General features: G+C 66.6%; 105 protein-coding genes and 2 pseudogenes (1 of these 107 only partly in view). 61 read left to right on the top strand and 46 right to left on the bottom strand.

The window, feature by feature from the left end:
• Positions 1 to 164, top strand: partial view of a phospho-N-acetylmuramoyl-pentapeptide-transferase gene (gene mraY, locus KBZ33_RS02040; RefSeq protein WP_254950041.1) — the end only. It extends 913 nt beyond the left edge of the window; only the last 164 of its 1,077 coding nucleotides appear in the window; the start codon falls outside the window, past its left edge; its stop codon occupies positions 162 to 164.
• A 62-nt stretch (positions 165 to 226) separates the two neighbouring features.
• Positions 227 to 475: a hypothetical protein gene (locus KBZ33_RS02035; protein WP_254950043.1), complete on the top strand. Its 249-nt coding sequence runs from the start codon at positions 227 to 229 to the stop codon at positions 473 to 475.
• Positions 476 to 509: 34 nt separating this feature from the next.
• Here KBZ33_RS02035 and KBZ33_RS02030 read toward each other — a convergent pair whose 3' ends face one another.
• Entirely contained in the window at positions 510 to 701 is a 192-nt protein-coding gene (locus KBZ33_RS02030; protein WP_254950045.1) for a 5'-phosphoribosylglycinamide transformylase, read from the bottom strand.
• A 61-nt stretch (positions 702 to 762) separates the two neighbouring features.
• On the opposite strand from KBZ33_RS02030, the gene purT reads away from it, so the two are divergent.
• Together purT and KBZ33_RS02020 are read left to right on the top strand one after the other, a co-directional pair.
• On the top strand, positions 763 to 2,001 hold the full coding sequence (gene purT / locus KBZ33_RS02025) for a formate-dependent phosphoribosylglycinamide formyltransferase (RefSeq protein WP_254950046.1): 1,239 nt from the start codon (positions 763 to 765) through the stop codon (positions 1,999 to 2,001).
• Between the two features lie 102 nt (positions 2,002 to 2,103).
• Positions 2,104 to 3,033 (top strand): LCP family protein, encoded by a 930-nt coding sequence (locus KBZ33_RS02020; RefSeq protein WP_254950048.1) that lies wholly within the window; start codon positions 2,104 to 2,106, stop codon positions 3,031 to 3,033.
• Positions 3,034 to 3,037: 4 nt separating this feature from the next.
• Here the strand turns inward: KBZ33_RS02020 and KBZ33_RS02015 are convergent, their stop codons facing one another.
• Genes KBZ33_RS02015 through KBZ33_RS02000 form a run of 4 tightly spaced genes read right to left on the bottom strand, consistent with a single transcriptional unit; the run spans position 3,038 to position 8,156 of the window.
• Positions 3,038 to 3,529: a TerB family tellurite resistance protein gene (locus tag KBZ33_RS02015; protein ID WP_254950050.1), complete on the bottom strand. Its 492-nt coding sequence runs from the start codon at positions 3,527 to 3,529 to the stop codon at positions 3,038 to 3,040.
• Between the two features lie 3 nt (positions 3,530 to 3,532).
• Positions 3,533 to 6,523: an excinuclease ABC subunit UvrA gene (gene uvrA / locus KBZ33_RS02010; RefSeq protein WP_254950052.1), complete on the bottom strand. Its 2,991-nt coding sequence runs from the start codon at positions 6,521 to 6,523 to the stop codon at positions 3,533 to 3,535.
• Positions 6,524 to 6,574: 51 nt separating this feature from the next.
• Positions 6,575 to 7,510, bottom strand: coding sequence for an oxidoreductase (locus tag KBZ33_RS02005; protein ID WP_254950054.1), 936 nt, complete (start codon positions 7,508 to 7,510; stop codon positions 6,575 to 6,577).
• A 58-nt stretch (positions 7,511 to 7,568) separates the two neighbouring features.
• Positions 7,569 to 8,156, bottom strand: coding sequence for a DUF4334 domain-containing protein (locus tag KBZ33_RS02000; RefSeq protein WP_255011469.1), 588 nt, complete (start codon positions 8,154 to 8,156; stop codon positions 7,569 to 7,571).
• 79 nt (positions 8,157 to 8,235) lie between these two features.
• On the opposite strand from KBZ33_RS02000, the gene KBZ33_RS01995 reads away from it, so the two are divergent.
• Complete coding sequence (locus KBZ33_RS01995; RefSeq protein ID WP_254950058.1) at positions 8,236 to 9,633, top strand: glutamate decarboxylase; 1,398 nt, start codon at positions 8,236 to 8,238, stop codon at positions 9,631 to 9,633.
• On the opposite strand, the gene KBZ33_RS01990 is transcribed toward KBZ33_RS01995, so the two are convergent.
• On the bottom strand, positions 9,599 to 11,593 hold the full coding sequence (locus tag KBZ33_RS01990) for an amylo-alpha-1,6-glucosidase (RefSeq protein ID WP_254950060.1): 1,995 nt from the start codon (positions 11,591 to 11,593) through the stop codon (positions 9,599 to 9,601). The genes KBZ33_RS01995 and KBZ33_RS01990 overlap by 35 nt on opposite strands.
• 293 nt (positions 11,594 to 11,886) lie before the next feature.
• Between KBZ33_RS01990 and KBZ33_RS01985 the strand changes: the two genes are divergently transcribed.
• The gene (locus tag KBZ33_RS01985) at positions 11,887 to 13,485 is read left to right on the top strand and encodes a B12-binding domain-containing radical SAM protein (RefSeq protein ID WP_254950062.1); all 1,599 of its coding nucleotides are present in this window, start codon (positions 11,887 to 11,889) and stop codon (positions 13,483 to 13,485) included.
• A gap of 47 nt (positions 13,486 to 13,532) precedes the next feature.
• Here KBZ33_RS01985 and recN read toward each other — a convergent pair whose 3' ends face one another.
• Positions 13,533 to 15,251 (bottom strand): DNA repair protein RecN, encoded by a 1,719-nt coding sequence (gene recN / locus KBZ33_RS01980; RefSeq protein WP_254950222.1) that lies wholly within the window; start codon positions 15,249 to 15,251, stop codon positions 13,533 to 13,535.
• A 104-nt stretch (positions 15,252 to 15,355) separates the two neighbouring features.
• Between recN and KBZ33_RS01975 the strand changes: the two genes are divergently transcribed.
• The 3 genes from KBZ33_RS01975 to thrC all read left to right on the top strand — a co-directional run bounded on the left by KBZ33_RS01975 (position 15,356) and on the right by thrC (position 19,103).
• Positions 15,356 to 17,296: an AarF/ABC1/UbiB kinase family protein gene (locus KBZ33_RS01975; protein ID WP_254950063.1), complete on the top strand. Its 1,941-nt coding sequence runs from the start codon at positions 15,356 to 15,358 to the stop codon at positions 17,294 to 17,296.
• Between the two features lie 36 nt (positions 17,297 to 17,332).
• Complete coding sequence (locus KBZ33_RS01970; protein ID WP_254950065.1) at positions 17,333 to 17,950, top strand: alpha/beta hydrolase; 618 nt, start codon at positions 17,333 to 17,335, stop codon at positions 17,948 to 17,950.
• Positions 17,951 to 18,044: 94 nt separating this feature from the next.
• Positions 18,045 to 19,103, top strand: coding sequence for a threonine synthase (gene thrC / locus KBZ33_RS01965; protein WP_254950224.1), 1,059 nt, complete (start codon positions 18,045 to 18,047; stop codon positions 19,101 to 19,103).
• A gap of 178 nt (positions 19,104 to 19,281) precedes the next feature.
• On the opposite strand, the pseudogene KBZ33_RS01960 reads toward thrC, so the two are convergent.
• Positions 19,282 to 20,498: pseudogene (locus KBZ33_RS01960) on the bottom strand (IS5 family transposase).
• A 402-nt stretch (positions 20,499 to 20,900) separates the two neighbouring features.
• On the opposite strand from KBZ33_RS01960, the gene dnaN reads away from it, so the two are divergent.
• The 5 genes from dnaN to KBZ33_RS01935 are packed head-to-tail and all read left to right on the top strand — an operon-like array spanning position 20,901 to position 27,985.
• Complete coding sequence (gene dnaN, locus KBZ33_RS01955) at positions 20,901 to 22,073, top strand: DNA polymerase III subunit beta (RefSeq protein ID WP_254950067.1); 1,173 nt, start codon at positions 20,901 to 20,903, stop codon at positions 22,071 to 22,073.
• Between the two features lie 4 nt (positions 22,074 to 22,077).
• A complete protein-coding gene (locus KBZ33_RS01950) occupies positions 22,078 to 22,938 on the top strand; it encodes an RNA methyltransferase (protein ID WP_254950068.1) in 861 nt (286 codons plus the stop codon).
• A gap of 58 nt (positions 22,939 to 22,996) precedes the next feature.
• Positions 22,997 to 25,357 (top strand): phosphoribosylformylglycinamidine synthase subunit PurL, encoded by a 2,361-nt coding sequence (gene purL / locus KBZ33_RS01945; protein WP_396107811.1) that lies wholly within the window; start codon positions 22,997 to 22,999, stop codon positions 25,355 to 25,357.
• An 8-nt stretch (positions 25,358 to 25,365) separates the two neighbouring features.
• A complete protein-coding gene (gene purF, locus KBZ33_RS01940; RefSeq protein WP_254950072.1) occupies positions 25,366 to 26,862 on the top strand; it encodes an amidophosphoribosyltransferase in 1,497 nt (498 codons plus the stop codon).
• A 16-nt stretch (positions 26,863 to 26,878) separates the two neighbouring features.
• A complete protein-coding gene (locus tag KBZ33_RS01935; RefSeq protein WP_254950073.1) occupies positions 26,879 to 27,985 on the top strand; it encodes a glycosyltransferase family 4 protein in 1,107 nt (368 codons plus the stop codon).
• On the opposite strand, the gene KBZ33_RS01930 is transcribed toward KBZ33_RS01935, so the two are convergent.
• The 4 genes from KBZ33_RS01930 to KBZ33_RS01915 all read right to left on the bottom strand — a co-directional run bounded on the left by KBZ33_RS01930 (position 27,918) and on the right by KBZ33_RS01915 (position 30,313).
• Positions 27,918 to 28,682 (bottom strand): phytochelatin synthase family protein, encoded by a 765-nt coding sequence (locus KBZ33_RS01930; protein WP_254950075.1) that lies wholly within the window; start codon positions 28,680 to 28,682, stop codon positions 27,918 to 27,920. The genes KBZ33_RS01935 and KBZ33_RS01930 overlap by 68 nt on opposite strands.
• An 89-nt stretch (positions 28,683 to 28,771) precedes the next feature.
• Positions 28,772 to 29,677, bottom strand: coding sequence for a GNAT family N-acetyltransferase (locus KBZ33_RS01925; RefSeq protein ID WP_254950076.1), 906 nt, complete (start codon positions 29,675 to 29,677; stop codon positions 28,772 to 28,774).
• Positions 29,674 to 30,075: a type II toxin-antitoxin system VapC family toxin gene (locus tag KBZ33_RS01920; RefSeq protein ID WP_254950077.1), complete on the bottom strand. Its 402-nt coding sequence runs from the start codon at positions 30,073 to 30,075 to the stop codon at positions 29,674 to 29,676. The genes KBZ33_RS01925 and KBZ33_RS01920 overlap by 4 nt, the downstream gene beginning before the upstream one ends.
• Positions 30,059 to 30,313 carry a type II toxin-antitoxin system Phd/YefM family antitoxin gene (locus KBZ33_RS01915; RefSeq protein WP_255011458.1) on the bottom strand — a complete coding sequence of 85 codons (255 nt, stop codon included), beginning with the start codon at positions 30,311 to 30,313 and terminating at the stop codon, positions 30,059 to 30,061. The genes KBZ33_RS01920 and KBZ33_RS01915 overlap by 17 nt, the downstream gene beginning before the upstream one ends.
• Positions 30,314 to 31,167: 854 nt before the next feature.
• On the opposite strand from KBZ33_RS01915, the gene KBZ33_RS01910 reads away from it, so the two are divergent.
• The 3 genes from KBZ33_RS01910 (at position 31,168) to KBZ33_RS01900 (ending at position 32,983) form a co-directional block, all read left to right on the top strand.
• Positions 31,168 to 31,392, top strand: a complete 225-nt coding sequence (locus KBZ33_RS01910; RefSeq protein WP_254950080.1) for a hypothetical protein — start codon at positions 31,168 to 31,170, stop codon at positions 31,390 to 31,392.
• A 228-nt stretch (positions 31,393 to 31,620) separates the two neighbouring features.
• Entirely contained in the window at positions 31,621 to 32,214 is a 594-nt protein-coding gene (locus KBZ33_RS01905) for an AAA family ATPase (protein ID WP_254950082.1), read from the top strand.
• Between the two features lie 280 nt (positions 32,215 to 32,494).
• Positions 32,495 to 32,983 (top strand): GNAT family N-acetyltransferase, encoded by a 489-nt coding sequence (locus KBZ33_RS01900; RefSeq protein ID WP_254950084.1) that lies wholly within the window; start codon positions 32,495 to 32,497, stop codon positions 32,981 to 32,983.
• 130 nt (positions 32,984 to 33,113) lie between these two features.
• Here the strand turns inward: KBZ33_RS01900 and KBZ33_RS01895 are convergent, their stop codons facing one another.
• The 3 genes from KBZ33_RS01895 to queG form a co-directional block, all read right to left on the bottom strand.
• Entirely contained in the window at positions 33,114 to 35,582 is a 2,469-nt protein-coding gene (locus KBZ33_RS01895) for a DNA topoisomerase (ATP-hydrolyzing) subunit A (protein WP_254950086.1), read from the bottom strand.
• A gap of 62 nt (positions 35,583 to 35,644) precedes the next feature.
• Complete coding sequence (locus KBZ33_RS01890) at positions 35,645 to 36,550, bottom strand: tetratricopeptide repeat protein (protein WP_254950088.1); 906 nt, start codon at positions 36,548 to 36,550, stop codon at positions 35,645 to 35,647.
• A gap of 24 nt (positions 36,551 to 36,574) precedes the next feature.
• Positions 36,575 to 37,546: a tRNA epoxyqueuosine(34) reductase QueG gene (gene queG / locus KBZ33_RS01885; protein WP_254950090.1), complete on the bottom strand. Its 972-nt coding sequence runs from the start codon at positions 37,544 to 37,546 to the stop codon at positions 36,575 to 36,577.
• Between the two features lie 39 nt (positions 37,547 to 37,585).
• Between queG and KBZ33_RS01880 the strand changes: the two genes are divergently transcribed.
• The 7 genes from KBZ33_RS01880 to KBZ33_RS01850 all read left to right on the top strand — a co-directional run bounded on the left by KBZ33_RS01880 (position 37,586) and on the right by KBZ33_RS01850 (position 44,763).
• Positions 37,586 to 38,236, top strand: a complete 651-nt coding sequence (locus KBZ33_RS01880; RefSeq protein ID WP_254950092.1) for an HpsJ family protein — start codon at positions 37,586 to 37,588, stop codon at positions 38,234 to 38,236.
• Positions 38,237 to 38,290: 54 nt separating this feature from the next.
• Complete coding sequence (locus tag KBZ33_RS01875) at positions 38,291 to 39,022, top strand: DUF502 domain-containing protein (RefSeq protein ID WP_254950094.1); 732 nt, start codon at positions 38,291 to 38,293, stop codon at positions 39,020 to 39,022.
• Entirely contained in the window at positions 39,022 to 39,648 is a 627-nt protein-coding gene (nusB, locus tag KBZ33_RS01870; protein WP_254950095.1) for a transcription antitermination factor NusB, read from the top strand. Before KBZ33_RS01875 ends, nusB begins: the two co-directional genes overlap by 1 nt.
• 11 nt (positions 39,649 to 39,659) lie before the next feature.
• Positions 39,660 to 41,189 carry a signal recognition particle-docking protein FtsY gene (ftsY, locus tag KBZ33_RS01865; protein ID WP_254950097.1) on the top strand — a complete coding sequence of 510 codons (1,530 nt, stop codon included), beginning with the start codon at positions 39,660 to 39,662 and terminating at the stop codon, positions 41,187 to 41,189.
• A gap of 21 nt (positions 41,190 to 41,210) precedes the next feature.
• Positions 41,211 to 42,692 (top strand): PP2C family protein-serine/threonine phosphatase, encoded by a 1,482-nt coding sequence (locus KBZ33_RS01860; RefSeq protein WP_396107762.1) that lies wholly within the window; start codon positions 41,211 to 41,213, stop codon positions 42,690 to 42,692.
• Positions 42,682 to 44,082 carry an argininosuccinate lyase gene (argH, locus tag KBZ33_RS01855; protein WP_254950100.1) on the top strand — a complete coding sequence of 467 codons (1,401 nt, stop codon included), beginning with the start codon at positions 42,682 to 42,684 and terminating at the stop codon, positions 44,080 to 44,082. Before KBZ33_RS01860 ends, argH begins: the two co-directional genes overlap by 11 nt.
• A 132-nt stretch (positions 44,083 to 44,214) precedes the next feature.
• Complete coding sequence (locus KBZ33_RS01850) at positions 44,215 to 44,763, top strand: RNA-binding protein (RefSeq protein WP_254950103.1); 549 nt, start codon at positions 44,215 to 44,217, stop codon at positions 44,761 to 44,763.
• Between the two features lie 28 nt (positions 44,764 to 44,791).
• Here the strand turns inward: KBZ33_RS01850 and dusA are convergent, their stop codons facing one another.
• The gene (dusA, locus tag KBZ33_RS01845; protein ID WP_254950105.1) at positions 44,792 to 45,781 is read right to left on the bottom strand and encodes a tRNA dihydrouridine(20/20a) synthase DusA; all 990 of its coding nucleotides are present in this window, start codon (positions 45,779 to 45,781) and stop codon (positions 44,792 to 44,794) included.
• Between the two features lie 39 nt (positions 45,782 to 45,820).
• Here dusA and KBZ33_RS01840 point away from each other — a divergent pair, with 39 nt between their 5' ends.
• Entirely contained in the window at positions 45,821 to 47,107 is a 1,287-nt protein-coding gene (locus KBZ33_RS01840) for an NAD(P)/FAD-dependent oxidoreductase (RefSeq protein WP_254950107.1), read from the top strand.
• Here KBZ33_RS01840 and KBZ33_RS01835 read toward each other — a convergent pair.
• From KBZ33_RS01835 to KBZ33_RS01825, 3 genes are read right to left on the bottom strand one after another with little or no spacing between them, the layout of a single operon-like run.
• Positions 47,089 to 48,339, bottom strand: coding sequence for a type II secretion system F family protein (locus KBZ33_RS01835; protein WP_254950109.1), 1,251 nt, complete (start codon positions 48,337 to 48,339; stop codon positions 47,089 to 47,091). The two genes, KBZ33_RS01840 and KBZ33_RS01835, sit on opposite strands and share 19 nt — an antisense overlap.
• 56 nt (positions 48,340 to 48,395) lie before the next feature.
• Positions 48,396 to 49,475 carry a type IV pilus twitching motility protein PilT gene (locus KBZ33_RS01830; RefSeq protein WP_254950111.1) on the bottom strand — a complete coding sequence of 360 codons (1,080 nt, stop codon included), beginning with the start codon at positions 49,473 to 49,475 and terminating at the stop codon, positions 48,396 to 48,398.
• 4 nt (positions 49,476 to 49,479) lie between these two features.
• Complete coding sequence (locus KBZ33_RS01825) at positions 49,480 to 51,060, bottom strand: GspE/PulE family protein (protein ID WP_396107758.1); 1,581 nt, start codon at positions 51,058 to 51,060, stop codon at positions 49,480 to 49,482.
• Between KBZ33_RS01825 and grpE the strand changes: the two genes are divergently transcribed.
• Genes grpE through rsgA form a run of 4 tightly spaced genes read left to right on the top strand, consistent with a single transcriptional unit; the run spans position 51,047 to position 54,195 of the window.
• A complete protein-coding gene (grpE, locus tag KBZ33_RS01820) occupies positions 51,047 to 51,766 on the top strand; it encodes a nucleotide exchange factor GrpE (RefSeq protein WP_254950115.1) in 720 nt (239 codons plus the stop codon). The two genes, KBZ33_RS01825 and grpE, sit on opposite strands and share 14 nt — an antisense overlap.
• Positions 51,766 to 52,890 (top strand): molecular chaperone DnaJ, encoded by a 1,125-nt coding sequence (dnaJ, locus tag KBZ33_RS01815; protein WP_254950117.1) that lies wholly within the window; start codon positions 51,766 to 51,768, stop codon positions 52,888 to 52,890. The genes grpE and dnaJ overlap by 1 nt, the downstream gene beginning before the upstream one ends.
• Positions 52,887 to 53,132: a sulfurtransferase TusA family protein gene (locus KBZ33_RS01810; protein ID WP_254950119.1), complete on the top strand. Its 246-nt coding sequence runs from the start codon at positions 52,887 to 52,889 to the stop codon at positions 53,130 to 53,132. Before dnaJ ends, KBZ33_RS01810 begins: the two co-directional genes overlap by 4 nt.
• Positions 53,122 to 54,195, top strand: a complete 1,074-nt coding sequence (rsgA, locus tag KBZ33_RS01805) for a ribosome small subunit-dependent GTPase A (RefSeq protein ID WP_254950121.1) — start codon at positions 53,122 to 53,124, stop codon at positions 54,193 to 54,195. The genes KBZ33_RS01810 and rsgA overlap by 11 nt, the downstream gene beginning before the upstream one ends.
• Here rsgA and KBZ33_RS01800 read toward each other — a convergent pair.
• Genes KBZ33_RS01800 through murC form a run of 3 tightly spaced genes read right to left on the bottom strand, consistent with a single transcriptional unit; the run spans position 54,170 to position 56,897 of the window.
• A complete protein-coding gene (locus KBZ33_RS01800; protein ID WP_254950123.1) occupies positions 54,170 to 54,511 on the bottom strand; it encodes a YbaB/EbfC family nucleoid-associated protein in 342 nt (113 codons plus the stop codon). The genes rsgA and KBZ33_RS01800 overlap by 26 nt on opposite strands.
• A 27-nt stretch (positions 54,512 to 54,538) precedes the next feature.
• A complete protein-coding gene (gene murB / locus KBZ33_RS01795) occupies positions 54,539 to 55,432 on the bottom strand; it encodes a UDP-N-acetylmuramate dehydrogenase (protein ID WP_254950125.1) in 894 nt (297 codons plus the stop codon).
• A 4-nt stretch (positions 55,433 to 55,436) separates the two neighbouring features.
• Entirely contained in the window at positions 55,437 to 56,897 is a 1,461-nt protein-coding gene (gene murC / locus KBZ33_RS01790; protein WP_254950226.1) for a UDP-N-acetylmuramate--L-alanine ligase, read from the bottom strand.
• Between the two features lie 180 nt (positions 56,898 to 57,077).
• On the opposite strand from murC, the gene KBZ33_RS01785 reads away from it, so the two are divergent.
• The gene (locus tag KBZ33_RS01785; protein ID WP_254950126.1) at positions 57,078 to 58,100 is read left to right on the top strand and encodes a type I glyceraldehyde-3-phosphate dehydrogenase; all 1,023 of its coding nucleotides are present in this window, start codon (positions 57,078 to 57,080) and stop codon (positions 58,098 to 58,100) included.
• 15 nt (positions 58,101 to 58,115) lie between these two features.
• On the opposite strand, the gene thiL is transcribed toward KBZ33_RS01785, so the two are convergent.
• Positions 58,116 to 59,138 carry a thiamine-phosphate kinase gene (gene thiL / locus KBZ33_RS01780; protein ID WP_254950128.1) on the bottom strand — a complete coding sequence of 341 codons (1,023 nt, stop codon included), beginning with the start codon at positions 59,136 to 59,138 and terminating at the stop codon, positions 58,116 to 58,118.
• On the bottom strand, positions 59,131 to 60,222 hold the full coding sequence (locus KBZ33_RS01775) for a peptidylprolyl isomerase (protein WP_254950130.1): 1,092 nt from the start codon (positions 60,220 to 60,222) through the stop codon (positions 59,131 to 59,133). The genes thiL and KBZ33_RS01775 overlap by 8 nt, the downstream gene beginning before the upstream one ends.
• 111 nt (positions 60,223 to 60,333) lie before the next feature.
• Between KBZ33_RS01775 and efp the strand changes: the two genes are divergently transcribed.
• Together efp and accB are read left to right on the top strand one after the other, a co-directional pair.
• Positions 60,334 to 60,894, top strand: coding sequence for an elongation factor P (gene efp, locus KBZ33_RS01770; protein WP_254950132.1), 561 nt, complete (start codon positions 60,334 to 60,336; stop codon positions 60,892 to 60,894).
• Between the two features lie 5 nt (positions 60,895 to 60,899).
• Positions 60,900 to 61,394: an acetyl-CoA carboxylase biotin carboxyl carrier protein gene (gene accB / locus KBZ33_RS01765; RefSeq protein ID WP_254950134.1), complete on the top strand. Its 495-nt coding sequence runs from the start codon at positions 60,900 to 60,902 to the stop codon at positions 61,392 to 61,394.
• Here the strand turns inward: accB and pdxA are convergent.
• Complete coding sequence (gene pdxA, locus KBZ33_RS01760) at positions 61,391 to 62,386, bottom strand: 4-hydroxythreonine-4-phosphate dehydrogenase PdxA (RefSeq protein WP_254950136.1); 996 nt, start codon at positions 62,384 to 62,386, stop codon at positions 61,391 to 61,393. The genes accB and pdxA overlap by 4 nt on opposite strands.
• 27 nt (positions 62,387 to 62,413) lie before the next feature.
• Here pdxA and KBZ33_RS01755 point away from each other — a divergent pair, with 27 nt between their 5' ends.
• Positions 62,414 to 62,596, top strand: a complete 183-nt coding sequence (locus KBZ33_RS01755) for a hypothetical protein (protein WP_254950137.1) — start codon at positions 62,414 to 62,416, stop codon at positions 62,594 to 62,596.
• On the opposite strand, the gene KBZ33_RS01750 is transcribed toward KBZ33_RS01755, so the two are convergent.
• The gene (locus KBZ33_RS01750; RefSeq protein WP_254950139.1) at positions 62,554 to 63,489 is read right to left on the bottom strand and encodes an NAD-dependent epimerase/dehydratase family protein; all 936 of its coding nucleotides are present in this window, start codon (positions 63,487 to 63,489) and stop codon (positions 62,554 to 62,556) included. The genes KBZ33_RS01755 and KBZ33_RS01750 overlap by 43 nt on opposite strands.
• Before the next feature lie 34 nt (positions 63,490 to 63,523).
• Here KBZ33_RS01750 and KBZ33_RS01745 point away from each other — a divergent pair, with 34 nt between their 5' ends.
• Positions 63,524 to 63,751, top strand: a complete 228-nt coding sequence (locus KBZ33_RS01745) for a serine protease inhibitor (RefSeq protein WP_255011456.1) — start codon at positions 63,524 to 63,526, stop codon at positions 63,749 to 63,751.
• On the opposite strand, the gene KBZ33_RS01740 is transcribed toward KBZ33_RS01745, so the two are convergent.
• Positions 63,697 to 64,134, bottom strand: coding sequence for an HNH endonuclease (locus tag KBZ33_RS01740; RefSeq protein ID WP_254950143.1), 438 nt, complete (start codon positions 64,132 to 64,134; stop codon positions 63,697 to 63,699). The genes KBZ33_RS01745 and KBZ33_RS01740 overlap by 55 nt on opposite strands.
• 96 nt (positions 64,135 to 64,230) lie before the next feature.
• On the opposite strand from KBZ33_RS01740, the gene KBZ33_RS01735 reads away from it, so the two are divergent.
• Positions 64,231 to 65,817 (top strand): DEAD/DEAH box helicase, encoded by a 1,587-nt coding sequence (locus tag KBZ33_RS01735; RefSeq protein WP_254950228.1) that lies wholly within the window; start codon positions 64,231 to 64,233, stop codon positions 65,815 to 65,817.
• A gap of 15 nt (positions 65,818 to 65,832) precedes the next feature.
• Here the strand turns inward: KBZ33_RS01735 and KBZ33_RS01730 are convergent, their stop codons facing one another.
• The 3 genes from KBZ33_RS01730 to KBZ33_RS01720 form a co-directional block, all read right to left on the bottom strand.
• Positions 65,833 to 66,255 (bottom strand): hypothetical protein, encoded by a 423-nt coding sequence (locus KBZ33_RS01730; RefSeq protein ID WP_254950145.1) that lies wholly within the window; start codon positions 66,253 to 66,255, stop codon positions 65,833 to 65,835.
• On the bottom strand, positions 66,239 to 66,691 hold the full coding sequence (locus KBZ33_RS01725) for a DUF6554 family protein (RefSeq protein WP_254950147.1): 453 nt from the start codon (positions 66,689 to 66,691) through the stop codon (positions 66,239 to 66,241). Before KBZ33_RS01725 ends, KBZ33_RS01730 begins: the two co-directional genes overlap by 17 nt.
• 63 nt (positions 66,692 to 66,754) lie before the next feature.
• Positions 66,755 to 67,276 (bottom strand): AbrB family transcriptional regulator, encoded by a 522-nt coding sequence (locus tag KBZ33_RS01720; RefSeq protein ID WP_254950149.1) that lies wholly within the window; start codon positions 67,274 to 67,276, stop codon positions 66,755 to 66,757.
• A 111-nt stretch (positions 67,277 to 67,387) separates the two neighbouring features.
• Here KBZ33_RS01720 and KBZ33_RS01715 point away from each other — a divergent pair, with 111 nt between their 5' ends.
• From KBZ33_RS01715 to KBZ33_RS01695, 5 genes are all read left to right on the top strand, one after another.
• Positions 67,388 to 67,684, top strand: coding sequence for a hypothetical protein (locus tag KBZ33_RS01715; protein ID WP_254950150.1), 297 nt, complete (start codon positions 67,388 to 67,390; stop codon positions 67,682 to 67,684).
• 49 nt (positions 67,685 to 67,733) lie between these two features.
• Positions 67,734 to 67,985, top strand: coding sequence for a hypothetical protein (locus KBZ33_RS01710; RefSeq protein ID WP_254950151.1), 252 nt, complete (start codon positions 67,734 to 67,736; stop codon positions 67,983 to 67,985).
• Positions 67,986 to 68,218: 233 nt separating this feature from the next.
• Positions 68,219 to 68,413: a hypothetical protein gene (locus tag KBZ33_RS01705; RefSeq protein WP_315859116.1), complete on the top strand. Its 195-nt coding sequence runs from the start codon at positions 68,219 to 68,221 to the stop codon at positions 68,411 to 68,413.
• A gap of 459 nt (positions 68,414 to 68,872) precedes the next feature.
• A complete protein-coding gene (locus KBZ33_RS01700) occupies positions 68,873 to 69,169 on the top strand; it encodes an AbrB/MazE/SpoVT family DNA-binding domain-containing protein (RefSeq protein WP_254950152.1) in 297 nt (98 codons plus the stop codon).
• Positions 69,156 to 69,653, top strand: coding sequence for a type II toxin-antitoxin system VapC family toxin (locus KBZ33_RS01695; RefSeq protein WP_255011453.1), 498 nt, complete (start codon positions 69,156 to 69,158; stop codon positions 69,651 to 69,653). The genes KBZ33_RS01700 and KBZ33_RS01695 overlap by 14 nt, the downstream gene beginning before the upstream one ends.
• Here the strand turns inward: KBZ33_RS01695 and KBZ33_RS01690 are convergent.
• The 3 genes and pseudogenes from KBZ33_RS01690 to KBZ33_RS21770 form a co-directional block, all read right to left on the bottom strand.
• On the bottom strand, positions 69,614 to 71,980 hold the full coding sequence (locus KBZ33_RS01690) for a TOTE conflict system archaeo-eukaryotic primase domain-containing protein (protein WP_254950155.1): 2,367 nt from the start codon (positions 71,978 to 71,980) through the stop codon (positions 69,614 to 69,616). The genes KBZ33_RS01695 and KBZ33_RS01690 overlap by 40 nt on opposite strands.
• A 12-nt stretch (positions 71,981 to 71,992) precedes the next feature.
• Positions 71,993 to 72,274, bottom strand: a complete 282-nt coding sequence (locus tag KBZ33_RS01685; RefSeq protein ID WP_254950156.1) for a type II toxin-antitoxin system RelE/ParE family toxin — start codon at positions 72,272 to 72,274, stop codon at positions 71,993 to 71,995.
• Positions 72,267 to 72,518 (bottom strand): annotated as a pseudogene (locus KBZ33_RS21770) (type II toxin-antitoxin system Phd/YefM family antitoxin); the annotation flags it as partial. The pseudogene KBZ33_RS21770 and the gene KBZ33_RS01685, both read right to left, overlap by 8 nt.
• Before the next feature lie 1,182 nt (positions 72,519 to 73,700).
• On the opposite strand from KBZ33_RS21770, the gene KBZ33_RS01680 reads away from it, so the two are divergent.
• The 4 genes from KBZ33_RS01680 to KBZ33_RS01665 all read left to right on the top strand — a co-directional run bounded on the left by KBZ33_RS01680 (position 73,701) and on the right by KBZ33_RS01665 (position 77,613).
• Positions 73,701 to 74,198: a DUF2493 domain-containing protein gene (locus tag KBZ33_RS01680; RefSeq protein ID WP_254950158.1), complete on the top strand. Its 498-nt coding sequence runs from the start codon at positions 73,701 to 73,703 to the stop codon at positions 74,196 to 74,198.
• 68 nt (positions 74,199 to 74,266) lie between these two features.
• Entirely contained in the window at positions 74,267 to 74,890 is a 624-nt protein-coding gene (locus KBZ33_RS01675; RefSeq protein ID WP_254950160.1) for a siphovirus Gp157 family protein, read from the top strand.
• Positions 74,891 to 74,973: 83 nt separating this feature from the next.
• The gene (locus KBZ33_RS01670) at positions 74,974 to 75,966 is read left to right on the top strand and encodes an RAD52 family DNA repair protein (RefSeq protein ID WP_254950162.1); all 993 of its coding nucleotides are present in this window, start codon (positions 74,974 to 74,976) and stop codon (positions 75,964 to 75,966) included.
• Between the two features lie 1,434 nt (positions 75,967 to 77,400).
• Positions 77,401 to 77,613: a hypothetical protein gene (locus tag KBZ33_RS01665; protein ID WP_254950164.1), complete on the top strand. Its 213-nt coding sequence runs from the start codon at positions 77,401 to 77,403 to the stop codon at positions 77,611 to 77,613.
• Positions 77,614 to 77,684: 71 nt separating this feature from the next.
• Here the strand turns inward: KBZ33_RS01665 and KBZ33_RS01660 are convergent, their stop codons facing one another.
• Entirely contained in the window at positions 77,685 to 78,662 is a 978-nt protein-coding gene (locus KBZ33_RS01660) for a hypothetical protein (RefSeq protein WP_254950166.1), read from the bottom strand.
• Positions 78,659 to 78,916, bottom strand: coding sequence for a hypothetical protein (locus KBZ33_RS01655; RefSeq protein WP_254950168.1), 258 nt, complete (start codon positions 78,914 to 78,916; stop codon positions 78,659 to 78,661). The genes KBZ33_RS01660 and KBZ33_RS01655 overlap by 4 nt, the downstream gene beginning before the upstream one ends.
• Before the next feature lie 73 nt (positions 78,917 to 78,989).
• Between KBZ33_RS01655 and KBZ33_RS01650 the strand changes: the two genes are divergently transcribed.
• The 14 genes from KBZ33_RS01650 to KBZ33_RS01585 all read left to right on the top strand — a co-directional run bounded on the left by KBZ33_RS01650 (position 78,990) and on the right by KBZ33_RS01585 (position 100,727).
• Positions 78,990 to 79,367 carry a hypothetical protein gene (locus KBZ33_RS01650; protein WP_254950170.1) on the top strand — a complete coding sequence of 126 codons (378 nt, stop codon included), beginning with the start codon at positions 78,990 to 78,992 and terminating at the stop codon, positions 79,365 to 79,367.
• A 91-nt stretch (positions 79,368 to 79,458) separates the two neighbouring features.
• Positions 79,459 to 80,196: a hypothetical protein gene (locus tag KBZ33_RS01645; RefSeq protein ID WP_255011451.1), complete on the top strand. Its 738-nt coding sequence runs from the start codon at positions 79,459 to 79,461 to the stop codon at positions 80,194 to 80,196.
• Positions 80,196 to 81,308 (top strand): tetratricopeptide repeat protein, encoded by a 1,113-nt coding sequence (locus KBZ33_RS01640; RefSeq protein ID WP_254950174.1) that lies wholly within the window; start codon positions 80,196 to 80,198, stop codon positions 81,306 to 81,308. Before KBZ33_RS01645 ends, KBZ33_RS01640 begins: the two co-directional genes overlap by 1 nt.
• Positions 81,305 to 82,363, top strand: coding sequence for a restriction endonuclease (locus KBZ33_RS01635; protein WP_254950176.1), 1,059 nt, complete (start codon positions 81,305 to 81,307; stop codon positions 82,361 to 82,363). The genes KBZ33_RS01640 and KBZ33_RS01635 overlap by 4 nt, the downstream gene beginning before the upstream one ends.
• 131 nt (positions 82,364 to 82,494) lie before the next feature.
• Complete coding sequence (locus KBZ33_RS01630; RefSeq protein WP_254950178.1) at positions 82,495 to 82,755, top strand: methylation-associated defense system helix-turn-helix domain-containing protein MAD1; 261 nt, start codon at positions 82,495 to 82,497, stop codon at positions 82,753 to 82,755.
• The gene (locus tag KBZ33_RS01625; RefSeq protein ID WP_254950180.1) at positions 82,748 to 84,820 is read left to right on the top strand and encodes a methylation-associated defense system DNA methyltransferase MAD2; all 2,073 of its coding nucleotides are present in this window, start codon (positions 82,748 to 82,750) and stop codon (positions 84,818 to 84,820) included. Before KBZ33_RS01630 ends, KBZ33_RS01625 begins: the two co-directional genes overlap by 8 nt.
• Positions 84,821 to 85,233: 413 nt before the next feature.
• Positions 85,234 to 86,214 (top strand): restriction endonuclease subunit S, encoded by a 981-nt coding sequence (locus tag KBZ33_RS01620; RefSeq protein ID WP_254950182.1) that lies wholly within the window; start codon positions 85,234 to 85,236, stop codon positions 86,212 to 86,214.
• A complete protein-coding gene (locus KBZ33_RS01615; RefSeq protein ID WP_254950184.1) occupies positions 86,214 to 90,350 on the top strand; it encodes a methylation-associated defense system protein kinase MAD6 in 4,137 nt (1,378 codons plus the stop codon). Before KBZ33_RS01620 ends, KBZ33_RS01615 begins: the two co-directional genes overlap by 1 nt.
• Positions 90,347 to 92,032 carry a methylation-associated defense system protein MAD7 gene (locus KBZ33_RS01610; protein WP_254950186.1) on the top strand — a complete coding sequence of 562 codons (1,686 nt, stop codon included), beginning with the start codon at positions 90,347 to 90,349 and terminating at the stop codon, positions 92,030 to 92,032. The genes KBZ33_RS01615 and KBZ33_RS01610 overlap by 4 nt, the downstream gene beginning before the upstream one ends.
• 107 nt (positions 92,033 to 92,139) lie before the next feature.
• The gene (locus KBZ33_RS01605) at positions 92,140 to 97,683 is read left to right on the top strand and encodes a methylation-associated defense system ATP-binding protein MAD8 (RefSeq protein WP_255011447.1); all 5,544 of its coding nucleotides are present in this window, start codon (positions 92,140 to 92,142) and stop codon (positions 97,681 to 97,683) included.
• A 258-nt stretch (positions 97,684 to 97,941) separates the two neighbouring features.
• Positions 97,942 to 98,628, top strand: a complete 687-nt coding sequence (locus KBZ33_RS01600) for a sigma-70 family RNA polymerase sigma factor (protein WP_254950190.1) — start codon at positions 97,942 to 97,944, stop codon at positions 98,626 to 98,628.
• Between the two features lie 89 nt (positions 98,629 to 98,717).
• Positions 98,718 to 99,080 carry a hypothetical protein gene (locus KBZ33_RS01595; protein WP_254950191.1) on the top strand — a complete coding sequence of 121 codons (363 nt, stop codon included), beginning with the start codon at positions 98,718 to 98,720 and terminating at the stop codon, positions 99,078 to 99,080.
• Entirely contained in the window at positions 99,064 to 99,435 is a 372-nt protein-coding gene (locus tag KBZ33_RS01590; RefSeq protein WP_254950192.1) for a hypothetical protein, read from the top strand. Before KBZ33_RS01595 ends, KBZ33_RS01590 begins: the two co-directional genes overlap by 17 nt.
• The gene (locus KBZ33_RS01585) at positions 99,432 to 100,727 is read left to right on the top strand and encodes a glycoside hydrolase family protein (RefSeq protein ID WP_254950194.1); all 1,296 of its coding nucleotides are present in this window, start codon (positions 99,432 to 99,434) and stop codon (positions 100,725 to 100,727) included. Before KBZ33_RS01590 ends, KBZ33_RS01585 begins: the two co-directional genes overlap by 4 nt.
• A 159-nt stretch (positions 100,728 to 100,886) precedes the next feature.
• On the opposite strand, the gene KBZ33_RS01580 is transcribed toward KBZ33_RS01585, so the two are convergent.
• Positions 100,887 to 101,642 carry a hypothetical protein gene (locus KBZ33_RS01580; protein ID WP_255011444.1) on the bottom strand — a complete coding sequence of 252 codons (756 nt, stop codon included), beginning with the start codon at positions 101,640 to 101,642 and terminating at the stop codon, positions 100,887 to 100,889.
• Between the two features lie 208 nt (positions 101,643 to 101,850).
• Here KBZ33_RS01580 and KBZ33_RS01575 point away from each other — a divergent pair, with 208 nt between their 5' ends.
• The 3 genes from KBZ33_RS01575 (at position 101,851) to KBZ33_RS01565 (ending at position 103,622) form a co-directional block, all read left to right on the top strand.
• Positions 101,851 to 102,663 (top strand): hypothetical protein, encoded by an 813-nt coding sequence (locus KBZ33_RS01575; RefSeq protein ID WP_255011442.1) that lies wholly within the window; start codon positions 101,851 to 101,853, stop codon positions 102,661 to 102,663.
• A 127-nt stretch (positions 102,664 to 102,790) separates the two neighbouring features.
• Positions 102,791 to 103,114 (top strand): hypothetical protein, encoded by a 324-nt coding sequence (locus KBZ33_RS01570; protein ID WP_254950199.1) that lies wholly within the window; start codon positions 102,791 to 102,793, stop codon positions 103,112 to 103,114.
• Positions 103,115 to 103,439: 325 nt separating this feature from the next.
• The gene (locus tag KBZ33_RS01565; RefSeq protein ID WP_254950200.1) at positions 103,440 to 103,622 is read left to right on the top strand and encodes a hypothetical protein; all 183 of its coding nucleotides are present in this window, start codon (positions 103,440 to 103,442) and stop codon (positions 103,620 to 103,622) included.
• Between the two features lie 38 nt (positions 103,623 to 103,660).
• Here the strand turns inward: KBZ33_RS01565 and KBZ33_RS01560 are convergent, their stop codons facing one another.
• The 10 genes from KBZ33_RS01560 to KBZ33_RS01515 form a co-directional block, all read right to left on the bottom strand.
• Positions 103,661 to 104,893 carry a hypothetical protein gene (locus KBZ33_RS01560; RefSeq protein ID WP_254950202.1) on the bottom strand — a complete coding sequence of 411 codons (1,233 nt, stop codon included), beginning with the start codon at positions 104,891 to 104,893 and terminating at the stop codon, positions 103,661 to 103,663.
• Positions 104,890 to 105,792, bottom strand: coding sequence for a hypothetical protein (locus KBZ33_RS01555; RefSeq protein WP_254950203.1), 903 nt, complete (start codon positions 105,790 to 105,792; stop codon positions 104,890 to 104,892). Before KBZ33_RS01555 ends, KBZ33_RS01560 begins: the two co-directional genes overlap by 4 nt.
• A gap of 15 nt (positions 105,793 to 105,807) precedes the next feature.
• On the bottom strand, positions 105,808 to 106,227 hold the full coding sequence (locus KBZ33_RS01550; protein WP_254950204.1) for a hypothetical protein: 420 nt from the start codon (positions 106,225 to 106,227) through the stop codon (positions 105,808 to 105,810).
• A 21-nt stretch (positions 106,228 to 106,248) separates the two neighbouring features.
• Positions 106,249 to 107,493 carry a collagen-like protein gene (locus KBZ33_RS01545; protein WP_254950206.1) on the bottom strand — a complete coding sequence of 415 codons (1,245 nt, stop codon included), beginning with the start codon at positions 107,491 to 107,493 and terminating at the stop codon, positions 106,249 to 106,251.
• A 54-nt stretch (positions 107,494 to 107,547) separates the two neighbouring features.
• Entirely contained in the window at positions 107,548 to 108,990 is a 1,443-nt protein-coding gene (locus tag KBZ33_RS01540; protein ID WP_254950207.1) for a YbaY family lipoprotein, read from the bottom strand.
• 84 nt (positions 108,991 to 109,074) lie between these two features.
• Positions 109,075 to 109,461 carry a hypothetical protein gene (locus tag KBZ33_RS01535; RefSeq protein ID WP_254950209.1) on the bottom strand — a complete coding sequence of 129 codons (387 nt, stop codon included), beginning with the start codon at positions 109,459 to 109,461 and terminating at the stop codon, positions 109,075 to 109,077.
• Between the two features lie 101 nt (positions 109,462 to 109,562).
• A complete protein-coding gene (locus tag KBZ33_RS01530; protein ID WP_254950210.1) occupies positions 109,563 to 110,261 on the bottom strand; it encodes a hypothetical protein in 699 nt (232 codons plus the stop codon).
• A gap of 5 nt (positions 110,262 to 110,266) precedes the next feature.
• Positions 110,267 to 111,043 (bottom strand): hypothetical protein, encoded by a 777-nt coding sequence (locus tag KBZ33_RS01525; protein WP_254950212.1) that lies wholly within the window; start codon positions 111,041 to 111,043, stop codon positions 110,267 to 110,269.
• A gap of 13 nt (positions 111,044 to 111,056) precedes the next feature.
• Entirely contained in the window at positions 111,057 to 111,500 is a 444-nt protein-coding gene (locus tag KBZ33_RS01520; RefSeq protein WP_254950214.1) for a hypothetical protein, read from the bottom strand.
• Positions 111,501 to 111,553: 53 nt separating this feature from the next.
• Positions 111,554 to 112,005: hypothetical protein (locus KBZ33_RS01515; protein WP_254950216.1), on the bottom strand; the 452-nt coding region annotated here is incomplete at its 5' end.

Raw genomic sequence — 112,005 nt, 5'->3', positions numbered from 1 at the left:
TCAAGGCCACCAAGGGCGCCGACGGCCAGGGGCGGCGGCTGTTCCGCATGGCGCCGCTGCACCACCATTTCGAGCTGGGGGGACTGCCGGAACAGAGCGTGGTGCTCGGCCTTTGGGGCGTCAGCCTGATACTGGTGTTGGTGGGATTGGTGCTGCTGCCCTGAGCAGCCTCCCCTGTCGTCGCTCGCGGCGACCCCCCGCCGACCGATCCGTCGCACCCCGGGCCATGGCGTTTTTCACCTGGAAGGAAACGGGCCTCACCGCCGACTGCGCCAGCCTGGAGGCCATGGCGGCACGGTTTGAGGAGGCCGCAGCTCTGATGCGCCGCATGGCCGGCGAGGGCTTCAAGGTGGAACGCCACCCGGAGGGGCAGCGCATCACCCACCCCGATCCCGCCGTGTTCGGGGCCTACGGGTTTGTGAGTGAGGAATCAGCCGAGAGCCAGCTCACCCTGCTGGATGAGCCCAAACATTGATCACCGCCCCCCTGCGGGACGGCGGCAGGGCCGCTCAGCGACGGACGTAGCCCACCAGCCACACCACCACGAAGGCCAGGGACGAGACGCCCAGGTAGATCAGCGTCCATTTCTGGAAACCGGCCACATCCCAGCCGAAGGGCAGCAGCCCGTTGGCTGCATCGCCGACGGTGCTGAAGGCTAGGGGGCCCACGCCAGGAAGAGGGGGGAGGAGAGCCACGGGCATCGCGGCACGTTAGGGGAAAGGGCGCGCGCCGCGTCAGGATCGCCCGATCTGCTTCCCTGCCATGGCACCAGGCCCTTCCCCTTTCCCGCGAACGGTGATGCTGCTGGGCAGCGGCGAACTCGGCAAGGAGGTGGCCATCGCCGCCCAGCGGCTGGGTTGCCGGGTGATCGCCGTCGACCGTTATGCCGAGGCCCCGGCGATGGCGGTGGCGCAGGTGAGCGAGGTGGTGGCCATGGCCGACCCCGAGGCCCTCAAGGCGGTGGTGCGGCGCCATCGCCCCGACGTGGTGATCCCGGAGATCGAGGCCCTGGCGGTGGATGCCCTGGCGGAGCTGGAGGCGGAGGGCCTCACCGTGATTCCCACCGCCCGGGCCACGGCGGTGACCATGAACCGCGACCGCATCCGCGACCTGGCCGCCCAGGGTCTGGGGCTGCGCACCGCCCGCTTCGCCTATGCCGAGAGCGCCGCCGAACTGGCGGCGGCGGCGTCCCCCCTGGGCTGGCCCGTGGTGGTGAAGCCGGTGATGAGCTCCTCCGGCAAGGGGCAGAGCGTGGTGCACGGCCCCGACGACATCGAAGCCGCCTGGGACGGGGCCTTGGCCGGCGCCCGGGGGACCGGCGCCCGGGTGATTGTGGAGGAGTTCCTGCGTTTCAGCCTGGAGATCACCCTGCTGACGGTGCGCCAGTGGCAGGGGCCCACCCTGTTCTGCCCGCCGATCGGCCACATCCAGGAGCGGGGCGACTACCAGTGCAGCTGGCAGCCCGCCCGGCTGGGGGAGGAGCAGCTGGCGGCGGCCCAGGCGATGGCGAAGGCCGTCACCGACGACCTGGGCGGCGCCGGCCTGTTCGGGGTGGAGTTCTTCCTCTGCGGTGAACCCGGTGCCGAGGAGGTGGTGTTCTCCGAGCTCTCGCCCCGGCCCCACGACACCGGCCTGGTGACGCTGGTGGGCCAGAACCTGAGCGAGTTCGAGCTGCACCTGCGGGCGGTGCTGGGACTGCCGATCCCGGAGATCCGCAGCCTCGGAGCGGCGGCCTCCCGGGTGATCCTGGCCGGACCGGACGCCCCCGGCGGGGCCGGCACACCCAGCTATCTGGGGCTGGAGCAGGCCCTGGCGGTGCCGGACACCCAGGTGCTGATCTTCGGCAAACCCGACGTCCGGCCCTGGCGGCGCCTGGGGGTGGCCCTGGCCCGCGGCGACGACGAGGCGGACGCCCGCCGGCGTGCCGATGGGGCCGCCGCGCTCGTGCAGGTGCAGACCAGCCGACAAACCGTCGCCACCACTGGTTTTTGGGGGCTTTGAGCCCTATGGTGCGCCCCTGCGGATAGCACAATGACTCAGGCCCATTCAGCGTCGGGGCTCTCTCGCTCCCGGAAGACCCGGCAGAAGAGGGAAGTCGGGGCCGTGGCGCTCCCTGAGAAGACCAGCTCCAGGAACGATCCGAAGCAGCGGCCCCCGGCGCCGCACCGGTCCAGGCGCCGCCCCCTGGTCACCTTCGGGTTGGGTATCGCCGTCGGTGCCCTGCTGGCCGGCCCCCTGCCGGCGCGCATTGCCCCATTCCTGGCCGGCCTGATTCCGGCACCCCGCGGCATCGGGGCGGTGCTGAATCCGCTCTCCGTCGAAAACCGCCGCATTCTCGTGCTCGGTCGCGACTCGGTGGGGGAGAACACCGATGTGATGTTCACCGTGCGGCTCGACGGCGACATCACCCACATCACCCAGGTGCCCCGGGACACCTTCATCGAGTCCCCCCAGCTGGGGGTGGTGAAGGCCAATTCCCTGTTCGCCCTCGGCGGCATCCAGACCACGAAGGACGAAGTGGGCAGCCTGCTGTCGGCTCCCATCGACCGCTACCTGAAGGTGAACCTGGACGCGGTCAACAAGCTGGCCGAAGCCCTCGGTGGCGTCGAGGTGGATGTGCCCAAGCGGATGTACTACGTCGACAACGCCCAGGGGCTCTACATCGACCTCTACCCCGGCAAGCAACTGCTCAAGGGCAGCGAGCTGGAGGGGTTCCTGCGTTTCCGCAACGACGAACAGGGAGATCTGGGCCGGATGGAGCGCCAGCGGCTGGTGATGGCCCAGGTATTCCGCAAGCTGGCCGAGCCGGCCACGATCGCCAGGCTGCCGGCCCTGCTGGAGATCGCCGGCAACGACATGGTCACCGACCTCTCGCCGATCGAGTTGACCCAGCTGATGTCCGCCCTCGGCAAGACCAAGCTCAGCACCCAGCGGGTGCCAGGCCGGCTCTACTGGCACCACGACCTCAGCTACTGGATGCCTGACAGCAACCAGGCCTACCCGAGCGGCAGCGGCGACGAACCACTCCCCTGAGGGTTCAGGCGGGGCCCCGGCCGTCGTCGGGGCTGCGCCAGCCGGCGGTGAGTTCGGCCAGCAGCTGGGCCAGCCCCTCCTTCTTCGGCAGGTCGGCTTCGGCGGCCCACTCGATCTCCTGGATCTTGCCGTCCCCAAGAGCGAGCAGCTCCACCAGATGGCGGTAGGCCACCCGTTCCTGGGCGTTGATGCTGGGCTCGGCCGGTGAGCGCCGCCCCACCCGCACCATCATGTAGCTGAGCTTCAGGGCCAGCTGGCGGGCGTCGCTGCCGCTGAGCTGGGCCACCAGACCATCCAGACCCGCCACGGGTAGGCGCTCGGCCAGAAAGGCCTCCAGCTCCGCTTCGCCAAGGCCACTGAAACTGTCGCCGTGCAGATGGCGGGCCACCAGCTCGGCGAGCAGCTCCCGCTCGGCGGGGGAGCATTCGCCGTCGGCCCAGGCGACGGTGCAGACGATGCGCAGCAGGGCCGCCTGGGAGGGGGTGAGTTCAGCCATGGGTCAGGCCGCGAGGGGAATGGGGGGATGCTGCTCCAGCACGTGCCGCAGGTAGCGGCCGGTGTGGCTGGCGGCATTGTCGGCCACGGACTCCGGGGTGCCGATGGCGACGATGTGGCCGCCCTTGTCACCGCCCTCCGGCCCCAGGTCGATCAGCCAGTCGGCGCAGCGGATCACATCGAGGTTGTGCTCGATCACCAGGATCGAGTTGCCCTTGTCCACCAGTCGCTGCATCACGTCCATCAGCTTGTGGACGTCATAGAAGCTGAGGCCCGTGGTGGGCTCATCGATCAGGTAGAGGGTCTTGCCGGTGGCGCGGCGGGAGAGCTCGGTGGCCAGCTTCACCCGCTGGGCCTCACCGCCGGAGAGGGTGGGCGCGGGCTGGCCCAGCTTGATGTAGCCCAGCCCCACGTCCACCAGGGTGCTGAGGCGTTCGCCGGCCTGGGGGATGGCGGCGAACACCTCGGCGGCCTGCTCCACGGTCATCTCGAGCACATCGGCGATGGTGTGGCCCCGGAAGGTGACCTGCAGGGTTTCGCGGTTGTAGCGGGCCCCTTTGCAGACGTCGCACTGGACATAGACATCGGGGAGGAAGTTCATCTCGATCACGTTCACCCCCTGACCGCTGCAGGACTCGCAGCGTCCCCCCTTGACGTTGAAACTGAACTGGCCCACCTGGTAGCCGCGGGCCTTGGCCTCCACCGTGGCGGCGAACACCTGACGGATCGGATCGAAGGCGCCGGTATACGTGGCGGGGTTGGAGCGGGGGGTGCGGCCGATCGGCGACTGGTCGATGACGATCACCTTGTCGATCGCCTTGATGCCCCGCAGCTCCTCGAGCCCGGTGGGAAAGGGCACCTTCAGGCCGAGGCGGTTCTCGAGGGCCGGGTGCAGCAGCTCGTTCACCAGGGTGCTCTTGCCGCTGCCGCTCACCCCGGTGACGCACACCAGCCGGCCGAGGGGGATCTCGACGTCGATGCCCTGGAGGTTGTTGCGGGTGCAGTTGGACAGGGTGAGCCGGCGGCTGCCAGCATCGCGGCGCTCGGCGGGGGTGGGGATGGAACGTCGACCGCTCAGGTAGGCCCCGGTGAGGGAGTCCTCGGCATTGAGGAGATCGTCGAGGGAACCCTCGGCCACAATGTGGCCGCCATGGACGCCGGCACCGGGGCCGATATCCACCAGGTAGTCGGCGGCGCGGATCGTGTCCTCGTCGTGCTCCACCACGATCAGGGTGTTGCCCAGGTCCCGCAGCTTGGTGAGGGTGGCGAGCAGGCGATCGTTGTCGCGCTGGTGCAGCCCGATGCTGGGTTCGTCGAGCACGTAGAGCACGCCGGTGAGGCCGGCGCCGATCTGCGTGGCCAGGCGGATCCGCTGGGCCTCCCCGCCGGAGAGGGTCATGGCGGGCCGATCCAGGCTCAGGTAATCGAGGCCCACATCGAGCAGGAACCGCAGGCGCATCCGGATCTCCCGCAGCACCAGATCGCCGATCTGGATCTGGCGGCTGCTGAGCAGGGGCTCGGCCCCTTCACTGGCCCCCACGCCCATCAGGGCCTCGATGCGCTCCAGGGTGACGGCCACGCTCACCGAGGTGAGCTCGTGGATGGCATAGGGCCCCACCCGCACCGCCAGGGCTTCGGGCCGCAGCCGCAGACCGTGGCAGCTTTCGCAGGGCACCAGCTCCAGGTACTTCTCCAGCTTCTGGCGCACCGATTCGCCACTGGCGTCGCGCAGCTGGCGCTCCAGGATCGGCAGGATCCCCTCGAAGGGCCGCACATAGCCCTCGCTCTTGCGGTAGCGGCTGTCGGCCTTGATGGCGATCGGCTCCTCGCTGCCCTGCAGCAGCACCTGGCGCTGCTCCTCGGTGAGCAGGTTCCAGGGGGTTTTGAGCTCGAAGCCGAAGGCCTCGCCGACGCTGAACAGCAGCGAGAAGTAGTAGCTGTTCTCCTTGTCGCTCCAGGGGGCGATGGCGGCATACACCGGCAGGGAGGGGTCGGGCACCACGCGCTCCACCGTGAACCTGCGCAGATGGCCGAGGCCGTGACAGTCGGGGCAGGCGCCGTAGGGGCTGTTGAAGGAGAACAGGCGGGGGGACAGCTCCTCCATCACGGCGCCGTGCACGGGGCAGGCGAAGTTCTCGGAATAGAGCCGCTCGCGCTCGACGCCCTCGGGCAGGGGCTCGTTGGCCTTGGGCACCACCTCCACCAGGGCCAGGCCCTCGCCGCGCTTCAGGGCGGTGCGCAGGGAGTCGGTGAGGCGTTCGTTGATGCCCTCGCGGGCCACCAGTCGGTCGACCACCACCTCGATGTGGTGGGCATGGTTCTTGTCGAGCTCGATGTTGTCGGCCAGCTCGCGCACCTCGCCGTTGATCCGCACCCGGGCGAAACCCTCGGCCACCAGGCCCGCCAGCAGCTTCACGTGGGTGCCCTTCTTACCCCGCACCACGGGGGCGAGCAGCTGGTAGCGGGTGCCTTCGGGCAGGGTGAGGATCTGGTCCACCATCTCGTCGATGGACTGGGGCCGGATCGAGCGGCTGCACTGGGGGCAATGGGGTTCGCCGGCGCGGCCGTAGAGCAGGCGCAGGTAGTCCTGGATCTCCGTGACCGTGCCGACCGTCGAACGGGGGTTATGGCTGGTGGATTTCTGGTCAATCGAGATGGCCGGCGACAGCCCCTCGATGGCGTCGACGTCGGGCTTGTCGACCTGGCCAAGGAACTGGCGGGCGTAGGCGGAGAGACTCTCCACGTAGCGCCGCTGGCCCTCGGCGAAGATCGTGTCGAAGGCGAGGGAGCTCTTGCCGCTGCCGCTCACCCCGGTGAACACGATCATGCGGTTGCGCGGGATGGTGAGATCCACATTGCGCAGGTTGTGCTGGCGGGCCCCCCGGACCCGGATCACGTCCTCAAGGCTGCCACCATTCAAGGTGCGCAGGGCCTTTTCCACAACGGGTGTGCCTGCCTCGGCCTTGCTGGTGGTTCCGGCGCGGGCGCGGGGCATAAAGGGTGGTCGGCAGCCGATGAGTCTACGGGGGTCGACCCTGGGACAGGCTCAGGCCAGGGCGGGCAGCGGCGCGGCTTCGGTGCAGAGGTCCTGGCTGACATCCCAGAGGCGCCCGCACTGGTCGGCGTCGAGGGCGGCCGGGGCGATGCGCACCTCGGTGGGCCAGCCCCGCAGGCCGCCCCACTGGTCGGGGCCGTAGTGGCCACCGGGCTTGGCCTCTGGAGCGGTGGCGGCGAACAGCTGGGGCAGGGCCCCCATGGCGGCGCTCTGGAACAGGGGATCCATCAGCCGGTAGGCCAGGGGCTCGAAGCGGGAGCCGGTGGCGGCGATGGAGGTGGGCTGGAGGTTGGTACGGGCGAAACCGGGATGGGCGGCCAGGGACAGCACGGGGCTGCCCTGATCGGCGAGGCGCCGCTGCAGCTCCAGGGCGAACATCACATTGGCCAGCTTGCTCTGGCCGTAGGCGCCCCAGCGGTCGTAGCGGTGCTCACCCTGGAGGTCGTCGAAGGCGATGCGACCGAAGTACTGGGCCCCTGAGGTGACGGTGACCACCCGGGCACCGGGCCGGTCACGCAGCAGGGGCAGCAGGGCAAGGGTGAGGGCGAAGTGGCCGAGGTGGTTGGTACCGAACTGCAGCTCGAAGCCCTGGCGGGTGAGGCGGCGGGGCGGCGCCATCACGCCGGCGTTGTTGATCAGCAGATCGAGGCGCCCATAGCGCTCAGAGACGGTCGCAGCGACGGCGCTCACGCTGGCCAGGTCGGCCAGGTCGAGGTGCAGCACGTCGAGGGCGCCGGTGCAGGACGCAGCGGTGAGCAACTCCTCGCGGGCCTGCTCCGCCTTCGCCAGCGAGCGGCAGGCGAGCAGAACGGTGGCGCCCTTGGCGGCCAGGGCCCGGGCCGTTTCCAGGCCGAGTCCGCTGTTGGCACCGGTGACCAGGGCGATCCGCCCGGACTGGTCAGGGATGTCGACGGCTGTCCAGCGCATGGTGATCAAGCGAAGAGCAAAGCGTTGCGGGGAGAGCCATCACGCGACGAAGGCCCCTTCAGGAAATCGTAACGGAATGTGACGGATCCGGACCTTCGCGGCGCAACAGGAAAAAGAACGGTGTCTCCATGCCTTTGAAGTCCATGACGCCCAGCACGGTGTCGTCGTCGAGCTTGCGGAAGACGTCGTTGATGGGGAGGTGGTCGTAAAGCATGGTCGCGCTCACCACGCCGCGGTACCTGGTCATCCGCAGCCGGGCGCTGGAGCGGGCGGTGCTGAACAGGGGCATCAACAGCTGGAACAGGCGGCCGGCCAACGCCGATTTCGGGACGGGGAAGCGGTCGCTCAGACGCAGCCCTGGCCCCATCGCCTTCGGCTCGAGGCAGGCCAGGCCGCCGCCGAGGGTCGTGAACACCAGGGGGTACACCGCCTCGGCGCTGTCGAAGCGCTTGCCATGCCAGTGGAAGGCTTCCAAGGCGCCGTCGAGGGGGTGGCCGGTGGGGACGCTCTCCCCCTTCCAAGCGCCTAGCAAGAAAGGGATTTCCACGGGAGCAAGCCCGTCGAAGCGGGCGAAGGCCTCAGCCGTGGTGGCGATGGGGGTGGGGGAACCCACGGCGGGCTCGCGCGTCAGGAGTCCATTGTCCATCGCTGCCGCGTGGGCCGGAGTGGATTCCTCCCAGGTCGGCGCCTAGCCTGAACAATCCAGGTGCGCTCCGTTGCAATCGATGACCATCCACGAAAAGGCAGCGTCCAGATACTCCCTGGAGGACGACATCTACTCGTCATCCGATCTCTCGGTCACCCTGCCCAAAACCCATTTCCCCCCGAAGGAACACAACCCCCGCGCCGTGTTCGCCGCGATTCGCGACGAGCTGATGCTGGATGGCAATTCCCGTCAGAACCTGGCCACCTTCTGCCAGACCTGGGTGGAGGACGAAGTGCACGCCCTGATGGATCTGTGCATCGACAAGAACATCGAGGACAAGGACGAGTATCCCCAGACCGCGGAGATCGAAGCCCGCTGCGCCCGCATGGTGGCCGACCTCTGGCACGCCCCCTCGATCAACGGCGCCATCGGCTGCTCCACCACCGGCTCCAGCGAGGCGGCCATGCTTGGGGGACTGGCGATGAAGCGCCGCTGGGAGGCGCAGCGCCAACGGCAGGGGAAGCCCATCGACCGGCCCAACCTGGTGACCGGTCCGGTACAGATCTGCTGGCACAAGTTCTGCCGCTACTGGGACATTGAGCACCGCGAAATCCCGATGCAGCCCGATCAGCTGATCCTGTCCCCCGAAGCGGCCCTTCCGTACTGCGACGAGAACACCATCGGCGTGGTGCCCACCCTGGGGGTCACCTTCACCGGCCAGTACGAACCGGTGCAGGCGCTGGCGGCCGCCCTCGATGGCCTGGAGGCCCGCACCGGCCTCGACATCTCCATCCACGTGGACGCCGCCAGCGGCGGATTCCTGGCTCCCTTCTGCGCCCCTGATCTGGTGTGGGATTTCCGCCTGCCGCGGGTGCGCTCCATCAATGCCTCCGGTCACAAATTCGGCCTGGCACCCCTGGGGGTGGGCTGGGTGCTGTGGCGCCAGACCACCGATCTGCCCGAGGAGATGGTGTTCTGGGTGAATTATCTCGGCGGCAACATGCGCGATCTCACCCTCAATTTCTCGCGGCCGGGGGGCCAGGTGGTCTGCCAGTACTACAACTTTCTGCGCCTGGGTCGGGAGGGCTACCGCAAGGTGCATGCCGCCTGCTACGCCACGGCCCAGTACCTGGCTGTGGAGATCGGCAAGCTGGGGCCGTTCGAGATCATTTACGGCGCTGATGATCAATCGGGCATCCCCGCCATCTGCTGGAAGATCCGGGAGGGAAGCGACGTCAACTTCAACCTCTACGCCCTCGCCGACCGCCTGCGGGTGCGCGGCTGGCAGGTGCCGGCCTACAGCCTGCCGACCCACTGCGAGGGGATCACTGTGCAGCGGATCCTGGTGCGCCACGGCGTCAGCCGGGATCTGGCCGATCTGCTGCTGGAGAACATCCGCCAGTCGCTCGACTTCTTCGCCAGCCACCCCGATCACGGCGCGCTCAGCAGCGCCGAGGTCTCGGGATTCCACCACTGATCGCCGTCCAGGCCGCCAGCACCTGGGCCACCGACCAGGCCTGGGCGATGCAGCCCCGCGGTGCATGGGGGACGTCGCCATCGAAGATCTCGCTGAGGCTGCCCAGCCCCGCTTCGTTCAGGTGATCGGCCATGGGCTCCAGGTACGAGAGCGCCAGGGCCGCATCGCCGTGCACAGCGAAATGGGCCCGGGCGAAGGGCCCCAGCCACCAGGCCCACACCGTGCCCTGGTGGTAGGCCCCATCCCGGCGCTGGGCGTCGCCTCCGTAGTGGCCCCGGTAGTCGGGATCAGCGGGATCCAACGTGCGCAGCCCATGGCGCGTCAGCAGCCGCCGGCCGCAGAGCGCCAGCACGCTGGCGGCCTGGGCTGGACTGAGTAGCGGCTCCGGCAACGCGAGGGCCAGCAGCTGGTTGGGCCGCAGCCGCTCATCAGGGCTTCCGGAGGGTCCGTCGATGACATCGAAACAACAGCCCAGCCGCGGGTTCCAGAAGCGCTGAAAGCCCGCCGAGGCCCGATCCGCCAGGGCCTGCCAACGGCCGGGATCGGCCCCCGTGAGCCGGGAAAAGCTCGCCATCGAACGCAGGGCGTTCACCCACAGAGCATTGACCTCCACCGCCTTGCCGTGACGGGGGGTGATGGCCCGGTCGCGGGGCTTGGCATCCATCCAGGTGAGCTGGGTTTCCCCCTCACCGGCGCTCAGCAGCCCATCGGCCGGATCCATGCGGATTCCGAACCAGGTGCCGGCCTCATGGTGGTCAAGGATCGTCTCCAGCTGGGGAAAGAGCTCCCGCACCAGGGTGTCGCTGCCGCTGGCCTCCCGGTGCTCCGCCAGGGCCTGGAAAAACCACAGCGTGGCGTCCACCGTGTTGTAGGCGCGTCGGTCCAGGGGCTGGTCGGCCCGGTCGGGAAAGCTGTTGGGGATCAGCCCGTGGCTGATGTGGGCCGCGTAGGTGCGCAGGATCCGCTCGGCCCAGCCGCAGCGGCCCGTCACCAGGGTGAGGCCCGCCAGGCTGATCAGCGTGTCGCGGCCCCAGTCGTTGAACCAGGGATAACCGGCGATCAGCGAGGCCCCCAGCCGCTCGCCCGCACGGCCGTCCATCGACCTCTCCACGACGAAGGCATCGGCGGCCAGCACCAGCTGGCGGATCCAGGCCGGTGCCGACGGCGCCAGGACGGGCTGGGCGACCTGCCAGGAGCGCAGCAGCCCATCCTCGTGGTCGTGGCGCTGCGCCAGGGCCTGTTCACCAGCGAGGGGCGGCGCTTCCGTGGTGCTGGCCACGACGGTGACGCACGCGTGTTGATCGCTGAGGGTGACGGTGAGCGTGGCCGCCCGCAGCTGCTCGGCCGTGCTCGCCAGCGCCCGTTCGGCCTCCGCCGCCAGGGGCACTTCCTCCTCCCAGAGCGGTGGGTCCTCCAGGCACCAGTCGCCCCGGTCGCTGACCAGCACGAACGGCGCCGCCCCCAGCGGGCGCACCGCCACGCCCCTTGGCAAGGGCGCCAGGGCCAACGCGGGACGCTCACCGCCATGGTGCGAGCGGTGCTGCACAAAGGCCGTCAGGCGAAGTTCGAGCGGGCCGCCGCGCACCAGCCGGTAGCTCGCAAAGGTGGTATTGGCTCCCTGGGCCATCCAGACCCGCTTCTCCAGCAGGGTCTCACCCCAGGCGAAGCGCCAGCGGGGCACGCTGCCCTCAAGGGCAAAGGACACGATCTGCAGGGGGCCGCAGGCCCCCGGATCCCCATCCACCGACTCCTGCAGCTGGCTCACCAGCAGGCTGCGCTCCACCGGCGGCGAGAGGGCCGCGATCAGCAGGCCGTGGTAGCTGCGGCTCGGCGCCCCCGACACCGTGCCCATGGCGTATCCGCCCAGGCCGTTGGTGACCAGCCACTCCCGCCCACCGGCCAGGCATGGATCGCCGCAGATCTCGCTGCCGAAACGCACCACGGCCGGCGGCGGCGACATGGGCGTTGAGGTTGGTACCACCAATCTCCTGGAAACCGATGGCGCTTACAAACGCCTTGAAGGTTGAGCATAGTCCTGAAGTTCTTCAACTTGGAATGCTTGGTTGGCTGCAAAGCACTCCTCAATCGATGACAACGGAGAACGTGGCCTCCAATAGGTCCCATCCGTTTCTCCTGGCCCAGGCTTGATGACCCGTACGTCGACTGAAATATGAAAGCACGCGATCTGTGCTAGAATAGATTTTATCTGGTTCGATTCTGCTGATACTCAGCGCCAGCCGTGGATACCCCCGTTTGAACGTTCTACTTGTCTACCCCGAGTTCCCGAAAACATTTTGGAGCTACGAGAAAATTCTTGAGTTGGTGAACCGAAAGGTTCTGCTACCGCCACTCGGCCTGATCACCGTTGCCGCCATTCTGCCCCAGGGCTGGAACTTCAAGCTGGCGGACGTCAACATCAGGCCGGTCTCGGAGCAGGAATGGCAGTGGGCTGATCTCGTAATCATGTCGGCAATGATCGTCCAGAAAGACGACATCATTCGCCAGATCAACCTGGCCAGGCACCATGGCAAGCCGGTGGCTGTCGGGGGACCCTACCCAAGCTCCACACCCGAAGAACTCCTGGCCGCTGGCGCCGATTACCTGATCCTCGATGAGGGGGAGATCACCCTGCCCCTGTTCGTCGAGGCCTGGAATCGGGGCGACAAAGGCGGCCGCTTCAGCTCCGATGGCGTGAAACCAGACGTGACCTCCACCCCCATCCCCCGGTACGACCTGCTCGAGCTCAGTGCCTATGACTCGATGAGTGTGCAGTTCTCGCGCGGCTGTCCCTTCCAGTGCGAATTCTGCGACATCATCGTGCTCTACGGACGCAAACCCCGCACCAAGACGCCGGAACAACTCGTCAGCGAACTCAACCGCCTTTACGCCATCGGCTGGCGCGGTGGCGTGTTCATGGTGGATGACAACTTCATCGGCAACAAGCGCAACGTCAAGATGATGCTCACGGCCCTTGAGCAATGGCAGAGGGACCGTGGGTATCCGTTCCGCTTCGATACGGAAGCCTCCCTTGATCTGGCTGATGATCAAGAGCTCATTGATCAGATGCTGGCCTGCAACTTTGCCGCCGTCTTCATGGGCATCGAAACCCCGGACACGGACAGTCTGGCGGCCACGATGAAATTCCAGAACACGCGATCACCCCTGCTCGAATCGGTCGACAAGGTGACCCGATCCGGGCTGCGGGTGATCGCAGGATTCATCATCGGCTTCGATGGCGAAAAGGAGGGCGCCGGCCAGCGGATCGTCGCCTTCTCCGAGGCCGCTGGGATTCCCACAACCACCTTCGCCATGCTGCAGGCACTGCCCCATACGGCCCTATGGCACAGGCTGGAGAAGGAAGGACGACTGATTGACAAAGTCGGCAACATCAACCAGACCACCCTGATGAACTTCGTGCCGACCCGGCCGGTGGAAGGCATTGCCCAGGAGTATGTGGAAGCGTTCTGCCAGCTTTACGAACCTCATGCGTATCTCGATCGGGTGCATCGCTACTTCCTGAAACTCGGCCCACCCAGGGTGAGAAGCGCCTTCAAGCTTCCCGAGCTGGCAGTGCTCCGGGCGCTACTGATCGTCTGCTGGCGCCAGGGCATCAAACGCTCCACCCGATGGGCCTTCTGGCACCACCTGTTCCACATTCTCCGGGCCAACCCCAAGGTGGCGGAGCAATACCTCGCTGTCTGCGCCCACAACGAGCATTTCATGGAGTACCGAGACATCGTGCGGCTGCAGATCGAAACGCAATTGGCCGCCTATAGCCGTGAACAGGAGCTGGCTCGCCTGGCGCTGATCGATCGGCCGCGGATCGAGATCGCCACTGGCACATCGCCGTAAGGATCTGAACGGTCGGATGTCCTGTCGGTGGCACAAGGGTGGGCGGCTTAAGCCGCCCGGTTGACCTTGTCGGGAACGCTCGTGCCGTCAAGGCCCAGCAGGCTGGCGGCGTAGCTGTTGGCCTCGCCGAAATCGCCACCGGCCAGTTCCGCCAGCTCCGCCTGGCGCTCGTGAGTGTCCCGCAGGTGGGACACCAGCGTGTGGGTGAGACCCGCCTCGACGCTTTTGCTCACCCGGAAGTGGTGCTGGGCCGCGGCGGCCACCAGGGGTTGGTGGGTGATGCAGAACACCTGGCGCTGCTCCGCCAGCCGCCGCAGCAGTTGGGCCATGGCACCGCTGACGCGGCCGCTCACGCCCGCATCGATCTCATCGAAGAGCAGCGTGACATGGGGGTCGGCCGCCGCCAGGCAGGTTTTGAGGGCCAGCAGGAAACGACTCATCTCGCCACCCGAGGCCACCTCCGCCAGGGGCGCCGGCGGCTGGCCCAGGTTGGCGGAAAACAGGAACTGCACCGCATCGGCCCCCTCCTCGCTGGGCTCGGCGGCGCTGAGGGCGACGGCAAAGCGCACGTTGGCCAGCCCCATGGGCCGCAGGGCCTCCATCAGCTGGTGCTCGAGGCCGCGGGCGGCGGCGGTACGGGCACGGGTGAGGGCGGCATTGGCCCGATCGCGCCCCTGGCGGGCGACGGCTTCGGCGGCCTGCAGGCCCGCCAGGGCGGCCTCGACATCCGCCTGGGCCAGCTGCTCCCGCAGGCTGTCGCGCCGGGCGATCAGTTCGGGCAGGGTCTGGCCATGGCGGCGCTCCAGGACCTTGAGCTGGGCCATCCGCTCCTGCAGCAGAGCCAGGCTGTCCGGCTCGCTCTCCAGCAGGGAGCCGTAGCGATCCAGATCCCTGGCCAGGTCCTGCAGACCGGCCAGGGCGTCGGCGCAGGCCCCATGCAGGGCCCCCACGCCGGCGTCGAGGGCGGCCATGGTCTGCAGCTCCTGGTCGCAGGCCGCCAGGTGATCCAGCACCGACGGGGCCGCCTCGGCCCCTTCCACCAGCCGGCCCATCAACGTCATCACGCCGTCCTGCAGCCGCACCGCATGGGCCAGCCGGTCCTGCTCACCCTGAAGACGCTGACGCTCGGCGGGATCCTCCAGCGCCGCGGCCTCCAGCTCCGCCAGCAGTTCCTCCTGGCGGTCCCGCTCCAGGGCGAAGCGCTCCCGGTCGGCACGGGCGCGGGCCAGGGCGTCCGCCTCCCCCTTCCACGTCAGCCAGGCGCCGCGGCTGGCCTCGAGGGCCGCGGCCACGCCATCACCGGCGAAGCGATCCAGCCAGCGGCGCTGCTGACCGGGGCGACCCAGCTGCTGGGTCTGGCCCTGGACGGTGAGATCGAGCAGCAGGGGTCGAAGTTCCAGCACCTGGCTGCGGCCCACCACCAACCCGTTGAGCCGGTGGCGGCTGGTGAGCCGGCCCTCCTGGAGCCGCCAGTCGCGGCTGAGCAGCAGCTCGCCGTCCTCGGCCTCCAGCTCCTGGCGCTCCAGCCAGTCCTGCACCGGAGGAGACAGGCTGAAGCAGGCCTCGATGCGGCCCCGCTCAGCGCCGCGCCGCAGCAGACGGGCCCCCTGGCTGCCCTGGGCACCGCCGAGCAGGGCATCGAGGGCATCGAGCAGGATCGACTTGCCGGCGCCGGTCTCGCCGGTGAGCACGGTGAACCCGGCCGAAAAGACCAGCTCCAGCCGCTCGATCAGGGCGATATTCTCGAGGCGCAGACCCGTGAGCACCCAGGCCTCCGGCAAGCGATCGGTACGTGGCCCGACCGTAGCGGCTGTGACTTTCGTTTAGAAGGGGGTTTCGCCTGCCGGCGCCGCGGCGGTGCATCCCCGCCATGGTTTCCTCCCCCCCTGCCCCCGCCGCGACCCCCGAGCGCCTGACCGCCGAGGTCGAGATGGGTGACTTCCTGGAGGCGGCAGGCCTGCTCAGCTACGACCCGGCCGCCATCACCCGCATCTACGCCGGCCACCCGATGCGTCTGGTGCGCCGGGTCTGGCAGACGCTCGTGCCGATCGGCCTCTATCTGCTGGGGGTGGGCGTCGACAAGGTCACCGGCCAGCTGGCCAACCCCGGCCGGGCCCGGCGGCGGGCCCGGGAGTGCGCCGAACTGCTGGTCGCCCTCGGCCCCGCCTTCATCAAGGCCGGTCAGGCCCTCTCGACCCGGCCCGATATCATTCCGCCGGTGCTGCTGGAGGAGCTGGCCCAGCTGCAGGACCAGTTGCCGGGCTTCGACAGTTCCCTGGCCATGGCCTGCATCGAGGAGGACCTGCAGGCCCCGGTGGAGTCGATCTTCGCGTCACTGGAGAAGGAACCGATTTCCGCCGCCTCCCTCGGCCAGGTGCACCGGGGCGTGCTGCTGACCGGCGAGCGGGTGGCGGTGAAGGTGCAGCGGCCCGGCCTGCGGGAGCAGATCACCCTCGACCTCTACATCGTCCGCAACATCGCCTCCTGGCTGAACCGCAATGTGGGGCTGATCAAGAGCGATCTGGTGGGGCTGATCGATGAACTCGGCAAGCGGGTGTTCGAGGAGATGGACTACATCAACGAAGCCTCCAACGCCGAAACCTTCGCCCGTCTGCACAGCCACAATCCCCGCATCGCCGTCCCCGCGATCTACCGCCAGGCCACCAGCCGCCGGGTGCTGACCATGGAGTGGATCGACGGCGTCAAGCTCACCAACCTTGAGGCGGTGCGCGCCCTCGGTGTCGACCCCGACCACATGGTGGAGGTGGGGGTGAACTGCAGCCTGCAGCAGTTGCTGGAGCATGGTTTCTTCCACGCCGATCCCCATCCTGGCAACCTGCTGGCCCTTGCCGACGGCCGCCTCGCCTACCTGGATTTCGGCATGATGAGCGAGGTGTCACGGGAGGCGCGCACCGGCCTGATCCAGGCCGTGGTGCACCTGGTGAACCGCAACTTCGGCGCCCTCTCGAAAGACTTTGTGCAGCTCGGCTTCCTGGGCGAGGCGGTGGATCTCGAACCGATCGTGCCGGCCTTCGAAACCGTGTTCGGCCAGGCCCTGGAGATGGGCGTGAGCCGCATGGATTTCAAGGCGGTCACCGATGACCTCTCCGGGGTGATGTACCGCTTCCCCTTCCAGGTCCCCCCCTATTACGCCCTGATCATCCGCTCCTTGGTGACCCTCGAAGGCATTGCCCTGAGTGTGGACCCTGACTTCAAGATCCTCGGCGCCGCCTACCCCTACTTCGCCCGCCGACTGATGGAGGATCCCGATCCCGAGCTGCGCCGCAGCCTGCGGGAGATGCTCTACGACGGCGATGAATTCCGCTGGCAGCGGCTCGAAAGCCTGGTGGCCAGTGCCTCGCTCCAGGAGCAGCTGGATCTGGAAGGTCTGCTCGATCAGGTGCTCGATTTCCTCTTCTCCCCCACCGGCGGCCTGCTGCGCCAGCAACTCGTCGATGCGGTGGTGCAACAGATGGATTCCCTGGCCTGGAACACCACCCTGCGCCTGGGCCGGCGGCTGCCGAGCCGCTTCCTGCCGCCGGGGCTGCGGGCCCTGCCCCCCGCCCCGGCCACGACGCCGCTGTTGGACCTCGAACCGATCCAGGAGTTGCTGGCGATCCTGCGCGACCTGCCCGGCTTCGAGCCGTCCCTGCTGCTGAAGCGCCTGCCTCGGGTGCTGGGGGAGCCGGATCTGCGCCGCATGGGTCTGCAGGTGGCCAAGGGTCTGGCGGAACGGGGCGTGGTGCACCTGCTGCGGGATGTGCTGGTGACCCCGGCGGTGCGCCAGGCCGCCGGGGTCACCGGCGCCTGAGATCCGTAGAGTCAGCGCAATACAAGGGAGACATGTGTGAACAAGCGGCGAAGGCTCGTGGCCGCTGTCCTGGGTCTGGGGCTGTGCTGGTCGACGCCGGCGGCGTTCGCAGCCCAGAACCTGGTGTTCACCAGCGGTGCCTTCCGCCGCTCGATCCCGGTCGCGGATCTGGAGCATCTGGCCACCACCGGCGAGGCTCGGGGCCTGCTGGGCGACGTGCTGCGCCTGGGCCGTCAGAACCCCGCGGACGTCAGCAAGCTGCTGAATGAATCGGTGCGGCTGCCGATCGTGCTGATGAGCCGCCTGCTCAACACCCGCATCGGCGAGGCGATCCTGGCCCGCCTGGCGCGGATCCTGTTCCCCCTGAGGGCCCCAGCAGCCGGTGTGCCCGCCCTGCGCGCCGCCATGGTGCTGGGCACCTACGAGGGCAAGGGGTCGCTGTCGGCCATCACCTTCCTGCGGGCCTACCCGACCCAGGAGCTGGAGGTGAGCATTCCAGCCCTGATGGCTGTGATCTCCAAGGCCTCCTCGATCAGCGAACTGGTGCGCTTCTTCTCGGAATCCCCCCTCGACGGTCTGCGGGGCAACGAGCCCCAGCCGGCCCCCACGGCGCCGGCCCCCCTGGCACCCGCCCCGGCCACACCCGCCCCCTGACGCCCCAGACCGGAGCCTTACATTGACATCAGCTTCGCCGCTGTCCCCTGTGCCCCTGCTACGAGCCCTGCGACGCCTGGGCCGGCAGCCCACCATGCAGGACTGGCCAGGGCTGATCGAGGCCTACCGCTCCTGGCTGCCCGTCAGTGACGCCACGCCGGTGGTGACCCTGCGGGAGGGGGCCACTCCCTTGATTCCTGCGCCGGTGATCGCCGAACGGGTGGGACGGGGCGTGAAGGTGTTCCTCAAGTACGACGGCCTCAACCCCACCGGTTCCTTCAAGGACCGGGGCATGACGATGGCCATCAGCAAAGCCAAGGAGGCGGGCTCGGAGGCGGTGATCTGCGCCAGCACCGGCAACACCTCGGCGGCGGCGGCGGCCTATGCCAGCCGGGGCGGCATGCGGGCCTTCGTGTTGATTCCGGATGGCTACGTGGCCCAGGGGAAGCTGGCCCAGGCCCTGCTCTACGGCGCCGAAGTGCTGGCGGTGCAGGGCAATTTCGACCGGGCCCTGGCGATCGTGCGGGATGTGGCCGACCGCTACCCGGTGACCCTGGTGAACTCGCTCAACCCCTACCGCCTGCAGGGGCAGAAGACGGCCGCCTTTGAGGTGGTCGACGCCCTGGGCGAGGCCCCCGACTGGCTGTGCATCCCGGTGGGCAACGCCGGCAACATCAGCGCCTACTGGATGGGCTTCAAGGAGTACCGCCAGGCGGGCCACAGCACGGTCCTGCCGCGGATGATGGGCTTCCAGGCCGCCGGTTCAGCACCGATGGTGCTGGGGCACACGGTGGAGCAGCCGGACACCATCGCCACGGCGATTCGGATCGGCAATCCAGTGAACAGGGACAACGCCCTCAAGGTACAGAAGGAGAGCAACGGCGATTTCATGGCCGTCACCGACGCTGAGATCATCGACGCCTACAAGCTGCTGGGCCAGGGGGAAGGCATCTTCTGCGAACCGGCCAGCGCCGCCTCGGTGGCGGGTCTGCTGAAGCGACGGGAGGAGGTGCCCTCCGGCGCCACGGTGGTGTGCGTGCTCACGGGCAATGGCCTCAAGGACCCGACGACGGCGATCGAGAACAACGACGCCACCTTCCACACGGGCATCGCCCCCGAAACCGAGACCGTGGCCAAGGTGATGGGTTTCTGAGCAGCCGCCTTTAGGAGTCTGCGGAAAAACCGCTTCAGAACCGCGCTTTCCCCTCACGGAGCTGTGATCGGGCTGGATTTGTTGTGTCAGCGGTTCAGACAGCGCGATTCCGACGGTTTTGTGCTGTTTTGGCTCTCCTGCGAGTGCCGTTTGGCCACACCTCTGGGCAACCCGCTGTTCATGCCGCCGCCATCGCCGGTTTGTGCAGGTTGGCCAGGCGGATCAGGTTGTAGGCGATCACGTGCAGCCCAAACACTGCCCTCACCTTTTCGGTGCCGCGCAGCTTGAACTGGCGCAGACCGCCCGACTGTTTGATCCAGCCAAACACCTTCTCGATGCCGCGGCGGGCGTTGATCGATTGGGCGTAGCCCTCGTGCCGCGTGGTGCGCCCATCGATGGCCGAACCTCCAGAGCGGGCCGTGTTCTGCGCCACCTGCGGCGTGACACCGATGCGACGCATCTCAGCGACAAAGCCCCTGGTGTCGTAGTTCTTGTCGGCACCGATGGTCTTCTGGTGGGCACCGGGACGATCCGCCGCCATCGCCTGGGCGGCATCCCGCTCTCCAGTACCCACCGCTTGCGTCACCTTGCAATCGACGATCAGGGCATGGCGGTTGTCCATGAGCCCATGGCCGTCGCACCGCAAGGTGCGCTTGCTGCGCCGGTAGCTGGGGAGTGCCGGATGGGCATTGGATTTCCGGCACAGCAGCGCGTCCGGATCGACAGTGGAGCGATGGGTCTTGTTGCTGAGCTTGACACCGCGGGAATCGCCTTTGGCCCGTTTCTTGCCTTCCTTGGGAGCCCCAAAACTCTCGCCAGGCCCAGCCGGTGGCGGCGGTGGATCGTCCTGGCCGTCAATCCGCCCCAGCGACGCGTGAGAAGCCCAGGCCTGGAGCAGCGTGCCGTCCACCGAGAAGTGCTCATTGCTGAGCAGGGGCTTGACCTCCGGAGCGCCCATCAGCTTCTCCAGGAAATGCCCCATCACCTGCTGGTTCAAAAGCCGGTCTCTGTTCTTGGTGTAGACGAAGTCGGCCGGAGGCCATAGGTGGTGGGATGCCAGATCGGATCGTCGGGGCTCAGGCCCGCAAACCAGCGGAACAGCAGGTTGTTGTGGAGCTGCTCCAGCAGCAACCTCTCGGAGCGAATCCCGTAGAACGCCTGCAGCAACGAGGCCAGCAGCAGTTACTCAGGCGGAACTGAGGGCCGGCCTTCTGCGGCGTAGAGCTCACAGAAGGTGGGATTGAGTCGATCGAGGACCTGATCCGCCGGTTTCCGGACCCGCCGCAGCGGATGGCTGGCCGGAATCCGCTCCTCAATCGACACGTAGGAGAACAGGGAGCCGCTGCGCTCCCGGTGACCTCGCCTCTCAGATGGGCAGTTGGCCCATTTTCGCAGAGATGGCCGGGTTTTCAGCGGACCCTTAGGCGTCTGCCGGTGGTTCAACCGTCTGGGGAAATCCTGGGAGTTTCCACCTGTCCCGACGGGAGAGGCAGGGGAGGGTATCCCCCCCTAGGTGGCCGGCGAATTCCACAGGCCCGGGATTCGGGGGAAAACCGCTCAAAACGGCTCACTTGTTCGACCCATTCCCCAGTCATCGTCCCGACAAAAGCCAGTGATGTCAAGGAAAGACGGCCTGTTTACCCGTTTTCCCCCGCCTCTACGGCGACGGGCTGTTTTTGCTTTTTTCAATCCTTGATTAATCGTCTGAGCAGTCGGGAGACCACCCGTTGCGCTTTGCCGCGCCCTGTGAAACCGTGGGGCCTCTAGAACGCCGTTCTGCCGTCGTCGGCACCCGCCATGAAGCTGGTCTGCTCCCAGGCTGAACTCAACGCCAGCCTGCAGCTGGTCAGCCGGGCCGTGGCGACGCGGCCCACCCATCCGGTTCTGGCCAACGTGCTGCTCACCGCCGATGCGGGCACAGGCCGCCTCAGCCTCACCGGCTTCGACCTCAGCCTCGGCATCCAGACGAGCCTTCCCGCCGCCGTCGAGACCAGCGGCGCCATCACCCTGCCGGCGAAGATGTTCGGCGAGATCGTGGCCCGGCTCTCCACCGACAGCCCCATCAGCCTCAGCTGCCCGGAAGGCGAGGAGCAGCTGGAGCTCACCAACCTCTCGGGCAGCTACCGGATGCGGGGCATGCCCGCCGACGACTACCCCGACCTGCCCCTGGCCCAGAGCGGCACCCCGATCCGCTTCCATGCCGAGGCTCTTGTGAAGGGCCTGCGGGCCACCCTGTTCGCCAGCAGCCCCGATGAGAACAAGCAGTTGCTGACCGGCGTGCACCTGCGCCTGGATGGGGAAGGCCTGGAATGCGCCGCCACCGATGGCCACCGCCTGGCTGTGCAACGCCTCTCCCATGCGGTCGAAGCTGCCGCCAGTCCCAATCCGGAGGCCGCCGACGCTGAGGGGGCCGATTTTGCTGTCACGGTGCCGGCCCGGTCGCTGCGGGAGCTGGAGCGGATCCTGTCCGGCCGCAGCTCCCAGGAGCCCCTCAGCCTGTTCTGCGAACGGGGCCAGGTGGTGGTGCTCTCCGCCGATCAGGTGCTCACCAGCCGCAGCCTCGATGGCACCTACCCCAACTACCGCCAGCTGATTCCCCCGTCGTTTCAGCGCCGCCTGGTGCTCGACCGTCGCGCCTTCATCGCCGCCCTGGAGCGGGTGGCCGTTCTGGCCGACCAGCACAACAACGTGGTCAAGATCAGCGCCGACCCCGCCGCCGGCACGGCCACGATCAGGGCCGACGCCCAGGACGTGGGCAGCGGCTCCGAATCGCTGGCGGCCACGATCGAGGGAGAGGCGATCGAGATCGCCTTCAACGTCCGCTACCTGCTCGATGGCCTCAAGGCCATGGCCTCCGACCAGGTGGTGCTGCAGTGCAATGCCGCCACCACCCCGGCCGTGCTGGCGCCGGTGGGGGCCGACGAGGCCTTCACCTATCTGGTGATGCCGGTCCAGATCCGCACCAGCTGAGCGCGTGAGTCTTCCCGAGCAGCTGCTGCTGAGCGATCTGCTGCGTCGGCAGGTGCGTTGTGATCAGGGCCTTGAGCGCGGCGCGGGGGTGCTGGCCTGGATGCATCCACCGGTGCATCGGCTGCTGGGCTGGGCCAGCCGGCCCTCGGCCTTCGCCCAGAAGCGGCTGGTCTGGCGGCTCGACCAGCTGCGGGGGCTGGGGGAGCAGGAGGTGTTCGTGAAGGGGGAGCCGGCGGAAACGGATGCAGCCACCCTCGAACGGCTGCCGACCCTGATGGATGCCGCCCTCACCGGCGCTGATGACGTGCCCCTGGGGCTGGTGGCCGATGCTGCCGTGGAGCTGCGCAGCGGTCGCATCCTGCACTATCTGGTGTCACGCAGCGATCCGCGCTTGCCTGGCTCCAGTCGCTGGCGCCTGAGCCCCGACCGGATCGTCGACCAGCAGCCAGGCCGTGTGTTCACCGCCCTGCGGGGGCTGGATGATCTGCCGGTGGCCCGGGCCAGCGTGCGCCAGAAGCTGCTGCGCCGTTCCCAGCGCTGGAAGGAACAGGTCCAGCAGGTGGGCGGCCGCGTCGAGGAGCGGCTGGAGGGCTGGCTGGAGGAGCCCCCCTGGCCGGAGGCCTTGCGCGAGGAGATCCCCTGGCCCGAGCGGGACCCCCGCGATCGCTATCCGAACGATCCCTATCCGGACGAGCGCTACACCAGCGACCGCGACGAGTCCGACCCGCTCGAGGACTGGCCCGAGGAGGAGCAACCTGAAGAGCCACCGGAACCGACCCGGCAACCGCCACTGGAGGAGCCGGCGCCCCGCCGCGATCGCTACCGGGGCCGGGAGCCCCGTGAAGCCGACGACCCCTGGATCTGATACTGGAGGGCCGTTGCCGCGCCCTCCGGTGGTTCCTACCTCGACTCCGTCCTTCTCGGTGCCCGAGGCCCTGCGCAAGGAGGGCCTGAGCCAGGGCGATTACGACGAGATCGTGCGTCGCCTCGGCCGGCCCCCCAACCGGGCCGAGCTGGGCATGTTCGGGGTGATGTGGTCGGAGCACTGCTGCTACCGCAACTCCCGCCCCCTGCTGGGCCAGTTCCCCACCACGGGCCCCCGCATCCTGGTGGGGCCGGGCGAGAATGCCGGGGTGGTGGACCTGGGTGAGGGGCAGCGGCTGGCCTTCAAGATCGAGAGCCACAACCACCCCTCGGCGGTCGAGCCCTTCCAGGGGGCGGCCACCGGGGTGGGGGGCATCCTGCGGGACATCTTCACCATGGGGGCGCGCCCGATCGCCCTGCTCAACGCCCTGCGCTTCGGGCCGCTGGAGGACGAACGCAACGTGGGGTTGATGGAGGGGGTGGTGGCCGGCATCGCCCACTACGGCAACTGCGTCGGCGTGCCCACCGTGGGCGGGGAGGTGGCGTTCGACCCCAGCTATGGCGGTAACCCCCTGGTCAACGCCATGGCCCTGGGCCTGATGGAGACCGACGACATCGTCTGCTCCGGGGCGGTGGGCGTGGGCAATCCGGTGGTGTACGTGGGCAGCACCACCGGCCGCGACGGCATGGGCGGGGCCAGCTTCGCCAGTGCCGAGCTCACCGAAGCCTCCCTCGACGACCGGCCCGCCGTGCAGGTGGGCGATCCCTTTCTGGAGAAGGGGCTGATCGAGGCCTGCCTGGAGGCCTTCCAGAGCGGCGATGTGGTGGCGGCCCAGGACATGGGCGCCGCCGGCCTCACCTGCAGCTGCTCGGAGATGGCGGCCAAGGGTGGGCTGGGCATCGAGCTCGACCTCGACCGGGTGCCGGCGCGGGAGAGCGGCATGAGCGCCTACGAATTCCTGCTGAGCGAATCCCAGGAGCGGATGCTGTTCGTGGTGGCCGCCGGGCGGGAGGAGCCCCTGATGGCCCGCTTCCGCCGCTGGGGTCTGCAGGCGGCGGTGGTGGGCCGGGTGCTGCAGGAGAACGTGGTGCGGGTGCTGCAGCACGGCGACGTGGCGGCCGAGGTGCCCGCCAGTGCCCTGGCGGATGACACGCCGATCAACCACCACGAGCTGCTGGCCGAACCCCCGGCTTCGCTCCAGGCCCACTGGACCTGGAGCGAAGCCGAGCTGCCGGCGGCGGATACCGGCGGCCTTTCCCTGGCCGAAGGCGTGCTGGGCTGGGGTGAGGTGCTGCTGCGCCTGCTGGATGACCCCAGCATTGCCAGCAAGCGCTGGGTGTACCGCCAGTACGACCACCAGGTGCAGGCCAACACCGTGGTGCTGCCCGGCGGTGCCGATGCGGCCGTGATCCGGCTGCGGCCCCAGCAGGGGCCAGGGGCGATGGCGGCGTCGACGCGCGGCGTGGCGGCGGTGGTCGACTGCCCCAACCGCTGGGTGGCGCTCGATCCGGAGCGGGGCGCGATGGCGGCGGTGGCGGAAGCGGCCCGCAACCTCTCTTGCACCGGCGCCGAGCCCCTGGCGGTCACCGACAACCTCAACTTTCCTTCCCCGGACACCGCCACCGGCTACTGGCAGCTGGCGATGGCCTGCCGGGGCCTGTCGGAGGCCTGCAGCGCCCTGGCCACGCCGGTCACCGGCGGCAACGTCTCGCTGTACAACGAGACCCGCCTGCCGGATGGCCGCATGCAGCCGATCCACCCCACCCCGGTGGTGGGCATGGTGGGGCTGGTGCACGACCTGGCCCATGTGACGGGGCTGGCCTGGCGCCAGGCCGGTGATGCCATCTGGCTGCTGGGGGTGCCGCTCGACGAAAGCGGCGACGGAAGCCTGGGGCTGGGGGGCAGCAGCTACCTGGAGGTGGTGCACGGGCAGCTCACGGGCCGCCCGCCCCTGGTGGATCTGGCCCTGGAGGGGCGGGTGCAGGGCTTCCTGCGCCAGGCCATTGCGGCCGGTCTGGTGCGCTCCGCCCACGACCTTTCCGATGGCGGTCTGGCGGTGGCGGCGGCGGAGGCCTGCATCGCCTCTGGCCTGGGGGCTGATCTGCAGCTGCCCGCCGGCGACGCTCGCCCCGACCGGCTGCTGTTCGCCGAGGGCGGGGCACGGCTGCTGGTGAGCGTGGCCCCAGAGCAGGAGGCGGCCTGGGGCGCGGCCCTGGCTGGTGCGGCCGTGCCGGCCCAGTGCCTGGGCACGGTGACGGCGGCCCAGCGCCTGGGCCTGGCCCGGGGCGGCCAGCCGCTGCTGGAGCTGGCGGTGGAGCAGCTGCGCGACACCTACGAGCAGGCGATCCCCGGCCGGTTGCGGAAAGCCGGGCCCCCACCCGACAGGTCATGGGCGAAGATGAACTTTCCTCCAGAGTGAGATACCCCGTGCCCTGCGCCGATCAACACGATGCGCAGCCCACGGGAATCACCGAGAGCGATCGCCCCGACAAGCCGGAAGAGGCCTGCGGCGTGTTCGCCGTGCTGGCGCCGGGTCAGGCGGTGGCCAATCTCACCTACTTCGGGCTCTACGCCCTGCAGCACCGGGGCCAGGAGTCGGCGGGCATCGCCGTCTTCGATGATGTGAAAGTGCGGCTGCACAAGGACATGGGCCTGGTCAGCCAGGTGTTCGACCAGGCGGTGCTGGAGCGGATGCCGGGCCAGCTGGCGGTGGGCCACAACCGCTATTCCACCACCGGCAGCAGCAAGGTCTGCAACGCCCAGCCGGTGGTGCTGATGACGCGCCTGGGCCCCTTCGCCCTGGCCCACAACGGCAATCTGGTCAACGCCTCGGAGCTGCGGACCTCCCTCGATCACCTGGCGGGGGAGTTCACCTCCACCACCGACTCGGAGCTGATCGCCTTCGCCCTGCAGGAGGCGGTGGGCTCCGGCCTGGGCTGGAATGCGGCGATCCGGGCGGCGGCGGCCCGCTGCCGCGGCGCCTTCAGCCTGGTGATCGGCACCCCCGACGGCCTGTTCGCCCTGCGCGATGGCCACGGCATCCGGCCGCTGGTGTTCGGCATGCTGGGCGAACCGGAGCAGGGCCAGTGGGTGGCCAGCAGTGAGAGCTGCGGCCTCGACATCGTCGGCGCCCGCTTCGTCGACGATGTCCAGCCCGGCGAGCTGATCCACTTCCGCCAGGCCGATCCGATCCCCGAGCGGCAGCGCTGGTGCGAGGAGCCCAGCAAGCTGTGCGTCTTCGAGATGATCTATTTCGCCCGGCCCGACAGCCGCTTCTTCGGCGAATCGCTCTACAGCTACCGGGTGCGGATCGGCGAGGTGCTGGCCCGGGAGAATCCGGTGGCGGCCGACATCGTGATCGGTGTGCCCGATTCGGGCATCCCGGCGGCGATCGGCTACTCGCACACCAGCGGCATCCCCTTCGCCGATGGCCTGATCAAGAACCGCTACGTGGGCCGCACCTTCATCCAGCCCACCCAGGCGATGCGGGAGGCGGGCATCCGCGTGAAGCTCAACCCCCTGCCGGATGTGCTCTGCGGCAAGCGGGTGGTGGTGATCGACGACTCGATCGTGCGCGGCACCACCAGCCGCAAGCTGGTGGCGGCTTTGCGGGATGCCGGTGCCACCGAGGTGCACATGCGGATCAGCTCGCCCCCCGTCACCCACCCCTGCTTCTACGGCATCGACACCGACACCCAGGACCACCTGATCGCCGCCCGGCTGACGCTGGAGGAGATCGAGCGGCACCTGGGCGTCGATTCGCTCAGCTACCTGAGCAAGGAGGGCATGGTGGAGGCGGCCCAGGCCAACTCCAGCCATTTCTGCACCGCCTGCTTCGACGGCAATTACCCGATCGAGATGGATGAGGAGGTGCGCAACAGCAAGCTGATGCTTGAGCCCACCGGCCTGGCGGCGCGGGTGTAGGCCCGGCGGGTCCGCCATGCGCATCGCTTTTCTTGATTCCTGGCTGCAGGACGTGGCCGAGGGCAGCGGCACGGCGGCCGCCATCGGTGGGCTGGCGGCCGCCTTGGCGGCCCGGGGCCACCAAGTGGAGCGGCTGGTGCCCCAGGGTGCCTGGCCCCGCCACCTGCTGCTGCGTCGCCTCTGGTTCAACCTCACCCTGCCCCGGCGCCTGGCCGCCGCCCAGGGCCGCTACGACCTGCTGGTGGGCTTCGACATCGACGGCTTCCGGGTGGCGCACCGCTGCTCGGTGCCCTATGTGTGCTGCATCAAGGGGGTGCTGGCGGAGGAGTCGCGCTGCGAAAGCGGCTGGCCGCGGCTGATGCTGTGGGGCCTGTCGCAGCTGGAGCGCCTCAACGCCCGCCGGGCGCCGCGGGTGCTTTCCACCAGCCGCTACTGCTGTGAGCGCATCGAAGCCCATTACGGCGTGCCGGCCGACCGGCTGAGGCTGGTGCCGGAGGGCATCGACACCGGACTCTGGAACCCGGCGGGCGCGAACGTTGCTGCCCTGGCCGCCCTGGACGGGGCCCGCGAGCCCCACACGGTGCTGTGCGTGGCGCGCCAGTACCCACGCAAGCGGGTGGGGGATCTGATCACGGCCTTCCAGAGTGTGCACGCACGGCTGCCGAGTGCCCGGCTGGTCGTGATCGGCGATGGGCCGGAGCACGGGGCGCTGGTGGAGCTGGCGCAGCGGCTGGGGCTGGCTTCGGTGGTGCAGCTGCTGGGGGCGCTTCCCGACGACGGCGCCGTACGCGAGTGGTACCGGCGCAGCGCCGTGTTCTGCCTGCCGTCGATTCAGGAGGGCTTCGGGATCGTGTTTCTTGAGGCGATGGCCAGTGGGCTGCCGGTGGTGAGCACCACGGCCACGGCGATTCCGGAGGTGGTGCCCCAGGGCCGGGCCGGGCTGCTGGTGCCGCCGCGGGATCCGGCGGCGCTGGCCGAGGCCCTTGTGAAGTTGCTCACCGATGAGGCGTTGCAGGCCCGCTGCCGCGCCTATGGCCGCGAGCACGTGGAGCCGTTCAGCTGGGACCGGGTGGCGGAACGCTTCCTGGCGGCGGTGTCGCCCCAGGCAGCCGCCGGATCGTGACCAGGCCGCGGCTGCGGCCCGAGGTGGAGTCGGTGGTGCGGATCGCCGTCCAGAGGTCGGCCACGGGGACCCACACCGAGGGGTAGCGGTAGCGGGCCACATCGAGGATCAGCACCCGATCGCTGGGGGCGTGGAAGGCGGCCAGAGGGGCGATGTGGCCGCCGCCGGCCTGGCCCAGGGCGGGGCGGAAGTAGTTGGCCAGCAGGCGATCGCCCGGTTGGCTGAGGTTGGTGCGCAGCAGGGCGCGGAACTGCTCCAGGCTGAGCTGGTCGCCGTGGATCGCTTTGGCCGTCACCCCGTGGCTGGCGATCAGGGCGGCCAGTTCGGCCAGGATCATGCCCTGGCGCCGCACCACATCGGCGCTCACCACCGTGCTGCCGGCCGGCACGTCGAAGACGTTCTCCTGGGTCCAGAAGCGGTAACGGCCGTAGCCCGGCACGGCTGGGGCGGGCACGCCGAGGCTGTTGAGCACCATGGCGGCACTGGCCACACCGCAATAGGCGAGGTTGGCCTGGGTCAGGAACTGCTCGGCCAGGGGGCCGTAATCGGCCCGCGCCCCGCTACCCACCAGCAGCTCCATGCCGGCCGGCTCCATCAGGGGAATCGGGGTGGCCCCGACGCGCCCGGCCGTGAGCGGTGCCGCCAGGGCCAGCGCCAGCAGCACCAGGCCGGGGACGGGAAGGATCGAGCGCGTCATCACGGCTGGCGTGGACCCCGGGGTGGGGCGTCCTTGGATGGAAGGTAGGGGACCCTCTGCTGCGGTGGGGGTTGCCGGCGCGCCCAGGCTCAGCCGAGCTCCAGGCAGGCCAGGCCGTAGACATCGGCCAGCGACACCGCCGGCGGGACGCCTCGGTACATGCGCAGGGTGCGGGAGACAGGCCTGAAGCCCAGCGACTCCAGCAGCGGGGCGGCGGCGGCATTGGCGCCGGGGGCATCGATCAGCACCGTGCCGGGATGGCGCTGCAGCAGGCCCTCCAGCAGGGCCACGGCGGCGGCGGGGCTATCCGCCAGCAGGGGGCCAAGGCGCCAGCCGTCGCCCTCGGGCAGCAGGCAGGGACGGACGCGGCCGAAACCGTGGCAGGCGCCCTGCCGATCCACCAGGGCCAGCACCTGGCCGGCGGGATGCTGCAGCCACTGGCGCAGGAAGTGGGGGCGGGGCGAGGGCTCCCGCTGGGCATCGAAGCGCTGCACGGCGGCCGCCGGGATGGCGCTGCCCTCCAGCAGGCACCAGGGGGGCTCCGGCGCTGCGGGCGAGGGGACCAAGGCGTCGCCGGCGCCGAGCCGCTGCCAGCGGGTGGTGGCGGAGGCGGGCGCGAAGCCCCAGCCGGCGTAGTCGTCGATCCGGTCGGTGGCGGCCTCCAGGCCGATGCAGGGCACGTCGGCCAGATGGGCCAGCGCCTGGCGCCACAGCTGCAGCCCATAGCCCTTGCCGCGTTCGGCGGGCACCACCAGGAACAGGCCGATGAAGCCGTAGGACGCGTTGTACCGGACCCCGGCGATGCACCCCACCGGCTCATCGCCAAGCCAGCCCACCCAGAGGCCCTGGCGATCGGTCTGGCGGTAGATGGCCACATCGCCCACGCCCGGCGCAAAACCCTCCCGCCGGGCCCAGGCGGTGATGGTGGCGATGTCGGCGCTGTGCAGGGGGCGGATCGTGAGCGGGGAGGGGCAGCTCCGGTCGGGGGTGCTCACCAGATCGTTTTCAGCTCTGGAATGGCACGGAGCTTTTGATCGGCGCTGATCAGGGGCCGGCGGCCCTGCAGGGCCGTGGCACCGATGAGGCGATCGGCCGGGTCACCATGACGGAACTGGGGGCCACGGGAGAGCAGGGCGATCTCGGCGGTGATCGGCAGCACCTCCAGCCGCAGGGCTTCAAGCAGGCGGCGCAGGTAGAGATCCGGCGGCACGGCTTCCGGCAGGCTCAGGCGGCCCCGTTCGTGCAGCAGGGCCAGCTCCCAGAGGCTGATGTCGGCGATGGCCAGTTGACCCTGGGCGCGCCCCTGCTCCAGTGCCGCCAGGGCGCGCCGGGAGAGCCGGGCCGGCGCATGGGCCCAGAACAGCAGGACATGGGTGTCACAGATGGTCAGCATCACCCAAGCCTTCGAGATCGGCGTCGCCATCGGCGATCGATGCGACAACATCCCCCAGCGTGACGCTGCCGCCCAGCCCCTCCAGCCAGAGGCGGGCCTCCTCGGCCGGATCCTGTTCCGGCTCGATGCGGGCAATCACCCGGCCGTGGGAGGTGACCTGAATCGCTTCCCCGGCCTGAACGCGCTTGAGGTAAGTGGGCAGGTTCTGGCGAAGGTGGGTCACGGAGACGCGGGCCACGCAGGTTGGCTGTACATAGGGTCTGTACAGACTAGGGCTTGTGATGTTGCTGTTTCTATAGAGGGAGCTGCTCTACGGAAGCGGCTCAGGTTGATGGTGAGGTGGATGGCTTTTATTTGACAGATTCGGCCCCTGACATTGTTAACTCCGGGCGGGAGGAACAGGGCTTGGTCTCAGTGTAGACCTCATGGAGAGTTCTGCCTCTTAGGGAGCTATGTGGTTTTACATGGCCATACCTCCGAAGCAGCGGGCCAGGCTGATCACCGCTTCCCAGCCATCGCTATAGGCACGCAGGGACACCTCTACTCGCCATGGCTACGTACTTGACGGTGCGCCGTCTGACGACGCATTAATCGCGCTCGGTAATGTGTGCGCCCCATCGCCCCGTCAGCGTGGGGAAGTGGCGCGACCACTTCCCACGTGTGAAGGGCCAAATTCAGTTGCACGGCGGCATCACGCCGGACCTCGTGGTGGACGGGTACGAGATAGACGGGTCGTGGGAGGCTGAGTTGCCCGGGGTCGAGCGGGACTTGTCGCCGAGTTACTGGCCGGGGGACTTTACGGCTTCCGGCCTTGCCAAGAGGCGGGAGGAGCGCTGTAGCCAAATTGTCACGCGAAACTTGATGCGATCTTCGATGCGCATCTGCAGGCGGAATTGGCTGGCGACCTCAACGAAACACTGGCGACGATGTCCCCAGATCCGCGTCCCGTGATTGTTCCCACCATGGTCGGCGGTCAAGGTCCGCAGGCTGTTCGCAGGTTCTATGCCAAACGGCTCATTGGTCATTTTTCCCGCCCGATGTCGTTTTTGAGACGGTTTCGCGAATTTATGGCGAGCAACGACTCGTGGATGAATGGATCATCTCTTCACGCATACCATCAAGATGGAACATATCCTGCCAGGGGTTGAACCGACCGGGCGCAGGGTTGAAGCCGTGTTTGTCGTGATCGTTGGATTTAAGGTTCAAAAGGCCGCCTATGAACACATCCTCTGGGACCAGGCGAGTGTTCTGGTGCCGTTGGGTTTGCTGGATCCGAAGGGTCTTCCGTCGTTAGCGTCGGTGCCGCCGCAAAGTTGAGAAATCCTGCGCTGCCGGACCAGTTCTCCCTAGGGGGTTGACTGGCGTGATCTGCACCTAACCGCAGCATGCCGCTGACGACTCATTACGCCGCTGCTGAGGCTAAGTGCTGGGCGGATCAGCAGCGCGCGGTGCTTCTCGGGTAACTCCAGCCTGGCAGTCACCGCTCAGGCAGCACGTGCACGAGCTCTCTGGAGGGGAATAGAGTGCTGCAGATCGTCACCCCCCATGCGTATCGCGATTTCTGGATCCCACTCTCTGGGAAAATCCACTGTTGTCAACGATTGGGTCGCCTCCCAGCCTGGTTTTCACAGAGAAGAAGAGCCCTATCGCGCCCTGGGCCTTTTCGGACCTTATGAGATTAAGTTCCGCGAAGCCTCAACCAGGCTTCAGAATGGAATCCAGATGTACTACAACATCTCTCGAATCCATCGTTATGCGAGCGTGTTTGACGATGTGATCTTGGATCGATCCCCTGTCGATTATCTTGCCTATTCGCAATACACTGCCAATCAGGCCACCACCGACATCAATGACGCCTTCGTGGCCTCCATGGTGCCCGCCGTGAGGGAGTCGCTGGATCATCTCGACATCCTGGCTTTCGTACCGAAATCTGAGGCCTGGCCCGTGGCCATGGAGGAAGATGGCATCCGCCCCGCGGATCATGCCTACCGTGACGACGTGGACGCGATCTTCAAGGAGATCTATCGCGACGGTCGCTTCGATGTCATGCCCCGAGAGCAGGCGCCACGGCTGATCGAATTGGTCGGGCCAGCAGAGCAACGGCTTGACCAGTTCAAGAACGCCATCCGTTCCGTATAGCAGGACTCCAGCTCTGCCTGATGGAACTGTCGCTGCAAGGAGCGATCCAGAACGGACCAGCAACGGCCTTGTACCGGGCACCGTCGCGAGACCAGGGCCATCTGCCCCGGTCAGCAGGGGGGGTCTGCGGGTTCCCGCTCCGCAAAGGGGCTGTCGCCGCAGAGGCAAGAGGTGCGCGATGGGGCCCGCATCGCCCTGCGCTACCTGCCCGCCGATGGCCGGGACTCTGAGGGATAAAATCGCCGCTGCACTGGATCTCCATCCGTTGTGGTGAGCTTGCGTGAACGACCCGCCCCTGACGCTGCGCCGAGCGACAGAGTCCGACCTGCCGGTGCTGGCCCGCTTCGGCCTCGCCCTCGCTCAGCTGCATGTCGGCTTTGATGGGGAACGCTTTGCCGTGCCGCCGGGTGGCGAGGCCGCCTATGCGGCGTTCTTCCGAGCGGAGCTCCAGCGTCCGGAGGTCGTGCTGCTGATCGCCGAGGCCGGCCCCCAACCTGTGGGCTATGCCTTCGTGCGGATGGAGCCGATGAGCCTTGTGGAGATTCGCCGTGCTGGAGCCTGGCTTCACGACATCTACGTGGATCCCCAGGCCAGGAGCGGCGGGATCGGCCGCCGGCTCCTCGAGGCGGCCAAGGAGGCGGCCCTCGCCCTAGGCTCCAGCAGCCTGATGCTCAGTGCGTCGTCGCACAATGTCGCCGCCAGGCAACTGTTCGAGCGCGCCGGACTGCGGCCGACCATGGTCGAGATGCGGATCGAACTGGGGGCGTGAAACGGGAGCATCCGCGTGCCAACAGGCCGCACCGCGCCCTACAACCTGGCCTGCGGCGACCCTGACGGTTACTGCGAGACGATCACAGCCACCCACCTCCAAGACACGTGCTGATCGTCCGGCGACCGGCCTAGGGCCCCCCGATCATTGGCACCAGCTGCTGCACCGCATCGCCGGCCTTCAGCGCCAGCAACGTGCCCGAGCCGCCGCAGTTTTCCGGAGCCAACTGGTCGGCCTTCAGCCGCAGGCTGCGGCCATCGCTGCCCTCCAGCGTCACGCCGATCACCGGGGTGTCGCCCGCCTGCAGGTCCACCAGGCCGTCGTCGCGCTCCAGGAAGCGCAGGCCGATCTGGCCCATGGCACCCCGCTGGCAGGGCCGCAGGCTTTCGAGCTGCAGCCGTTTCACCTGGCCGCGGCGGCTGGCCAGCAGCACGTTGCCGCCGGCGCTGGCCCGCGCCGCCCCCACCACCCGTTCGCCGGGCAGCAGGCGCAGCAGCATCGGCCCCTGGGCGGTGCGGCCCAGCACCGGCAGGTTGGTGTCGTTGATCGCCAGCCGCAGCACCCGCCCCGTGCTGGTGGCCACCACCAGATCCTCCCCCTCCTGGCAGGGCACCACCCGCTGCAGGGCCACCCCTTCCTTCAGCTTCAGCACGGTGGCGGGCCGGCCCGACAGCTCCAGGAAATCCCCGATCGGCAGCCGTTTGAAGCGTCCATCGGTGCTCAACAGCCCCAGGCTGCCGCGGGCCGGCTGCGGCAACGGCAGCACCTGCACCACCTGCTCCCCCTGCAGGCTGTCGGGCAGGAAGCGCTCCAGCTTGCCGGGGTGCTGGCCGGCGAATTCCCAGCGCAGCAGCGCCACCTTGCCGCCGGCACTGAAGGCCAGCAGGGCCGGCTGCTCGGCCACCGGCAGGATCAGCCGCGCCGGCGGTGGCTGCTCGCCCAGTTCAGCGGCGTCATCAAGGTGCAACCGCCCCAGCACCTGGGGCGTCACGATCCGCACGGCGCCGTCGGTCTGGATCAGCAGCCGGCCCTCGCTAGCGAGGGCCTCGAAGGCCTGCTGCCGCTGCAGTTCGGTGTTGGGCCGCACCGCCGCCGCCCGCTGGGCCACCAGGGCGTCGCCGCCCTCGACCAGGCGGGTGCGGCGGGGCGTGGCATAGCGCTTCTTCAGCCCCTTGAGCTCGCTCACCATCGTGTCGAGCAGGGTGTCGCGGTCGTCGCGCAGGTGCCGCAGGCGGGTGCGTTCCTGCTCCAGCTCCGCCGCCTCCTTGCGCAGCCCCTCCTGCTCCAGGCCCGTGAGCCGCCGCAGCGGCATGGCCAGCACCGCATCGGCCTGCCGTTCGCTCAGGTCCAGGTGCACCTGCAGGCTGGCCCGGGCCGTGGCGGCATCGCGTGCCTCGCTGATCATCGCGATCACGCGCTTGAGGTCGTCGAGGGCCTTGGTCAGCCCCTGCACCACCTCCAGCCGGTCTTCGCAGCGCTTCAGCGCATGGTTGGTGCGCCGCAGGATCGTCAGCTCCCGATACTCCAGGAACCGCAGCAGCAGCTGGCGCAGGTTCAGCTGCTGGGGCTGGCCGTTCACCAGCGTCAGCAGGATGGCGCCGAAATTGCTCTGCAGGGCCGTGCGCCGCTGCAGTTCCTCCAGCACCTTCTGGGGCTCGGCGTCGCGACGCAGTTCGATCACCACCCGCATCCCGTCGCGGTCACTCTCGTCGCGGATGTCGGCGATGCCGCCGATCTTGCCGTCGTTCACCTGCTCGGCCAGCTTCTCGATCCAGCCCGCCTTGCTCAGCTGGTACGGCAGTTCCGTCACCACCACGGCGCCGCGACGGTGGCGCCCTTTGCCGGGCTGCACCTCCTCAATGTGGGCCACGCCCCGCATCGGGATGCTGCCGCGCCCCGTGGCGTAGGTGTCGCGCACGCCGCTGCCCAGCAGCACCTCGCCGCCGGTGGGGAAATCGGGGCCCGGCACCATCGCCAGCAGCTTTTCTTCTGCCAGATCGGGCTTGCGGATCAGGGCGATCAGCGCCTCCACCACCTCGCCCAGGTTGTGGGGGGGGATGCTGGTGGCCATGCCCACGGCGATGCCGGTGCAGCCGTTGAGCAGCAGGAAGGGCAGCTGGGCCGGCAGCACCGTCGGCTCCTGCTGGGAGCCATCGAAGTTGGAGGCGAAATCGACCGTGTCGCTGCCGATCTCATCGAGCATCGCCTCGTTGGCGATCGGCGCCAGCCGGGTTTCGGTGTACCGCATCGCGGCCGGTGGATCGTCGTCCACCGAGCCGAAGTTGCCGTGGCCATCCAGCAGCGGGTGGCGGCTGGCGAAGGTCTGCACCAGCCGCACCAGGGCGTCGTAAACCGCCTGGTCACCGTGGGGGTGGTACTTGCCCAGAACGTCGCCCACCACCCGGGCGCACTTGCGGTACGGCCGGTCCGGGGTCAGTCCCAGCTCGTGCATCGCGAACAGGATGCGGCGCTGCACCGGCTTGAGGCCGTCGCGCACGTCCGGCAGGGCTCGCCCCACGATCACGCTCATCGCGTACTCGAGGTAGGAGCGCTGCATCTCCTGATGCAGGGCGATCGGTTGGACGCGCTCGTCCGGCATCCGGTCCTTGATGTCTGCGTTTCAGGGCGCTCAGCCTACAGATGGTGCCCGTGGCCACCTGCTCAGGAGTCGTCGCTGCCACCGTCGTTGCCGTCACCGGCGGTGGCATTGGCCTGGGCCCGCTCCACTGCGGCCTTCAGCTCCGGCAGGGCCAGCAGCTGGGCGGTCACCGCCCGCAGCCGCGGCCCCCACAGTTGCTCTTTCTGGAAGCTGTCTTTCACGTAGTTGGGCTCCTCCGCCAGGGCGCTTTCGGCCAGCTTCAGGGCCTGGGCCCTCTCCGCCGGTCCGCGCTCGAACAGGGCCGCCGCCAGGGCCAGGGAGGTTTCGGCGATGTCCGCCTTGATCTTCAGCACCCGCTGCCAGCGGCCGATGGCGTCGGCGGTGCGGCCGCTCTCGAACAGCACCAGGCCCTGGTTGTTGATCGCTTCCCAGAAGTCCTTGCGCAGCCCTGCGGCCTTCTCGAACGAGCCCAGGGCGGCGTCTTTGTTGCCCAGCAGAATCTGGGCATTGCCGAGATCGAAGTAGGCACCGGCGTTCTTGCCGTCCAGTTCAATCCCCTTGCGCAGCAGGCCGATGGCCTCCTGGGGCTTGCCGTTGCGCAGGGCCAGGGAGCCTTCGGCGAACCAGATGCCGGCGTTGTTCGGATCCAGCTGCTTGGCCCGGGCCAGGGCCACCACCGCCTTCTCCGTCTGGTTGCTGCGCAGCTCCGCCTCGGCCAGCAGCACCCAACCGCGGGGGTCATCCGGCAGCAGCCGCACCGTCAGCTCCGCCAGCCGGGCGGCATCTTCGGCTTGGCCGAGGCGCAGCAGCCGCGCCGCCGCCTGGGCGATGCCCAGCCCCGCCCCTTCCAGCTCCTTCTCCTGGGGCAGGTAGACGAACGGCACCAGCGCCTTGGCCGGTGTGGGGAGAACCGTCAGTGGCAAGGCCAGGCAGAGGGAGGAAAACAGTCGCCAGAACCGCCGGCCCACGGAAGCACCCCGAATCACTCCAGCCTAGGGAGCCATCCTCCGTTGTCCCCAACCGGCCGCCAGCGCCGCCCGGATGTTGCGCCGCCACATCGCCGGCCGGATGCGCCGCAGGGCCGAGGCCCGCAGCCGCTCATCCCAGTCGGCGTCGTTCCAGCCCAGGGCCTGCTCGCCGCGCAGATCCAGCAGCCACGGGCGCGGTTGCACGTCCACGTCGCCGGCGATGGGCAGGGGCCGGTGGTTCCAGGGGCAGACCTCCTGGCAGATGTCGCAGCCGGCCACCCAGCCCTGCAGCTGCCCGACGATCGGCGTCGGCAGGGTTTCGTCGCGGTTCTCGATCGTGTGATACGCCAGGCAGCGGCGGGCATCCACCACGAAGGGCTCGTCGATGGCGCCGGTGGGGCAGGCGTCGATGCAGACGGTGCAGGCGCCACACAGCGAGTCGGCCGGGCGGTCAGACGGCAGGTCGAGGCTGGTGAGCAGGTGGCCCAGCAGCATCCAGGAGCCCCGGCGGCGATGGATCAGGTTGCCGTTCTTGCCGATCCAGCCCAGGCCCGCCTCCTCCGCCCAGGCCTTGTCGAGCAGGGGCGCACTGTCGACGCAGGCTCGCCAGCGGCAGTCCGGTGCGGCCTTTTCCAGCCAGCGCCCCAGCTGCCGCAGGCGCCCATCGATGACCCGGTGGTAATCGCGCCCCCAGCCGTAGCGGGCCACCCGCAGGCTCCCCGGTTCCTGCTCCTGGGCCACGTGGTAGTTCCAGCCCACGGCCAGCACGCTGCGCACCCCCGGCAGCAGCGCCTCGATCCGCTGGCGGCGCGGGTCGTTCATCCAGCCCATCCCCGCCTGGTGGCCCGCCGCCAGCCAGCGCTCCAGGGCGGCGCTGCGCAGCGGCAGCCGGGGGCCCCCGGGCACCGCCGCCAGGCCCACCGGCGCGAAGCCCAGGGCCTCGGCCCGGGCCCGCAGGGCCGCCGCCAGCGCGCCAGGGGAGAGGGGAGCGTTCAAGTGCTGCCGGTAGAGTCCCACGAATCTGATTCCCCTTGTGTGGCTGCCGCTTCCTCCTCCCGCTTCAGCCCCTTGCTGCGCTGGATGGGCCTCACCCTGGTGGTGCTGCTCGTTCTGCAGCTTGTCGCCGTTCTCACGCTCTGGGACTGGCAGGAGGAGGCCTTCCGCCAGCTGGTGGTGGAGCGACTGATCAGCCAGGCCCCCATGGGTCTGATCGGTCTGCTGCTCATGTACCTCTCCTCCCGCCTGGAAGACCAGTCGGAGGGGCGCACCCCCGTCCTCTGGACGGTCTGCATCATCAGTGGTCTGCTGGCTGTCGTGCTGACCGCCTCGCTGCCGATCACCTTCGGCGGTGACCAGCAGATGCAGCAGCAGAACGACCAGCAGATCGCCGCCAAGCGCGGCCAGCTGGAGATGGCCCGCCAGCAGAGCAAGGATCCCGCCCTGATGCAGCAGCTGATCCGCCAGGCCGAAGCCACCGGCCAGGTGCCCCCCGGCGCCACCGAGGCCCAGAAGACCCAGTCGGCCCGGGCCTTCATCGATCGCCAGCTCGACCAGCTCGAAACCCAGTTCAAGCAGACCGAGCAGACCGGCAAGGTCACCCTCAGCCAGCGCCGCTATGGCGGATCGCTTGGCGCGGTGGTGTTGATCATCGCCTTCACCATCCTTTGCCTCGGCAGTGTCCTGTAAGACTCCCGTGGATCGTTACCGTTAGGGTTTCGCCCCTACGGACCCCTTCTTCCATTGGTCCCATCCAGTAGTCCCAGTTCCGACCAGCCCCTGGGCAACCGGCTGCAGCAGGATCTCAAGAACGATCTGATCGCCGGCCTGCTGGTGGTCATTCCCCTGGCCACCACGATCTGGCTCGCCACCACGGTGAGCCGCTTCGTGCTGGCGTTCCTCACCTCGATTCCCAAGCAGTTCAACCCGTTCAACACCCTCAACCCCCTCCTCCAGGACCTGATCAACCTGGGGGTGGGCCTGCTGGTGCCGCTGCTGGGCATCCTGCTGATCGGTCTGATGGCCCGAAACATCGTCGGCCGCTGGCTGCTCGAGTTCGGTGAGGGCACCCTGCTGCGCATCCCCCTGGCGGGCTCCGTCTACAAGACGCTCAAGCAGCTGCTGGAAACCTTCCTGCAGGGCAACTCCAGCCGCTTCCGGCGGGTGGTGCTGGTGGAGTATCCCCGCGAGGGGCTCTACGCCGTGGGCTTCGTCACCGGCGTGCTGGGCACCGCCATCCAGGCCGATTTCGCCGAAAAGATGCTCAGCGTCTTCATTCCCACCGCTCCCAACCCCACCACCGGTTGGTATGCGGTGGTGCCCGAGCGCCTGGTGAAGGACCTGGAACTGAGCGTCGAGGATGCCTTCCGCACGATCATCTCCGCCGGCATCGTCAGCCCGGACGAGCGGGAACCCAACTCCAATCGCAGCTTCGCCAGTCTCCTGGCCCAGCTGCGTGCCCCCCAAACCTCCTGATGCAGAGTCGCACCCTTGCCCGTGAACTGGCCCTGCTGATGCTGGGTCAGGTCAGCGATCGCGGCAGCGGGGCCGCAGCCCCCACCGGCTCTTTCGATGTGCTGCTGCAGCAGGCTGTCACCACCCTCAGCCAGCACGTGCGCGAGGCCCTCGACCGCTCCGCCGAAGATCTGCAGCAGGCCCAGCAGCGGCTGCTCGACAGCGAGCTGCAGGACCAGGGCGAGAAGCAGCTGCCCACGGTGCGGCGCCATCTGCAGGAGGGACTCACCCACGCCGAGCAGGCCCTCAATCGCCTTTCGGCCAGCCTGGAGCTGCCGCGCCTGCTCCTGCTGGCCGACCAGGACGCCGTGCGGCTCGATGCCATCGCCCGCACCAGGGCGGTGCTGCGCGACCGGGAGGGCCTCGACGGCCGCATCGATGCGGTGATGGAAGGCTGGCGCCTCACCCGTCTGCCCCGGGTCGACCGCGACATCCTGCGGCTGGCGGTGGTGGACCTCGAGGACTTCGCCACGCCCCCCGCCGTGGCCTGCAACGAGGCGGTGGAACTGGCCAACCGCTACAGCGACGACCAGGGGCGACGCATGATCAACGGTGTGCTGCGGCGCTTCACCGCCGCCCGGGTGTAGGCAGGAACGCGATGGTCTTCGATTGGTTCAAACGGGCCCTGGCCCAGCCCGCCCCGGAGCCCGAGCCCCAGCCCGAGCCGGAGTCCGCAGCGGCCGCTCCTGCTGAAGCTTCGGTGGCCCCGCCAGAGCCGGTGGAGGAACCCGTAGCGGCTCCCACTCCCGCGCCGGCCCCTGCAGCTCCGGCCGGCGCCGGTGTCGATGAGGATGCCTTGGCCTGGGCGCGCCAGGCCTATGCCCGTCTCAAGGCCCAGCAGGAGGCGGCCAGCCTGGTCGCCGGGGCCGAAATCACGCCCGAGCCCGAGCCTGAGCCGAATCCGCCAACGCCCGAATCGGCACCGCCAACCCCCGAGCCTGAGCCCCCTGCCGCCCCGCCTGCGGGTCCGGGCCTGTCCCTGCTGGAGCAGGCCGCCGCCCAGCGCCAGCAGCGCCTCCAGGAGATCACCGCCCCCGCCGAGCCTGCCCCGGCCGCGCTGCCGACCGCCGCAGCGACCCCCGCGGCCGCAGAGGCCGATGCCGCCGACCCCAGCCTGGGGGCCTTCGATGCCACCTTCACCTGGTCGGCCGAGGTGCTGGCGGCCCAGGGGCGGCGGGTTGAGGAGGTGTCTCTTGAGGAGATCGACTGGCTGGGGCGGTTACGCCGCGGCCTGGAGAAGACCCGCAAGGGCTTCGTCACCCAGCTGCTGGAGAACCTCGGCGACGATCCCCTCACCCCGGCGGTGCTCGACGATCTCGAGTCCACCCTGCTGCGCGCCGATGTGGGCGTGAAGGCCACCGACCAGGTGCTCGAAGCCCTGCGCCGCCGCCTCAACGAGGAGGTGGTCGATCCTGCCGAAGGCCTGCGCTTCCTCAAGGAGCAGCTGCGCGGTCTGCTGGACGCCCCCATCCGCGCCGGCGACACCGCCGTGCTGGCCCCCCAGCGCGACAGGCTCAACGTCTGGTTGCTGGTCGGCGTCAACGGGGTCGGCAAGACCACCACCCTCGGCAAGCTGGCCAACCTGGCGGTGCGCAGCGGTTACAGCTGCCTGATCGCCGCCGCTGACACCTTCCGGGCCGCGGCGGTGCAGCAGGTGAGCGTCTGGGGTGAGCGCAGCGGTGTGGCGGTGGTGGCCAACCCCAGCGCCAATGCCGACCCGGCGGCCGTCGTCTACGACGCCATCGGCGCCGCCCGCTCCAAGGGCACTGAGCTGGTGCTGGTGGACACGGCCGGCCGGCTGCAGACCAAGCACAACCTGATGGAGGAACTGGGCAAGGTGCGGCGCACGATCACCAAGCTGGCGCCGGAGGCGGTGGTGGAGTCGCTGCTGGTGCTCGACGCCAGCCAGGGCCAGAACGGCCTGCGCCAGGCCATGGCCTTCGCCAATGCCGCCGGCCTCACCGGGGTGGTGCTCACCAAGCTCGATGGCAGCGCCCGCGGCGGCGTCGCCCTGGCGGTGGCCTCCGAGGCGGGGCTGCCGATCCGCTTCATCGGGGCCGGCGAGGGCATCCGCGACCTGCGGCCCTTCAACAGCTTCGAGTTTGTCGAGGCACTGCTGGCCTCCTGAGACTCGCCTGCCGCTGCTACCTTGCGTGTCCTTTGCGGCCGCTCGGTGAGCAGCCTGCCGCCCCCGCAGCCTCTCTCCACCTCCACGGCGCCCCCGATTCCCGATCGGGGGCCGTCGGTCACGGCTTCGCTGCGCCAGCTGCTCGACAGCCTCGGCCGCGAACAGCGTCGCAACCAGGAGCTGCTGGCGTCCCTGTCGTTCGCCCTGCGCAGCTACACCAACCTCAAGCGCTTCCTTGAGCTGGTGCCTCTGGTGGCCGCGCGGCTGGTGGAGGCCGAAGGCAGCCTGCTGGTGGTGTTCCATGCCGATGGCCGCCTCTGGCGCGAGCAGCTCCAGGCCACCGCCGGCGAGCGCAGTGCCGAGGTGCTGCGCCAGCTGGCCGCCCTGCCCGATGGTCAGCTCCACAACCAGGAGGGCGATGAGGCTGTCGCGGTGCAGCTCGACCCCCTGGTTCAGCGCCTGCTCGGGGCCCAGCAGGTGGTCGCCACCTCCGTGGTGGCCCGCAGTCGCCAGCGGGGCCGGTTGTACGTGTTCAGCGGTCAGCGCGGCTTCAGCTGGAGCGACGTGCGCCGCCGCCACCTCCAGCTGGTGGCCGACCTCACCGGCGTGGCGCTGGAGAACGAGGTGCTGCAGCAGGACCGGCGCCGCCATGAGCGGCTCGACCGCCAGCTGAGCATCGGCGCCGAGGTCCAGTCCCAGCTGCTGCCCGACCACTGCCCCGTGATCGACGGCGTCGAGCTGGCCGCCCTTTGCCGTCCGGCCTTCCAGGTGGGCGGCGACTACTACGACTTCATCCCCACCCAGCCCCAGCTCACCGGCCACCGGCGCGAGCAGGCCCCCTGGGCGCTGGTGATGGGGGATGTCATGGGCAAGGGGGTGCCGGCGGGCCTGCTGATGACCCTGCTGCGGGGCATGCTGCGGGCCGAGGTGCTCAGCGGCCTGCCCCCGGATCGCATCCTCCACGACCTCAACCAGCTGGCCCAGGAGGACCTGGCCCACTCGCACCGCTTCGTCACCCTTTTCTATTCCGACTTCGACCCCCGCACCCGCCTGCTGCGTTACGCCAACGCCGCCCACAACCCGCCGCTGGTGTGGCGGCGCCACGGCGGCCGGGTGGAGCGGCTCGACACCCCCGGCCTGCTGATCGGTCTGCAGAGTGAGGCGGAGTACGGCTGCGGCGAACTGCAGCTGGAGCCCGGCGATGTGATCCTCTACTACACCGATGGCGTCACCGAAGCCAGCGGCTTCAGCGGCGAGCGCTTCGATGAGGAGCGGCTGGTGCGGGCCTTCGATGTTGCCTGTCGGGCGGCCCATGGGGCCCAGACGATCCTGGATCGGCTGTTCGAGCGCCTCGACCGGTTCGTCGGCAGCGACCGTCGCCTTGAGGACGATGCCTCGATGGTGGTGCTGAAGGTGCGGGACGGGGTGGTGCTGCCTGCCTGCCCCCGACCTGAGACGAATGGCAAGCTGAAGGGCTGCCCGGAACCCCGTGATGGCCGCTGACCCCTCCCCCACCACCTGGAGCGATCGCTTCGAGCAGGGTCTGCATCCGGCGATTGAGCGGTTCAATGCCTCGATCGGCTTCGACATCGCCCTGCTGCAGGAGGATCTCGATGGCTCCATCGCCCATGCCCGCATGCTGGGCCGCTGCGGCGTGATCACGCCGGAGGAGGCCGAGCGCCTGATCGAGGGGCTTGAGGCCATCCGGGCCGAGGCGGCCGCCGGCAGCTTCACGCCGGGGATTGAGGCGGAGGACGTGCATTTCGCCGTGGAACGGCGGCTGATCGAACGGCTTGGCTCCCTCGGCAAGAAGCTGCACACCGGCCGCAGCCGTAACGACCAGGTGGGCACCGATCTGCGCCTGTGGCTGCGGCGCCGCATCGACCACATCGATGCCGCCCTGGTGCGTTTCGAGCGGGCCCTGCTGGCCCAGGCCGAAGCCCACCCCGTCACCCTCATCCCCGGCTACACCCACCTGCAGCGGGCCCAGCCGGTCTGTCTGGCCCACCACCTGCTGGCCTACGTCGAGATGGCCGAGCGCGACCGCCAGCGCCTGGCCGACGTGCGCCGTCGCGTCAACATCTGCCCCCTCGGGGCGGCGGCCCTGGCGGGGACGTCGGTGCCGATCGACCGCCGCCAGACCGCTGCGGAGCTGGGCTTCGAGGCGATCTACGCCAACAGCCTCGACGCGGTGAGCGACCGCGATTTCACCGTCGAGACGATGGCGGCGCTGTCGTTGGTGATGGCCCACCTCAGCCGCCTGGCGGAGGAGGTGATCCTCTGGGCCAGCGAGGAGTTCGGCTTCGTGGGGCTCACCGACCGCTGCGCCACCGGTAGCAGCCTGATGCCCCAGAAGAAGAATCCCGATGTGCCCGAACTGGTGCGAGGCAAGAGCGGCCGCGTCTTCGGCCATCTGATCGGACTTCTCACGATGATCAAGGGTCTGCCCCTCGCCTACAACAAGGACTTCCAGGAAGACAAGGAAGCCCTGTTCGATGGGGTGCGCACCTGCCTCGATTGCCTTGAAGCGATGGCGGTGCTGTTTGAGGAGGGGCTTGAGTTCCGCCCCGCAAGGCTGGAGGCCGCCGTGGCCGCCGATTACTCCAATGCCACCGATGTGGCCGACTATCTGGTGGCCCGGGGGGTGCCCTTTCGGGAGGCCTACCAGCTCGTCGGTGGGCTGGTGAAGGCCTGCCTGGGGGAACAACGGCTGCTGGCTGATCTGCCCCTGGAGCGCTGGCAGGAGCTGCATCCCGCCTTCGAGGCGGACATCCATGCGGTGATCGCCCCGCGGCAGGTGGTGGCGGCCCGCCGCAGCGAGGGCGGCACGGGCTTCGAGCGGGTGGCTGAGCAGCTGCGCCTGGCCCGGGAGCGGCTGACGCGAACCCCCTGAGGCACGTCACCATCCGCCTATGGCCCCCCGGCGCCAGAGCTGGGGCCGCCAGGCGTTGGAATTGCGCGTCTCCGTCTAACCTTGGCGGGTCTCAGGCGCCTGCGCGCGCCATCGGTTCCCCCTCATCGGTCAGTGAGTATTTTCGTCGGCAATCTTCCCTTCCGCGCTGAGCAGGAGGACGTGGCTGAGTTGTTCGCTCCCTTCGGAGCCGTGGTCAATTGCTCCCTGCCGCTGGAGCGTGACACCGGCCGCAAGCGCGGCTTCGCCTTTGTCGAGATGGCCGACGCAGACACCGAGACCCGGGCGATCGATGCCCTGCAGGGCGCTGAGCTGATGGGTCGTCCCCTGCGCATCAACAAGGCCGAACCCCGCAGTGGCGGTGGCGGTGGCGGCGCCCCGCGCCGGGGTGGCGGCGGCTACGGCGGTGGTGGTTATGGCGGCGGCGGCGGTGGCTATGGAGGTGGCGGTGGCTACGGAGGCGGAGGCGGTGGCGGTGGCGATCGGGGCTCCGGCGCCAAGGGTTGGGAGGACCGCAGCTATGGCGGAGGCGGTGGTGCTGCGGGCGGTGGCGGTGCCGCCCCGGATGCCTTTGAAGCGGGGCGCTCCCGCCGGCGTCGCACCGGTAGTGGTGGTGGTGGTGAGTACGGCGGTGGTGGCGATTACGGCGGCGCCGAAGTCTGAAGCGCGGTCGGCCTTGGGCTGATCCGCGTCACAGGCCCCGTTCCTCCAGTTGCCGCGCGGCGGCGTCCAGCACCTCAGGGCCGGCGCCAGCCTGGCCGGCCTCCCTGGTCAACCAGCCGCGCCATCCCCGTGCTCCGCTGACCCCTTCCACCACCTGCACCAGGTGCCTGGCGATCGGCCACAGCCGCCCGCCCGCGTCGCACCAGCGCTCGGCGTGGGGCAGCACGCCCCTGAGCACCGTCGAGGCCCGGGCCTCCCCGGCGTCCCCATCCCCGAAGATCTGCCCGTCCACCCCCGCCCAGCGCAGTGGGTGGGCGTAGGCGGCCCTGCCCACCATCACCCCATCCACCCAGGCCAGCTGCTCCCGGCAGGGGGCGAGTTCCTCAAGGCCGCCGTTCAGTTCGATCCGCAGCGCCGGCCGCTCCCGCTTGAGGCGATGCACCAGATCCCAGCGCAGGGGAGGCACGGTCCGGTTCTGCTTCGGATCGAGGCCGTTCAGCCAGGCCTTGCGGGCATGGACGGCGAAGCGGGCGGCGCCGGCCGCGGCGAGGGTGTCCACGAAGGCCAGCAGTTCGGCATAGGAGTCGCGCTCGTCGATACCGATGCGGTGCTTGACCGTCACCGGCAGGGGTGTGGCCGCCGCCATCGCCGCCACGCAGCGGGCCACCCGCTGCGGCTCCGCCATCAGGCAGGCCCCGAAGCGGCCCTGCTGCACCTTTTCGCTGGGGCAGCCCAGGTTGAGGTTGATCTCGTCGTAGCCCCAGGCGGCCCCCATCCGGGCGGCCTCGGCCAGCAGCTCCGGGTCGTCGCCCCCCAGCTGCAGGGCCAGGGGATGCTCGATCGGATCGAACCCCAGCAGCCGCTCCAGCCGCTGCTGCCGCTCCCCCATCCGGGAGGCGGAGCCGTCGCGGGCAATGTGGTGCAGCGCCCGGGCCACCACCATCTCGGAGTAGAGCAGGCAGTGCCGACTGACCTGCCGCATCAGCACCCGGAAGTGCCGATCGGTGCAGTCCAGCATGGGCGCCACACTGAAGCGGTAGTTGTGCTCCATCGCCCCATGCTGCCCAGCCGTGCCTCCGTGGTGGTGGTGGGAGGTGGTCCGGCGGGCTTCATGGCCGCCATCGCGGCCGCCGAAGCCGCCGGCGGCAGCTTCCCCGGGGGGGTGCTGCTGCTGGAGTCCACCCCCGAACCGCTGCACAAGGTGCTGATCAGCGGCGGTGGCCGTTGCAATGTCACCCATGCCTGCTGGGATCCGCGCGTCCTGGTGGATCATTACCCCCGTGGCGGTAAGGCCCTGCGGGGGCCCTTCTCGCGCTTCGCCACCACCGACACGGTGGCCTGGTTCCAGGCCCATGGTCTCCAGCTGGTGGAGGAGGCCGACGGCCGCCTGTTTCCCCGCTCCAATCGCTCCTCCTCGGTGGTCGACACCCTGCGCCAGGCGGCGCTCGCCGCCGGGGTGGTTCTGCACACAACCCAGGCGGGCCAGACGGCCCAGGCCCTCCCCGACGGGGGGTTCCGGCTGCGGTTGCGCTCGGGGGCCGAGGTGGTGGCCGAGCACCTGGTGCTGGCCACGGGCAGCCACCCCAGCGGCCACCGCATCGCCGCCTCCCTGGGCCATGGCCTGGTGGCGCCTGTGCCCTCCCTGTTCACCCTCACCCTGGCCGACCACCCCCTGGTGGACCTGGCCGGGGTGGCCATGGATCCGGTGCAGCTGGAGCTTCTGCTGACGCCTTTGCCGGGAACCGCCACCAATGCCACCAAGCCCCTGCGGCAGCGGGGGCCGGTGCTGATCACCCACTGGGGCCTCAGCGGCCCGGCCACCCTGCGGCTCACGGCCTTCGCCGCCCGCGTCCTGCGGGAGCGCCGCTACCGCGCCGAGCTCCGGGTCGATTGGACCGGTGGCCGCAAGCCGGCCGACCTGGAGGGGTGGTTCGCCGCCGCCCGTCGCGACCAGGCCCGCCGTCAGCTCGGCAACTGGCGCCCCTGGCCCGACCTCAGCCGTCGCCTCTGGCTGCACCTGCTGGCCCAGGGCGGTGTGGAGGCCAGCCTGCGCTGGGCCGATCTGCCCCGCCGCAGCGAGCTGGCCCTGATCACCGCCCTGCGCGATAGCCGTTACCGCATCTCGGGCCGGGGGCCCTTCGGCGAGGAGTTCGTGACCGCCGGGGGCATTCCTCTGGCGGAAGTCAACCTGGCCTCGATGCAAAGCCGCCTGCAGCCAGGGCTGTTCCTGGTGGGGGAGCTGCTGGATGTGGACGGGGTCACCGGTGGCTTCAACTTCCAGCACTGCTGGAGTTCGGGCTGGTTGGCGGGACAGGCGCTGGCGGCTCAGCGCACGTGCTCGTAGATGGAGAACATCGGCAGGTACATCGCCAGCAGCACTGATCCCACGATCAGGCCCACCAGCACGATCATGGCCGGCTCCAGCATGGAGGTCATGGCCTTCACCATGGTGCTCACCTCGTCTTCGTAAAAGTCGGCCACTTTCGAAAGCATGGCATCCATCTCTCCGGTTTCCTCGCCAATGGCGAGCATGTTCACGCACATTTCCGGAAACACGTTCTTCATCCGCAGGGCGGCACTGAGCGGCATGCCTTCGCTCACCTCGTTCTTGCAGGAGATGATGGCATCGGAAATCACGGAGTTGGTGGCTGTTTCCCTCACGATCTCAAGGGAAAGAAGGATCGGCACACCTGCTTTGGACAGGGAACTCAGGGTGCGGCAGAATTGGGCACTGGCCGACTTTACGAGCAGCTCTCCGAACAGGGGCAGCTTCAGCAGCAGCCCGTCGATCTGACGGCGGCCCATCGGCGTGTTGTAGGTGGCGACCACCCAGAAGGCGAAGCCCACCAGACCGCCGACCAGGATCAGGGCCTTCCAGGAGCGCAGAAAATTACTCAGATTGAGCATCATCTGGGTGAACAGGGGCAATTCCGCCCCCAGCTGGTCGAAGACGCTCGAAAAGGTCGGGATCAGGAAGATGGTCATGCCCAGGAACACCGCGATCGCGATCACCAGCACGGTGACCGGGTAGCTCATGGCCCCCTTGATCTGGTTCTGCAGCTTGGCGTTGTCCTCCAGCAGCTTGGCCAGGCGCTTGAGGGTGTCGTCAAGGACCCCGCCGGCTTCCCCCGCCTCCACCAGGGCGATGCTGAGGTTGTCGAACACCTTCGGCCAGCGGCGCATCGAATTGCCCAGGCTGTCGCCCTGGTTCACGTCCTGGGTCATGCCCGCCAGGGCCAGGCGCATCTTGGTGGACTTCTGCTGCATCCGCATCAGGTCGAGGCTGCGCAGGATGGGCACGCCCGCGTCCACCAGGGCGGAGAGTTTGTTGGCGAACAGGGCCTTGTCCCGGATCGTCACCGGGCCCTCCAGCAGGTCGGCCAGTCCACTGAAGGAGGAGTTCGCTTTCTTGACGCCCCCCTGGGGAACCCTCGGGGTTTCCTTGCGCACCAGGGTGTGGGGAAGGATGCCGCGGCGGCGCAGTTCCCTCCGGGCCACGGAAGGGTTGTCCGCCGTCAGCGTCATCTCCCGGCGCTGGCCGGACCGGGTGGTGTAGGTGACGACGAAGGCGGTCATGGCGGCGCTCGGGTGAAACGGGGATCGGCGTCCGGGGGAAGGGGGTCAGGGGACCATCATCGGTCGAGAAGTCGGACGAGTTCCTCGGGTTTGGTGGTTTTCAGCAGGGCTTCGTCGCGGGTCACCTTGCCGTCCTCCACCAGGTTCGCAAGGGCGCGCTCAAGGGTCTGCATCCCCATGCTGGCACCGGTCTGGATCTGGGAATAGAGCTGGGAACTCTTGCCTTCCCGGATCAGGTTGGCGATGGCGGGGGTGTTGATCATGATTTCCTGCGCCATCACCCGACCGAAGGCCCCGCTGGAGGTGGGCTCGGCGCTCTTGCAGAGGGTCTGGGAGAAGACCGCCAGCAGGCTGCCGCTGAGCTGCACCCGGATCTGGGTCTGCTGCTCGGCTGGGAACACATCCACCATCCTGTCCACGGTCTGGGAGGCGGAGCTGGTGTGCAGGGTGGCGAAGACGAGGTGGCCAGTTTCGGCGGCGGTGACCGCCAGCTGGATGGTTTCCAGGTCGCGCAGTTCCCCCACCAGGATCACATCGGGATCTTCCCGCAGGGCCGCCCGCAGGGCATTGGAGAAACTGCGGGTGTCTTCGTTGAGTTCCCTCTGGTGAATGATCGACTTGTTGTTTCTGTAGGTGAACTCGATCGGATCCTCGATGGTGAGGATGTGTTCGGAACGGGTGGCATTGATGTGCTCGATCAGCGAGGCCAGGGTGGTGGTCTTGCCGGAACCGGTGGGACCGGTGACCAGGACGAGGCCCTTGGGCTTGCTGCTGATCTCTTCGACGATGGGCGGTAGCCCGAGCTTCTCCAGGCTGGGAATGGAGTTGCCAAGCGCCCGCAGGCAGGCCGCGTAGGTGCCCCGCTGGCGGTAGACGTTGACGCGGAAACGGGCGACCCCCTTGAGGCCGTAGGAGCAGTCCAGTTCCCAGTTCTGTTCGAGATTCTTGCGCTGGGCGTTGTTGAGCAGGGAGAAGATCAGCCGGTTGCAGCTTTCCTCGCTGAGCTTGGTGTCCTGGACGATCGGCCTCAGCTGACCGCTGAAGCGGCCGTAGGGCGGATTGCCTGCGGACAGATGCAGGTCGCTGCCTCCGGCCTTGACCAGCTCCTGCATCAGATCCTCGATCAGAAGGTCCATGGGCTCAGCTCCGAACGCTCAGGCAGTAGGGACATTCCAACCATTCGTCCTCAAGCCCGGCCCCGCAGCTGCGGCAGGTGAGGGTGCTCAGGGCCCGGGCCCGCCGCTCCGATTCCAGGCCCGTGTCGGTGAGCAGCATCCGCTCCACCTCTTCAAGAGTGGTCAGCCCCTGCCGCACCAGGTCAAGGCCATAGCCCAGCAGGGTTTTCATACCGCTTTCCAGGGCCAGGCGGCGCAGCTCCTCGGTCGTCGACCGCTTGGCCACGGCGGCGGAGAGGGTCTCGTTCATGCGCAGGATCTCGTAGACCCCCACCCGGCCCTTGTAGCCCCGCCCCTGGCAGGTGCAGCAGCAGCCCTCTGAGCCCGGCGACACCGTGTTGGCGCGGTAGAAGGTGATGTCGCTCTCATCGGAGGCCACCAGGCCGAACCGGGCAAGCTCGCCTTGGTGTGGGTGGTAGGAGAGGCGGCACTCGCTGCACAGGCGGCGCAGCAGGCGCTGGGACACCACCCCCAGCAGCGAAGCGCTCACCAGGAAGGGCTCCATCCCCATCTCATCGAGCCGGGCGAAGGCGCTGGCGGCGTCGTTGCAGTGCAGGGTGGTGAGCACCAGGTGGCCGGTCAGGGCCGCCTCAATGGCCGTGCGGGCGGTTTCCAGGTCGCGGGTCTCCCCCACCAGCAGCACGTCCGGGTCCTGCCGCATGAAAGCGCGCAGGGCAAGGCTGAAGTCGTAGCCCTTCTCCCGGTTCACCTGGGTCTGGGTGATGCCCCGAAGGGTGTACTCGATCGGGTCTTCGACCGTGGAGATGTTGATTGTGGGGTCGTTGCGCTCCGAGAGCAGGGCGTAAAGGGTGGTGGATTTGCCGGAGCCGGTGGGTCCGGTGACCAGGATCATGCCGAAGGGCTTGGAGCCGATGTCCCGCAGGGTTTCCCTGGCCTCGTTGTCGGTGATCAGGCTGTCCAGGCCCAGCTGGGTGGCGCCGCTGTCGAGCAGCCGCAGCACCACCTTCTCGCCGTAACGGCCCGGCAGAGTGCTGACCCGAAAATCGATTGTGCGCTCACGGAAGGTGCGGCGAATCCTGCCGTCCTGGGGCATCCGCCGCTCGGCGATGTCCAGGTCGGCCATGATCTTGAAGCGAGAGGTCACCGCCGGGATCAGGGTGCGGGGCAGCTTGTCGATGCTGCGCAGGACGCCGTCCTGGCGGAAACGGATCAGCAGGCCGTCTTCCTGCGGTTCGACGTGGATGTCACTGGCGCCGGTGGTGAGTGACTCGACCAGGATCCGGTCCACCAGGCTCATCACCGGGGAAATCCCCTCGCCGGTGCCGCTGGCTTCGAGGTCCTCGGTTTCCGGTGCGATCTGGCCGCCAGGGGTGGCAGCCTGGCCCAGGTCGAGATCGCGGAACAGGGACGTGTGCTCCACGCCGGTGACCTGCGGACGCTGGGTGAGACCTTCTGATGGCATCGACGGAGATCGGGAGCGAAGCCTGGGGCCGAGGTGCGGGCTTCCACCGCTTGTGGAGAGGGCTACCTGGCATTCAACATACCTGGATCTGACATCCCTGCCAGAACGCATGACCGGCGACATCACTCCCCCGCATGAGGAACAGATCGATCCCCGGGAGGGCGCGGTCGACGCGGCCCGGGTGGAGGCGCTCCTCGAGACCCTGCAGGCGCCCCCCGACGCCGACGCGGCCGGGACGGCGGCTGATCAGGGTTCCCAGGCCCCGCCATCCCCCGACGCAGAGCCTTCTGAGCGCCTCGGCCAGCTCGAGGCCGAACTGGCCGCCCTGCGCAGCGAGAACGAGTCGCTGCGGGGCCAGTACATGCGCATCGCCGCCGACTTCGACAACTTCCGCAAGCGCCAGAGCCGCGACAAGGAGGATCAGCGCCTGCACATCACCTGCACGACCCTCACCGAGATCCTGCCGGTGGTCGACAACTTCGACCGGGCCCGCCAGCAGCTCAATCCCCAAAGCGAAGAGGCCCAGAGCCTGCATCGCAGCTATCAGAACCTCTATAAACAATTGGTTGATGTGTTCAAGCAGCTGGGGGTTTCGCCGATGCGGGTGGAAGGGGAACCCTTCGATCCCAGCCTTCATGAAGCCGTGCTGCGCGAACCCAGTGAGCAACACCCGGAGGATGTGGTGATCGAGGAGCTGCAACGGGGCTATCACCTCGATGGACGCGTGCTCAGGCACGCCTTGGTCAAGGTGTCGATGGGCCCCGGCCCTTCCGGCGGCACCAGCCCCACCGCAGTCTCGGCTCCCCCCAGTGAGGGGCAGTCCGACTGATGGCCGATTACTACGAGCTGCTCGGTGTCGGCCGGGATGTGGATGCCGACAGCCTCAAGAAGGCCTACCGGCGTCTGGCCCGTCAATACCACCCGGATGTCAACAAGGATCCGGCGGCAGAGGATCGCTTCAAGGAGATCGGCCGGGCCTACGAAGTGCTCAGCGATCCCCAGGCCCGGGCCCGGTACGACCAGTTCGGCGAGGCCGGCCTGGGCGGTGGCGGCGGCATGCCCGACATGGGCGATATGGGGGGCTTCGCCGACCTGTTCGAAACTTTCTTCAGTGGCTTCGGTGGGGCCGGCGGCGCCGCCGCCGGTGGCGCACGTCGCCGCGGACCGCGCCAGGGCGACGATCTGCGCCTCGATCTCACCATCAGCTTCAGCGAGGCCGTCTTCGGCAGCGAAAAGGACGTCCAGATCCGCCACCTCGAGACCTGCACCACCTGCAGCGGCTCGGGGGCCAAGGCGGGCAGCGGCCCCACCACCTGCGGCACCTGCGGCGGCGCCGGTCAGGTGCGACGGGCCACCCGGACCCCCTTCGGCAACTTCACCCAGGTGGCGCCGTGCCCCACCTGCGAAGGCACTGGCCAGGTGATTGCCGATCCCTGTTCCGCCTGCGGCGGTCAGGGCCTGCAGCAGGTGCGCAAGAAGCTGCGCATCAACATCCCTGCCGGTGTCGACTCGGGCACCCGGCTGCGGGTCGGCCAGGAGGGCAACGCCGGCCAGCGGGGCGGCCCGGCGGGTGATCTCTACGTCTTTCTCACGGTCCAGGCCCACCCCCACCTGCGCCGGGATGGCGTCACGATCCATTCCGAGGTGTCGCTCAACTACCTCCAGGCGATCCTGGGCGACACGATCGAGGTGGAGACCGTCGACGGTCAGGAGCCGCTGGAGATCCCCCCCGGCACCCAGCCCGGGGCCGTGATCACCATGCAGGGCAAGGGAATTCCGCGCCTGGGCAATCCGGTGGCCCGCGGCAATCACCAGTTCACCATCAAGGTGCAGCTGCCCACCAAGCTCAACGGTGAGGAGCGGCAACTGCTCGAGCAACTCGCCGGCCACCACACCAGCAAGGGCCAACGCCACCACCACAAGAGCGGCCTGTTCGGCGGCCTCTTCGGTTGAACGACCCGGTGGCCCTCGATCTGCGGGGCACCGCCTGCCCGGTCAACTTCATCCGGGCACGCCTGGCACTGGAAACGCTGCCATCGGGGGGCTGGCTCCAGATCGACCTGGATCCAGGTGAACCGGAGCAGATGGTGGCTGAAGGTCTGCGCTCCGAGGGTCACACGGTGCAGGCGGTCGTCCCCTCGCCGTTCGCGGCAGGGGAGGGGGTTCGGCTTCTGGTGCGACGGGATGGGGGCTGAGCCGCTGCCGGGTCGGGTGGTGGCCCTGCAGGCCAACTACTGCCTGGTGGCTCTTGAGGAGCCCTCCGAGCTCGGCGACGAGGGCCGCCTGCTGTGCACCCGCCGCTCCCGGCTCGACAAGAGCGGTCTGCAGGTGTGCGTCGGAGACCGGGTGACGGTGGCGTCCATCGACTGGCGGGCGCGGCGGGGGTCGGTGGTGGGCTTGGAGCCCCGCCACAATCTGCTGGAGCGGCCAGCTGTCGCCAACGTCAGCCGGGTGGTGGTGGTGGTGGCCATGGCCGAGCCGGGCCTCGACCCCCTGCAGCTCAGCCGGTTCCTGATCACCGCGGAGGCCACCGGCCAGCCGGTGCAGGTGGTGCTGAGCAAGGCGGACCTGCTGCCGGCGGCGGAGGTGGAGGCCTGGTGCCGCCGGCTGGAGGGCTGGGGCTACGCCACCCTGGCGATCTCCACGCGCACCGGGGCGGGGCTGGCGGCGCTGCGGAGCCACCTGGGGCAGCCGGGCATCGCCGTGCTCTGTGGCCCCTCAGGGGTGGGCAAGAGCAGCCTGCTCAATGCCCTGGCCCCCGCCCTGGAGCTGCGCGTCGCCGCCGTGTCCGGACGGCTGCGCCGGGGACGCCACACCACACGGCATGTCGAACTGTTTGCGCTGGCTCCGGGGGCCCTGGTCGCCGATTCACCGGGCTTCAACACCCCCGCCCTGCCCGGTGACCCCCACAGCCTCGCGGCGGCCTTCCCGGAGCTGCTGGCCCGGCTCAGGGCCTCCCCGTGCCGTTTCGCCAATTGCCGCCACCAGGGGGATCCCGGCTGTGCCGTGGGGGACACCTGGGACCGCTACGCGATCTACGGCCGCTGCCTGGAGGAGGTGGAGGCCCTGGCGGGGGCCCGCTCCCGCGCCAGTCAGACGCGGGCGGGGGATGGCGGCCTGCGTCAGCGGGGCGACCGCCTCGAGCCCCTGCTCAATCCCCAGCTGCGCCGTTCCTCCCGCAGCACCCGGCGTCAGGCGCTGGAGCAGAACCTGACGGCGCTGGATGGGGACGTCAGTTCCCCAGACCGGGAAGATTGAGATCCAGGCCACCGGTGAGGGTTTCCATCCGTTCGCGCATGGTGGTGGTGGAGAGCTCGTAGGCGTTGCAAAGGGCCGCCAACACGGCCGCTTCCACGGTTTCGGCGGGTTCGCCGAGCAGCTCGGGGCTCAGCGCCACCCGCAGGGGCTGCTGGTTGCCGGTGAGCCAGACACTGGCGCGGCCCTCGGGATCGCTGCCCTGCAGCTCCATCGCATCAAGCTCTTCCTGGAGCTTCTGGGCGTCCTGCTGAATCTGCTGGGCCTTGCGGAAGGCCTCGGTCAGCTGTCCGAAGTTGGGAAGTCCGAAGCCGGCCATGCCAGAGGGTCAACGTAGGAGCTCAGGCTAGAACCCCAGCCGTTTGACTTCTGGATGCAGGCGCACGCCGCAGCCTTCCAGCACCCGCTGCTGCACCAGCCCGATCAGGGCGTCGATGTCGGCGGCGGTGGCGGAGCCGGTGTTGACGATGAAGTTGGCGTGGATCGGCGACACCTGGGCCTCGCCGATGCTCAGCCCCTTGAGGCCAAGGGATTCGATCAGCTGGCCCGCCTTGAGCGGCTCCGGGTTGCGGAACACGCTGCCGCAGCTGGGTTGCTGGTAGGGCTGGCTGCTGGTGCGGCTGTGCAGGTTGGCGCTGGTGCGGGCCGTGAGGGTGGCCGGGTCGTGGCCGGGCTCCAGCCGGAACCGGGCCGAGAGCACCAGCAGGGGCTCCTCCTGTAGTCGGCTGTGGCGGTAGGCGAAGGCCAGATCGGCGGCCTCCAGGCGGAAGGGGGCCTCGGGCCTGCGCGGATCCAGCACCCACACCGAGGCGAGCCACTCGGCGGTGCAGCCCCCCTGGGCGCCGGCGTTCATCACCACGGCCCCACCCACCGTGCCAGGAATGCCCACGGCCCACTCCAGCCCCCGCAGGCCGCTGCGGGCGGCCTTGCGGGCCAGGGTCGGGATGGGCTCGCCCGCCTCCGCTTCCACCCAGCCCTCACCGGGATCCAGGCGGCTGCCCTGCAGGCGGCGGTTGCAGAGGGTGAGGCCTTCAAGGCCGCTGTCGGCAATCAGCAGGTTGGAGCCAGCGCCGATGCAGCGGAAGGGCAGGCCCGCGGCCGCCGCCCAGGCGGCGTGGGTGATCAGGGCCTCCTGGTCGGCGGGTTCGGCGAACCAGGCGGCGGGCCCCCCGACCTTCCAGGTGGTGAACTCCCGCAGGGAGACCGATGGACGCGGTTGGCTGGATGGGGCCGTGACCATCCCCTCAGGCCACCAGTGCCGAGGGATGTTCGCGTTCATCAAAGGCCCCCAGGCGCTCCCAGAGGCTGTTGATGTCGCCGGCCCCCATGGCCAGCACCAGGTCGCCCGGGCCGGTGCTGCTGGACACCAGCTCCGCCAGCGCCTCCATGCTGGCCGCCACCGCCACCGGCAGGTCGGGAGCGAGGGCCCGCAGCGCCTCGGCGAGGGCCGGGCTGGAGATCCCTGCCATCGGGGCCTCGCCGGCGGCGTAGAGGGGTGCCAGCAGCACCGCATCGGCGTGGGTCAGGGCGGCGGCGAAGTCGTCCAGGAACTGGGCGGTGCGGGTGTACCGATGGGGCTGGAACACCGCCACTAGCCGGCGGGGCACCAGCGGCAGTGGGCTGCGGCCGCTCTCCACCATCAGCCGGGCCATGGCGAGGGTGGCCGCCACTTCGCTGGGATGGTGGGCGTAGTCGTCGACGATCGCCCGGTCCTGCCAGAGGCCGCGGCAGTCGAAGCGGCGCCCGGGGGGACGCAGGCTCGCCACCGCCTGGCGCAGGTCCGCGAAGGGCACGCCCTCAAGGCGGCAGGCCGCCATCGCCGCCACGGTGTTGCTCAGGTTGTGGCGGCCAGGCAGGGGCACCTCCAGGGTGCCCAGGCTCACCCCGTGCTCGTACCAGGTGGCCAGGGTGCCGTCACCCCGCTCCTCCAGGGGGATGGCGGCGAACTCCACGGCCTCGCCGCTGCGGGTCGACCACCAGCTGGTGGCTTCGAAGTGCTCGTGCAGGACCGGGCAGTCCCGGTTGGCCAGCAGGGTCGTGCAGCCGCTGGCGAAGCGCTGCAGGGTGGCCACCAGGGAGGCCAGGTCCAGGTAATGGTCGGTGTGGTCGAGTTCGACGTTGGTGAGCAGCCCGAGCCGGGGGGTGAACTTCACCAGGGAGCCGTCCGATTCGTCGGCTTCCGCCACCAGCAACAGCCCCTGGCCATGGCGGCCGTTGCTGCCGAAGGCCGGCACGATGCCGCCGATCACGGCGGTGGGATCCTCGCCGACGGCCTCCAGCAAGGTGGCGATCAGGGTGCTGGTGGTGGTTTTGCCGTGGCTGCCGGCCACGGCGATCGAGGGCTGGTCGTTGATCAGGGCCGCCAGCACGTCGGAGCGGTGCACGATCGCCAGTCCGCGCCGTCGCGCCTCGGCCAGTTCCTCATTGGCGGCGGGCACCGCTGAGCTGATCACCACGAGAAGGGCCGACTCGGCTCCGCCCTGGGTTTCCTCCAGCCCAGCCATCACCGCGGCGATGGTGGCGGCGGTCTGCTCCTGGAAGACCCGCACCCCAGCGGTCCGCAGCCGCTCCAGCACCGGGCTGGGACGGGGATCGGAGCCGCTCACCAGGAAGCCCCGTTCCGCCAGGATCCCCGCCAGGGCGGACATGCCAATCCCACCGGCCCCGATGAAATGGAGCGGCTGACGGCGATCAAGCTTTGGGATCAAGGGGGACTCCAGGCCTTGCCGAAAATAACGGCAGGTCCCCCCACCCCCCTTTGCGGGATACTGCGCTTTGCCGACCGTCCGATCCGGGGCCTGTGGCTGCGGGAAAGACCAGGACCCCATTTCTGTATGATCGGCAGCCAAAACCCTCCTTGCTAGCGGGTTCCACCGCTTTCTGCCATGACCTTGCGCGTTGCGATCAATGGATTTGGCCGAATCGGTCGGAACTTCATGCGCTGCTGGCTCAGCCGCGGTGAGAACACCGGCATCGAAGTTGTCGGTCTGAACGACACGTCCGATCCGAAGACCAACGCCCACCTGCTCCAGTACGACACGATGCTTGGCCACATCCGCAACGCGGAAGTGAGCTACACCGACGACACCATCGTCGTCAACGGCAAGCCGATCAAATGTTTCTCTGATCGCAATCCCCTCAACCTTCCCTGGAAGGAGTGGGGTGTGGATCTGGTGATCGAAGCCACCGGCGTCTTCATCGACCAGAAAGGCGCTGGAAAGCACATTGAGGCCGGCGCCAGCAAGGTGCTGATCACGGCTCCGGGCAAGGGGGAAGGCGTCGGCACCTTCGTGGTGGGCGTGAACGCCGACCAGTACCGCCACGAAGATTTTGACATCATCAGCAATGCCAGTTGCACCACCAACTGCATGGCGCCGATCGTCAAAGTTCTCGACCAGAGCTTTGGGATCGTCAAGGGCATGATGACCACCACCCACAGCTACACCGGTGACCAGCGCATCCTCGATGCCAGCCATCGCGATCTGCGCCGTGCCCGCGCCGCCGCCGTCAACATCGTCCCCACCTCCACCGGCGCCGCCACGGCCGTGGCCCTTGTTTACCCGCCGATGAAGGGCAAGCTCAACGGCATTGCCATGCGCGTGCCCACCCCCAACGTTTCAGTGGTCGACCTCGTCCTTGAAGTGAGTCGCGGCACCACCAAGGAAGAAGTCAATGCCGTTCTCCAGGAATCCTCCATGAACGGGATGAAGGGGATCATCAAGTACTGCGATCTGCCCCTGGTCTCCACCGATCACGCCGGCACCGATGAATCCACGATCGTGGATGCCGACCTCACCCTGGTGATGGGCGACAACATGGTCAAGGTGATTGCCTGGTACGACAACGAGTGGGGCTACAGCCAGCGCGTCGTCGACCTGGCCGAAGTGGTGGCCCGCAACTGGAAGTGAGTCTGCGCGCTGGGTTCAGCTGAAATGCTGGAAGCTGGCTGAAGGGGGGGTGATCGCGCCTCCCCTGTTCGACCAGGCCAGGGGGCCAGCCACACGGGGGGCCTCCAGAGCGCCGATGCAGCGGCTGCCGGGCAGTTTGTCCGCCAGGGCTGTCGCCCAGGCCGGCTCCAGGGCCAGCACCAGTTCGAAATCTTCACCTCCCCAGAGGCACCAGTCTTTGGCGGCGGCCAGGCCCTCCAGTTCCTCGGCCAGGGGCAGTGCTTCGCGCTTGATCAGGGCCGTGCAGCCGCTTGCCACCGCCAGGCAGGTGGCTGCCGCCGCCAGGCCGTCGCTGCTGTCGCAGCCGGCCACGCGCCAGGGCAGGGCTTCAGGTCGGCTGGAGCCCAGGGCCGCCACGGCATCGAAACGGGGCACGGGCCGCCGGTGGGCACGGATCGCTCGTTCCCGCACGTCCGGCGCCAGGTCCGGGAGCGGCTCCCCCCGCAGCAGGGCCAGGCCCAGGCGGCTGAGGCCGTGGACGCCGGTGCAGACCAGCTGGTCGCCTGGCTGTCCGTCCCCACGCCGGATCGGCCCGCCGCAGCCGTGGCCGAGCCGGCCAAGGGCGGTGACCGCCAGCAGCCGCTGACGACCGCCGCTGCAGTCTCCTCCCAGCAGCACGCCCCCATGGGTGCCCAGCAGCTCCGTCAGGCCGGCGTAGGCCCCCTCCACCCAGGCCCAGGGGGTGTGGCCCGGGGCCACCAGGCCCACGGTGAGCCCCACGGCGTCGAGGCAGCCCATGGCCGCCAGATCGGAGAGGTTGGCGGCGGCGGCCCGCCAGCCCACATCCCTGGCGCCCATCGTGGTGGCGCTGAAATGGACGTCCTCCACGAGCACGTCGGTGTTGACCACAAGCTGGAGATCCCCCCCGCCGTTTGGGCCGAGCAGGGCCGGGCCCAGCAGGGCGGCGTCATCGCCGAACTGGCCCCGGGGGGCGAAGGCGCCGAGGCGCCGGATCAGCTCCGTTTCCCCCAGCTCCGCCAGGGTCGGCCCCTCAGGCATGGGGGCGCAGGTTGTCGGCCCCTTCGATCACCGTTGCCTTGACGATGCCGTCATCGGCGGTGAGCTCCTCAAGCACGTCCAGGCCCTCGACCACGTAACCGAAGGCGGCATAGCGCCCGTCGATCAGGTTGAGGCCGGCGGGGGTGAGTTCCGGCTCGAACAGGAACAGGAAGAACTGGGAGGAGCCGTCGCCCAGGGCCTCGTCGGAGTGGGCCCAGCCCAGGGTGCCCTTGCTGGCGAAGGGCAGCACCGGCTCGGCCTTGAACAGGCCCAGATCCTCGAAGGTCTGGTTGTAGAAGGGGACCTCCTCGCCGGGCACCTTGATTTCCAGGGGCACCTGGCGTTCCTGCTTGGTGGCCGGATCCACGTAGCCCGTCAGCGGGCCGATGGGATCACCGGTCTGCAGCACGTAAAAATCTTCGGCGCGGTTGAACGGCAGGCCGTCGTAGAAGCCGCGTTGGCTCAGATCCACGAAGGCGCCGGCGGTGAGGGGCGCGTTGTAACCGTCCACGACGGTGATCAGGTCGCCTTTGGTGGTGGTCAGCCGCACGGTGGCGCGGCCGAGCAGCCGCGGCAGGGCATCGAACTCCGGCGGGATCGCGAAGGGGAAGGGCCCCACCAGCAGACCTTCGGCGCGGCCGATGTCGGCCAGGGCTTCGCGGCGGGCCGCCAGGAACTGGTCCCGGTCCTGGGCCTCGCCTGCGGCGGCCAGATCCTGCAGATGCACCCCGGCGTCGCTGAGCAGGGCCTCGGCGGTGGCCCGGTCGGCGGGATCGAAGCTGGCCAGGATCCGCTCCCGGCTGCTGCCCAGCTGGGACTCGGCCCGCCGCACGGACCCGGTCAGGCTGCTCCAGCGCTTGGCCCGCAGGTCGTCGCTGGTGTCCTCCAGCCGGTGCTGCAGCTTCTGAAGATCTCCCTGGTCGATGGGCAGGGCATTGCGCAGCAGGGCGGTGGGATCACTGACGGCGTTGCCCTGGGGCAGGTAGGCCCAGGCGGCGGGGACCGCGAGCAGCAGGGTCAGCAGCAGGGCCAGGCTGGCCCCCAGCGTGGTGGTGAACCCGGAGGGCCTGCGTCGCCGGTCCATGCTTCCCTTGTGACTGACTGGACTTTGGCACAACCGGCCCTGGCCTCCCCTGCCATGGCTCAAGGGCGGGCCTGTAGCCAGACGTACAATCCCCCGATCCGATCCGCCGGAATGATCTCCAGCAACGACTTTCGTACCGGCACAACGATCGAACTGGATGGCCAGGTCTGGCGCGTTGTCGAGTTCCTGCATGTCAAGCCCGGCAAGGGGTCAGCCTTTGTGCGCACCAAACTCAAGGGCGTGCAGAGCGGCAACGTGGTGGAGAAGACCTTCCGCGCCGGGGAGACCATGCCCCAGGCCCAGCTGGAGAAGGCGACCCTTCAGCACACCTACATGGAAGGTGACGATTACGTCTTCATGGACATGGCCTCCTATGAGGAGACCCGTCTGACCGCCAAGCAGATCGGTGACGGCCGCAAATACCTCAAGGAAGGCATGGAGGTGAGCGTCGTCTCCTGGAACGGCAAGCCCCTGGAGGTGGAGCTGCCCAATTCGGTGGTGCTCGAAGTCACCCAGACCGACCCCGGTGTCAAGGGCGACACCGCCACGGGTGGCACCAAGCCCGCCATCGTCGAGACCGGTGCCCAGGTGATGGTGCCCCTGTTCATCACCATCGGCGAGAAGATCAAGGTCGACACCCGCACCGACAGCTACCTGGGCCGGGACACCTGATCGCCATGCAGCTCGATCACGACCAACTGCGTCAGTTGCTGGCCCTGCTCGGGGAGAGCGACATCCAGGAGCTCAAGCTCGAGGGCGACGATTTCCGTCTGGAGGTGCGCCGCAACCTGCCGTCCCCCGCACCGGCCACGGTGACCATGGTGCAGGCCCCGGCAGGGCCGCCCCCGCACGCCCCTATGCCCGCCGCCCCGGTCGGCGTCGTCCCTGGCCCCTCGGCGCCGCCGCCCCCGGCCGCCTCGGTGCGCAGCGACCTGCAGTCCGTCACCGCCCCGATGGTGGGCACCTTCTACCGCTCCTCGGCACCGGGTGAGGCCCCCTTCGTGGAGGTCGGCAGTCGCATCAGCGCCGGTCAGCCGATTTGCATCCTTGAGGCGATGAAGCTGATGAACGAGCTGGAATGTGAGTTCAGCGGCGAAGTGGTGGAGATCCTGGTGGACAACGGCACCCCGGTGGAATTCGGCCAGGTGCTGATGCGGATCAAGGCGGGCTAACCCAGCTCCCAGGCGGTGCGGATCGACGCCGCCATGCTGTCGGCCCGGGCCACGCCCCGGCCGGCGATCCCGAAGGCGGTGCCGTGGTCCGGGGAGGTGCGCAGGAAGGGCAGCCCCAGGGTGGTGTTGACGGCGGCGTCGAAGGCCAGCAGCTTCACGGGGATGAGTCCCTGGTCGTGGTAAAGCGCCAGATAGCCATCCGCCCCCTCGCCTTCGCCTCTCCAGGCCGCCGCCGCTTCCAACCAGCAGGTGTCCGGGGGCATGGGCCCCTGCAGCCGCACTTCCGGATGCAGATCCTGCCAGTGCCGCAGGGCGGGGATCAGCCAGTCCTGCTCCTCTTGGCCCAGATGGCCCCCTTCCCCGGCATGGGGGTTGAGGCCCGCTACCACCAGCCGCGGCTGGGCCTCAAACCGCTGGCAGAAGGCCAGCAGGGCCTCCAGCCGACGGACCACCAGCTCCGCCGTGAGCCGGCCACTCACCTCGGCCAGGGGGATATGGGTGGTGGCCAGCAGGGTGTTGAGCCGCCAGCCGCCCCCGGGGGCCAGGGCGGTGAACAGCATGCCGGCGTCGGCGCTGCCGGTGAGCTCCGCCAGCCGCTCCGTCTGGCCGGGATAGGCATGGCCGGCCGCCTGCCAGCTGGCCTTGGCGATCGGGGCCGTCACCAGGGCCCGGCCGCCGCCGGCCCCCACCAGCGCCACGGCCCGCGTCAACCAGGAGAAGCTGGCAGCGCCGGCGACGGCACTGCTGACCCCGGGGACGACCGGCTGCTCCAGGGGGACATCCTCCAGGGCGAAGTCGTCGGGGTCGGCCAGGGGGGCGTCGCTGCAGGCCAGCAGCTGGTGGTGACAGTCCCGCAGCCAGCGGCCGCAACCCACCAGCACCACCTCCTGGCCGGCGGGGCGCGGCTGGGCGAGGGCCTTGAGGGTCACCTCGGCGCCGATGCCGGCGGGATCCCCCAGGGCAATGACAAGGCGATCCGCTGTAGTTTTCATGCTATCGGGCATTGTCGGGGTCGGTCCATGGTCCGCTTGCTGCTGCTGGGTGCGCTGCTGCTGGGTGGTGGGATTGCCTTCCGCAACGAATGGGTTGTGGTGGACTGGCAGAAGATGGGGGAAGACACGGGTGTCTCCACCCTGATCGACACAACGATCTTCGGTGCTCAGAAAAAGTCGCCGGAGCAGGACGACAGGCCCTCCCGGTAGGTGGGGTAGAGCAGGCGGTAGCCCAGGTCGTCCCGGAGCCGCCGGCTGCTGGCCCGTCGATTCTCGCTCCAGAAGCTGCGGGCCATGGGTCCCAGACTGGGCGCCACGTCCGCGTAGCGCTGCACGTCCGGCAGCCGGCAGCCCAGTAGGTGGGCGGCCAGGCCGAGGATCTCGCTGGAGGGGCAGGGGCAGGTGTCCGCCAGGATCAAGCTGTCGGGCCGGGCCTGGGGCGCCAGGGCAATGCAGTGCAGCACGGCCCCGACGATGTCGTCGACGTGCACCCGGGAGAACACCTGGCCCGGCTTGTGGATCAGCCGCGCCGTGCCGTTGCGCAGGTTCAGCATCGGATTGCGGCCCGGTCCGTAGATGGCCGGCAGCCGCAGCAACTGCACCGGCAGGCCGCTGCGCTGCCAGGCCTGCTCACAGGCCAGCCGGGCCCGGCTCCGCTCCAGCAGCGGCTGGGTGGGGCTCGTTTCGTCCACCCAGGCACCACCGGTATCGCCGTAGACCCCGGTGGTGGAGAGGTAGCCCACCCAGGCCGGCTCGAGGCGCCGCAGCTGGGCTTCAAGCGACTCCAGCACCGGATCCCGGCCGCCGGCATTGGGTGGGATCGTCACCAGCACATGGCTGACCCCGGCCAGGTCCGCCTGGGTGGGCAGCGCTCCCTGGTCGGGATCGAAGTGCAGCCAGCCCGGGTCGTGGCCGCTGGGGGAGGGCTGGCGGTGGGTGAGCAACACCGGCACGCCGGCCGCCTCCAGCGCCTGGGCCACACGCCGCCCGGTGTAGCCCCCGCCGAGCACCAGCAGTCGGCTGATGGCGGCAGCAGCAGCGGGCAACGCCGGGTGATCGATCCGATCGGCAGCGGCCAGCGGGTTGACAGATGGCGTCGACATCAGTACATCTGTATCACTGTCTGTTTCCCATCCCGTGACCACCTCGTCATTCGGAGCCAGTCTCCCTGTCGGCCTCGCACCGGCGCGTCCCCCCAGCGGCAGACCCCGCCTTGCCTCGGTGCCTCGCTCGCGGGCCGCCACCCCCCTGCTGCTGGCCGTAGGGCTGGTGCTGGGGGCGGTGTTGCTGGCGCCGGAGCAGCCCCGCGATCAGGAGGCCATCTGCCACCGCCACAACGGCGTGGAGGCCTGCCGGGTCTGGTGAGTCACTTCGGCCTCGGCCGCCGTGGCCGTCTCCGGCTCAACGGGCGCCACCCACTGGAGCAGGCGCAGGGCCAGGCGCAAGTCGCCATCGGTCCAGGCCCGCAGGGCCATCGCCCGGCGCGGGTCGTAGAAAGGTTGGCTCCGATACCAGGTGAAGGCGTCGCTGTCGCCCTTGCGGCCGTTGCAGCCCAGGCAGGCCGGCACACAGTTTTCGGTGATGCTCTCGCCGCCGCGGCTGAGTGGATGCACGTGATCAATCGATTCCGAGGCCTCGCCGCAATAGAGGCAGCGGCGCCCGGTCATCCGGTGTAGCGACTGTCGCCATCGTCGCGCTCGCAGCTTGGGGCAGAGATCTTCGAGAAAGACTCCATCCCTGGCCTGCATCAGCGCGCCTCGGTTGGCGGAAGTTTGCCTTCAGCGCCCCGGGTGTCAATGTGTTCTTGATTGCTTTTTGCCGCATTGGCCTCCCCCCTGGTGCAGATGCGCCTGGGCGCCTCGGGTCTGATCGAAGTCGTCAGTCCCTTCGATGCGGTGACCCAGGCGCAGCTGCGGGCCATCCGCCCCCGTGGGCAGTGGCTCAGCCGCCGTGGCTGCTGGCAGTTCCCCCTGGAGGCGGCCGCGTCACTGCAGCGGCAGTGCGCCGGTCGCATTCCGGTCACGCCGGAGCTGGGCCAGTGGTTCACCTGGCTGGGGCAGCCCCTGCCCCCCCTGCCCCCGCACCGGGCCCTGGTGGCGGCGGCCGCCGCCGACGAGGCCTTGCCCGATGGCCGCCGGCTGTTCCGCCACCAACGGCAGGCGGTGCGCTGGTTGCTGGCCCGGCGCGGGGCTGTGCTGGCCGACGCGATGGGCCTCGGCAAGACCCTCACGGCCCTGGTGGCCGGTCGTGCCCTGGTGCGCCTGGCCGACTGCCGGCTGGTGGTGGTGGCCCCGGCGGGGCTGCACCACCACTGGCGGCAGGAGGCGGCGGGGCTGGGTCTGCGCCTGGAGGTGCACAGCTGGGCCCGGTTGCCCGCCGAGCTGCCGGCTGCCGGCACGGTGCTGATCGCTGATGAGGCCCATTTCGCCCAGACCCTCCACGCCGCCCGCACCCAGGCGTTCCTGCGGCTGGCCCGCCATCCGCGCCTGCGGGCGATCTGGCTGCTCACCGGTACGCCGATGAAGAATGGGCGGCCGGTCCAGTTGTTTCCCCTGCTGGCGGCCATCGGCCACCCCCTCGGGGCCGACCAGCGCCACTTTGAGGAGCGCTACTGCCAGGGGCATTGGCGGGAGCAGGGGGGGCGGCGGATCTGGCAGGCCAGCGGTGCCAGCCAGCTGGAAGAGCTGCAGCGACTGGTGCGGCCCCTGGTGCTGCATCGGCGCAAGGGTCAGTGCCTCGACCTGCCGCCCAAGCAGCGGCTGGAGCGGTCCGTGAGCCTCGACGCCGATGCCGCCGAGGCCTTCGAGCGGGCCCTGCAGGAGCGGATCGACGACTACCGCCGCCGGGCCTGGGCCGGCGAGGTGCGCCGCGATGCCGAAGCCCTGGCCGTGTTCACGGCCCTGCGCCAGATCGCCTCTCATCACAAGCTGGCGGCCACCACCGAGCTGGTGGCCGCGCTGCGGGGCGGCGGTGAAGCGGTGGTGGTGTTCACGGCCTTCGTGGCCACCGCCCTGGCCCTGCACCGGCAGCTGGGCCAGGGGGACGACGGGGGTCCCCTGGTCGGCGCCGTGCCCCCGGCCCGACGCCAGAGGCTGGTGGACGCCTTTCAGTCGGGCCGCAGCCCCGTGCTGATCGCCACCTACGGCACCGGGGGCCTGGGCTTCACCCTGCACCGGGCCCGGCACGTGGTGCTGGTGGAGCGGCCCTGGACCCCGGGCGACGCCGAGCAGGCTGAGGACCGCTGCCACCGGATCGGCATGGGGGCCGCGCTCACCAGCCACTGGCTGCAGTTGGGCGTCGCCGATCGGCTGGTGGACGATCTGATCGCCAGCAAGGCCGAGCGGATTTCCCTGCTGCTGCAGGGTCGTGACGCCCAGCGCCGACAGCAGGCCCTGCCGGCGCTGATACGCCAGTGGCTCGAGCGCGGCTAGGGCGTGCTGCGGTCCTCAGCCGCCTTGACCGGCGGGGCCGTCCTCGCTGCAGCTGCGCTGCCGCACGTCCAGGTCCTGGCGCAGGATCGGGTCCAGTTTGGTCTTGGGCACCCCGGCCGTCAGGGTGGTGGCCTGGGCGATGTCCCGGCAGGCGGCGGCGGTGTTACCGGCCAGGGTGTGCAGAAGGAACCGCTCGTTCAGCGGGCCTGGATCCTTCGGGAAGGCGGCCACCACCTTGTCGCACTGCTGCAGGGCGCTGGGGAGATCCTCCAGGTTCACCGAGCGCAGGCAGTCTTCGCGGGTGATGGGCCGCTGGGGCAAGGGCTGCTCAACGCAGCCAGCAAGCAGCAGGGCCAGCAGCAGCACCAGAGGCGGCCGTCGGCTCTGCTGGGATGGGGTGGTGACGAGCAGGCTGGCCCGCTCAGTTGTAACGCTCACTCCGGGTCATGCCGCTGTCACCAGCCTTACCACCGCCGACGACCGAGATCGCGGTCGGGCTGGGTTCGGGGCTGGTGGCGGTCGTGCCGGAGGAGCGCGGTGCATACAGATCCCCGAGGAACCGGCCGCAATCGGGGAAGGTGCTGGGGTTCTGGACCACCGCCTCGGTGATCATCACCGCGGCATGCTCGGGGGATGTCTTGAACAGCCCGGCGCTCTGGCGCTTGATCAGGGCGTAGGAGGCCGTCCAGCTGACTTGGTGGACATTGCCGTTGTTGCGCATGAAGCAATACACCTGGGCGCCCTTGCCCCCGGGCCCATCAATGTTGCTGCCGGCGCGGGCGCTCTGGGCGGTGCCGGTGGCGGCCAGCAGGCCGGCTGCCGCCGCCAGGACGAGGGGGCCCAGTCGGCGAGGGAGAAAGTGGCGAGTGGCCATCGGACCGCAAGGGAAGAACGAGGTGGCCCAACGTATCGACCCCAGCGCTCCTGTCCAGGGTGGTCAGCTGCCCGGTGGCGCGGCAGCGGCCGGCAGCACCAGCCGCACCACCAGCGGCAGGATCACCAGCACGGTGATCAGCCGCACCGCGTGCAGGGTGGCCACGGCCGCCCCCACGCCGAACTCCGCCCCCACGAGGCTCATGCCGCTGATGCCCCCCGGGGCCGCCCCCAGCAGGGCCACCACCGGGTCAACGCCCATCAGTCGGCTGCAGCCCAGGCCCACCACCAGGCCGGTGAGCACCAGGGTGAAGGTGATCAGGAGGGCGGGCCGCCACAGCTGACGCAGCTCCATCAGGGCCGTGCCGGTGAGTCCGGTACCGATCACCGTGCCGATGCCGATTTCCAGCAGGGTGCGGGAACCGACCGGCCATTGGGCCACCTCGAGCCGCCCCGTCACGCTGACCAGGGCGGCCCCCAGCAGGGCCCCGGCCAGGGGAGCTGCCGGGATGCCGGTGCGCAGGGCCAGCAGACCACCGGTGAGTCCCGCCATCACATAAAGCAAGAGATGCCAGGGATGGTTCATCGCTGCTGAGCCTGATCAACAGGGCCCACTCTGGGAGATCCCTGCCACTGGTGCTTGAGAGGGTCGCCCGGGTGTGTTGTCATGCGGCTCAGAACAGTCGCTCTCCTTGTCATGGCCCCCGCCTCGGTGTCGTTCCGCATCAGCCGCAATGCCGAAGATCTCGCCGAAACCATCCACGCCCTCTCCCAGCGCCTGGTAACCCTGGAGCAGCGTCTGGCGGCGGTGGAACGGCAGGCGTCAAACCAGGCCCGCCCGGAGCCGGAAGAACTGGCCAGCCTCGACAACGTCGAGCGGCTGCTGCAGGACTGCCGCCATCTGCTGGAGATCGGCGTCAGCTCTGAGGCGCCCCCCGAAACGCCTCCTGCCTACGAAAGCCACGACGACGTCCCCTACCCCTCCGCCGCCTGAGCCCGCGCACCCCCTGGTCAGGGGTGTCAAAATGAAAAGAAAGCGGGCCATGGCTTTCCCCACTTCCCCTTACCAGTCCTCTCCCAGCCCCGTTCACGGGCAGAACCCTGCTTCACGTGCGGCCAGCCCTGCGCCCCACTGCCTCTTACGCAGCCATTCCCAGGAAGAAGGTGATCACCAGCTTGAGAAACTCGAGTTCGCCCTTGCCGTCGCCCTTACCAGGGGCGACCAGCAGCGCTCGGACCAGCTGCGTTCCCAGATTGCTGCCCTGGGCGGTAATCAGGAGGAACCCGGCACCTGAAACGTTGGGGCCATCCCATCCCAACCTCACGTTTTGACGCTCAGTTCCGTCCAAGCGGAGCTAAAGGTTATGTTGTGCAGTAAGATTTCAAAACGAAGGGTCTGTTGGATGCCAACAAACCCGTTGTGAATGGCTTCGATAGTGCGAAATCCTTGCCGATCATGATTGCCTCTAGTCCGTCTGCTCCCGTCACCTTGACGGTGGAAGCCTCCGTACGCCCAAGGTCCAGCGTCTTGCCGCTGTCCGACCCCAGCGTTCGCCAGCGCCTGCTGCTCAAAGCGGCCAGCCTCAACGAACAGGCGCGGATGGCGGCCCTCGAAGGAGATCTCGAAACTTCGGCTCGGGCGATCCTCGAGGCGCTCGATTGCGAGCGGCGCGCTGGCGGCCTCGGTCTGCAAGTGCTGCAGTTGATCAAGCCCCGGGCCTAAGCCGGAAGCTCGTTCCAAGGCCAGGCGGAAGGACGTTGGCGGCCAGCGGCCGCCCCCAGGACTCCTCAGCCCCAGCCTCCGCAACTGCGAACCCCGACCAAGCCATGTCTGGAATTCTCGCTATTTACCAATCAAGGGGGCTAAGGATCCAAGGAATTCAGCTTCTCTTTGTTGCCCTTCGACTTTTCACCAAGCGGGTGACTGGATTTGAACCGGCGACGTTCATCAGTTTGGGAAGCTGCTCAAGTCATTAACAAAAGCCCTCGTATAGGAATGAGTCTCAAGGGCTTGTAGGGCTGGACGAGAGAAGGTTTGTGATTAGGTTTACGGCTGTGACCATGACCCTCCTCGACCAGCAGGGAGCGGCGCCCACCGTCACAGGCCCGACCTGGAAGTCCAGCAAGGCGGAAGCGGCCCACCGGGCGTAGAGTCGTGTGTATCTACATGCCCGGTGACCCCTTGACTCCATCCAGGCCCCAGGGCAGATCTGCGGATGCAGGCAGACACTTCCAGCAAGCGATCCGCCGCTGGGGCAACAGCCTGGCCGTGCGGCTGCCGGCCGATTGCCTGCTCCAGGCTGGGCTGCGGGAAGGCGATCCGATCGAGATCGTGGTTGGCCCCGACGGCCGGCTGAGCCTCGAACCCCTCCGCCAGCGGGATCGCGCGGCTCTGGCCGCTGATCTGCGCGAGCTGCAGGCCACCATGCCCTTCACCCCCTCGGTGATGGGTGAATGCCGCGCCAGTGAGCGCTGGTGATGACAACCGCTCGATGATCTATCTCGATACCAGCGTGGTGGTGGCTCTGCTGACCCCGGAGGAGCGCAGCCCGCACGCCCTCGACTGGTTTGCGCAGTGCCGCGAACCTCTGGTCAGCAGCGACTGGCTGATCACCGAGACCCACAGTGCCCTGGGGATCAAGCAGCGCCATCACGGTCTCAGCTCACAGAGCCGTCAGGCCGCCGCTGATCAGTTCGTGCGCCTGCTGCAGGGCGGTGTTGAACTGCGCTCGCTCGATCGCGACCGCTTTCGCCAGGCGGCCGAGCTGCTCCAGGATCCGGCCCTCGGCCTCCGTGCCGGCGATGCGTTGCATCTGGCTATGGCGCTGCACAGCCGCTGCACCCAGCTGGCCAGCTTCGATGGGCGGATGCTGCAAGCCGCCACCGCCCTGGGCCTGAGGCCGGTACGGGAACTCGGCATGGATCACGGATTGGAAATCAGCGAATACCCCATCGCCCGATAGCCCCGCAGTCGCCGCTCCCACATGCGTTGCGGCACCGGATGGCCGAGATCGAGCCAGTCGATGATCCGCACAGTGGTCTTGCCGCATTGCTCCCGGTGCAGGCGGCCGGCGTATTGCTGCAACGTACCCTTCCACGACACGGGCATGGCCAGCAGCAGCGTGTCGAGCGGCGGGTGATCGAAGCCTTCACCCACCAAACGCCCGGTGGCCAGCACGATGCGGGGTGCATCAGGAGGCAACGCTTGCAGCGCGGCCAGGGTGGCGCTGCGCTGGCGAGCGCTCAGGCGGCCATGCAGCAGGAACAGGTGCGGCACCTGTTCAGCGAGAGCGGCTGCGATCGCCGTGATGTGATCGGTGCGCTCACTGAGCAGCAGCAGTTTGCGGCCCGCTTCCCAGCAGGCGAGGGCCTCGGCCACGATCCGCTCGGTGCGCTGTAGGTCTTCCACCAGCCGGCGCATCAGCTCCTGGATCGGCAGATCGGCGGGCAGCCCTTCGAGTTGATGGGTGCGGCTCACCAGTTCCAGGGTCTGGGGCGCTCCGATGGGCCGATCGGCGGTGTGGCGTATGGGGCCGCACTGCATGAACAGGATCGGCTGCAGACCGTCGCGGCGCACCAGAGTGGCGGACAGCCCGAGCACGTAGCGGGCCTTCACCTGCCGCAGGATCGCTTCAAAGGAGGCCGCGGCGATGTGGTGGCATTCGTCGATGATGACCTGCCCGTAGGTCTGCACCATCGGGTTCACCTCCCCCTTGCGCACCAGTGACTGCATCACAGCAATGTCGAGCCGGCCAGATGGCTTGGCCTTGCCCCCCCCGATGGAACCGATCGTCTTCGCCGGGATAGTCAAAAAGGTCTGCAGCCGCTCCTGCCACTGGCGCAGCAGCTCGGCCCGATGCACCAGAATCAGGGTGTTCACGCCCCGCCGGGCCAGGATCGCTGCCGCTACCACCGTTTTCCCGAAGGCCGTTGGCGCCTGCAGCACGCCGATGTCATGGCGGAGCATCTCCTTCACCGCCGCCTCCTGGTCGGCGCGCAGTTGGCCTGTGAACACCAGCTCCAGGGGTGAGCCGTTCTGACGTTCATCCACCAGCTTCCAGCCGATCCCCTGCTCCTGCAGCAGGGCCTGCACCGGATCCAGGCAGCCACGCGGCAGGGCGATGTGCTGGGGGAAGTTTTCAGCGCAGCCGATCACTCGCGGTTTATCCCACACCGAATGCCGCATGGCCTGCGCTTTGTAGAAGGCGGGATTGGCAAAGGCGGCCAGGCGGATCAGGCGATTGAGCAGCGGCTGTGGCAACCCCGAGCGCTCCACATAGAGCCGATCGGCAAGGGTGAGCCCGAGTGAGGAGGGCAACGGTCCCTTGAGTTTCGATCTGGGCGGCTGCGCTTTCCATGGGGTCGCCAGGTCCTCCTCGTTGATGAAGCTGAGATCAAGGGGATGGGCGCAGCGGGTGGCGCTCTGAATCACGGTCTGCAGCCCCGCTACCGAGAGCCGCTGCAGGGTTGCCAGGTAGGCCCACTGGTCGGGATAGGGCTGCAGGTCGTCATCCACGAACACGCTGCAGCCCCGCTGCCGGGCTTCCTTCTGCAGCGGCAGGGCGATAAGGTTGCCAAAGCCGCCCTTCGGCAGGGTGTCCTGGTTGGGAAACAGCCGGTCATAGGAGCTCAGTTCCAGCTGGCGTGTCGAGGAGCAGGTATCACTGATCAGGGCTGCCCCCAGCTGGCGCGCCTCCCGGGCCGATACGGCCTCCTCGAAGAACACCCACACGTGGGCACCCTCGCCGGAGCGGGAGATCTCCAGCGCTGCGGGCACCGCCAGCTCCCGACACGAGCGCAGAAAGGCTCGGGCGTCGTCACGCCAGTCCTGGTCGTCAAAGTCGACGGCCAGCAGGTGGCAGTGGTCGTTCTCCAGCAGGGGGTAGAGGCCGAGGGTGTGGTCACCGGCCAGATGGCCGTAGATCGCCGCATCAGTGAGGGGAAGGAGCTCGCGGTGCTGGCAATCGCGGCAGGCCACCCGCGGCTTTTCGCAGATGCCTGGCCGCCACTCATGGGCGCAGGCCGGCGCATAGCCCGATCGCCCGCTGCTGGTGCTCTGCCAGCGCAGGGCATAGATGTCGTCACGGCCTCGGAAGAGACGCCGGAAGAGCGCCACCTTCTCCTGCGTGGAAACGGGACCCTTGACTGGGGCCTGGAGTGAAATCGGCGCAGGTTCAGATGGGGCAGGTCCGCTGGAGCGCCAGGCGATGCCTTGGGCTTCCAGCAGGGCAATCAGTCGGGCGTTCTCCTGGCGTAGCTCATCCAGCTCAGAGGGCTTGGAGTCGGCCATGGGGCATGGGCTTCAGCGCTGATCGGCCTGGCGATAGCCAGCCTTGCGCTTCCGCTTGCCCACGGCCACAACAAGCACCAGCACATCGCGATCCCGCACGTCGTAGACCAAACGGAAACCGGCGGCGCGGAGCTTGATTTTGTAGCGATGACTGGAGCCCCGCAGCTTGCTGGCGGGAATCCGCGGTTCGATCAGCCGTTCGGCCAGCTTGTTCATGAACTGCTCCCGAATCCCTGCGGTCAAGGTCTGCCATTCCCGCAGGGCCTCGGGATGAAAGGCCAGCTCGCAGGGCATCGAGGCTGACCCGCAGCGGCTCCTGCCCATCCGCCAGCCGGGCATCGGCAATGCGGCCCAGCTCCAGGTCGTCCACGAGATCCATCAACTCCTCGTAGGCCCGGGCCGGAACGCAGTAGAAGGCCGGCTCGTTGCGGTTGAGCACCGCGACCGCCATCCCTTCACCGGCCGCCACGGTGGCCATGGGGTTTTTCTTGTGTTCCGAGATGCTTACGGCGGTCTCGCTCAGCACGCGGTGCACCATCAGCGGGTCAGACCAGGTCAAGTCAGGATTTTAGGTCGCTTGTCAGGTCTCGGGTTCGGTCGATCCTGTGCGGTGCTCCGGACCGATCAAGGACGGTCAACACGGAAACTGCTGGGCAGTGGAGCTGATGATCTCCGTCGATCCTGCTGAGGCATCGAGACTCAGCTGACTCCACACGGGTGGAAGTTCAGCTCAGACAATGAAACGACCCAGCAGGGAGAAGCACGGTGAGAAGGTTGAACCAGTCGTTACTATCACCTTTCACCCCCAGTCAACCTCTGGCATGCCGCCAGCGAGTGCCAAGCGAGCCGATCGCTTGAGCGACAACATTTTCGGCCCTGGACTAAAAGCGGGTGACCGGACTCGAACCGGCGACGTTCAGCTTGGGAAGCTTCTCGATTGATTGGCCGGACCGCATGTGACGCAATGAGTCTCACATTCCTTCAGGCTTGGATGTGAGAAGGTCTGTGAGAAGGTTTTGGCCTTCTCCCCTGTTGTGAGAAGGCGCAAGTTGGAGCCGGCGGACGTAAGGCGAAGGGGCGTGGGCTGCTCTGTGAAGGGCGTTCTCTTTACGCAAGCCAAGTATTCCTCTGCCCTTGGCAATCCTTCGCAAAGACCGCGAGGTACAAGCAAGATCTGAAAGTTGAATCCAGAGCACCCCAGAGATTGGCGGGCTGAGTTATCCAACGTCTGACCCCCCCCCGCGGTTTCAGCAGTGCGTCCGGTCGGCGACGGCCGTCCTTCAGCGTGCCACGGCTGCGCCGTGGCGTGCATCGGCCAGCCGCCGCCGCCCTCCGCTCCGGGGCCGGTGGTGAGGTGGTGGGCATGGCTCCTCCCCCGCGGCTGCGGTGGCTTGGCATTCGCCCGCATCGATGGGGGCAGAGGTGGGCCCCAGGCCTCCTCGCGCGGCTGCGCGGCCAGCTGGGCATACAGGGCTGAATCTGGCGGTCTTGCTGATCAGTTTCCAAGGCCGCCAGCGAATGCCTTTGCTTTGGGCAGATCCATTGCCCGGCAGTCGCTCTGCCCGCCAGAGAGTGTGTTTGTACTGGTAGAATAAGGGCTGCGCCAAAGGCCCAGAGCCCATCGCCGGCGGCAACCTAATCCCTGGTCTCGCCATCACAGCTGCGTATTCCTAAGCGGTTGTGATGCCCCGATCAGTTGTCCTTTCTGGCAACTGAATCCATGGCTTTATGTATTCAATCGCGGCCGGAGATCGTTCCGGCCCGCTCGCTGGTGATCGCGGCCGGGGGCGGCCGTGATCTGGCCTGGCCTCATCAGCGCGTGGCTGCTGAGCTGCTCGCCCGCAGTGGCGGCCGGCTGGTGCATCTGCTGCTCCATGGCGGGGCCCGTGGTGCCGATGCCGCTATTGGCCGCGCTGCCCACCAGCTGGGCTGGTCCTCCGTGGTGATGCCGGCCCGGTGGGAGCGGCATGGCCGGGCGGCTGGGCCGATCCGTAATCGGGAGCTGCTCGAGCAGGCCATTGCCCAGGCCGTGGCCCACACCTCCCCGGTCTCGATCGCCTCGGTGCTGGTGGTGGCGTTCCCCGGTGGCGTTGGCACCGCCTCGCTCGTGCAGCAGGCCCGCCGGATGGCTTCCCGTTCGCCGGTGCCGATCTCAGTGGCCGAGGTCAGCACGTCGGCCGGGCTCTGGGCCGTTCCGGCTGGTGTTCCCCGCTCCTGATCAGTCACCACAAGCCTTTGGCGTTCTGTCGCGCCTCCTCTCCATTCCCTGTCTCTCCTCTCACCGTCATGGCCGTTCTCACTCCCATCCCCTCCGCTGCCGCCCCTGCTTCGGCCCCGGAAGCCTCTGGTCCTGCCTGCTCCCTCCAGCGCTCCGGTTCCCTCTGGCAGCTGGGCATCGAGTCCCAGGAGCTCACCACCGCGATCGGCCAGCTGGCCGAGCAGCTGGAAACGGATGACCCTGAGCAGCGCGCCCTGGCTCTCGCAGAGCTGGAGGCCGCCCTGCTTGCAGAAGAAGGCAACAAGCAGGCCCTCTCAGCCAAGGCCGATGCGACCTGCTGGGTGATCGAGCACCTGCGCGGCCAGGCCGCCTACCGCCAGCAGCAGGCCAAACGCCTCAGCGATCTGGCCCGCTCCGATGCAGGCCGAGCCGATGCCCTGGAGGACTCCCTGGTCCTGGTCCTCACGCGGCTGCAGCCCAGGGCCACCCGCTTCTCGTTCCCTAACCACGAGCTCAGCAGCCGCAAGTCGCAGGCGGTCGAGATCGAGAACGAGGCCCTGCTCGATCCCGAGTGGCTCTGCGTCAAAACCAACTTCTCGGCCGACAAGACCGCCATCAAGGCGGCTCTCAAGGCAGGCCAGCAGATTACCGGCGCCCAGCTGATCTCCCGCCGCTCCTGGCGCATCCACTGACGGCCATAGCCCCCCGCATGTGGGGTTCCGGTGGTGCAGCCGGGCCCCTTCTCCTTCCTCCTCACACCATTGCGTCCACCGTCATGACCGTCGCCGCTCCTTCCACCAACGGGGCCAGTACCACCAGCAGCCCTGCTGCTCCTCGTCCTGTCCAGAGGCCGCCCTCGGCTCTGGAGCTGATCCGCTCCGTCGATCGCGCCGTGGAGGCTCCAGCGCCCACCTCGGCACCGGAAGCCCCCCAGGCTCCGCCTGCCGGCTTCTCCCCCGAGCAGCTCGCCGCTCTTTCCGCCCCGCTCGATCGGGCCAACGTCCGCCAGAGGGAGCAGGGCCGCAGCCGCGTGAGCTACCTGGAGGGGTGGCAGGTGATCGCCGAGGCCAACCGCATCTTTGGTTTCGATGGCTGGCAGCGCCAGACCATCGCCGTCCGCTGCGTCGCCCAGGCCGAACGCGCGATCGGCCGGGACCAGAAGCCCGGCTGGGGCGTCACCTACACCGCTCGCGTGCGCGTCACCGTCACCGCCGGTGGGCTGCCCCCTCTGGTCCGTGAGGGCAGCGGCGCCGGTCACGGCATCGACGTGGACCTGGGGCAGGCCCATGAGTCTGCCCTCAAGGAGGCCGAGACCGACGCCATGAAGCGAGCGCTGATGACCTTCGGAAACCCGTTTGGCCTCGCCCTCTACGACAAGGCGCAGCGGCAGGTCAGCAGCGCCGGGAGCCAAGGTGATGGGCCCCAGCGGCCAGGCGGGCAGCAGCCACCAGTGGGCCGACCGGCGGCAGGCACACCCTCTTCCGCCACTGCATCCCTGGCCCAAGGCCGCCCTCAGGCCACGGCTTCGGCCTCACATCCCCAGGCCCCCGCCGACCCCGGCCAGGCGGCCCTGGATGCCCAGACCATCCAGCACCTCCACAGCAGCCTGCGGGCCCTGCCCCGGCCCCAGCTGGAGAGCCTGACCCGGGCTTTCCGCAAGCGGTTCCAGGTGCCAGAAGAAGCGGTGACCATCGCTGATCGGATCAACCAGAGGTGCCACCACGACTGGATTGAGGCCTACCTGGTGCAGCAGCAGGTGGCGGCGTAGTCCGCAGTCGGCGCGGTTGCATCAGCTCACCAGGCCTCAGGGGGCGCGTGGTGCCTCTGGGGGCACCGCTGCTGATCCGAGAAGCGGTCATGCCGAATCGGCAGGTGGACCCACATGACGGTGGGCAGCTCAAAGTCCCTGGCCAGGCGGGCCACAGTCGCGGCGACTTCCTGCACGGTTGGGATTGTGGAGCTGCCTGGGGTGGGAGGCGGCTCGGCAGGGTCTGCCTCGGGGGGAAAGAACGCGCAATCGGAATTGAAGATCGGTCGTTCCGCTGTCAGGCCTTGGTCAGGCGCCGGATCGACTGAGCCCTCCAGGCCAGGCAGTGCCTGCTCTGCCAAGGGACTGAGCTGTAGACCCGAGGGTGTCACCTGCAGGCTCACCTCAGACCCCACGAAGGCAGGGAGCTGATCGAGGTCGCCAAAGCAACTGCGGTAGGCCTGAGCAGAGAGAGTCTTCCCCTGAGGATGGATCAGCGTCACATCGGCATAGGGATCACCCGTAGCTGAGACGCCGAATGCCTCGATTTTGTACAGGTAACAGCGGGTCGGCTGGGGCGCAGGCATCACCGCCACCCCCATGCCGGAGCGGTCAAGTGCTGTACAGAAGAGCAGAGGCTGCCTTCCAAACCAGCGATGGAATGCATCGAGAAGCTCGATGCAGGAACTGTCAAGGCGCCGTAGGCCATTGACGAGTTGTGAACGCCGGACTCGCTGTCCGGCTTTTGATGAGTCAGCATGAAGCAGCTCTTGACGAAGGAGCGCCCTTCAAGGGGAGGCTCAGGGAGGTAGAAGCCCCTGGGCCTTTCCTTTTGGAAAGACCCAGAGCTCCCTGCCCGGAAGACCGAGCCGAGCCAGTCCCTGTCGGGGGTCCAATCAGTTTGGCAGCACCGATGGGGTGTGCAAGGCGGCGATACCACCAGGGGTGGTGGCAAAGCGCCGAACGTTGTGAAATGTTGCGAAAATTTGGCCGTGGTGCTTAGACTCGCGCGTTGTGAATGTCCCGTGCACGAGTTCTTCCGGCTGCGCACTACGGGCCCGTGTAACCCAAAATATCCTGAATTCTTGAGATCCCTTGCGGCGCAATAGGTCTTGAAAAAATCTCGCTAGACCAACACTGAGATAGTGTGACGATCCAAGATGTGTCCACTCAGTTGCGGTGAAGGCTGAGTCTGTCTCTCTGGGCCGTCATTTTTATGCGTTGGCTGCATTGTTCGTCCGACTGGGGGCAGTACGGCACACCTAACTGGTCTTGCGTCTGAGGCTGACGATTTGATGGGTTCTGGGTCCATGGCGCTGGCGATCACGCCACCCGGCCTGCCCCGGCTTGCGCACCGCGCAAGGGCTGACGCGAGTCGCTGCGCTGCGCTCCGCGCCCCTTGCGCGGCGCAGGCGGCGCCGGGGCTTGACGGCGGTGTCGTTCGCCAGCACAGCCATGGCCGCCACTTCCCTCAGCCGCTCCTGCCCGATCCGCGTCATCTCGGTGCATCTCCTTGATGCCGCTGGCCGGCTTCTCAGGGTGCTCTTCCTCGATCGCGAGGGGCATATCTCGGCTGAGCCGCACTACGTGCCCCGAGAAGAGGCGCTGATCCTGGCCTCCAATCAGCAGCGGGTGCTCGGGCACCAGGCCAGGGTGCAGGTGCTCTGAGGTTGTTGCCCGGCGGCATCCCCGCCGGCTTTTCTCCATCGGGGGTGTGGGTCGCGTCCGGGTCGATGTGCTCAGCTCAGCCCCACGTACACCGGCTGGAACCACTGCATCCGCCGGCTCTGACGCTTCTCGCCATGCAGCACGGTGTGCCAGTGGCCGCGGCGCCAATGAGGCCGGCGGGACATGCTGCTGCTGGCCCCAGCCGCTGGCCCTTCTGATGGGGCCCTGGGGGTGCGATCGAGCCGGAAGTCCTTGCCGATCCACACCGGCCCCTGGGGCGTCACGGCGCCAGAGTCATCCGTGCTGCCAGCGGAGAAGCCCTTGCCGCTCGGCACCTTCGCTGCCGGGCCCGTGGTGAGCAGTTCGGGCTGGTAGAGCTGCACCAGCAGGGCGTTGATGGCCAAGCCCTCCATCCGCTGATTGGTGCTCTGCACCGCCTGTTCATCCCACTGCCAGGCCGGATGACTCAGGTCCTCCACGGTGGACAGGCGTTCGCCGATCTGCTGGAAGGAATGGCGCGTGAGGTAGCTGGTGCCATCGAGGGCCAGGCCGACGCAGCTGATGCCGCTGATCCGCTTGGCCTCAGCCGGCAGCCAGTCGGCCATCGCCCGCAGGTCGGCCACGATCACCACGGGAATCGGCACCCCGTCTTCTGTGAACAGGGCGCCATCGGGGAGCATCAGCCGGAAGCAGGGCAGCACCAGCGGCAGCTCGTCATCCAGCCGGGGTGATGGTGTGCGGCGGAAGGCCTCGGCCAGCTCCGGCGCCAGGAAACGAGGCGGGGCCTCCACGATCCGGGCCCAGCGGCAGGTGGTGGCGGCCCAGAAACCGATCGGGTCATCCAGCTCGTCCATCACCTGCAGGCCCGCCTCGATCAGGGCGGCATAGGCCAGGTGATTGGCCCAGTGCTGGAAGCCCCGCGGCGAGCGGTAGCGGTGCTGCTCCTGCTGGATGTAAGGGTCCTGGCGGCGCAGTTCGGTGATCACCGTGCCGATCGGCGGCAGCTCCGCCTGGCTGGCCCGGATCGATTCAGGCGTCAGCCGGCTCATCGAGGCGTGAGCGGCGGGTTGCCCGGCTGAATCTCGAGGTTGGTCACGTTCACCTGGGTGGTGACGCCATCGGCCCAGCTCACCGTTGCCAGCACCATCGGGCTGTTGGGGATGATCGGCGCAATGGCCGTCACCGTGCCCCTCGCGAAGGGTCCGCTGCTGGTGGGGGCCTCAGGGCCGCTCACCATGGCCAACGACTGCAGGAAAGCTCTGGTGAAGCGAACGGTGTCGCCGATCTGCAGGGATGCGCTCACGTTGCTCGCTGGAGGGCGTGACCCATCCTGACCGGATCACGGATGCTGGGTGCACGCCACACACCCCCCTGCCGTGAAGGACATCCGGATCACCACCCAGGACGAGCTGCCTGGGCCTGATGGCGACGAGCCCTACGACACGTTCGTCAACCAGACCGAGTACGGCAACGGCCGCTTCCTGCGCACCAACGTGCTCTCGGCCCGGCCCGACCTCAAGAAGTTCACGGCCCTGCGGTTCCAGCAGGACGTCAAGCGCCATCCCGATGCCGCTGGTCCAGGGAAGGACGTGGTGCTGGTGTTCATGGAGGCCCTGGAGCTGGAGCCGCGACTGACCCTGGTCTGCAGCGACATCCACCTGGAGATGGAGGGCTACCCGGTGAAGCAGGGGGCGGTGATCGAGATTCCGCTCCTGCCGCCGGGCAGCCGGGGACCAGCGAAGGGTTTCGGCTGAGCTCCCGGGGGCCTGCCTCGGTTGCGCCGATACCGTGGGGCCCTGCTCTCCCCCTGGCCCGGCGATGCCTGCCCATGCGCTCCTGCCGGCCGTGAACCGCCTGCTCAAGCAGGTGGAGGAGTCCAGCGGCCTGCCGGTCGCGGTTGCCCAGCAGAGCGACCTGAGCACCCTGGCCACGCTGCGGCCGGCGACGCCGGAGTATCAGGCGCACGTGATCGCCTATCGCGATGCCGATGAGGCCAGCAGCTACCACGTGGCCTTTGAGGCCGCCCTGCTGCTGCGCATCGTGCAGGTGCCCCCCGAGCAGCGGGTGAACCTCACCGAGAAGCGGGAGGCCAAGGAGAAGGTGGTCTCGCAGGTGGAGAAGCTGTTCAAGGGGCGCCTCGGGCTGGCGCAGGCCAGGCAGGCGGGGCTGCGCTTCTACGACGGCCTGATGGTGCAGCTGCGCTCCACGGGGCCGGGGCTGTGGGCCGACCGCTGGCTGTTCGAGCAGGTGCCGGAGCTGCGGGGCCTGCAGGCCGTGGTGCTGCAGAGCCAGGTGCAAGGGAATGTGCCCTGCCTCAATGCGGAGGTGGACAAGATGAGCCCCGCCGAGGTGGTGAAGGCCAGCCGGGCGATGAACGCCGCCTATGCCTTCCAGGCCGCCGAGCTGGTGGGCATCCCACCGCTGGCGATCCCGTATCAGGCGGCAGGGTTTGAGGCGCTGGCCAAGGAGCTGATCGCCATCACCCGCGCCGAGCCCACCACTGCTGATCCAGATCGGGAGATCGTCGATGGCTGGGCCGAGAAGCTGGGCCTCTCCCGCTGGTACGTCTGGAAGACGCCCTGATGGAAGGCACGGCGTTCTCGATCGAAGAGGCCAGCTTTGATGCCTCCCTGCTGCCGGAGGGCAGCCGCACCCCTGGCAGCGAGGCGTTCCACCGGGCGGTGACCGACTACTTCAAGAAGTCGTATGCGTCGATGGGAGGGCAGCTGTCGGTGGTGTTCGCCGCCGGCCGCATCGAGGTGGCCTGGGAGCCCGCGGCACCGGAGGCACCGGCGATGGCCACCATCGGCCCGCTCCTGCAGCAGCGGCGCTTCGATGAGGCCCGGCCGCTGCTGGAGACCCTGCTGCAGCTGCAGCCCGAGCACCCCGAGGCCCTCTACAACCTGGGCGTGCTCGCCAGTGAGGAGGGCCGGCTGGAGGAAGCCCGGTTGCTGCTGCGCCGGGCGGTGGTCGCCAACACCGGCGATGCCCACGCCCAGGCCAATGCCCAGGTTGCGCTGGGATTGGCAGCCCTACGCCAGAGCGATCGGGCAGAAGCCCGCCAGGCACTGGAGGCGGCCATTGCGCTGGAGCCCCATAACGCCTTTGCCCTACGCAGCCTCGGCAGCCTGCTGGTGATCGCCGGGGCCCTGGCCGCCGGGATCGAACGCTTCCGCCAGGCCCTGGCGGTGGCACCGGACGATCTGATCACCACCATCAACCTGGCCCAGGCCTTACTGGAGCTGGATCCAGACGAGCACCGCGACGAGGCCGACCGGCTGCTGCTGCGGGTGATCGAGGCCCAGCCCTACGGCGAGCTGGCAGACAAGGCGAAGGACCTGCGCAGCAGCATCGCCAGACGCGACCTGCGGGCCGACCAGCCCGATGGCCTGCGGCAGGACGCGGTGAGCTACTGCCTGCAGGCCCTGCAGCTGTTCGAGGGGATGGACCAGCAGCGCTTCATGGCGGTGCTCAGCGAGGTGGCGGCCGTGGGCCAGGGGGGTCTGCAGATCAACGAGCCCGGCACCTCCCGCAGCCTCAAGACCCTCACAGGAACCTGGAGCGACCTGGCCCTGGCCTGCCTGATCCACGTGGGCATGAAGCGGCTGATGCCTGATGAGGACTCAGGGCTGGGGATCGGAGCGGAGTACGAGGAGGCGGTGCGGTTGCATAGAACTGGAGGTAAGACGCCATGACCCTCTGGCTGATCCGCGCCGGCTCCCGCGGCGAGCACGAGCAGAAGTTCCTCGATGAGAGCCGGGTGTATGTGGCCTGGGATGGCCTGGATGTGGATCTGGGGGCGCTTCCTGATCGGCAGGCGTTGATTCGAGTTCTGGAGGAGCGCTTCCCGGAAGAGAAGGCCAAGGCCCTGGTCAACTGGTCTTCCCAGGTCTGGCCGTTTGTGAAGGAGATGGTCATCGGCGACTGGGTGGTGATGCCTTCGAAGCTGCAGTCGGGCCTCTATTTCGGCGAGATCACCAGCGACTACTGCTTTGAGTCGGCCGGACCAAACCCCTACTACCACTGGCGCAGCATCAACTGGTTCAGCGGCCTGATCCCCCGCACCGTCTTCCCCCAGGACCTTCTCTATTCCTTTGGGGCGTTCATGACCATCTGCCGAATCCAGCGCAATGACGCTGAGGCGCGGGTCAAGGCGATGGCCGCACGCAACTGGCAGGCCGAGGGCGTGAAGGATTCTGCGCCGCGCATGCCGGCAGGCCTCCAAGGAAGCGCCGATAGCGAGGAGGCAGCAGATGCAGCGAACGTCAACCTCGAAGAACTGGCGGCCGATCGCATCGAGCGGCTGATCGAGGCCCGCTTCAAAGGCCACGACCTGGCCTTATTGGTGGAAGCGATCCTTCAGGCGGAGGGGTACACCACCTATCGCAGCCCAGAAGGCGCAGATGGCGGCGCCGACATCCTGGCCGGCGGGGGTGAGCTGGGCTTCGGGAAGCCGCAGATCTGCGTGGAGGTGAAGTCAGGCTCGGATCCGGTGGATCGGCCCACAGTCGACAAGCTGATCGGCGCCGGTCAGAAGTTCGGTGCAGAGACCTGCCTGTTCGTGAGCTGGAGCGGCTTCCGGCCCAATGTCCAGAAAGAGCTCGCACGGGACTTTTTCCGGGTGCGCCTCTGGAGCCGCAAGGAGCTGCTGGAGAAGCTCTTTGCCCACTACGCCGAGCTTCCGGAGGAGATCCGGCTTGCCCTGCCGTTGAAACGGGTCTGGATGGTGGCCACCGAGGAGGGGGCATAGCCCTGGGCCTCGCAGGCCGGGCACTGGCCAGACCGCCACGGGCAAGGAAGGATCCCGCTGAATCCGACCAGATCCGGCCAAACAGGGTCGAATCGTGTCAGAACCGTTGCGGCCGCGAGGGTGCCGCTGCTATGCAGGGCTGGGAACTCTGCGGAAATGCCCTGGACAGCTCTGCCATCGAAGACCGCTGGCTCGCCGTCGACGAGATGGCCGACTACCTGGGCGTCAGCAAGGACACTGTCTATGCCTGGGTCACCACCAAGGGGATGCCGGGGTATCGCGTCGGTCGCTTCTGGAAGTTCAAGAAGAACGACGTGGACGACTGGGTACGAGCAGGAGGGGCAGCCAGCAGTACCGACGAAGAGCTAGGGGAGACCAGCACCAATGCCTGACCTGGAACTGGACGATCTTTCGACCCAGACGAAAGAGGAGATTGATTCCCTGGAGGAGGGCAAGCTCCTCGACTACATCACTGGCAACCCAGTCAAGGACACGCCAAAAGAACAGGTACGGCAGCGGATTGCAAGGGCTCTATTTCATGAGTATGGCATTTCAGTCGATGACATGGTGCCGGACTTCAAGATGAAGGTGGAAGGACGCAGCAAAAAGATTGACATTGCCATCTTCGAAGCGGGCCAGCCCAAGAATCTTGATTACCTTGAGCGGATCGTCATCTGCGATAAGGAGCCGAAGACAGGAAGCAAAGGCGCCTACAGAATGCGCGACCACAAGCAAGCCGAAAAGGAGTTCGGCTTGCTCTACGCCGCCATGGGAGAGGAAGAGGCGGCAAATTGCAAGTGGGGTCTCTGGACCAATGGCCTAGACATGTACTTCTTTGAGAAGGAAGTCTCAAGATTTGACACTAAGTTCAAGCCCATAGGCGACTGGCCTCCTGCAGATGGAACCCTGGGGAGTCGTACTGTCGCATCTGATCAAAGGCTGCGGCGCGCCGACCGAGATATGCTGCTGACGGCGTTCAAACGCTGTCATAACTATATTCACGGCAACGAAGGGATGCCGAAGGATGCAGCCTTCTGGCAATTCCTCTATCTGATCTTTGCGAAGCTGCATGATGAGCGTCGCCCCAAGGATCAGCCGGCTCGCTTCTGGGTGGGAGCCTTTGAGAAGGAGGTGAATGGGAAAAAGCAATGGGTCGATGAACAGTTTGAACCTGAGGGGCAGAAGGCGATCCGTGAGCGGGTCACCCAGCTCGTCGATGAAGTCGCCGAAAAATACAAAGACACAGTCTTCCGCGACAACCCGCCAAGGCTGCAACTGTCGGATCGGGCCCTGGCCTTCATTGTGGGTGAGCTCGCCAAGTACGACCTGGGCCGCACTGCCTTAGATGCCAAAGGTGCTGCTTACCAAGAGCTGGTGAAGCACAATATCCGCGGCGACCGGGGTCAGTACTTCACACCAAGGGGACCTGTGGATCTGGTTGTAGAGATCCTGGATCCAAGGCCCCATGAGCGCGTCATGGACATGGCCTGTGGAACAGGCGGATTCCTGGTGTCAACGCTGAAACATGTGGACCGTCTTCTTCACGCCAAAGCTCATGTATCGAGTGGAGATGAGTCAACAGAAGAATTTCTCTCGATCCAAGAACAGCTGATCCATTTTGCTGAACATCAATTGTTCGGGGCTGACTTTGATCCTTTTCTGGTCCGAGCTGCCCAGATGAACATTCTGATGGCAAGCAACGGACAGGCCCAGGTCTTCTGCATGAATTCACTCGAGTTCCCTGCAGGCCATCTGCAGGGCGTTGCGGAGGCCAAGGGGAAGGCAGATCTGGGCACGATGGATGTGGTGATGACCAATCCGCCCTTTGGATCGGATATCCCGATTACGGACCCTAATATCCTGAGGCACTACGAGCTTGCCTACATCTGGGAGCGCACTGAGGATGGTGGATTCCGGAACACCGGACGGCTCCAGGGAAGTGTGGCACCAGAGGTACTGTTCATCGAGCGTGCCCTGGCCTGGCTGAAGCCAGGAGGAAGGATGGGCATCGTTTTACCTGATGGGATCCTCGGCAACCCAGGCGATGAGTACATCCGATGGTGGATCCTGAGGCACTCGTGGGTATTGGCCAGCATTGATCTGCCCGTAGAGGTGTTCATCGTGGAAGCTAACGTCAACATCCTGACCAGCCTGCTTTTCCTGAAGAAAAAGACTGCCGATGAGATCCGTGCCGAGGATCTCGGCCAGCAGGTCGACTATCCGGTCTTCATGGCTGTTGCCGAAAAGGTTGGCTTTGATCGAAGGGGCAACACGCTTTACAAGCGAGGACCTGACGGTGAGGAGTTAATCGTCGAGAAGGAATATCGCGAGCGAGTGAAGGTGGCTGGGGAGTCCGTGGTGCGTGTGTTGCGACGCAAGGAAAAGACTTTGGACGACGATTTACCCAGAATTGCTGAGGCTTATCTTGCATTTCTGGCTCAACATGCTCGGCCATAGACATGAAGGCAAAAAGCATCCCCAGTTCTTGGATTTCCCGTGATGGGTTGCGGCTGGACTGCAATCCCTATATGTCTGGGGCTCTCGAAGCCAGAATCAAGCTAGAGGAGTTGCCCTATCCAAAGGAGAAACTTGCATCGCTATGCTCAAATGGTATTGACGGCATTTACCACGCTGGACGCGAGTCGAGATCTTGGGTAGAGGATTCCGATCTCGGCGTTCCTTTCTTAAGCAGTAGCTCTATCCTGGCTGCAGATCTATCAGGGCTGCCACTCATCTCCAAAAGGCAAGTCAGGAGAAATCCGAGGTTCTTGCTGAGAAAGGGCTGGACGCTAATAACGCGGTCAGGAACCATTGGACGAATGGTTTATTCCCGTCCAGACATGGACGGACTAGCGTGTTCAGAGCATGTCATGAGAGTTGTGCCCGATGAGGCAAAAATCCCTCCTGGTTACCTCTATGCCTTTCTAAGCAGCAAGTTTGGCGTCCCGCTGGTGACATCGGGAACATATGGATCCATCATTCAGTCAATCGAGCCGGAGCACATTGCTGGTCTGCCAGTACCACGGCTGGGCATAGACTTAGAAGAGCAAGTTAGTCGTTTAGTGGAGCTTGCATCTGGGAATCGATCCGATGCTGCAAAGCGTTTAGAGCAGGCAGTTTCTAGTGTCAAGGACATACTGGGCAAAGACGAAGAAGGGCCTGCAGGTGAAACTCCTTGCGCCGTTGTTAGATCAAGAAGCCTTCAGGCTCGCCTCGACGCCTTTTACTACAGCCCGATATCTCACAAAGCTCGCAGATCATTTGACACTGCGACAAATTGCCAGCATTGCCTTTTAAGCGAGGTTGCCGATGTCTTTATTCCGGGAATCTTTAAACGTCGCTACGCAAGCGACCCTTCATATGGCGTACCTTACATCACAGGTGGGGACGTCTTTCAGGTATCCGCCATGTCTGATAGATACCTTATGAAGCGGGTAGCGGCCGAGAATGCACTTCAGGTTAAGCAAGGCACAATTCTTGTTCAGGAGGCCGGTCAGCTTGGCGGACTGATTGGCAGAAGCGTCTACGTTGGGGCTCAACTGGACGGTTTCGCTGTTTCAAATAATATGGTACGCATTACATCAATAGACCCTAAGGACGCGGGCTATATATATGGCCTGCTATCAACGCCCGAAGGTGTAACGTTGCTTTCTCGTGAGGCTGCGGGATCAAGCATTCCTCATATGGATGCAGGCAGGCTAAAAGCCATTTCAATCCCATGGCCACACGAGGACGTGCGGCACAAGATTTCAATGATTGTAGATAGTGCAATTGACTTGCGCGACAAGGCATCAGAAGCCGAGAAGAAAGCGCGATCTCTGATAGAGCGTGCCATTGAGGAAGCCACCTAATGGCTACCGTGGTCCCCATCGGCGAGCCCGTCAACGATGCCGAACGTGTGGCGATTGCCCATCTGCGGGATCACCTGCCGAATGGCTACTTGATCTTTCACAACTTCGAGATTCAGCGCAGAGATGAAACCTTCGAAGTAGATATCGCCGTTCTGGCCCCCCATGCGCTTTATCTGGTGGATGTCAAAGGGACACGAGGCCTGATTGATGTCTATGGAGCCAAGTGGCATCCCGAGGGTCGTACCCCATTCACATCGCCGCTGCTCAAGCTCCGCGGCCATGCCCGGTCCCTGAAGGGCCTTCTTACAGCATCCCAGCCTGGTCAGCGAAATCTGGATGGCGTGTTCGTTGATGCAGTCGTTCTCCTCTCGGCGCCCGATGCCCATCTTTCCGATCAAGGTGGTCGAGACGCTGAGAATGTGACCACCTTGAGAAAGGCTGCTGCATTCTTCCAGAACACCCACCGGATTCCTGCCCGCTTTGATCTCAACATCACTGCTCTGCAGGGCTTGATCCGCAAAGCTCTGGTTGGAGCCGCCCAAAAGCGAAGTGGGCCGGTCCTGCTCGGAGACTGGCAAGTGATTGAACGTCTCGGTGGCAGCGACTCCTTCACCGAGTATCGAGCCGTCAACACCTTTGCCGGCATCAAGGGGGGCACGGCACTGCTGCGTGTCTATCAGGCGGATCCCTACCTTCCAGATGCACAGCAACGCCAGCAGCAGAAAGACCGGATTGCCAACGCCTTCCGCGCGCTCAACCGTCTGCCGGGGCATCCGCTGATCGCTGGTGCCAAGAACTTCTTTGCCACTGAGGGGGAAGACAGGTACGTCCTGGTCACTGACGATGTTTCAGGACAGGCCTTACGGATTCATATCGACAAGCCCCGGCTTTCCCTCACCCTGGATCAGAAGCTCAGGATCGCTCGGGAGCTGTTCGAAGCCCTGACCTTCTGCCATTCCCACCAAGTGGTTCACCGCAACCTCTCCCCCAGCACCATCCTGTTCGGGGTGGATGGCCACATCCGCCTGACGGGTTTTGAGCACGCCAGGGCTGGCACCGATCGCAGCCTCACCATCGCTGATCAGGTGGTTGAGGAGGTTGATCCCGCCTACGTCGCCCCAGAGGCCTGGCGGGAACCTGCGAATGCCAGCCCCGCTTCTGATGTGTTCTCGGCGGGGGTGGTGCTCTACGAGTTGTTCACTGGCCAGCGGGCCTTCACCTCGATCACCGAACTCTTTGATCGCAGCGCGACCTTCCAGGTCAATCCATCAACGCTGCGATCCGAGATCCCCTCGGCGCTCGATCAGTGGCTGCAGACGCTGTGCACCTTTGACCCGGATCAACGGCTGTCAGCCACAGCCGCAGGCCTTGCCCTTGATTCAGCACTGCAGCCTCTTTTCTCTGGTACGGAAGCTGGAAGCAACGATGAGCCTGCGGCTGCGCAGCCTGAAACGGTGCCGGTAGCTCCAATTGACTGGGCCCAGGTGCCCAAGGGCACCCTGCTGGCCGGCAAGCTTGAGGTGCAGGAGCTGATCGGCCGTGGCAGCTTCAGTGTGGTCTACAAGGTGGTGGATACCCTTGGCGATGTCACCAGGGCTCTGAAGCTGATCTTGCGCGATCGGCATTCAACCCTGGAGCGACTCAAGAAGGAGTACAAGACCCTCGTCCGCCTCCCTGAACACCCCCATGTCGTGCGGGTGATCGATGCCAATGTGCTCCCGGGGGAGGATGGTCCTCCCTACATCCTCTTTGAGTACGTCCAGGGCGAAGACGTTGCGGATCTAATCCGCGACGATCGTCTTGATGCCGAAGATGTCCTGCTGCTGTATCGGCAAGTGGCCGAAGGGCTGGTTCACCTCCACCGTGAGGGCCTTTATCACTGCGACATCAAGCCCCACAACCTCCTCTGGACCGTTAAGGGGGCAAAGATCACTGACTTCAACGTCTCCGTCCGCTCGGAAGACAACGGCCATGGAGGGGGCTCCCACCGATACCTCCCTCCAGACCTTGACCTATCAGAAACACCATCCCCCAGTGAGCTGGCTGACCGCGACCTCTATGCCCTTGGCCTGACCATCTATGAGGCTTTGACAGGCTCCTATCCATGGAAAGGTAGCGCACCACCGCCGGGTACCCCTGCGCCTGATCCTCGAGATGGGCCTGGGGGCAGCGATCTGGTACCCGAACTCACTGTTCTTGTTCAAAAAGCCATTGCCCCGAAGCGGTCAGAACGATTCGCTTCGGCTTCAGAACTGCTCGAAGCTCTGCAGCCAATCACTCGGGCCCGTCGGGAACCTGCCACAGAAACGGCTGGCACCCTTTTGGGCCCCGACCTCGCTGGATCTGTCCAGCCCAATACCAATTCATTCGTCAGCTACCTCCAGAGCCTTTACAGCCAGAGCCGCAAGACCAATGCGGGGACACGAGGGCTGAATGAACTCGGACGCCTCACCTACATCCCGACGCTGCTGGACGAGAACCTAATACCCGAGGTCATAGCGGGTAAATTCAAGCTGGTGTTGATCACCGGGAATGCTGGTGATGGGAAGACAGCATTCTTACAGCAGCTGGAAGTGGAGGCGGGAACCCAGGCTCAGCTCCAATCCAGCGATCCGCTGCCCAACGGTCGTCGATTCTCCACCACAGGCCGCACGTTCATAACCAACTACGACGGATCCCAAGATGAAGAAGAACGCAAGAATGACGATGTCCTCTATGAGTTCTTTAGACCATTCTCAGGCACTAATCCAGATGCGTGGCCAACGGATGAGACACGCCTGATCGCGATCAATGAAGGTCGGTTGGTTGACTTCCTCAAGACCGCCAGGGACGAGTTCCCAGCCTTGTTAGCAGTGGTAGAAGAAAGTCTGCGTACAGGTGAGGATAAACATGACATCGCTGTCGTCAATCTGAATTGGCGCAGTGTCGTCGCAAGTCCTATTTCCGACGACAATTCGATCTTGGAGCGCCAACTACGGGCTCTGGTCAAACCGAAGTACTGGCAGGCTTGCCAGAGCTGCGATCTCAAAGACAAGTGCTACGTCCACCACAACGCCCAGACATTTCAAGACCGCACAGCAGCGCCTCAAGTTATTGAGCGTCTCAAGACGCTCTACACCCTGAGTCATCTTCGCGGTCGACTGCATATCACCATTCGTGATCTGCGTTCAGCCTTGTCATTCATGTTGAGCTCCGCACGAGATTGTACAGAGATCCATTCTCTCTACAGCGAAGGGAAGCGAGAGTTGATCGCTGCTGGTTTTTATTTCAATTCCTGGATGGCTGCGGATACTGGTACTGCTGATCGGCTTCTGCAGTTGCTTAAGGGAGTCGATGTGGGATCTGCAGCCGACCCGCGCCTGGATCGAGGTCTCGACTTCATCAGTCCGGCTATGGATCAGAGCCGGTTCAGTTTTTCAGGGCGCGGCAGCTATGACCATGAAGTACTGAGCACGCTCTACGAGACCTTGCCACGTGATTTCACTGGCAAGCCTTCAACAAGCAGAGCCGTTGCACACCGGCATTTCCTCTCCATGGCTCGTCGACGTATCTATTTCGAAAGGCGCGACACCAGCTGGTCTTCAATGCTTCCATACCGCTCTGCAGAGCGGATGCTGGCCATGATGCGGGGTCAACGAAGCACAGAACTCGCCCTTCAAGATGTTCTCCATGCCATCAATCGAGGTGAAGGTTTACTCGAACCCACTCGACTTGGCAACAGCCTGGCGCTGCAGGTACGACAAGTTGAACGAGGCACGGTCCGTTCCTACCGTCTCTATAAGTCAGATCAATTCAAGCTTTCCTCAAAGGATTCGGCCAGCCAGGCTCGCTTTATCGAGCACATGCCTGAAGGTCTTGCGCTGCAATTCAAGGATGGAGATCAAGAAGCTGAACTCCTGATCAATCTTGATATCTTTGAGATGCTGGAACGTCTTAATCGCGGCTACCGGCCAAGCATCGAAGAGGAACAGGGCTATTACTTAAGTCTTGCTGTCTTCAAGAATATCTTAGGGTCCGCACCCTATCAAGAGGTCCTGCTGACAACGACTGGTCAGGACTTCTATAAAATTCAGCGACATCATGATGGTCGTCTCGAGATGATGCACCTCCCATCCAGGCAGGAGGTATCCGCATGACGTTGTCGAGCAGGGATCGAACATTCAATAACAAAAAGATCTCCTATCTCGATTTCAAGCAGATCGAGATGGACCGTGTGCTGACAGCCCTGTTCGCACGACTAGCGCATAGCGGTTTTGCCAGCCGACTCAAACGGCGTCATGAGTTGTCCGTGAAGGCATTCGTTGATGAATTTCTTGACCATCCCGAGTGGTTCACCGGTTTTGCCCAGCATCGAGAGATCGTCGAGCGTTGGTTTCAGACGCACCTCATGGACATGGTGAACAGAGGAAAGACCAACGAAGTCGTTGCAGCACCAAGGCCGCTTCACGGTTTCACCTATCGCTTTAGAAATGCGAAACACTCGCGTGACTATGGCGCTGCCCAGCATCTCTATGAATCTCTCTACCATGCCCGCAAAGGCGCAGGCCAGGCAGCACTGGAACAATTGAAGAGCTTCTTCTTCCAGGGTCATGACAAGATCACAGGCCAACTGGATAGAGCAGCTGTCTTGGATGTCGAAACCCAGGCACTGCTAAGGCTCACCAATCAGGCAGAAGATGCTCCTGATTCGCGCAATGGTAGGGAGAGTTATTCTCCCCTCTGCATCGGATCAGCAGATCTACTGGCTGAAGACATTAAGCGCTTGCTGTTCTATGAGCACCATATTCCGAGATCGACCATGGTCGACTATCTCAAAGTTCTTCTCTCCTTCCATCTTGCACTTTATCACCTGCGGCTCTTCAAACTCTTGCCGGCCCTAGTGAAACGCAAAGGTGATGATCCGATCTGTGCTGTCGGTTCCTGTCCGATGGATCCACGAAGCTTTTCCAGTCCCCAAGGTGACTGCCCATACCAGATCGGCCTTGTTGTTGACCTAGGTGTTAGCCCGAGTTCCGCTTCCGCTCGCTTAGCAATCCGTAGTGCAGACTTCCACTACAGACGCATTCCTAACTTTGTCAAAAGCTGCTTTACTGCCAAGAAGCTCGAAGAGTTTGGCGAGTCTCTGGCGAAGGCCGGAAAGCTTCATCTCGCAAAGGGTCAAGAGCTGGGAGTAGGTGATGCGCTGCAGCTCCTGGAGTCCTTGCACAAGGCAGAGCTGGAAAAGTATTTTGGTTCACGTATGTATTCAATCGTCCAGAATACGTCGGCCGTCAGTGAACCTGATCTGGACCCAGAGATTAAAGCAGTGATCGACCTTGGACTTTCAGATTTCGATGCCTATATTGAGATTCTCTCCGCTCTGAGAGGCAAGTTTCATCGACAGTACATTACTGAATGCTTGGATTCGTTATTGATGAAGAATCGCCCTGGGGCTCTTCTCTCCCAAGGCCGAACAAAGGGAGCTCCGCGCCGGTTTGTTCTAGACAGTCGATTGCTGGAAGTGCTTCTTCAGTTGGCTGTCCTTAAACAGAATCAGCCTACGGATCCTTTCTATACTGGTGAGTTGCGCATCGAGGATCTTCTCACCTGGCTACGTGAGCGCTATGGCCTCCATATCGATCGCCTTCCCCGGGGAGATGGATTTACTGCAACCAGCATTGATGACCGTGCTGCTCTTCGTCAAAATGCGTCAGCCTTTACTGCTCGGCTGCGTGAAGTTGGTTTCTACCGAGACCTCTCTGATGCCTATGTCTCCCAGACAGTCACCCCCCGCTACCGGATTAAGCCTAACGCCATTGGAGCTGGAGAGGAGCCATGAGCCAAGGTCTTCGAACAGTCCAGCCTCATGATGTAGCGACTGAATTAGAGGCCCAGTTGTTGTCTCGGTTGGCGGGCCTTCTGCGCTCTAGGAGCCATGGCCATTGTATGCGGATCGCTGACCTTGATAGTGCCTTAATGGCGCGTCTCTGTGCACGTCTACGAATAGAAGTTCCGGAAGCTCAAGTGGTGATTCTTGGGAATGGCCATGCAATCACACCGCCTGAGCTGACAGTCAGTGCCACAAAGCTTGTTGAACTTCGCAACCCGGTCTCAGACGGATCCCAGCGCCCACCGCTTCTTGTTTTTATCCCCAACGAGGTACGATCTGCCGCCGAAGATAGTTTTGGGGTCGCGACGTTTGAAGATCTTCCTGTAGGAGATGTCTATAAGCAGCTTCGTGGCCGGCTGATAGAGGAGCTGCCGTCTCCGATAAAGGGTGCAGTTGCCGAAGGCTTACGTCGACTTGAGGGTGACGATCCGTGGCCATTTGCTGATCCTTTGGCAATCGTTCGGTTTCTACTTACTGCAAAGCTGAATGACGGAGATCCAGAAGCCGTAGGCGCAGCTCTCTTTGAACTGGCTCTCGTCCCTGACTTTGAACTACTCCTTGATCCCACCAAAACACCGAGCAGGATTACTCGTAATCGCGACTGTGTTCGCAGACTAACCTGGTCTCACGCAACGGAGAGAGGTCGTGTTCTTGATCTTGGTCTCAAGAAGGGAGCAAGCAGCTCGCAACTTGCCAACTTTCTTGCCCATACGGGCTTAGAAGATCCATACGACTGGACGCGCCGAATCGTATTGGATCGTGCCTGTTGGAAATTTGCATTCCATCGCTGGGAATTTCAGGAGAGCAAAGACGATCATGAACGAATCTTTATTGGCAATGTTCAAGCAAGCCTTCCTATGGTTGGCGAATCTCCCCCTGATTCAAGGCTAGAGCAACTCAATCCCGAGGAGAGGATACTCGTTGTTGGCCCTGGCGGCTTGCGAAAATTCAATGTCGGATTCCAGGTCAATCCACATCCTTCACGAGTACAAGGCTTAGATCGCTTCGTCGCTCAAGTGATCTCTAGAGCAACGGGCCCTGTAGGGCTTGCTCGCAGCAAGAAAGCATGGAGCACGAATCGAACCTCGGCAACGATTGACATTAACAATCTATCGAAGGTCAACTGGGAGGAAGGCTGGCATTTTATTCGCATCCTGGCGCAAACAGAAGACGGAGACCTCATCCCATTGGTGGATGAACGGGACAATCCTCTCCCCTGGTCAGTCGACGACAGCGATGGCGCCATTCAACGGCCGAATGAAAGTGAGCTTTTCTACGTTGTCACTGAACTTGATGAGCCCCCACCACCACCTCAACGGGCCCTTGCCAAGCATGACAGCCTTGAGCACGCACGTCTCTATCTGAGGTTCAGTTCAGTTCAGGATGGCAGAGATACCAACAAGATTGGACCTCAAGGGGCCCGCTGGTCAGAGGGGCGGCAAGCCAACAGCTCCGGTCGTGACACTCTAGAGATTTCCTTTGGCCACGAAGGAAATGTCCAGATCCCCATCTCACGGACTCTCAAAACACTTGAACAGGCCATTCTTTCAGCATCTCATGGCCCACTCTCCTGGAGAGTTTCGCTGCGTATGGGTCAAGCTGATAAGCCTACGGGGAATGAGGGAATCTGGCCGACATGTGCCTCCTGCAATAGATTCCTTGAAGCCCGCTCGGCCTGGTTTGATGTCGTTCGAAGCGGTGGTGCAGAGCTCATTACCCAAGCGGCTGATTTTCTCGAAAACCAGGCACTGGCGATCGAGTATGCCGATACCTACCGGGAATTGCTGGAGGAGCTACTGTCTCAGGCATCTGGCGCCTCATCTGGCGACACGCGGGTCGATATATCTGCACTAGGGCGTTTCCTAACACTCGATACTGTCAGCTTGACGATCTTTGACTATCGCGGTCATCGTCGTGAGGCAGCGTTACTTGCTCCAACACACCCCCTAATGGTCCTTTGGTGGGCCACTTGGGCTCGAACTGGAGAGAGTTGGGTTGAAGCAGCCAAGAAGTCCGCAGCAGAGTTTGTGGGGCCAACGCGCGATGCGCTGCTCAATCAAGTTGTACCAATCGGGCACCCTCCTGTCTTGTCAACGATGGCCAGCCAGGCATCAGCAACCCGGTTGTTGATACCCATCGACAACATTGCTCCATTCTGGTCGCTCTATGCACCTGCCCAAGAACCTGATCCCAGGGGGCTGCTTGGTGATGTCTGCTCGTCTTTTGGATTGCCCGAACCCGCCATAGGTGGATCTTTGTTGGATGGGAAGGCTCTGGCTACACGAGTGCAGCGATACTTGATTCAGCACCCATACATCAGCACGCTGGTAATTAACGCATTTAATCCTGGCCGCGCCGGAATTCTTGCAGATATGCTCCTGACCCTTCAGGGTCAACCTACATTCGAAGATATTTCCTATGATATCCGTATCTTTGTTGTTGATTCTGATGCTCCTGGTGTTGGGGAGGGATTAGCAGACTTGCTCTCGCCCTCCGGTACTCTTGCCGGCCGAGAAGCAGACGCATTTACTACCTCAAGCGGTGATCACCTTCATCCCAAGCTAGCGCTTGCGATCCGTAGCACAAATGAATTTCGTGCTCAACCCGAGAGCTTCCCGGCCCATTTGTCCTTCCTCTTTGACCTCTTTCCTGCAGAGGAGGTTGGGGCTAAACAAGCCACGCTTAAAGACTTTGCTGCTCCAGTCCATGGTCTTCTCCAGGATTACCAGGTGGAGTACAAAGAGGATGAGAGCACCGTTGCTTGGTGTAGGACGCCGCGCCATGGCTCGGCTCTCCCTCTCAGTGGTTCCGAGAAGCTTACTGAACTACTTTCAACGGTTCCTGCAATTCTCTCCAGCGCCATAAGTGCAGTTGCTACCGGCCAAGTCGAGGATGCAATGCGCCCGGTGATCGGGTTGGCCCTGGACGCCAAAGAACGGGCACTCCTCCATCAGGTTCATGAAGTCAGCGATTGGGTGGTCACTCTCGACCGCAACATGGGCATCGAGTTTTTTGATCATGGTGGTCAGCGGAAGCGTCCTGATTACCTTATTGATCACTCTCCAGATATTGGTAATGCGGTGGGTCACAGGCTGACCATCACATCTCGCTCTGTTTCCGAGCTGGAGGCCATGCTTGTTCCAGTGCTCAATGAGTACGGACTTCCGAGTGAAGGCCGGCATGCAATTGCCATCCTTGATCAGCTGCGATCCCTCTCTGGACGATTGGCCCTCAAGCTAATCTCCGCACCTTCACAGCGTGCCGAAGCCCTAGGCCTCGCCCTTTCCCGTATTTATCTCTGGCATCAAGAAGCACTTCAAAGCCAGATTACACTGTCTCTTGATGCCCATCTTGAGCTCTATCGCAGTCTCAAGAAAGCTGCTGATGAGCTGGGCGATGAAGTCAGCTTCAAACGCACTGACCTAGCTCTGTTTGACCTTAATGCAGCCGAGCGTACGATCACCTGTCGCTTGGTTGAAGTCAAATGCTATGCAGCAGTTGGAGATCTTGCCGCTTACAGTTCACTTAAGGATAAAATCGCCGAGCAGATCGCGCAAAGCGAGCAGGTACTCTCACTACACTTTGATCCTCATAGGAATAATCCAGACCGCGCGGATCGATTGGTGAAGAGCCAGGAGCTCGTCTCGCTACTTGAGTTCTATTTGGATCGCGGGGTGCGTTACAATCTCATGGAGTCTTCAGCGGTTCAAGAAGCACGATTCTTCCTTCGTAGCCTGGAAGATGGTTATCGGTTAGTCTTTACCCGGAGTGCACTCATCTTTGATTTTGAGAAAACAGGGAGTGACATTGAGCAGGAGAATGGAATTGAGTTTCACCGTGTCGGCTCAGATCTGATCCGTGAGCTTATTGAAGAAGCTGCATCCTCCCCACCTGAGCAAGATGATGCCACTGAGGCCCAAAATTGCTCAATTGCTGCCCCCCTCATCGCCTCGGCAGATATTGAGACCACCCGCTTGCAACGCAGACGAAGCATTCCTGAGCTTGAAACTGCGGCTTTCCTTGGTCAAGCCCGCGATCGCAGTGTTTCATGGCAGGACTTGGCTTCAACTCGGCGGCAATCGAGCGGGCTCTCAACTGCGTTCCCACTTGAGCCACAGATAACTCCTAAGAACGATGATGATGACCTTCCACCGAGGTCAGGAGGCCAACTGGTATCCATAAAACCAGATGGAACTCCATCAGGAGGATCTCCTCTTGATTCTGCTTCTGCTCAGCATGAAACAAGCAGCGATGGGATTAGCGTACAACCAATAGATAGGACTGACGAATCTCCTGTTTCCATTCAGACTGCTATTGGGTGCGAACCCACAATTCCATTAGATGGCGAACCAAATCGTACTGCTTCCTTGCATCAGGTGATAGATCAGAAACATGGCGACGGTGGACCGGCCTGTGATGTGATGCTAGGTGTCACCGGCGATTCACCTCAATATGGCTTACTTGGTGAAGTATCAGGTCGCAAAGTTGCGCTTGATCTCAACCAAACTCATACGATCAGCCTCTTCGGTGTCCAGGGTGGGGGGAAGAGCTACACCCTTGGTAGTGTTGCTGAGATGGCTTCTTTGCCTATTGATGGAATCAACTTGTTGCCGCAACCCCTCGCAACAGTGATCTTTCATTACAGCCCAACCATGGACTACGCGCCCGAGTTCACCTCCATGGTGGCAGCGAATAGTGATGCAGCACAAATTGCTCTTCTACGAGAGAAATACGGTGCCGAGCCAAAAGCTCTCTCCGATGTTCTCCTGCTGGTCCCATCCGATAAACTTGATGAAAGACAAAAAGACTATCCGGGCATTGAGGTCCGTGCGCTTCGCTTTGCTGCCAACGAGCTCCAGGCGAGTCACTGGAGATTTCTGTTGGGAGCTGTAGGCAACCAGGCAACCTATATCAGACAACTCAACATGATCATGAAACAGCTCAGGGATGAGCTCACCCTGGAGGGGTTGCGTCATGGGATTGCTGATTCACGCATGCCAGATCACATCAAGGATTTGGCATACGGTCGTTTGGAGCTTGCGCAAGAATTCATCGATGACAGCGTCAATCTAGGTGAGGCGATACGACCTGGACGCCTAGTTATTGTAGACCTTCGCGATGAGTTCATGGAAAAGGACCAAGCTCTTGGTCTATTTGTTGTCCTTCTCCAGCTTTTCGCTGAAGCCACCTACGAGGGAAGCAAGTTCAACAAGCTTGTGGTCTTTGATGAAGCACATAAGTACATTGACAGCCCTGACCTGGTTGGTGGCTTAATTGAAGTAGTCCGAGAAATGCGGCACAAGGGAACGAGCGTCATGGTTGCAAGCCAGGACCCACCTTCAGTTCCCGTAGCTCTCATTGAGCTTTCCAGTCAGATCATCCTGCATAAGTTCAATTCCCCAGCCTGGCTCAAACATATTCAAAAAGCCAATGCAGCACTGGGTGATTTGACTCCCGAGAAGATGGCGCACTTGCAGCCCGGGGAGGCTTATGTGTGGTCAAGCAAAGCGACGGACTCCGCATTCAGCAAAGGTGCAATAAAAGTTCGCTGTCGTCCGAGGGTCACTCAACATGGCGGTTCAACCAAGACAGCTGTCTGAGTCTCTTGATTGTCGCTGAAGTTCATACCCTGCTGTCGAAATCGGAGACTGATCATTTTTGGTGATCTATCTGCCCTCCTCTCTTGACCTGCTGTTCTAAGTCGAATTGAGGCTGCCTGGGCATTTTTCGCAGTGCTTTGTCTCTCGGCCCTGACGGCTTGGTGACGCCTTCGGGCCGGCGCACACCCACCGCATCCCTCGGCCGGTCCTCACGCCGCGTCAAGGATCGGGCCATGCGCCCTCCGATGTCGGGCGTCCTTGCCACAGCGCTGCGGCCGGCCGGTGGGGGTGGGGTTCTCCGCCGTCTCCCCGATGGCTTCCCTCACGTCCCCTTCCCACCGCCAGAAGCCAGCAGGCCAAGCCCTCAGCCGTTCAGCCCTCAAAGCCCGCGATGCCCTGGCGCTGGAGCACCTGCCTCTGGCCGATGCCATCGCCTCAGCCGCCGCCCGGCGTCTGTTCCCGCTGGTGGAGCGGGAGGATCTGATCCAGGTGGCCCGAGAAGCCCTGGTCCGCTCCGCTCCCCGCTGCCGATCCGGTGAGCCCGCTGGGCCCTATCTGCGCCGCTGCATCACCGGTGCCCTGCAGCATCACCTGCGCGATCGGGTGCGGCTGGTGCGCATTCCCCATCGCCTGCATGAGCAGGGCCAGTGCCCACTGGGGCACTTTAGCCTCGATGCCAGCGCTGATGGCGAGCCGTGCCTGCTCGATCAGCTGGCTTCCCCTGAGCCCGAGCCAGCTTCCAGCGGGGCCGAGCAGCAGCTGGCGCTGGAGCAGCTGGTCGAGCAGCTGCCCGCCGCCCAGGCCACGGCCCTGAGGCTCACGCTCCTGGAGGGCCTGTCGCTGCGGGCCGCAGCCGAGCGGCTCCAGATCAGCGCCATGTCGGTGCAGCGGGCCCAGAAGAAGGCCATCGCCGCCCTGCGCCAGCAGCTCTCAGGTGGGGGCTGAGGCCCCTTCCTGCAGCCGGGCTGTGGGCCGGCCTGGCAAAGGCCCATGGAGGGCTGGCCGGTTCGCCTGCGGCGGCCCCACTGATGCCGATGGCACCACCACAACTGAGCAGCAACACCGCCCCGATCCTCGCCCTGGTCGGCGCTGAGATCCTCTCGCTGATGGCCTTTGTGGGGGTCTGCGAGCTCCGCGCCAAGGACATCGCCCTGTGCGAAAGCCGTTGGGCTCTGGCCCTGCCGGCGATCGCCCTGGCGGGCCAGTCGGCCGCCACCTACTTCATGGACTCCGGCCGGGGGCATGGCCCCGGAACCGGTGGTCGCGGTCCAGGTGGCGGCGGCCCCGATGGCGGCATCCCATCTGGCGTGGTGCGGCACCTGCCGCCCAGGAACCGGCTCGGGCAGTTCCGCAGTGGCACAAGCGACGAGGACGGGGACGATGCGCTGGCTGCTTGATCTGGCCATCGCCTTTCTGGCCCTGGGGGTCTTGGAGGCCGTGGTGAAACCACTGGCGCGGCGGTTTGTGCAGCGCCGCATCCTGGCGGTCGCACCGGTGCTGTTCCACCAGCTCGATCCCCTGCTGCCGGGGCTGCTGCAGCGCTGCTCCGGAGCCGATCTCGAGCAGGTGGTGCGCCAGAAGCTGGAGGCCCTCACCGGTGAGAGCTGGGCCAGTGACGACCTGGGGCCGCTGTTTGCGCTCTTCGACCCACGGGCCGCTGCGGATCACGCCGTGGGGCAGATGGGCGATGGGGCCTTCTCGGCCTGGTTGGACGGGGCATCGGCGGACGATCTGGAGCGTTGGCAGCCATGAGCAAGGCACCTCTGCAGGGGAAGCCTCCAGTCCCCACCAGCAACTACGTCAGCCACTACGACCCCAGCAAAAGCCATCACCGTGCCTGGCTGCAGGCGGTGCTGGACCTGTTGGTGCAGCACGAGCCCGAGGCCCTGGCTGAGGGCAGTGAGCTGCGGGATCTGTGGAAGGCCGCGGTGGAGACCAAGGCGCCCACTGAGATCCCGGCCGCTGTCGCGGTGGCCATGCCGCTGGTCAAGGAGTTCGAGGGCTGCAAGCTCACCGCCTACCCCGATCCCGAGACCGGCGCCGAGCCCTGGACCATCGGCTGGGGCAGCACCACCTACGACGACGGTGCACCGGTCAAACGGGGCGATCGGATCAGCCAGGAGCTGGCCGATGCCCTGCTCGCCGGCCGCCTGAAGCGAGACCATCAGCTGCTGGCCCAGCGCATCCCTGGCTGGGCAAAGCTGAGCACCAACCAGCAGGCGGCGCTGCTCTCGTTCACCTACAACTGCGGCCCGGCCTGGTTCGGCAGCAAGGGGTTCACCACCATCACCAAGGTGCTGCAGGCCGGCGAGCTGGAGAAGGTTCCCGCGGCGCTGATGCTCTACGTCAATCCCGGCGGCCCCAGCGAGGCCGGCCTGCGGCGGCGGCGCAAGGCAGAGGCCGCGCTCTGGAGCGCATCACCCAGCCGGCTGAACAGCAAGCCCCCTGCTGGGGGAGGCGCCATCCGCCATCCCAACCCACTGGTGGGTGTGCCCCGCTACTCGCAGCGCGATTCGGCCCAGCTCTCTCAGCGGGATCGCACCTGCTTCTCCTCCAGTTGCGCCATGCTCCTGGAAACCATCAAGCCCGGCACGCTCAAGGGCGCCCATGGCGACGACCACTACCTGGCGGTGGTGCAGCGTTTTGGCGACACCACCGACGCCAGCGCCCAGCTGCGGGCGCTGGCCCACTACGGCGTCACAGCCCGGTTGGTGCAGAACGCCGACTTCCAGATGATCGAGCAGCAGATCAACCGCGGCATCCCCGTCCCCTGCGGCTACATCCACCGGGGGCATGTCGATCGACCCACCGGCTCGGGCCACTGGCTGATCGTCTATGGCCACACCCCCACCCATGTAGTGGTGAACGATCCATGGGGTGAGCCGGATCTGATCAGTGGCGCCACCCTCAACGCCAAGGGCATGGGGCTGCAGTTCAGCCGGCTGAACTTCGGCAAGCGCTGGATGGTGGAGCCGATCAGCGGCGGTGCCTACCGCTATGCCCCAGGCAGGGGGTGGAGCATCGTTGTCGACAGGCTCGCCTGAGACCGCAAAGAGGTCCTGCTCCGGGTCCTCTCCAGTGTGAGGCCCGCCTGGGATCCAGCTCTCGCTGCGATCCTGCCCTGCTGTGGGCTCGAGGCCTGCGGGCCCATTGCAGGTGGATGGAGCTGGCTCAGCCGATGCTGATGCGCCATGCCACGGCCATCAGTGGCCGCTCCAGGTGCGCAGCAGGCGGCGCCACAGCGATGGCCTGAGGATGCGGCCCCGCACCACCAGGCTGATCTCGGCAAACAGAGTCTCCAGACGGTCGGCATGGCAGATCGCACCCAGGTCTGCCGGCCGCTGCTGCGGCGTATCGAAATGGAGGTTGAGGATGCCGATCGGCAGCGTCTCCAGCATCACCAGACGGCCGTAAAGGAAGGCAATGCGGTTGCGCAGCAGGTAGTCCAGGCAGGGAGTGGGCAGATGGGGGCCGGCCTCCACCAGCCGCCAGCCACCATCGGCGTGCTCCAGCAGGTCCTGCACATCGGCGCGGATGCGCTCCATCGGCATGGAGCGTGACTCCACATCCAGCGGCAGCCGGCCCGGTGCGACGTAGCAGCTGAGGATCGCCACCCGGGTATAGCCGTAGCCGGTGGTGAGCAGCTCCGGGTTGTAGAAGGTGCCCAGGGCAACACGGCTGGCGCCGGTGAGCACGGCCACCTGGGCGAGCAGTTCCACCAGGTAGCGGGCGTTCTGCTGAGAGCCGAGCAGGAAGCCAAAGCGGCTGAGCACCACCTGCCGCAGGAAGCGGCGCCAGATCAGCCAGCCGCAGATGCCCAGCAGCACCAGGGCATCAGCCGAGACGCTCAGATCCAGGGTGGGCAGGGGCCAGCGCCCTGCCGGCACCGGCGTGTGTTGTGGCGGAGGTGTTTCGGCCTGAATGGCCGAGGGCTCGAGATCAGGTGCAGGCGCACGCATTGGCGGAGAGGGCATCGCAACGCGGCCCAGCTGGCCGCTCACCAGCACTTGCCAGCAAGCAGGCGGATCCAAGCGATCACGGCTCCCCACTGGGCTTTGCCAGTTACCGCCTCAGCAGTAGCGATCGGCTGCGTTGTGAGGTCGGCGGCGCAGGCCCTTCCATGCTCCGCGCCTGGGCAAGGGTTTCACCAGCCAGCCGGAGTGGACGTTGGGCTCCGCTGCGCTGCGCCATTGGGTGGTGGCTGGCCCTTGCCGGGCGGCGCGGCTGCAGGGAGGGTCCTGCGTCACCCCTCCTGTGGCTGCTGCCCACTCCCACCGTGCCTCCCTGTCCTTCCCCAGTCTCAACGGCAAGACCGGCCCGATTGCTGTCTCCAGCACCAGCCGGCGCACCTGTCCCTCCAGCTGCCCCCTTGCTGGTGATCAGGGCTGCTACGCCGAGGCTGGCTTCCACACCCGGCTGCACTGGGATCGGCTCAGCCGGGGCGAAAGCGGCCTGGCGGCGGCGGCCTTCATCAAGCAGGTGCTGGCGCTGCCGGCCGGGATCCTGTTCCGCCACTGCGTGGCGGGCGATCAATGGCCGGATCCGGCCGATCCGCTGCGCATCGATCAGGCCCTGTTGCTCCAGCTGGCCAGGGCCACCCGCCATCTGCGGGCGGCCTGGTCCTTCACCCACTTCCCGATGAGCCCGGAGAATCAAGCCGCATTGCGGCAGGCAGCCGCCAGGGGGCTGGTGATCAATGCCTCCACTGAATCCCGCAGCGCGGCGGCGGCCTTGATGTGCCAAGGCATCCCGGCGGTCTGCGTGGTGCCTTCCGATGCGCCCGCCGTGTTCCGCCACGAGGGCGTGCGCTTTGTGGCCTGCCCCGCCAGTCGTCGGGGGAGAGGCGGCCGCAAGATCCAGTGCATCAGCTGCGGCGGCCGCTTTGGGCTGCCTCTCTGCGCCCAGGCCGATCGGCCGTTCGTGATCACCTTCCCGGCCCATGGCCCCCGAGCAGCGGCGGCAGCGGCCCACTGCAGTTGAGGGGCCTGCCCCCTGTGGGGCTCGACCCTTTGGGTCTTGCTCCGGGCCTCTCCAGTCTGAGGCCCTCCTGCCGTCGGGCCTCCACTGGGATCGGTCCCGTCGCTGCGCCGCTCTCGGCGCCGAGTCCATGGCCATGCTTTCTGCCGCTGCCTCGCCGTTCTGCCGGCCAGAGGAGGATCCGTTTCTGCTGCTCGAATCCAGCCTCAAGGCGATCGAGCGGATCCTGCAGCTGCGGCGGGGGCTGCCGCTGCGCCGCACCTGGATCGAGCAGCCCTATGGCGAGGAGGAAATCACCTTGCTGGAGGAGGAGGTGATCCCGGCGATCCAGCAGTGCCTGGCGCGGGTGGATGAGCTCGATGAGCGGCTGCTGGCTCAGCAGGAGCTGCTGCAGCGCTGCCAGTTGGAGGCTGATCGTGAGGCGCTGGCTGAGTTGAGGCTGCAGATGGCCTGAGGCCCAGGGCCCGCCGGGAGCCCTGATCCCGGCATTTCTCTCCTGATGTGCCTCTCCGCCAGTGGACTGGCCCAGTCCGGGGACGAGGCCCAGGGCGGCCTGGGTCATGCCGGCGGCGGCTGAGCGCAGCGGTAGGTAAGTGCGGGGTTGGCGGTGGTCCACGGCGCAGGAGAGCACGTCCCCGATGGTCCGCCCCTTGGCCAGCAGCCCCCAGAGGCGGTGGGCTGGCGGCGCCACAGCGTCAAGGCCAAGGCGAGCACCCAACGGGTGGCCTTGACCCCGTGGCTCAGGGGCGTGGAGGGGGGCGTTTCTTCTCCAGTTCGCCATGCAAGCCACCACCACCGCTCCCTGCCGTTCCCGCCAGCGCAGGCCGCAGCGCCGTCACCCAGTGCGGGTCGCCCGGCAGCTGGTGCTCTTCTCCCTGCCGGTTCCTCAGCCGATCGGCTGCTGCTGGGATCTGATCTGCCCAGAGGCCGGCTGGGAGGAGCCGCTGCGCTGGAGCGTCTAGAGCCAGCCGGCTCTCAGCGCCGTGCGCCCGTGGCGGGATCAGATCCCCCGCGGCCAGAGCAGGCCTGTGGATGGTCGAGTTGCTCCGCCACCCGTTTCCCCATCACCACTACATCCTCCTCCCCCACCACCGGAGCCGGAGAGCAGCGGGCCCTGCTGTGGGTGCTGGCGGGCACCCACGGCGCTCATGTGGGGGAAGTGGCGAATGAAGTCCGCCGAACCCGAGACCAGTTGCATCCCACCCGGGGGCAGGCTGCTGATGAAGTGCAGTTCGTTGCTCTCCCGCCAGTGGCTCAGGGTCAGGGGTGTGCTCCAGGGGCTGGCCTGGTTGTGGCTGGTGCCAGCTGGCACCCACAGCCACACGTCCCGGTCGCTGGAGCGTTGGCCCAGCTGCAGCATCACCCCATCGGGGCGGGTCACCTTGCCGAAATGGGTGCTGGCGCCTCGGGTCGAGGTGGAGCCGATGAACAGCGGCGCCGGCAGCTGGATCAGCGGCGGTGGTGCATCAAACAGGCCCTGGTTCTGCAGCACGAATTCGTAGTGGCCCAGGGCGATGCCGCTGCGCAGCTGATGGCCGTTGGCGTAGATGCTGGCGCCGATCGCCGACGGGAGCCCCCCGAAGCTGTTGCCCGAATAGCCGTGCAGCACCACCTGCCCATAGAACTGCTTGCTGGTGCGGGGGAAGATCGCGATCGAGTTCCAGCCCGTCGTGCCCGGGCTCTTGTAGAGGGCATGGCAGCTGTCGCGATGCAGCTCGTCGTTGCCGCCATGGGTCTTGAGGGCCCAGCAGAAGAGCTCCTTCCCTGGGGTCGTGTCCTGGGCGATCAGCAGGATCGCGCCGATCGACGTGGCCCCGGTCAGGGTGCTGTCGACGTAGGCCAGCGCGGTGCTGTTGATCGAGGAGTTGTTGTAGGACCCGTAGCCGCCGTTGCTGGTGCTGTTGGTGAAGGTGCTGGCCAGCGCGTTGCCAAAGACCGCACTGCTGCTGCTCTGCGTCTCGCCCTGGGCGGTGGTGCTCTCAGTAAGGAACCAGAGGTGGGCGGGTTCCACGGGATGGCCCAGCTGCCAGGTGTAGCCCCAGCGGTTGGCGGTGGCATCGGCATGAGAGCGCACCACACTGAGCGGTGTGCTGGCGTTGCCCGGCAGGGCGTTCACCACCGCGGCGAAGGCCCGGAAGGCGGCATCGAGCTGCATGCCCACCCCAGCAGCGTCCTTGCTGGTCCACTTCCAGCTGCCGGGGGCAAAGGACTGGCAGAACACCTGATAGGTCATGGGAGCAAGCTCCCATTGGGTCCCGCCTCGCGGGTGCGCAGCAGCAGGCCATGGGCGCCGATCGCCAGCCACTCGCTGCCATCGGGCGCCTTGTAGTAGCTCATCGCTGCGCTGCTGATGTTCACCGCCGCGAAGTCGGGGGGAAGGATGAGCGGCTCCCAGAACTGGGCCGGTTCGTTGGCGACCTCGTAGTAGCTCCAGTCGGTGGTGGCGATCACCAGCTCGGCGGGCTGGCTGATCCGCACCACGGTGAGCAGCCCATCGCGCAGCAGATAGCGCGAGCCCGAGGGCTGGCCGGAGCGGACGTTCCAGCTCACGGCCCGCAATCCATCAAAGCTGGAGGTAGAGGGGGGCGAGGCCGCCAGGATCCAGTGGCCGGACACCTGGTCGCGGGCGATCAGCAGCGGCACCGCCTGCCTGTTCGTGAAACGGTGCTGGCTGTAGGCGAACACGAAGTATTCAGCCCCAGGGGCGAGCGACCAGCCCACCTGGGCATTGAAGGGAAGCGGCGTGGTGCTCCAGGTGCCGTTGCTGTAGACGACATCGCCGGCGGGGTACACCCAGCCCTGTTCGGTGTCGGCCCCCACGTAGGGCTCGGTGTTGCCGATGCCCGGCCGAATTTGAAGGGTGGTGCCGGTGAGGAACACCTCCAGCAGCAGCACCGCTGGCTCCCCGCCGGGGGTGAGCTGGGCGAGGGTCGCCTCCAGCCGCCAGCCACAGGGGTCCGTTGCGGTGGCATCCGGGTTGGGTGCGGTGGCGATGCGCAGCTGGTGCTGGCTCACCTGGGTGTTGGCCGCCGCGATCCAGTTCTGCAGGTAGCCGTTCACCTCCACCGCCACCGAGGGCCAGGTGGTGTCAGTGCCGAGGCGGCTGATGTCGATCAGGGTCCGGCTGCTCATCGGGTAGGCCTCATCTCAGGGCGCCAGCACGACGGCGGTGACGGTCACGGCGATGGCGGCCTGGGCAGTGCCGGTGTTGCGCACCAATGCCCGAAGCAGCGGCGCCGCCGCCCCGGTTTCGGTGGAGAAGTAGGTGCCGCCCGGCGGTGCCGTGATCGTCTGGGCAGCTGCGGTGGTGACCAGATCGAGCAGCACCCCACTCCCCGGGGCCGGATCCTGGGTGATCGGGCGGCTGCCATCGGCCTCGCGTGCCGCCCCCGAGCTGTAGAAGCTCACCCAGCCCGGTGCATCGGTGCTCACCGCCAGGAAATGGCCCAGCCGCCCCAGGCCGGGGAGGTCGAGCAGGGCGCTGGCACCCGGCAGCAGGGGCGTGGTGGTGTGGGTCACGCTCACCTGCTGACCAGGGACCTGGGTGCGCGGCAGCCAACTGGCCATGGCTGCTCTTCTCCCTGCCGCTTACGGCAGCACCTCGATGCGACGGATCGCCCGCACCTGGGTGATGAAAGCGCTCGTCTTGGCCTCGGCGTACTGATCCCCCAGGTAGGTCATCCGCAGGAAGGCGGTGCCACTGGCGGCCTGGGTGGAGGTCCAGTGGAAGAAGGGATCGTCGCCGTAGTTCTCGTCGAAGTGCTTGAGGGTCTCGGCGCCACCAGCGCGGAAAGCCAGCACACTCGTCAGTGCTGGGTTGCTGTCGGTGTAGTTCCCGCCCGCCGGCACCGCATAGGGGTTGGCGCCATAACCCGCCCCGGAATAGGTGCCATTGGCCGTCGCCTCCGGCTTGAAGGACCGATACAGCACATCCCACTCCTGGGTGGCGGGCAGGTACCAGTCGTCGTAGCCGCCGATGTTGAGCGAGCGGCAGAACTGCGCGGCCGGATGGCTGGCGTTGTTCATCGCCTCGCTGTTCGCCCAGCCATCGAACACGCTCGTGGTGCCGGTGCTGGCCGTGTTGGCGGTCTTCCAGGCCAGGTTGAGGGCAGAGCCAAGCGCCTTGGGCGAAATGATCAGCGCATGGGTGGGTACGCCATTGGCGGTGTGACTGATCAGGCCGGCGTAGTAGCCGCCGTCAAAGGCAGCACCGATGGCCGGCAGGTCCGCCACCCGCAGCGGGCCCAGTTGATAGACGGTGCCGGTCAGCAGGTCGAGGTAGAGGTCGCCATCGACGGCGCCGGGAATCGCGGAAGGCGGGGCACCGGTGCCGGTGAACCAGCCCGTGCCGCGGGGACCGATCAGACCATCGGCGCCTGCTGGACCTTGGATGCCCTGCGGACCTTGCGGTCCAGCAGGGCCTTGGGGACCGGCAGCACCGGCAGGACCCGCCACACCAGCTGGCCCCTGGGGGCCCTGGATGGAGCCGCCGTCCACCCAGCTGCTGCTCTCGCTGTCCCAGACCCGCAGCGAGTCGTCGGCTTGGACGATGTAGGCATCGCCCTGGTCCGGGTTGGCCGGCAGGTTGGCGATCGCCGCCACCGACCCCTTGAAGTTGATCCCGATCCCCGCCGGGCCCTGGATGCCCTGGGCACCGGCCGGACCAGCCGGGCCAGAGGGACCCGCAGGACCTTCTGGACCCTGCAGACCCGCGGGGCCTTGCTGGCCCTGGGGACCAGCCGGGCCCTGGGGACCCTGAACACCAGGGCCGCCCTGCGGCCCGGCGGGACCCTCAGGACCGCGGATTGAACCGGTGGAACTCCAGGACCCCATGGCAGCCAGGCAGCGCTGTTCTGCTGGCTATTGCCACGTTCAGTTGGGAGGGGCTCAGGGCTTGGCTGTGAACAGCAGCAGCGTGCGGCCCCGCTCGTCCAGAAGCAGCAGGTTCTGCTTGTCGATGCTCCAGCGCCGCACCCGGCCCAGGGCCTCGCTGTAGCGCCGCTCGAAGGCCATCAGCTCTGGCGGACAGGCCATCTGGGTGCTGGCCAGCCTGGAGAAGCTGAGTTGCTCGCCGCTGAGGCGGAAGCCCCCTATCAGCCGGTTGCAGCCGCCACTGCCGCTCACACGCTCCTGATCGCTCGCCAGCAGCAGCTCGGCCGGCTTGCCGGGGGGCTCGCTCAGGCTGGGGCCATCACCGTCCTGCAGCGCCTGGAGCGTCCAGAGGGTGCCGCGCAGGGAAGGAGAAGCCATGGGATGCGGGGCGGGGGTGGGAGTCGTCTTGGCCTGGCCGCAGCCCTGGCCGGGATGCACCCCCACAAAGCGCTCCACCACCAGGGTGCGCTGCGGCGGCCGGCCGGCCTCCATCGAGGGGCGGCTGGCGATCAGGCCCTCCAGGTTCACCAGCAGCGGCCGCCCCGCCGCGCCAGCCGGCAGGGCCTTGAGGTAGGCACGCTCGAGGGCGCGGAAGTCGCCTTCCATCGCCACCGGCAGCCGGGTGCCGGTGGCACAGAGGCGGATGCTGGCGGCATCGGCGAGGTAGCGGAACATCCCCTGCAGATGCAGGCGTGGCTCGATCGGTGCGTAGGCCGCCAGCCGCTGCAGGCGATCGTTGTGGCGCGAGTTGATGGGCTGACCTTGCAGGTCGAGCTTCCTCAGGGCGCTGCCGCCCTCGATGGGTTGGAAGAACAGGGGCGCTTCCCGGCCGCCGCGGAGCACCAGGCGGTTGCTGCCGCTCTCCAGCCGCCAGCGGCCGATGTCATCGAAGCTGTTGGGTGCCGGCCGATTCAGGAAGGTCTGGCGCAGTTGATAGGCGCCATCGCTGGTGAGATCCACCTGCCAGCGCGTCGTGCCGCCGGCATCCGGCAGATCGCCGCGCCAGCTGGCCGGCAACCGGCCTACCGGTGAGGAGGCCTGGGACGGCCGCGGGCCGCCACCCACCTGCACCAGCTGCAGATTCAGCGGCTGGCTGGGCTCTCTGGTGAGCACCGGCGTGATCGTGTCGGTGGTGAACAGCAACTGCTCGCCATGGCGCACCGTGGCGCGGACGGAGTAGCGGCCGCGGGGGGTGATGTCGCTCTCGCGGTAGGGGATGGAGAAGCGGAAGGGCGACTGGCCGGCCGGCTGCAGCCGCACGCGGCCGAGCTCGGTGGCCGGGGCATCAGCGCGGGCGATGTCGATCAACACCGCCTCGAAGACCGCATCCGGCGGCAGGGCGATCCGCTCACGGATGGTGGCCGTGCCGGTGAGGGTGCCCGCGTGCGCTGGACGGATCAACACCACAGCTGCCAGCAGGGTGGTGGCAGCGATGGCCGTGGTGCGCAGCTGATTCAAGACCGCAACGGCTGGGGGATCTCCCCAGCCTGCTGATTCAGTCCTGCCACCGCAACAGAAGCCCTGGACGCCTTGGCCGGCAGCTCAGCTGAACTGCACCGCCACCGTGAGCGCCTGGGGTGAACCGCTGATGGCGGTGACCTCCAGCCACAGCCAGTGCTCTGCTGGGATCTCTGGGGCCTGAAAGCTGGTGATCGCGCTGCCGGTGGTGGTGCTGGTCACGGTGATCGGATCCGTCGTGACTGCCGTGCCAGCACCGGAAACATCGGCGCCATGGCGCAGCGAGAAGGAGACGCTGGGGCTGGTGCCGCCCGTGAGCACGGCATCAACGCGGCTGAGGGTCTGGGCCTGGGGTGCCCGCAGCAGGATGCGCCGGTCATTGACCTGGGGGCTGGGCATCGAGAGCACCAGCGGTGTCATCGGCCCTGGCGGTCCGAGCAGCGAGGCGAGCTGACGCCAGGAGAGGGGCATGGAGAGCAGGGGGCGGCATCAATGGCTGTTGCCAGCGGCAGTGGGCTGCGCGGTGCCAACTCCAAACGAACTCCTAATTGACGCCAAATTTGGAGTTGCGCTCAGCGCTGCTCCAGCAGCTGGCCGAGTCGCTGGGAGAACAGCTGCAACTGCTTCTGCTGGCGCTGGTGCAAATCACCAGGGGCATCTGGCCGCTCTTGGTCGTAGAGCGCCAGCAGCAGCCCCTGGCCGCGCCCTGCACTGCTGCAACCCACAGGGCAGACCAGGATCACACCGTTGCTGCCTGCCGGCGAACGCACCGCCATCGGCAGGGCGGAGGATTCATCGCTGGCGCATAGGCCCAGGGCGGCGTGGCCGAGGGCCTCGGCCATCTCCACACCCAGCAGCGGTTGCTGACCCGGCGTCAGCGCCAGCTGGCCATGGCGCCCATCGGCCGCCAGAACGGTCACGCTGCCGCCGCCCCCCCACTGCAGCAGCGCCAGGGTGTGGAGACCATCGCCACTGCTTTCGATCGCGCTGCGCAGCAGGGTTTGCACCTGCCCCTGATGCGCCCTTACCTGCTCCTGCAGGGTTGCGGCGGTGGTGGTGCTCATCCGTTTGGCCAGATCCGGTTGCAGGGTGATCAGTAGCCAGGCGGTGTAGAGCACCAGCCCGAGCAGCACGATGCGTGAGAGGCGGTAGAGCAGCTGCCAGGGATTTCGGGCATCGAGCACCTCGCCCACCGCTTTCTGCAGCGCATCGCTGGTGGCGCGGGTGAACACCTCCACCCGCTCGGCCAGGCCCTTGTTGGTGTCGGGCACGGCGATCAGGCGGAGAGCTCGTAGACCTGCCCCGATAGCCGGTCCAGGTAGAAGTCACCCACGGCCGGCGCGGGCTGCAGGGTGGATGGCGGCGGGCCATCGCCGGAGTACCAGCGGGTGGCTCGGCTGCCGACGCCTGATTCCTGCACCACAGCGAGTGCCGGCTCACCACTGCTGGGGTCGGGCATGAAGCCCAAGCCGCCGTTCGGGTGAAGCCGCAGGCGCCAGACCACCGCATGGCGGCCGTCGTAGGGCTCGCCGCTGATGCCGCCGCTGGGGATCAGCGGCTGGATGACGCCTCCAGTTCCGCCGCCGCCATCGCGGTTGTTCAGCAGCTGCTGGGGCGGCACCGGGCAGCCCACCAGGGCAACGCGGAGGGTGGCGATCAGCATCCCCAGCTGAACCTGCACCGTCACATCGGCCCGCTGGGCATAGACGTGCCGCAGCCGCGGCGCCTGCCTGGAGACCGCCGGCCAGGGCACCACGTTGCTGCTGCCATCACCCCAGGTCACCGAGATCGGTGAGGGGATGGTCTGCCGCGGGTTGATCAGCAGCTCGATGGCGGCTGAGCCGATCGGTTCGTTCCAGCGGCTGTCAGCCGGCAGCCAGAACAGCTCCAGGTCGTCGGCCGGGATGGGGCCCTTCCGGTAGCCGAGTTCGGCCCAGCGGCTGAACTCCATCGGCAGCACCCACTGCTCCACCCCCGGGCAGCCGACAGGTGGCAGCAGCCGCACCCGTTGGCCGCCCACGGTGCTGGGTTGCTGGGGCAGGGGGTAGGGCATGACCAGCAGGGGATCAGATCAGCGGGTCGTCGAAGAGGTCGTCGGGCAGGGCGCTCAGCGTGTGGTCCCCGTCTGTGGTGGTGTCATCGCCAGGCGTGGTGCCTGCCTCCTCTGCGGCCTCAGGGGCTGCCGTTGGCTCGGAGTCGGCGGCGTCAGCCTCAGCGGTCGTCCCGGTTTCTTCCGGTGTGGTCTCAGCCCCGGCGGGTGGCTGTTCCGGCTCCTCCTTGCGGCGGCGTCCGCGCCGTCCGCGGGGTGATGCAGGTTTTGCATCGTCCTGCTCAAGGATTTCGCCAGCAGTCGCAGCGATGGGTGCCGGCGGCTCTGCTGCGGCAACCCCAGCCGTTGGGGCTCCGGCTGTGGCCTCGGCCCCGGCCAGCCGCCAGCCGAGTGCCAGCCAGCCCGGCAGATGCACCGGCCAGACGTAGCGCGCCTGGCTGCCCAGGCGGATGCGCAGCATCCCGGCAGGGAGAGGGCCCTGGGCTGCCAGCCCCGTTGTTGGCTGAGTCATGGTCAGGCCGGCAGGGTGGCGGTCAGGCCGACGACCATCCCCTCCGGGGTCGAAGGGGTGACGACGGCCTTGGCGAAGCAGAGCGCCGGCAGGTCAGCGTTATCCACATCGGCGGTGTCCAGCAGGATGTCGTGGCCGGAGATGTAGGCCTCCACCCGGCCGCCCTCTGCCGGCACAGCGACGGTGGCGACGGGGACAAAGGTGCCCATCGTTCCGTCACGCAGCTCAGGCGCCAGATGCAGCACCACCGTCACCGCAGCGCTGTGGCCGGGGTGGGAGACCAGCAGCGAGAACTGGGAGGCGGCATCGAGCTTGGTGTTCAGCTTCACCACCTCACCGCTGCTGAACACCTTCTCGGTGTCGCGGGTGGCGGAACGGTTGGTCCAGCCCACCAGCACCGTGGCGGCATCGAGAAGGGCGTTGGCTTTGAGGCGAGTCATCGGGCGATCTCCAG

The organism is Cyanobium sp. Cruz-8D1 (assembly GCF_024345975.1).
In the GTDB taxonomy this organism is placed as follows: Bacteria; Cyanobacteriota; Cyanobacteriia; order PCC-6307; family Cyanobiaceae; genus Cyanobium.
The sequence above is the reverse complement of the archived record's forward strand: the minus strand, read 5'-3'. Positions and strand labels throughout refer to the sequence as shown.

Bases quoted from the DNA above. Each gene is read 5' to 3' on its own strand.
- KBZ33_RS02000 (WP_255011469.1), bottom strand. From the start codon at position 8,156: ATGGACAATGGACTCCTGACGCGCGAGCCCGCCGTGGGTTCCCCCACC.
- KBZ33_RS01910 (WP_254950080.1), top strand. From the start codon at position 31,168: ATGGATCATCTCTTCACGCATACCATCAAGATGGAACATATCCTGCCA.
- KBZ33_RS01735 (WP_254950228.1), top strand. From the start codon at position 64,231: ATGCGCCTGGGCGCCTCGGGTCTGATCGAAGTCGTCAGTCCCTTCGAT.
- KBZ33_RS01580 (WP_255011444.1), bottom strand. From the start codon at position 101,642: ATGCGTGCGCCTGCACCTGATCTCGAGCCCTCGGCCATTCAGGCCGAA.
- KBZ33_RS02015 (WP_254950050.1), bottom strand. From the start codon at position 3,529: ATGGCTGAACTCACCCCCTCCCAGGCGGCCCTGCTGCGCATCGTCTGC.
- KBZ33_RS01905 (WP_254950082.1), top strand. From the start codon at position 31,621: ATGCGTATCGCGATTTCTGGATCCCACTCTCTGGGAAAATCCACTGTT.
- KBZ33_RS01775 (WP_254950130.1), bottom strand. From the start codon at position 60,222: ATGGACCGGCGACGCAGGCCCTCCGGGTTCACCACCACGCTGGGGGCC.
- KBZ33_RS02030 (WP_254950045.1), bottom strand. From the start codon at position 701: ATGCCCGTGGCTCTCCTCCCCCCTCTTCCTGGCGTGGGCCCCCTAGCC.
- KBZ33_RS01535 (WP_254950209.1), bottom strand. From the start codon at position 109,461: ATGCCCCTCTCCTGGCGTCAGCTCGCCTCGCTGCTCGGACCGCCAGGG.
- KBZ33_RS01800 (WP_254950123.1), bottom strand. From the start codon at position 54,511: ATGGCCGGCTTCGGACTTCCCAACTTCGGACAGCTGACCGAGGCCTTC.
- KBZ33_RS01675 (WP_254950160.1), top strand. From the start codon at position 74,267: ATGGCCGTTCTCACTCCCATCCCCTCCGCTGCCGCCCCTGCTTCGGCC.
- KBZ33_RS01595 (WP_254950191.1), top strand. From the start codon at position 98,718: ATGGCACCACCACAACTGAGCAGCAACACCGCCCCGATCCTCGCCCTG.
- thiL (WP_254950128.1), bottom strand. From the start codon at position 59,138: ATGCCTGAGGGGCCGACCCTGGCGGAGCTGGGGGAAACGGAGCTGATC.
- uvrA (WP_254950052.1), bottom strand. From the start codon at position 6,523: ATGCCCCGCGCCCGCGCCGGAACCACCAGCAAGGCCGAGGCAGGCACA.
- KBZ33_RS01670 (WP_254950162.1), top strand. From the start codon at position 74,974: ATGACCGTCGCCGCTCCTTCCACCAACGGGGCCAGTACCACCAGCAGC.
- KBZ33_RS01830 (WP_254950111.1), bottom strand. From the start codon at position 49,475: ATGGACCTTCTGATCGAGGATCTGATGCAGGAGCTGGTCAAGGCCGGA.
- KBZ33_RS01715 (WP_254950150.1), top strand. From the start codon at position 67,388: ATGGCCCCCGCCTCGGTGTCGTTCCGCATCAGCCGCAATGCCGAAGAT.
- KBZ33_RS02005 (WP_254950054.1), bottom strand. From the start codon at position 7,510: ATGCGCTGGACAGCCGTCGACATCCCTGACCAGTCCGGGCGGATCGCC.
- KBZ33_RS01590 (WP_254950192.1), top strand. From the start codon at position 99,064: ATGCGCTGGCTGCTTGATCTGGCCATCGCCTTTCTGGCCCTGGGGGTC.
- KBZ33_RS01625 (WP_254950180.1), top strand. From the start codon at position 82,748: ATGCCTGACCTGGAACTGGACGATCTTTCGACCCAGACGAAAGAGGAG.
- KBZ33_RS01620 (WP_254950182.1), top strand. From the start codon at position 85,234: ATGAGAGTTGTGCCCGATGAGGCAAAAATCCCTCCTGGTTACCTCTAT.
- KBZ33_RS01545 (WP_254950206.1), bottom strand. From the start codon at position 107,493: ATGGGGTCCTGGAGTTCCACCGGTTCAATCCGCGGTCCTGAGGGTCCC.
- KBZ33_RS01640 (WP_254950174.1), top strand. From the start codon at position 80,196: ATGGAAGGCACGGCGTTCTCGATCGAAGAGGCCAGCTTTGATGCCTCC.
- KBZ33_RS01995 (WP_254950058.1), top strand. From the start codon at position 8,236: ATGACCATCCACGAAAAGGCAGCGTCCAGATACTCCCTGGAGGACGAC.
- KBZ33_RS01560 (WP_254950202.1), bottom strand. From the start codon at position 104,893: ATGACCTATCAGGTGTTCTGCCAGTCCTTTGCCCCCGGCAGCTGGAAG.
- KBZ33_RS01665 (WP_254950164.1), top strand. From the start codon at position 77,401: ATGGCCGCCACTTCCCTCAGCCGCTCCTGCCCGATCCGCGTCATCTCG.
- KBZ33_RS01935 (WP_254950073.1), top strand. From the start codon at position 26,879: ATGCGCATCGCTTTTCTTGATTCCTGGCTGCAGGACGTGGCCGAGGGC.
- pdxA (WP_254950136.1), bottom strand. From the start codon at position 62,386: ATGAAAACTACAGCGGATCGCCTTGTCATTGCCCTGGGGGATCCCGCC.
- KBZ33_RS01555 (WP_254950203.1), bottom strand. From the start codon at position 105,792: ATGAGCAGCCGGACCCTGATCGACATCAGCCGCCTCGGCACTGACACC.
- rsgA (WP_254950121.1), top strand. From the start codon at position 53,122: ATGGGGGCTGAGCCGCTGCCGGGTCGGGTGGTGGCCCTGCAGGCCAAC.
- KBZ33_RS01710 (WP_254950151.1), top strand. From the start codon at position 67,734: ATGGCTTTCCCCACTTCCCCTTACCAGTCCTCTCCCAGCCCCGTTCAC.
- KBZ33_RS01920 (WP_254950077.1), bottom strand. From the start codon at position 30,075: ATGCTGACCATCTGTGACACCCATGTCCTGCTGTTCTGGGCCCATGCG.
- KBZ33_RS01755 (WP_254950137.1), top strand. From the start codon at position 62,414: ATGGTCCGCTTGCTGCTGCTGGGTGCGCTGCTGCTGGGTGGTGGGATT.
- KBZ33_RS01615 (WP_254950184.1), top strand. From the start codon at position 86,214: ATGGCTACCGTGGTCCCCATCGGCGAGCCCGTCAACGATGCCGAACGT.
- argH (WP_254950100.1), top strand. From the start codon at position 42,682: ATGGCCGCTGACCCCTCCCCCACCACCTGGAGCGATCGCTTCGAGCAG.
- KBZ33_RS01685 (WP_254950156.1), bottom strand. From the start codon at position 72,274: ATGCCCTGCGAGCTGGCCTTTCATCCCGAGGCCCTGCGGGAATGGCAG.
- KBZ33_RS01835 (WP_254950109.1), bottom strand. From the start codon at position 48,339: ATGACCGCCTTCGTCGTCACCTACACCACCCGGTCCGGCCAGCGCCGG.
- KBZ33_RS01975 (WP_254950063.1), top strand. From the start codon at position 15,356: ATGGTTTCCTCCCCCCCTGCCCCCGCCGCGACCCCCGAGCGCCTGACC.
- KBZ33_RS01750 (WP_254950139.1), bottom strand. From the start codon at position 63,489: ATGTCGACGCCATCTGTCAACCCGCTGGCCGCTGCCGATCGGATCGAT.
- KBZ33_RS01840 (WP_254950107.1), top strand. From the start codon at position 45,821: ATGCTGCCCAGCCGTGCCTCCGTGGTGGTGGTGGGAGGTGGTCCGGCG.
- KBZ33_RS01525 (WP_254950212.1), bottom strand. From the start codon at position 111,043: ATGCCCTACCCCCTGCCCCAGCAACCCAGCACCGTGGGCGGCCAACGG.
- KBZ33_RS01785 (WP_254950126.1), top strand. From the start codon at position 57,078: ATGACCTTGCGCGTTGCGATCAATGGATTTGGCCGAATCGGTCGGAAC.
- KBZ33_RS01520 (WP_254950214.1), bottom strand. From the start codon at position 111,500: ATGCTGCGCATCCGCCTGGGCAGCCAGGCGCGCTACGTCTGGCCGGTG.
- dusA (WP_254950105.1), bottom strand. From the start codon at position 45,781: ATGCTGGACTGCACCGATCGGCACTTCCGGGTGCTGATGCGGCAGGTC.
- KBZ33_RS01990 (WP_254950060.1), bottom strand. From the start codon at position 11,593: ATGTCGCCGCCGCCGGCCGTGGTGCGTTTCGGCAGCGAGATCTGCGGC.
- KBZ33_RS01720 (WP_254950149.1), bottom strand. From the start codon at position 67,276: ATGAACCATCCCTGGCATCTCTTGCTTTATGTGATGGCGGGACTCACC.
- murB (WP_254950125.1), bottom strand. From the start codon at position 55,432: ATGGTCACGGCCCCATCCAGCCAACCGCGTCCATCGGTCTCCCTGCGG.
- KBZ33_RS01565 (WP_254950200.1), top strand. From the start codon at position 103,440: ATGCAAGCCACCACCACCGCTCCCTGCCGTTCCCGCCAGCGCAGGCCG.
- dnaJ (WP_254950117.1), top strand. From the start codon at position 51,766: ATGGCCGATTACTACGAGCTGCTCGGTGTCGGCCGGGATGTGGATGCC.
- KBZ33_RS01895 (WP_254950086.1), bottom strand. From the start codon at position 35,582: ATGCCGGACGAGCGCGTCCAACCGATCGCCCTGCATCAGGAGATGCAG.
- KBZ33_RS01740 (WP_254950143.1), bottom strand. From the start codon at position 64,134: ATGCAGGCCAGGGATGGAGTCTTTCTCGAAGATCTCTGCCCCAAGCTG.
- KBZ33_RS01930 (WP_254950075.1), bottom strand. From the start codon at position 28,682: ATGACGCGCTCGATCCTTCCCGTCCCCGGCCTGGTGCTGCTGGCGCTG.
- purT (WP_254950046.1), top strand. From the start codon at position 763: ATGGCACCAGGCCCTTCCCCTTTCCCGCGAACGGTGATGCTGCTGGGC.
- dnaN (WP_254950067.1), top strand. From the start codon at position 20,901: ATGAAGCTGGTCTGCTCCCAGGCTGAACTCAACGCCAGCCTGCAGCTG.
- accB (WP_254950134.1), top strand. From the start codon at position 60,900: ATGCAGCTCGATCACGACCAACTGCGTCAGTTGCTGGCCCTGCTCGGG.
- KBZ33_RS01630 (WP_254950178.1), top strand. From the start codon at position 82,495: ATGCAGGGCTGGGAACTCTGCGGAAATGCCCTGGACAGCTCTGCCATC.
- KBZ33_RS01550 (WP_254950204.1), bottom strand. From the start codon at position 106,227: ATGGCCAGTTGGCTGCCGCGCACCCAGGTCCCTGGTCAGCAGGTGAGC.
- KBZ33_RS01725 (WP_254950147.1), bottom strand. From the start codon at position 66,691: ATGGCCACTCGCCACTTTCTCCCTCGCCGACTGGGCCCCCTCGTCCTG.
- KBZ33_RS01690 (WP_254950155.1), bottom strand. From the start codon at position 71,980: ATGGCCGACTCCAAGCCCTCTGAGCTGGATGAGCTACGCCAGGAGAAC.
- KBZ33_RS01825 (WP_396107758.1), bottom strand. From the start codon at position 51,060: ATGTCGCCGGTCATGCGTTCTGGCAGGGATGTCAGATCCAGGTATGTT.
- KBZ33_RS01635 (WP_254950176.1), top strand. From the start codon at position 81,305: ATGACCCTCTGGCTGATCCGCGCCGGCTCCCGCGGCGAGCACGAGCAG.
- KBZ33_RS01660 (WP_254950166.1), bottom strand. From the start codon at position 78,662: ATGAGCCGGCTGACGCCTGAATCGATCCGGGCCAGCCAGGCGGAGCTG.
- efp (WP_254950132.1), top strand. From the start codon at position 60,334: ATGATCTCCAGCAACGACTTTCGTACCGGCACAACGATCGAACTGGAT.
- KBZ33_RS01570 (WP_254950199.1), top strand. From the start codon at position 102,791: ATGGCCATGCTTTCTGCCGCTGCCTCGCCGTTCTGCCGGCCAGAGGAG.
- grpE (WP_254950115.1), top strand. From the start codon at position 51,047: ATGACCGGCGACATCACTCCCCCGCATGAGGAACAGATCGATCCCCGG.
- thrC (WP_254950224.1), top strand. From the start codon at position 18,045: ATGCAGGACTGGCCAGGGCTGATCGAGGCCTACCGCTCCTGGCTGCCC.
- KBZ33_RS02035 (WP_254950043.1), top strand. From the start codon at position 227: ATGGCGTTTTTCACCTGGAAGGAAACGGGCCTCACCGCCGACTGCGCC.
- KBZ33_RS01680 (WP_254950158.1), top strand. From the start codon at position 73,701: ATGGCTTTATGTATTCAATCGCGGCCGGAGATCGTTCCGGCCCGCTCG.
- KBZ33_RS01605 (WP_255011447.1), top strand. From the start codon at position 92,140: ATGCGGATCGCTGACCTTGATAGTGCCTTAATGGCGCGTCTCTGTGCA.
- KBZ33_RS01585 (WP_254950194.1), top strand. From the start codon at position 99,432: ATGAGCAAGGCACCTCTGCAGGGGAAGCCTCCAGTCCCCACCAGCAAC.
- nusB (WP_254950095.1), top strand. From the start codon at position 39,022: ATGCAGAGTCGCACCCTTGCCCGTGAACTGGCCCTGCTGATGCTGGGT.
- ftsY (WP_254950097.1), top strand. From the start codon at position 39,660: ATGGTCTTCGATTGGTTCAAACGGGCCCTGGCCCAGCCCGCCCCGGAG.
- KBZ33_RS01610 (WP_254950186.1), top strand. From the start codon at position 90,347: ATGACGTTGTCGAGCAGGGATCGAACATTCAATAACAAAAAGATCTCC.